The organism is Spirillospora sp. CA-108201, assembly GCF_050936235.1.
In the GTDB taxonomy this organism is placed as follows: Bacteria; Actinomycetota; Actinomycetes; order Streptosporangiales; family Streptosporangiaceae; genus Spirillospora.
Genome location: NZ_JBNJNE010000001.1, coordinates 5888622 through 5999509 on the forward strand (window position 1 = coordinate 5888622; position 110888 = coordinate 5999509).

The 110888-nt window shown below is 73.5% G+C and carries 110 protein-coding genes, 1 tRNA gene, 1 pseudogene and 1 riboswitch (2 of these 113 cut by a window edge); of the genes and pseudogenes, 44 read left to right on the top strand and 68 right to left on the bottom strand.

What is annotated here, in order from left to right:
- From ACQEU6_RS28315 to ACQEU6_RS28330, 4 genes are all read left to right on the top strand, one after another.
- Nucleotides 1-864, top strand: partial view of an amidohydrolase gene (locus ACQEU6_RS28315; protein WP_499336096.1) — the 3' portion only. The gene continues 378 nt to the left of window position 1, outside the view; 864 of the gene's 1242 nt are visible here — the last part of the coding sequence; its start codon lies beyond the left edge, outside the window; the stop codon is at nt 862-864.
- Between the two features lie 169 nt (nt 865-1033).
- Nucleotides 1034-1417, top strand: coding sequence for an SgcJ/EcaC family oxidoreductase (locus ACQEU6_RS28320; protein WP_499336097.1), 384 nt, complete (start codon nt 1034-1036; stop codon nt 1415-1417).
- 13 nt (nt 1418-1430) lie between these two features.
- Nucleotides 1431-2366 (top strand): sigma-70 family RNA polymerase sigma factor, encoded by a 936-nt coding sequence (locus ACQEU6_RS28325; RefSeq protein ID WP_499336098.1) that lies wholly within the window; start codon nt 1431-1433, stop codon nt 2364-2366.
- Between the two features lie 59 nt (nt 2367-2425).
- A complete protein-coding gene (locus tag ACQEU6_RS28330; protein ID WP_499336099.1) occupies nt 2426-2878 on the top strand; it encodes a DUF6069 family protein in 453 nt (150 codons plus the stop codon).
- Nucleotide 2879: 1 nt separating this feature from the next.
- On the opposite strand, the gene ACQEU6_RS28335 is transcribed toward ACQEU6_RS28330, so the two are convergent.
- The 10 genes from ACQEU6_RS28335 to ACQEU6_RS28380 form a co-directional block, all read right to left on the bottom strand.
- Nucleotides 2880-3089 carry a hypothetical protein gene (locus ACQEU6_RS28335; protein WP_499336100.1) on the bottom strand — a complete coding sequence of 70 codons (210 nt, stop codon included), beginning with the start codon at nt 3087-3089 and terminating at the stop codon, nt 2880-2882.
- 109 nt (nt 3090-3198) lie between these two features.
- The gene (locus ACQEU6_RS28340; protein ID WP_499336101.1) at nt 3199-3414 is read right to left on the bottom strand and encodes a hypothetical protein; all 216 of its coding nucleotides are present in this window, start codon (nt 3412-3414) and stop codon (nt 3199-3201) included.
- A gap of 324 nt (nt 3415-3738) precedes the next feature.
- Nucleotides 3739-4122 (bottom strand): RidA family protein, encoded by a 384-nt coding sequence (locus tag ACQEU6_RS28345; RefSeq protein ID WP_499336102.1) that lies wholly within the window; start codon nt 4120-4122, stop codon nt 3739-3741.
- A gap of 27 nt (nt 4123-4149) precedes the next feature.
- Nucleotides 4150-5100 (bottom strand): sugar kinase, encoded by a 951-nt coding sequence (locus tag ACQEU6_RS28350; RefSeq protein WP_499336103.1) that lies wholly within the window; start codon nt 5098-5100, stop codon nt 4150-4152.
- Nucleotides 5097-5471 carry a hypothetical protein gene (locus ACQEU6_RS28355; protein WP_499336104.1) on the bottom strand — a complete coding sequence of 125 codons (375 nt, stop codon included), beginning with the start codon at nt 5469-5471 and terminating at the stop codon, nt 5097-5099. Before ACQEU6_RS28355 ends, ACQEU6_RS28350 begins: the two co-directional genes overlap by 4 nt.
- 27 nt (nt 5472-5498) lie before the next feature.
- Nucleotides 5499-6713: an alanine racemase gene (locus tag ACQEU6_RS28360; protein WP_499336105.1), complete on the bottom strand. Its 1215-nt coding sequence runs from the start codon at nt 6711-6713 to the stop codon at nt 5499-5501.
- On the bottom strand, nt 6710-7567 hold the full coding sequence (locus ACQEU6_RS28365; RefSeq protein WP_499336106.1) for an IclR family transcriptional regulator: 858 nt from the start codon (nt 7565-7567) through the stop codon (nt 6710-6712). The genes ACQEU6_RS28360 and ACQEU6_RS28365 overlap by 4 nt, the downstream gene beginning before the upstream one ends.
- A gap of 194 nt (nt 7568-7761) precedes the next feature.
- Complete coding sequence (locus tag ACQEU6_RS28370; RefSeq protein ID WP_499329217.1) at nt 7762-8988, bottom strand: IS110 family RNA-guided transposase; 1227 nt, start codon at nt 8986-8988, stop codon at nt 7762-7764.
- A 236-nt stretch (nt 8989-9224) separates the two neighbouring features.
- Nucleotides 9225-10787, bottom strand: coding sequence for an N-acyl-D-amino-acid deacylase family protein (locus ACQEU6_RS28375; RefSeq protein ID WP_499336107.1), 1563 nt, complete (start codon nt 10785-10787; stop codon nt 9225-9227).
- Between the two features lie 187 nt (nt 10788-10974).
- On the bottom strand, nt 10975-11955 hold the full coding sequence (locus tag ACQEU6_RS28380) for an adenylate/guanylate cyclase domain-containing protein (protein ID WP_499336108.1): 981 nt from the start codon (nt 11953-11955) through the stop codon (nt 10975-10977).
- 89 nt (nt 11956-12044) lie between these two features.
- On the opposite strand from ACQEU6_RS28380, the gene ACQEU6_RS28385 reads away from it, so the two are divergent.
- Entirely contained in the window at nt 12045-12815 is a 771-nt protein-coding gene (locus tag ACQEU6_RS28385) for a MerR family transcriptional regulator (protein ID WP_499336109.1), read from the top strand.
- A gap of 4 nt (nt 12816-12819) precedes the next feature.
- Here the strand turns inward: ACQEU6_RS28385 and ACQEU6_RS28390 are convergent, their stop codons facing one another.
- The 3 genes from ACQEU6_RS28390 to ACQEU6_RS28400 all read right to left on the bottom strand — a co-directional run bounded on the left by ACQEU6_RS28390 (nt 12820) and on the right by ACQEU6_RS28400 (nt 17065).
- A complete protein-coding gene (locus tag ACQEU6_RS28390; RefSeq protein WP_499336110.1) occupies nt 12820-14427 on the bottom strand; it encodes an RNA polymerase sigma factor in 1608 nt (535 codons plus the stop codon).
- Nucleotides 14428-14630: 203 nt separating this feature from the next.
- On the bottom strand, nt 14631-16241 hold the full coding sequence (locus ACQEU6_RS28395; RefSeq protein ID WP_499336111.1) for a long-chain fatty acid--CoA ligase: 1611 nt from the start codon (nt 16239-16241) through the stop codon (nt 14631-14633).
- Nucleotides 16242-16576: 335 nt separating this feature from the next.
- Nucleotides 16577-17065: a SigE family RNA polymerase sigma factor gene (locus tag ACQEU6_RS28400; protein ID WP_499336112.1), complete on the bottom strand. Its 489-nt coding sequence runs from the start codon at nt 17063-17065 to the stop codon at nt 16577-16579.
- 253 nt (nt 17066-17318) lie between these two features.
- Between ACQEU6_RS28400 and ACQEU6_RS28405 the strand changes: the two genes are divergently transcribed.
- Both ACQEU6_RS28405 and ACQEU6_RS28410 read left to right on the top strand, forming a co-directional pair.
- Nucleotides 17319-18269 (top strand): hypothetical protein, encoded by a 951-nt coding sequence (locus tag ACQEU6_RS28405; protein WP_499336113.1) that lies wholly within the window; start codon nt 17319-17321, stop codon nt 18267-18269.
- Entirely contained in the window at nt 18263-19111 is an 849-nt protein-coding gene (locus tag ACQEU6_RS28410) for a MauE/DoxX family redox-associated membrane protein (protein ID WP_499336114.1), read from the top strand. Before ACQEU6_RS28405 ends, ACQEU6_RS28410 begins: the two co-directional genes overlap by 7 nt.
- Before the next feature lie 21 nt (nt 19112-19132).
- On the opposite strand, the gene ACQEU6_RS28415 is transcribed toward ACQEU6_RS28410, so the two are convergent.
- The 3 genes from ACQEU6_RS28415 to ACQEU6_RS28425 form a co-directional block, all read right to left on the bottom strand.
- Nucleotides 19133-19372, bottom strand: coding sequence for a hypothetical protein (locus tag ACQEU6_RS28415; RefSeq protein ID WP_499336115.1), 240 nt, complete (start codon nt 19370-19372; stop codon nt 19133-19135).
- Between the two features lie 322 nt (nt 19373-19694).
- The gene (locus tag ACQEU6_RS28420; protein ID WP_499340371.1) at nt 19695-20879 is read right to left on the bottom strand and encodes an ATP-binding protein; all 1185 of its coding nucleotides are present in this window, start codon (nt 20877-20879) and stop codon (nt 19695-19697) included.
- 308 nt (nt 20880-21187) lie between these two features.
- A complete protein-coding gene (locus ACQEU6_RS28425) occupies nt 21188-22198 on the bottom strand; it encodes a pirin family protein (protein ID WP_499336116.1) in 1011 nt (336 codons plus the stop codon).
- A gap of 164 nt (nt 22199-22362) precedes the next feature.
- Here ACQEU6_RS28425 and ACQEU6_RS28430 point away from each other — a divergent pair, with 164 nt between their 5' ends.
- Nucleotides 22363-22824, top strand: a complete 462-nt coding sequence (locus ACQEU6_RS28430; RefSeq protein WP_499336117.1) for a MarR family winged helix-turn-helix transcriptional regulator — start codon at nt 22363-22365, stop codon at nt 22822-22824.
- Here the strand turns inward: ACQEU6_RS28430 and ACQEU6_RS28435 are convergent.
- Nucleotides 22821-23240 (bottom strand): hypothetical protein, encoded by a 420-nt coding sequence (locus tag ACQEU6_RS28435; protein WP_499336118.1) that lies wholly within the window; start codon nt 23238-23240, stop codon nt 22821-22823. The genes ACQEU6_RS28430 and ACQEU6_RS28435 overlap by 4 nt on opposite strands.
- A gap of 164 nt (nt 23241-23404) precedes the next feature.
- On the opposite strand from ACQEU6_RS28435, the gene ACQEU6_RS28440 reads away from it, so the two are divergent.
- Nucleotides 23405-24154: a M15 family metallopeptidase gene (locus ACQEU6_RS28440; RefSeq protein ID WP_499336119.1), complete on the top strand. Its 750-nt coding sequence runs from the start codon at nt 23405-23407 to the stop codon at nt 24152-24154.
- A 3-nt stretch (nt 24155-24157) separates the two neighbouring features.
- On the opposite strand, the gene ACQEU6_RS28445 is transcribed toward ACQEU6_RS28440, so the two are convergent.
- The 4 genes from ACQEU6_RS28445 to ACQEU6_RS28460 form a co-directional block, all read right to left on the bottom strand.
- Nucleotides 24158-24322, bottom strand: a complete 165-nt coding sequence (locus ACQEU6_RS28445) for a hypothetical protein (protein WP_499336120.1) — start codon at nt 24320-24322, stop codon at nt 24158-24160.
- Between the two features lie 160 nt (nt 24323-24482).
- Nucleotides 24483-24571 (bottom strand) — tRNA-Ser (locus ACQEU6_RS28450).
- Between the two features lie 74 nt (nt 24572-24645).
- Nucleotides 24646-25014 carry a cupin domain-containing protein gene (locus tag ACQEU6_RS28455; protein ID WP_499336121.1) on the bottom strand — a complete coding sequence of 123 codons (369 nt, stop codon included), beginning with the start codon at nt 25012-25014 and terminating at the stop codon, nt 24646-24648.
- 21 nt (nt 25015-25035) lie between these two features.
- Nucleotides 25036-27378 (bottom strand): MinD/ParA family ATP-binding protein, encoded by a 2343-nt coding sequence (locus ACQEU6_RS28460; RefSeq protein WP_499336122.1) that lies wholly within the window; start codon nt 27376-27378, stop codon nt 25036-25038.
- Nucleotides 27379-27549: 171 nt separating this feature from the next.
- Between ACQEU6_RS28460 and ACQEU6_RS28465 the strand changes: the two genes are divergently transcribed.
- On the top strand, nt 27550-28506 hold the full coding sequence (locus ACQEU6_RS28465; RefSeq protein WP_499336123.1) for an NAD(P)H-quinone oxidoreductase: 957 nt from the start codon (nt 27550-27552) through the stop codon (nt 28504-28506).
- Between the two features lie 13 nt (nt 28507-28519).
- Entirely contained in the window at nt 28520-29059 is a 540-nt protein-coding gene (locus tag ACQEU6_RS28470; RefSeq protein WP_499336124.1) for a bacterial proteasome activator family protein, read from the top strand.
- 42 nt (nt 29060-29101) lie between these two features.
- Here ACQEU6_RS28470 and ACQEU6_RS28475 read toward each other — a convergent pair whose 3' ends face one another.
- The 10 genes from ACQEU6_RS28475 to ACQEU6_RS28520 all read right to left on the bottom strand — a co-directional run bounded on the left by ACQEU6_RS28475 (nt 29102) and on the right by ACQEU6_RS28520 (nt 38280).
- Nucleotides 29102-29905, bottom strand: coding sequence for a Cof-type HAD-IIB family hydrolase (locus ACQEU6_RS28475; RefSeq protein ID WP_499336125.1), 804 nt, complete (start codon nt 29903-29905; stop codon nt 29102-29104).
- Nucleotides 29906-30039: 134 nt separating this feature from the next.
- Nucleotides 30040-31299, bottom strand: coding sequence for a serine--tRNA ligase (gene serS, locus ACQEU6_RS28480; protein WP_499336126.1), 1260 nt, complete (start codon nt 31297-31299; stop codon nt 30040-30042).
- 86 nt (nt 31300-31385) lie between these two features.
- Nucleotides 31386-32192, bottom strand: a complete 807-nt coding sequence (locus ACQEU6_RS28485; RefSeq protein ID WP_499336127.1) for a class I SAM-dependent methyltransferase — start codon at nt 32190-32192, stop codon at nt 31386-31388.
- A gap of 15 nt (nt 32193-32207) precedes the next feature.
- Nucleotides 32208-33275, bottom strand: coding sequence for a hypothetical protein (locus ACQEU6_RS28490; protein WP_499336128.1), 1068 nt, complete (start codon nt 33273-33275; stop codon nt 32208-32210).
- A gap of 71 nt (nt 33276-33346) precedes the next feature.
- The gene (locus ACQEU6_RS28495) at nt 33347-33676 is read right to left on the bottom strand and encodes a hypothetical protein (protein ID WP_499336129.1); all 330 of its coding nucleotides are present in this window, start codon (nt 33674-33676) and stop codon (nt 33347-33349) included.
- Entirely contained in the window at nt 33673-34599 is a 927-nt protein-coding gene (locus ACQEU6_RS28500; protein ID WP_499336130.1) for a hypothetical protein, read from the bottom strand. Before ACQEU6_RS28500 ends, ACQEU6_RS28495 begins: the two co-directional genes overlap by 4 nt.
- Before the next feature lie 118 nt (nt 34600-34717).
- On the bottom strand, nt 34718-35359 hold the full coding sequence (locus tag ACQEU6_RS28505) for a DsbA family oxidoreductase (protein WP_499336131.1): 642 nt from the start codon (nt 35357-35359) through the stop codon (nt 34718-34720).
- 67 nt (nt 35360-35426) lie between these two features.
- On the bottom strand, nt 35427-36365 hold the full coding sequence (gene pheA / locus ACQEU6_RS28510; RefSeq protein WP_499336132.1) for a prephenate dehydratase: 939 nt from the start codon (nt 36363-36365) through the stop codon (nt 35427-35429).
- Between the two features lie 125 nt (nt 36366-36490).
- Nucleotides 36491-36949, bottom strand: coding sequence for a DUF4446 family protein (locus ACQEU6_RS28515; protein ID WP_499340373.1), 459 nt, complete (start codon nt 36947-36949; stop codon nt 36491-36493).
- Nucleotides 36949-38280 carry a glycosyltransferase 87 family protein gene (locus ACQEU6_RS28520; RefSeq protein ID WP_499336133.1) on the bottom strand — a complete coding sequence of 444 codons (1332 nt, stop codon included), beginning with the start codon at nt 38278-38280 and terminating at the stop codon, nt 36949-36951. The genes ACQEU6_RS28515 and ACQEU6_RS28520 overlap by 1 nt, the downstream gene beginning before the upstream one ends.
- A gap of 54 nt (nt 38281-38334) precedes the next feature.
- Between ACQEU6_RS28520 and ACQEU6_RS28525 the strand changes: the two genes are divergently transcribed.
- A complete protein-coding gene (locus tag ACQEU6_RS28525) occupies nt 38335-40572 on the top strand; it encodes a hypothetical protein (RefSeq protein ID WP_499336134.1) in 2238 nt (745 codons plus the stop codon).
- 538 nt (nt 40573-41110) lie between these two features.
- Here the strand turns inward: ACQEU6_RS28525 and mptB are convergent.
- The 3 genes and pseudogenes from mptB to ACQEU6_RS28540 form a co-directional block, all read right to left on the bottom strand.
- A pseudogene (gene mptB, locus ACQEU6_RS28530) lies at nt 41111-41938 on the bottom strand (polyprenol phosphomannose-dependent alpha 1,6 mannosyltransferase MptB); the annotation flags it as partial.
- The gene (locus tag ACQEU6_RS28535) at nt 41935-42666 is read right to left on the bottom strand and encodes a glycosyltransferase family 2 protein (protein ID WP_499336135.1); all 732 of its coding nucleotides are present in this window, start codon (nt 42664-42666) and stop codon (nt 41935-41937) included. The pseudogene mptB and the gene ACQEU6_RS28535, both read right to left, overlap by 4 nt.
- 138 nt (nt 42667-42804) lie before the next feature.
- Nucleotides 42805-43140: an STAS domain-containing protein gene (locus ACQEU6_RS28540; RefSeq protein ID WP_173396251.1), complete on the bottom strand. Its 336-nt coding sequence runs from the start codon at nt 43138-43140 to the stop codon at nt 42805-42807.
- A gap of 220 nt (nt 43141-43360) precedes the next feature.
- Here ACQEU6_RS28540 and ACQEU6_RS28545 point away from each other — a divergent pair, with 220 nt between their 5' ends.
- Nucleotides 43361-43714 (top strand): hypothetical protein, encoded by a 354-nt coding sequence (locus ACQEU6_RS28545; protein ID WP_499336136.1) that lies wholly within the window; start codon nt 43361-43363, stop codon nt 43712-43714.
- Between the two features lie 466 nt (nt 43715-44180).
- Here the strand turns inward: ACQEU6_RS28545 and ACQEU6_RS28550 are convergent, their stop codons facing one another.
- Both ACQEU6_RS28550 and ACQEU6_RS28555 read right to left on the bottom strand, forming a co-directional pair.
- Complete coding sequence (locus ACQEU6_RS28550) at nt 44181-45290, bottom strand: sensor histidine kinase (RefSeq protein WP_499336137.1); 1110 nt, start codon at nt 45288-45290, stop codon at nt 44181-44183.
- Nucleotides 45287-46003 carry a response regulator gene (locus ACQEU6_RS28555; protein ID WP_499336138.1) on the bottom strand — a complete coding sequence of 239 codons (717 nt, stop codon included), beginning with the start codon at nt 46001-46003 and terminating at the stop codon, nt 45287-45289. The genes ACQEU6_RS28550 and ACQEU6_RS28555 overlap by 4 nt, the downstream gene beginning before the upstream one ends.
- Before the next feature lie 120 nt (nt 46004-46123).
- Here ACQEU6_RS28555 and ACQEU6_RS28560 point away from each other — a divergent pair, with 120 nt between their 5' ends.
- From ACQEU6_RS28560 to ACQEU6_RS28570, 3 genes are all read left to right on the top strand, one after another.
- A complete protein-coding gene (locus ACQEU6_RS28560; protein WP_499336139.1) occupies nt 46124-46741 on the top strand; it encodes a hypothetical protein in 618 nt (205 codons plus the stop codon).
- A 51-nt stretch (nt 46742-46792) separates the two neighbouring features.
- Nucleotides 46793-46963: a hypothetical protein gene (locus ACQEU6_RS28565; RefSeq protein ID WP_499336140.1), complete on the top strand. Its 171-nt coding sequence runs from the start codon at nt 46793-46795 to the stop codon at nt 46961-46963.
- Between the two features lie 87 nt (nt 46964-47050).
- Nucleotides 47051-48607 carry a long-chain-fatty-acid--CoA ligase gene (locus tag ACQEU6_RS28570; protein WP_499336141.1) on the top strand — a complete coding sequence of 519 codons (1557 nt, stop codon included), beginning with the start codon at nt 47051-47053 and terminating at the stop codon, nt 48605-48607.
- A gap of 180 nt (nt 48608-48787) precedes the next feature.
- Here the strand turns inward: ACQEU6_RS28570 and ACQEU6_RS28575 are convergent, their stop codons facing one another.
- From ACQEU6_RS28575 to ACQEU6_RS28595, 5 genes are all read right to left on the bottom strand, one after another.
- Nucleotides 48788-49660 carry an endonuclease/exonuclease/phosphatase family protein gene (locus ACQEU6_RS28575; protein ID WP_499336142.1) on the bottom strand — a complete coding sequence of 291 codons (873 nt, stop codon included), beginning with the start codon at nt 49658-49660 and terminating at the stop codon, nt 48788-48790.
- Nucleotides 49661-49816: 156 nt separating this feature from the next.
- Nucleotides 49817-50998, bottom strand: a complete 1182-nt coding sequence (tuf, locus tag ACQEU6_RS28580) for an elongation factor Tu (RefSeq protein WP_499336143.1) — start codon at nt 50996-50998, stop codon at nt 49817-49819.
- A gap of 370 nt (nt 50999-51368) precedes the next feature.
- Nucleotides 51369-52286 carry a CU044_5270 family protein gene (locus ACQEU6_RS28585; RefSeq protein WP_499336144.1) on the bottom strand — a complete coding sequence of 306 codons (918 nt, stop codon included), beginning with the start codon at nt 52284-52286 and terminating at the stop codon, nt 51369-51371.
- Nucleotides 52279-52884, bottom strand: a complete 606-nt coding sequence (locus ACQEU6_RS28590) for an RNA polymerase sigma factor (protein ID WP_499336145.1) — start codon at nt 52882-52884, stop codon at nt 52279-52281. Before ACQEU6_RS28590 ends, ACQEU6_RS28585 begins: the two co-directional genes overlap by 8 nt.
- 69 nt (nt 52885-52953) lie before the next feature.
- A complete protein-coding gene (locus ACQEU6_RS28595; RefSeq protein ID WP_499336146.1) occupies nt 52954-54264 on the bottom strand; it encodes an MFS transporter in 1311 nt (436 codons plus the stop codon).
- Nucleotides 54265-54306: 42 nt separating this feature from the next.
- Here ACQEU6_RS28595 and ACQEU6_RS28600 point away from each other — a divergent pair, with 42 nt between their 5' ends.
- The gene (locus ACQEU6_RS28600; protein WP_499336147.1) at nt 54307-55515 is read left to right on the top strand and encodes an arginine deiminase; all 1209 of its coding nucleotides are present in this window, start codon (nt 54307-54309) and stop codon (nt 55513-55515) included.
- Nucleotides 55516-55684: 169 nt separating this feature from the next.
- On the opposite strand, the gene ACQEU6_RS28605 is transcribed toward ACQEU6_RS28600, so the two are convergent.
- The 4 genes from ACQEU6_RS28605 to ACQEU6_RS28620 form a co-directional block, all read right to left on the bottom strand.
- The gene (locus ACQEU6_RS28605; protein ID WP_499336148.1) at nt 55685-56230 is read right to left on the bottom strand and encodes an ATP-binding protein; all 546 of its coding nucleotides are present in this window, start codon (nt 56228-56230) and stop codon (nt 55685-55687) included.
- A 371-nt stretch (nt 56231-56601) separates the two neighbouring features.
- Nucleotides 56602-58608: a sensor histidine kinase gene (locus ACQEU6_RS28610; RefSeq protein WP_499336149.1), complete on the bottom strand. Its 2007-nt coding sequence runs from the start codon at nt 58606-58608 to the stop codon at nt 56602-56604.
- Between the two features lie 64 nt (nt 58609-58672).
- A complete protein-coding gene (locus tag ACQEU6_RS28615) occupies nt 58673-60019 on the bottom strand; it encodes a purine-cytosine permease family protein (protein WP_499336150.1) in 1347 nt (448 codons plus the stop codon).
- A riboswitch (TPP riboswitch) is annotated at nt 60012-60128 on the bottom strand. It overlaps the preceding gene by 8 nt.
- Before the next feature lie 75 nt (nt 60129-60203).
- Nucleotides 60204-60539, bottom strand: a complete 336-nt coding sequence (locus tag ACQEU6_RS28620) for a rhodanese-like domain-containing protein (protein ID WP_499336151.1) — start codon at nt 60537-60539, stop codon at nt 60204-60206.
- 46 nt (nt 60540-60585) lie between these two features.
- Between ACQEU6_RS28620 and ACQEU6_RS28625 the strand changes: the two genes are divergently transcribed.
- Nucleotides 60586-61047: an SSI family serine proteinase inhibitor gene (locus ACQEU6_RS28625; RefSeq protein ID WP_499336152.1), complete on the top strand. Its 462-nt coding sequence runs from the start codon at nt 60586-60588 to the stop codon at nt 61045-61047.
- 123 nt (nt 61048-61170) lie between these two features.
- On the opposite strand, the gene ACQEU6_RS28630 is transcribed toward ACQEU6_RS28625, so the two are convergent.
- The gene (locus ACQEU6_RS28630) at nt 61171-61941 is read right to left on the bottom strand and encodes an LURP-one-related/scramblase family protein (protein WP_499336153.1); all 771 of its coding nucleotides are present in this window, start codon (nt 61939-61941) and stop codon (nt 61171-61173) included.
- Between the two features lie 18 nt (nt 61942-61959).
- Complete coding sequence (locus ACQEU6_RS28635) at nt 61960-62823, bottom strand: Fpg/Nei family DNA glycosylase (protein ID WP_499336154.1); 864 nt, start codon at nt 62821-62823, stop codon at nt 61960-61962.
- A 198-nt stretch (nt 62824-63021) separates the two neighbouring features.
- On the opposite strand from ACQEU6_RS28635, the gene ACQEU6_RS28640 reads away from it, so the two are divergent.
- The 4 genes from ACQEU6_RS28640 (at nt 63022) to ACQEU6_RS28655 (ending at nt 70115) form a co-directional block, all read left to right on the top strand.
- Nucleotides 63022-63228, top strand: coding sequence for a heavy-metal-associated domain-containing protein (locus ACQEU6_RS28640; protein ID WP_499336155.1), 207 nt, complete (start codon nt 63022-63024; stop codon nt 63226-63228).
- Between the two features lie 62 nt (nt 63229-63290).
- Nucleotides 63291-64247, top strand: a complete 957-nt coding sequence (locus tag ACQEU6_RS28645) for a DUF8832 domain-containing protein (protein WP_499336156.1) — start codon at nt 63291-63293, stop codon at nt 64245-64247.
- Nucleotides 64248-64275: 28 nt separating this feature from the next.
- Nucleotides 64276-66507: a heavy metal translocating P-type ATPase gene (locus ACQEU6_RS28650; protein ID WP_499336157.1), complete on the top strand. Its 2232-nt coding sequence runs from the start codon at nt 64276-64278 to the stop codon at nt 66505-66507.
- Nucleotides 66508-67448: 941 nt separating this feature from the next.
- Nucleotides 67449-70115, top strand: a complete 2667-nt coding sequence (locus tag ACQEU6_RS28655) for a DUF4132 domain-containing protein (RefSeq protein ID WP_499336158.1) — start codon at nt 67449-67451, stop codon at nt 70113-70115.
- 65 nt (nt 70116-70180) lie between these two features.
- On the opposite strand, the gene ACQEU6_RS28660 is transcribed toward ACQEU6_RS28655, so the two are convergent.
- Entirely contained in the window at nt 70181-70627 is a 447-nt protein-coding gene (locus ACQEU6_RS28660) for a MarR family winged helix-turn-helix transcriptional regulator (RefSeq protein WP_499336159.1), read from the bottom strand.
- A 109-nt stretch (nt 70628-70736) separates the two neighbouring features.
- On the opposite strand from ACQEU6_RS28660, the gene ACQEU6_RS28665 reads away from it, so the two are divergent.
- On the top strand, nt 70737-71816 hold the full coding sequence (locus ACQEU6_RS28665; protein WP_499336160.1) for an alkene reductase: 1080 nt from the start codon (nt 70737-70739) through the stop codon (nt 71814-71816).
- A 4-nt stretch (nt 71817-71820) separates the two neighbouring features.
- On the opposite strand, the gene ACQEU6_RS28670 is transcribed toward ACQEU6_RS28665, so the two are convergent.
- From ACQEU6_RS28670 to ACQEU6_RS28680, 3 genes are all read right to left on the bottom strand, one after another.
- A complete protein-coding gene (locus ACQEU6_RS28670) occupies nt 71821-72429 on the bottom strand; it encodes a TenA family protein (protein WP_499336161.1) in 609 nt (202 codons plus the stop codon).
- Nucleotides 72430-72604: 175 nt separating this feature from the next.
- The gene (locus ACQEU6_RS28675) at nt 72605-74779 is read right to left on the bottom strand and encodes a bifunctional polysaccharide deacetylase/glycosyltransferase family 2 protein (RefSeq protein ID WP_499336162.1); all 2175 of its coding nucleotides are present in this window, start codon (nt 74777-74779) and stop codon (nt 72605-72607) included.
- Between the two features lie 2 nt (nt 74780-74781).
- On the bottom strand, nt 74782-75327 hold the full coding sequence (locus tag ACQEU6_RS28680; protein WP_499336163.1) for a hypothetical protein: 546 nt from the start codon (nt 75325-75327) through the stop codon (nt 74782-74784).
- A 108-nt stretch (nt 75328-75435) separates the two neighbouring features.
- Between ACQEU6_RS28680 and ACQEU6_RS28685 the strand changes: the two genes are divergently transcribed.
- The 3 genes from ACQEU6_RS28685 to ACQEU6_RS28695 all read left to right on the top strand — a co-directional run bounded on the left by ACQEU6_RS28685 (nt 75436) and on the right by ACQEU6_RS28695 (nt 77428).
- Nucleotides 75436-76065: an RNA polymerase sigma factor gene (locus ACQEU6_RS28685; RefSeq protein ID WP_499336164.1), complete on the top strand. Its 630-nt coding sequence runs from the start codon at nt 75436-75438 to the stop codon at nt 76063-76065.
- Nucleotides 76062-76751 (top strand): hypothetical protein, encoded by a 690-nt coding sequence (locus ACQEU6_RS28690; RefSeq protein WP_499336165.1) that lies wholly within the window; start codon nt 76062-76064, stop codon nt 76749-76751. The genes ACQEU6_RS28685 and ACQEU6_RS28690 overlap by 4 nt, the downstream gene beginning before the upstream one ends.
- A 116-nt stretch (nt 76752-76867) precedes the next feature.
- Nucleotides 76868-77428, top strand: coding sequence for a dihydrofolate reductase family protein (locus ACQEU6_RS28695; protein WP_499336166.1), 561 nt, complete (start codon nt 76868-76870; stop codon nt 77426-77428).
- A gap of 60 nt (nt 77429-77488) precedes the next feature.
- Here ACQEU6_RS28695 and ACQEU6_RS28700 read toward each other — a convergent pair whose 3' ends face one another.
- Together ACQEU6_RS28700 and ACQEU6_RS28705 are read right to left on the bottom strand one after the other, a co-directional pair.
- Nucleotides 77489-77899 (bottom strand): phosphoribosyl-AMP cyclohydrolase, encoded by a 411-nt coding sequence (locus tag ACQEU6_RS28700; RefSeq protein ID WP_499336167.1) that lies wholly within the window; start codon nt 77897-77899, stop codon nt 77489-77491.
- The gene (locus ACQEU6_RS28705; RefSeq protein ID WP_499336168.1) at nt 77896-78474 is read right to left on the bottom strand and encodes an MmyB family transcriptional regulator; all 579 of its coding nucleotides are present in this window, start codon (nt 78472-78474) and stop codon (nt 77896-77898) included. The genes ACQEU6_RS28700 and ACQEU6_RS28705 overlap by 4 nt, the downstream gene beginning before the upstream one ends.
- A 140-nt stretch (nt 78475-78614) precedes the next feature.
- Here ACQEU6_RS28705 and ACQEU6_RS28710 point away from each other — a divergent pair, with 140 nt between their 5' ends.
- The gene (locus tag ACQEU6_RS28710; protein ID WP_499336169.1) at nt 78615-78839 is read left to right on the top strand and encodes a cupin domain-containing protein; all 225 of its coding nucleotides are present in this window, start codon (nt 78615-78617) and stop codon (nt 78837-78839) included.
- Nucleotides 78840-78859: 20 nt separating this feature from the next.
- Here ACQEU6_RS28710 and ACQEU6_RS28715 read toward each other — a convergent pair whose 3' ends face one another.
- Nucleotides 78860-79438 (bottom strand): TetR/AcrR family transcriptional regulator, encoded by a 579-nt coding sequence (locus ACQEU6_RS28715; protein ID WP_499336170.1) that lies wholly within the window; start codon nt 79436-79438, stop codon nt 78860-78862.
- A gap of 79 nt (nt 79439-79517) precedes the next feature.
- Between ACQEU6_RS28715 and ACQEU6_RS28720 the strand changes: the two genes are divergently transcribed.
- Nucleotides 79518-80927, top strand: a complete 1410-nt coding sequence (locus ACQEU6_RS28720) for an MFS transporter (protein ID WP_499336171.1) — start codon at nt 79518-79520, stop codon at nt 80925-80927.
- A gap of 79 nt (nt 80928-81006) precedes the next feature.
- Entirely contained in the window at nt 81007-82029 is a 1023-nt protein-coding gene (locus ACQEU6_RS28725) for an MDR family NADP-dependent oxidoreductase (RefSeq protein WP_499336172.1), read from the top strand.
- Between the two features lie 60 nt (nt 82030-82089).
- Here ACQEU6_RS28725 and ACQEU6_RS28730 read toward each other — a convergent pair whose 3' ends face one another.
- Nucleotides 82090-83289: an IS110 family RNA-guided transposase gene (locus ACQEU6_RS28730; protein ID WP_499328410.1), complete on the bottom strand. Its 1200-nt coding sequence runs from the start codon at nt 83287-83289 to the stop codon at nt 82090-82092.
- Between the two features lie 242 nt (nt 83290-83531).
- Between ACQEU6_RS28730 and ACQEU6_RS28735 the strand changes: the two genes are divergently transcribed.
- The 3 genes from ACQEU6_RS28735 to ACQEU6_RS28745 all read left to right on the top strand — a co-directional run bounded on the left by ACQEU6_RS28735 (nt 83532) and on the right by ACQEU6_RS28745 (nt 86043).
- A complete protein-coding gene (locus tag ACQEU6_RS28735; protein ID WP_499336173.1) occupies nt 83532-83906 on the top strand; it encodes a MerR family transcriptional regulator in 375 nt (124 codons plus the stop codon).
- Nucleotides 83907-83996: 90 nt separating this feature from the next.
- Nucleotides 83997-84569 carry an NADPH-dependent FMN reductase gene (locus ACQEU6_RS28740; RefSeq protein ID WP_499336174.1) on the top strand — a complete coding sequence of 191 codons (573 nt, stop codon included), beginning with the start codon at nt 83997-83999 and terminating at the stop codon, nt 84567-84569.
- Nucleotide 84570: 1 nt separating this feature from the next.
- The gene (locus ACQEU6_RS28745) at nt 84571-86043 is read left to right on the top strand and encodes a DHA2 family efflux MFS transporter permease subunit (protein ID WP_499336175.1); all 1473 of its coding nucleotides are present in this window, start codon (nt 84571-84573) and stop codon (nt 86041-86043) included.
- A gap of 41 nt (nt 86044-86084) precedes the next feature.
- On the opposite strand, the gene ACQEU6_RS28750 is transcribed toward ACQEU6_RS28745, so the two are convergent.
- From ACQEU6_RS28750 to ACQEU6_RS28760, 3 genes are all read right to left on the bottom strand, one after another.
- Nucleotides 86085-86891: an SDR family NAD(P)-dependent oxidoreductase gene (locus ACQEU6_RS28750; RefSeq protein WP_499336176.1), complete on the bottom strand. Its 807-nt coding sequence runs from the start codon at nt 86889-86891 to the stop codon at nt 86085-86087.
- 321 nt (nt 86892-87212) lie between these two features.
- A complete protein-coding gene (locus ACQEU6_RS28755; protein WP_499336177.1) occupies nt 87213-87662 on the bottom strand; it encodes a hypothetical protein in 450 nt (149 codons plus the stop codon).
- A 46-nt stretch (nt 87663-87708) separates the two neighbouring features.
- Nucleotides 87709-88386: a YoaK family protein gene (locus ACQEU6_RS28760; RefSeq protein ID WP_499336178.1), complete on the bottom strand. Its 678-nt coding sequence runs from the start codon at nt 88384-88386 to the stop codon at nt 87709-87711.
- 72 nt (nt 88387-88458) lie between these two features.
- Here ACQEU6_RS28760 and ACQEU6_RS28765 point away from each other — a divergent pair, with 72 nt between their 5' ends.
- Nucleotides 88459-89886 carry a serine/threonine-protein kinase gene (locus ACQEU6_RS28765; RefSeq protein ID WP_499336179.1) on the top strand — a complete coding sequence of 476 codons (1428 nt, stop codon included), beginning with the start codon at nt 88459-88461 and terminating at the stop codon, nt 89884-89886.
- Nucleotides 89887-89911: 25 nt separating this feature from the next.
- Here ACQEU6_RS28765 and ACQEU6_RS28770 read toward each other — a convergent pair whose 3' ends face one another.
- Nucleotides 89912-92593, bottom strand: a complete 2682-nt coding sequence (locus tag ACQEU6_RS28770) for an ATP-binding protein (RefSeq protein WP_499336180.1) — start codon at nt 92591-92593, stop codon at nt 89912-89914.
- Between the two features lie 141 nt (nt 92594-92734).
- On the opposite strand from ACQEU6_RS28770, the gene ACQEU6_RS28775 reads away from it, so the two are divergent.
- Nucleotides 92735-93292 (top strand): dihydrofolate reductase family protein, encoded by a 558-nt coding sequence (locus ACQEU6_RS28775; protein ID WP_499336181.1) that lies wholly within the window; start codon nt 92735-92737, stop codon nt 93290-93292.
- A 95-nt stretch (nt 93293-93387) separates the two neighbouring features.
- Here ACQEU6_RS28775 and ACQEU6_RS28780 read toward each other — a convergent pair whose 3' ends face one another.
- Nucleotides 93388-95172, bottom strand: a complete 1785-nt coding sequence (locus ACQEU6_RS28780) for an alpha/beta hydrolase (protein ID WP_499336182.1) — start codon at nt 95170-95172, stop codon at nt 93388-93390.
- A 343-nt stretch (nt 95173-95515) separates the two neighbouring features.
- Here ACQEU6_RS28780 and ACQEU6_RS28785 point away from each other — a divergent pair, with 343 nt between their 5' ends.
- The 5 genes from ACQEU6_RS28785 to ACQEU6_RS28805 all read left to right on the top strand — a co-directional run bounded on the left by ACQEU6_RS28785 (nt 95516) and on the right by ACQEU6_RS28805 (nt 99117).
- Entirely contained in the window at nt 95516-95677 is a 162-nt protein-coding gene (locus ACQEU6_RS28785; protein ID WP_499336183.1) for a hypothetical protein, read from the top strand.
- Nucleotides 95678-95743: 66 nt separating this feature from the next.
- Entirely contained in the window at nt 95744-96250 is a 507-nt protein-coding gene (locus ACQEU6_RS28790; RefSeq protein ID WP_499336184.1) for a MauE/DoxX family redox-associated membrane protein, read from the top strand.
- Nucleotides 96250-96762 carry a TlpA disulfide reductase family protein gene (locus tag ACQEU6_RS28795; protein WP_499336185.1) on the top strand — a complete coding sequence of 171 codons (513 nt, stop codon included), beginning with the start codon at nt 96250-96252 and terminating at the stop codon, nt 96760-96762. The genes ACQEU6_RS28790 and ACQEU6_RS28795 overlap by 1 nt, the downstream gene beginning before the upstream one ends.
- A 31-nt stretch (nt 96763-96793) precedes the next feature.
- Nucleotides 96794-98629, top strand: coding sequence for an ABC transporter ATP-binding protein (locus ACQEU6_RS28800; protein ID WP_499336186.1), 1836 nt, complete (start codon nt 96794-96796; stop codon nt 98627-98629).
- Nucleotides 98626-99117 carry a S26 family signal peptidase gene (locus ACQEU6_RS28805; RefSeq protein WP_499336187.1) on the top strand — a complete coding sequence of 164 codons (492 nt, stop codon included), beginning with the start codon at nt 98626-98628 and terminating at the stop codon, nt 99115-99117. Before ACQEU6_RS28800 ends, ACQEU6_RS28805 begins: the two co-directional genes overlap by 4 nt.
- Before the next feature lie 146 nt (nt 99118-99263).
- Here the strand turns inward: ACQEU6_RS28805 and ACQEU6_RS28810 are convergent, their stop codons facing one another.
- A complete protein-coding gene (locus tag ACQEU6_RS28810; protein ID WP_499336188.1) occupies nt 99264-99695 on the bottom strand; it encodes a hypothetical protein in 432 nt (143 codons plus the stop codon).
- Nucleotides 99696-99948: 253 nt separating this feature from the next.
- Here ACQEU6_RS28810 and ACQEU6_RS28815 point away from each other — a divergent pair, with 253 nt between their 5' ends.
- Together ACQEU6_RS28815 and ACQEU6_RS28820 are read left to right on the top strand one after the other, a co-directional pair.
- Nucleotides 99949-101007 carry a helix-turn-helix transcriptional regulator gene (locus tag ACQEU6_RS28815; RefSeq protein ID WP_499336189.1) on the top strand — a complete coding sequence of 353 codons (1059 nt, stop codon included), beginning with the start codon at nt 99949-99951 and terminating at the stop codon, nt 101005-101007.
- Between the two features lie 169 nt (nt 101008-101176).
- Nucleotides 101177-101872: a response regulator transcription factor gene (locus ACQEU6_RS28820; protein ID WP_499336190.1), complete on the top strand. Its 696-nt coding sequence runs from the start codon at nt 101177-101179 to the stop codon at nt 101870-101872.
- 24 nt (nt 101873-101896) lie between these two features.
- Here the strand turns inward: ACQEU6_RS28820 and ACQEU6_RS28825 are convergent, their stop codons facing one another.
- Nucleotides 101897-103786 carry a protein-arginine deiminase family protein gene (locus ACQEU6_RS28825; RefSeq protein WP_499336191.1) on the bottom strand — a complete coding sequence of 630 codons (1890 nt, stop codon included), beginning with the start codon at nt 103784-103786 and terminating at the stop codon, nt 101897-101899.
- Here ACQEU6_RS28825 and ACQEU6_RS28830 point away from each other — a divergent pair.
- Both ACQEU6_RS28830 and ACQEU6_RS28835 read left to right on the top strand, forming a co-directional pair.
- A complete protein-coding gene (locus ACQEU6_RS28830; RefSeq protein ID WP_499336192.1) occupies nt 103775-104992 on the top strand; it encodes a sensor histidine kinase in 1218 nt (405 codons plus the stop codon). The two genes, ACQEU6_RS28825 and ACQEU6_RS28830, sit on opposite strands and share 12 nt — an antisense overlap.
- Nucleotides 104989-105633, top strand: coding sequence for a response regulator (locus ACQEU6_RS28835; protein ID WP_499336193.1), 645 nt, complete (start codon nt 104989-104991; stop codon nt 105631-105633). The genes ACQEU6_RS28830 and ACQEU6_RS28835 overlap by 4 nt, the downstream gene beginning before the upstream one ends.
- A 21-nt stretch (nt 105634-105654) precedes the next feature.
- Here the strand turns inward: ACQEU6_RS28835 and ACQEU6_RS28840 are convergent, their stop codons facing one another.
- Nucleotides 105655-106506 carry an aldo/keto reductase gene (locus ACQEU6_RS28840; protein ID WP_499336194.1) on the bottom strand — a complete coding sequence of 284 codons (852 nt, stop codon included), beginning with the start codon at nt 106504-106506 and terminating at the stop codon, nt 105655-105657.
- Nucleotides 106507-106554: 48 nt separating this feature from the next.
- Entirely contained in the window at nt 106555-108057 is a 1503-nt protein-coding gene (locus tag ACQEU6_RS28845) for an MFS transporter (RefSeq protein WP_499336195.1), read from the bottom strand.
- A gap of 99 nt (nt 108058-108156) precedes the next feature.
- Between ACQEU6_RS28845 and ACQEU6_RS28850 the strand changes: the two genes are divergently transcribed.
- Entirely contained in the window at nt 108157-109242 is a 1086-nt protein-coding gene (locus ACQEU6_RS28850; RefSeq protein ID WP_499336196.1) for a DUF5937 family protein, read from the top strand.
- Between the two features lie 87 nt (nt 109243-109329).
- Here ACQEU6_RS28850 and ACQEU6_RS28855 read toward each other — a convergent pair whose 3' ends face one another.
- The 4 genes in view from ACQEU6_RS28855 to ACQEU6_RS28870 are tightly spaced (at most 30 nt apart) and all read right to left on the bottom strand, a layout consistent with a single transcriptional unit that may run on beyond the window.
- A complete protein-coding gene (locus tag ACQEU6_RS28855; RefSeq protein ID WP_499336197.1) occupies nt 109330-109977 on the bottom strand; it encodes a dihydrofolate reductase family protein in 648 nt (215 codons plus the stop codon).
- Nucleotides 109977-110483, bottom strand: a complete 507-nt coding sequence (locus tag ACQEU6_RS28860) for an SRPBCC family protein (protein WP_499336198.1) — start codon at nt 110481-110483, stop codon at nt 109977-109979. The genes ACQEU6_RS28855 and ACQEU6_RS28860 overlap by 1 nt, the downstream gene beginning before the upstream one ends.
- Before the next feature lie 3 nt (nt 110484-110486).
- Nucleotides 110487-110831, bottom strand: a complete 345-nt coding sequence (locus tag ACQEU6_RS28865; RefSeq protein ID WP_499336199.1) for an ArsR/SmtB family transcription factor — start codon at nt 110829-110831, stop codon at nt 110487-110489.
- Between the two features lie 30 nt (nt 110832-110861).
- Nucleotides 110862-110888: the 3' end of a nuclear transport factor 2 family protein gene (locus ACQEU6_RS28870; protein ID WP_499336200.1), read on the bottom strand. It continues 714 nt past the right edge of the window; 27 of the gene's 741 nt are visible here — the last part of the coding sequence; its start codon lies beyond the right edge, outside the window — the gene reads right to left on this strand; it ends in the stop codon at nt 110862-110864.

The following is a 110888-nucleotide window of genomic DNA, read 5'->3' on the forward strand; positions in this document are numbered from 1 at the left end:
ACCGTGGTGCTGGGCGTGGGTGGCCTCCTGGCGCTGCTGGCCGAGGCCGGCTGGCTTCGCGGCACGGTCAGGCTCATCTTCCAGCCCGCCGAGGAGTTCCCCGGCGGTGCGCGGAAGGTGATCGGGGCCGAGGGTCTGGACGGAGTGCGGCGCATCTTCGCGCTGCACTGCGACCCGGCGGAGGAGGTCGGACACCTCGGTCTGCGGACCGGGGCGATCACGGCGTCCTACGACAAGATCCTCATCAAGGCCACGGGGCCGGGCGGGCACACCGCACGGCCGCACCTGACCTCCAGCCCGATCAGGGCACTGGCGGCCATGGTGAGCGAGTTGCCGGCGGCGCTGTCCCAGCGGTTCGACGCGCGTTCCGGCCACAGGCTGGAATGGGGTCGCTTCGAATCGGGCCTGACGGCGAACGCGATCCCCCCCGGGGGAGAGCTCGAGGGGACGCTGCGCTGCCTGGACCCGCGGGACCGGCGGTCGGCGCTCGACGAGCTGCCGGGGCTGGTCGGCCTGCTCGCCGCGCTCCACAAGGTCGAGGCGGAGCTGAACACCGCGATCGGCCTGCCGCCCACGGTGAACGAGGCGACGAGTGTGGAGATCTTCCGGCACGCCGGTGGTCTGGCGCTCGGCGAGCACATGGTCGGCTCCACCGGGCAGAGCATGGGCGGGGAGGACTACTCCCTCTACCTCGAACAGGTCGACGGCGCCCTCGCGCGCTTCGGCGTGCGCACGCCCGGCACACCGAAGTACGACCTGCACCAGAGCGGTTTCGACGTCGACGAGCGCTGCATCCCGCTCGGCGTCGACCTGATGGTGCACACGGCGCTGACGGCTCTGGACCACGCGCGGTCTGAGGCCTGACGCACCGATCAGCCGTGACCGGCCATAGGCCGGTCACGGTGAGAGGGGCCCGGCTCATGCCGGGCCCCTTCTCGTTCCCGCCGCGAATTTCTTCACGGAGGAGCGATGAGTCGGCGGGTTCCCCGCGGTACACACCTCGACCGATCGGAATCGAGAAGGGGATCACGCGATGAACAGCGACGAGACGGCCGTCCGCGAGGTGTTCGAGCGGCTGTACGAGGCATGGGGCGACGGCGACGCCGACGCGTTCGCCGACCTCTACGCCGAGGACGCGACCGTGGTGATGCCCGGGGTGTTCAACCAGGGCCGCGAGGCCGTGCGCGCCCACATGGCGGCCGCGTTCGACGGGCCGCTCAAGGGCTCCCGGGGAGTGGACGAGCCGCGGGACGTCCGCGTGCACGGCGACACCGCGATCGTCGTCAGCAGGGCCGGCGCCATCATGGCCGGGGAGCGGGAGTTCCCGCCCGAACGCGAGCGCGTCGCCACCTGGGTCCTGTCGCGGCGGGACGGGCGGTGGCTCGTCGCCGCCTACGCCAACGCGCCCGCCCGCTGACAGGAGGACCGCCGTGGACGAGGATCTCGACTCCTACCGGCGCGAGCTGCTGGTGCACTGCTACCGGATGGTCGGCTCGGTGCACGAGGCGGAGGACCTCGTCCAGGAGACGATGCTGCGCGCGTGGCGGTCCCGGGACCGCTACGAGCCGCGCCTGGCCTCCGTCCGCACCTGGCTCTACAAGATCGCGACGAACGTGTGCCTGACGGCGCTGCGGGGGCGGGCCCGGCGCCCGCTCCCGTCCGGGCTCGGCGCGCCGAGCGGCGACCCGGACGCGCCGCTGACCCCGGAGTTCGAGGTGCCGTGGTTGCAGCCGTTCCCGGACGCGCTGCTGGACGACCCGGCGGCGCGGATCGCGCGGCGCGGCAGCCTGCGGCTGGCGCTGGTCGCGGCGATGCAGACGTTGCCGCCCCGGCAGCGCGCCGTGCTGATCCTGCGGGACGTCCTGGAGTTCGGCGCGGCCGAGACGGCGGAGCTGCTGGAGACGTCCCCGGCCGCGGTGAACAGCGCCCTGCAGCGTGCGCGGGCGGGCCTGTCCGGCGTCGCTGCGGAGGACGAGATCGCCGAGCCGGACGACGCGGAGGTCGGCGCGATACTCGACCGCTACGTGCGCTCGTTCGAGGCGGCCGACGTCGACGGCCTGGTGGCGCTGCTGACCGCCGACGCCGTCATGGAGATGCCGCCCGTGCCGCTCTGGTACCGCGGGCGGCGCGACTACGGGCTGTTCATGGCGCGGGTGTTCGCGATGGGCGGCACGGACTGGCGGATGGCGCGGACGTCCGCGAACGGGCAGCCGGCCCTCGTCGCGTACCGGCGGTCCGAGGGCGCCTACCGGCTGCACACGCTCCAGGTCTTCAGCGTGACGCCGGGGGGTGTGGCCCGCAACGTCGTCTTCCACGACGCCCGGGTGTTCGCCGCGTTCGATCTGCCGGAGATATTCGCCGGATGATGTCGATTCCGGCGCGGCGGCTTCGACCTCCTTTCGAGAAGCCCTGAAAGGAGCACGTCATGGACATCGCCCAGACCCTCACCGGCGGCGGCCGCCCGATCTGGCTGACCGGGACCGCCGCGGCGCTCGCGGGATCGGTCGCCACCGAACTGTTCGGCCTGGCCGCCCGCGCGGCCGGCGTCCCGATGGAGGCCGGCGGCGTCGGCGCCGACGCCACCGAGCCGATCATGGTGGGCATGTTCGCCATGGGGACGGTCATCTGCACGTTCTGGGGGACGGTCCTCGCGATGCTCCTCGCGCGGTTCGCCGGGAACCCGTCCCGGACGTTCACGTGGGCGGCGGTGGCGCTGACGGTCCTGTCGCTCACCTCGCCCGTCGCCGCGGGCGCCACGGCGACCTCGACGAAGGCGATGCTGTGCGCCGCGCACGTCCTGGCCGCGGCGATCATCATCCCGATGTTCGCCCGCCGCCTCTCCGCCTCCGGCGGACGAGTCACCGCCTCCGGGGACTGAGTCACCGCCGGCGCGCCGCGCGCTCCGCGGCGGCGTGCCACCAGGCGGGCGGCGAGGGACCGGCGACCCGGGACGTCGGCTGGTCGGGGTGCAGACCGAGACGCCGCAGGGCGTCGGCCCGCACCTGGACGCTGTACCAGCCGCGCACCCGCCCGTCCGGGTCCCGCCCGCAGGCGAGCCCTATCGTGACCTCGTCGTTCTCGAACGGCATCCAGTCGATGCCGCGGTCACGCAGTCAAGCCAGGAGCGCGGCGGCGGGCCGCCGGCAGCCCCGGACGTTCTCGTACGTGACGACGGTGATCCACGCGTTCATGCGCCCATCATGCCCCGGCGGACCGGATGCGGTCGAGGACGGGCAGCGGGAACAGGTCGTAGGCGTAGTGGTCGACCGCGTCGGCGCCGGAGGCGCGGGCGGCGGCGATCTTGGCGGACAGGTGGCCGGCCGAGGTCGTGCCGGGGTGGCCGGGGCGCAGGACGGCGTGGAGCACGGTGTCCGGCCCGAGGGCGGCGCGGTAGGCGGCCACGTCCTCGCCCACGCGGGCGGTGTCGTGGGCGTAGCAGAGGGTCGCGTAGGACGGGACGACCGAGCCCCGAGCGCCGCGGGATCCACGCCGATCCGCCAGGCGGAGGCGGCGGCCGGAGCACCGGTGGGACGTCCGTCCGCATACCCGAGGACGGCGCCCGTGAGGTCGAGGAACGTCAACCGGGAGCCCTCGGCGGCGACGGCCGCGGCGACCTCCGCGGCCAGCGACGACACGATCGGCGAGCGGGCGCGGGCGTACTCGGTGAGGACGCCTGGCAGGTCCACGCGGCGTCGGCGCCGCGCAGTTCCTCTGCCATGGCGAAGAGGGACGAGTCCATCAACTCTTCTTGTAGGCGACGAAGTCGATCTCGACGAGGATGTTCATCAGCTGCGAGCCCACGGTGGTGCGCACCGGGTAGGGCCTGGTGAAGTGCTCCCGGTAGACCTCGTCGTAGGCGGCGAAGTCGCGGTGGAGGTCCTGGAGGTGGACGGTCGACTTCACCACGTCGTCCAGGCCGAGCCCGTGCTCGCGCAGGATCGCGGCCAGGTTGGCGAGGGTCTGCCGGGTCTGCGTGGCGACGTCCGTGCCGACGATCTCGCCGGTCTTCGGGTCGAGCGGACCCATCCCGGACGTGTACACGAAGTCGCCGACCACGAGGCCCTGCGAGTAGGTGCCGACCGGCGGGGCCGAGTCCGCGCTGCGAATCTCACGCTTGCTCATATCTGTCTCCTCATCTGGTGACGCCGCTCATCGGGTGACGTCGTTCTCCGCGGTTTTCAAGAGTTCCAGATCGGCGCGGCTGGGCAGGCCCTCCCAGTCGCCGCGGACGGTGACCGCGGAGGCGCCCGCGGCCGCGGCGGTGGCCAGGCGCGCGGCGACGGGCAGGCCGCGGACGAACTCGGCGAGGTACCCGGCGGCGAACGCGTCCCCGGCGCCGACCGGGTCCACGACGGGGACCCGGTGGGCGGGCCGGACGAGCAGCCGCCCCTCGCAGAACGCGACCGCCCCGGCGGCGCCCCGCTTGACGAGGACGTCGCGGGGGCCGAGCGCGGCCAGGGCGGCGGCGAGCGCGGCCGGGTCGTCGCCGGGCACGACGAGGCGGGCCTCCTGCTCGGTCGCGAACACCAGGTCGGCGCGCTTGACCAGGGTGTGCAGGCATTCGCCGGCCTCGGCGGGCGTCCACAGCGCCGACCGGTAGTTGAGGTCGAGGGAGACGGGGACGCCGGCGTCCCGCGCGGTCTCTACGGCGTCGTCCAGGGCCTGCCGGGCGGTGTCGCTGATGGCGGCGGTGATGCCGGTGACGTGCAGGACGCGCGCGGTCCGGATCAGGTCGTGCGGGACGTCGGACGGCCGCAGCCAGGAGCCCGCGCTGCCCGTCCGGTAGTACTGGACGCGGGTGAGCGTGCCCGAGCGGCGCTCCTTGAACAGCAGCGCGGTGGGCGCGGCGCCGTCCACGACCGTGTGGCCGAGACGGACGCCCTCCCCGGCGAGCGCGGTGGTGATCAGCCGGCCGAACTCGTCGTCGCCGACGCGGCCGAACCAGGCGGCGCTGCCGCCGAGCCGCGCCAGCCCGATCGCCGTGTTCGACTCGGCGCCGCCGATGCCGAGGTCGAGCGAGCGGGCGTGCCGCATCGGGCCGACGGCGGGGTTCTCCAGCCGCGCCATGGTCTCGCCGAACGTGACGAGGTCGGCGCTCATCGGGCGGCCTCCCCCGGGGCCGCCGCGGCGGGCAGCGCCCGCGCCCGGCCGGCCAGCGCGGTGAGGGAGCCCCCGTCGAGGGCGTCGCCGATGAGGGAGCCTCCGGCGCCGACCGCGATCGCGCCGGCCGCGATGTACCCGGCGGCGGTGTCCGGGCCGATGCCGCCCGTCGGCAGCAGCCGGACGTCCCGGAACGGCTCGGCGAGGTCGCGCAGGTAGCGCGGCCCGAACGCGTTCGCCGGGAAGATCTTCACGGCGGCGGCGCCGAGGTCCCAGGCGCGCGCGACCTCGTTCGGGGTGAGGGCGCCCGCCTCCGCGCGGGTGCGGACCGTCCCGGTCAGCGCGGGTCCCGGCGCCAGGCGGGGGATCATGGGGTTCCCTTCTCGGAGGTGCCGGTCTCAGAAGTAGGTGCGGATCAGGTCGACCACGGTGTGGTCGTCGTCCACGACGGGGATGACCTGCCACTTGTCGAAGGCCGTGCACGGGTGGGAGATCCCGAAGCAGATCAGGTCCCCCGGACGCACGGAGGCGTCCCCCGTCGCGACGTAGGCGTGGTGGTCGTTGGTGTCGGTGACGCGCATGCCGTCCGCAGGGGCGGTCGTTCCGTCCGCCCTGCGGATCCGGAGCGCGACGGGCAGGCCCGCGTCGTAGGGGGCCTCCCGCTTGCCCATCCCGGCGATCGCGAGGCCGGGCTCCGGGACGGAGGTGACCTGCGCCCAGATCTCCAGCGCGGCGTCGAGCGAGCCGGGGACGCGGTTGAACGGCGTCCGCTCGGTGTAGATGCCGTCGTCGTGGGAGACGTAGGCGCCGCTGCGCAGCACGACGGTGAGGTCGTGGCCGGGCAGCCAGTCGCCGGCGAGCTTCTCGGCGACCTGGTCGAAGTAGGCGCTGCCGCCGGCGGTGACGACGACGTCGCGGGGGAGCAGCGGGGAGAGCCGGGCGGTCGCGTCGCGCAGGGCGCCGAGGTAGGCGCCGGCCGCCGCGACGTCCGGCAGCCCGCCCTCGTACCCGGCGACGCCGGCGAGCTCCGTGCCGGGCGCGGCGGCGACGGCGTGGGCGACGGCGGCCAGCTCCGCGGCGGTGCGGCAGCCGGTGCGGCCGCCCGGGTGGCCGAGCTCGACCAGGACGCGGAACGGGCGCTCGCCCGCCGCCGCGGAGATCGCGGCGACGCCCTCGGGGGAGTCGGCGTACAGCAGGAACTCCATGCCGCGGTCGATCTCGCCGCCGAGCCAGCGCAGCGCGGTCGGGTCGAGCAGCTCGTTGGCCAGCAGGACGCGGGGGACGCCGAACGTCCGGTAGGCGAGCACCTGGTTGGCGGTCGCGGCGGTGATGCCCCAGGCGCCCGCGTCCAGCTGGGCCTGGAACAGCGTCGGGGCCATGGACGTCTTGCCGTGCGGCGCGAACGCGAGGCCGTGCTCCCGGCAGAACGCGGCGAGGGCCGCGATGTTGTGGTCCAGCGCCGACCGCCGCGCCACCATCAGCGGCCAGGTGAACGGGCCGCCGAACAGCGGGTGCCGGGCGGCGGCGAACTCCTCCAGAGGGACGGGCGGGCCGGGCACCAGGAGGCCCTTGGTCCGCCAGTCGACGTGCTCGCCGGGAATGGTGAGGCTCACGGCTGGTTTCCTTCCTGCGGGTCGTGACGCGACGTGTCGTTGCGGGGCCGGTCAGGGCGGCGGCGGGACGGCCGGGACGAGCCGAGCACCCGGGAGATCTCCGGGCCCGCCCGCTCGACCATCGGCCCGACCTCCCGGACCCGCGCCGGCGTCATCCGCGACGTCAGCCCGGACACGCCGAGCGCCCCCACGGCCCGGTCGGTGTGGTCGAAGACCGGCGCGGCGACGCAGCGGACCTCGGGCTCGTTCTCCCGGTCGTCCACGGCGTACCCGGACAGGCGCACCCGCTCCAGCTCGGCGGCCAGCCGCGCCGGGTCGGTGATCGTCCGCTCGGTGCGCGCGGGCATCCCGGCCGCGACGACGGTCTGGAAGGCGTCCTCGCCGAGCCAGGCGAGGATGGCCTTGCCGACGGCGGTCCGGTAGGCGGGCATCCGCAGCCCGACGCGGGACGCCATCCGGACGTTGTGCTCGTTCTCCACCTTGTCGATGTAGACGACGTCGGGGGCCTCGTAGACGACGAGGTGGCACGTCTCCCCCACGAGGTGCTGGAGGCGGCGCAGCGGGTCGGCGGCGACCGACCGCATGTCCAGCGTCGACAGGTACGCCTGGCCGAGCCGCAGCGCGCCGTGCCCGAGCCGGAACCAGCCGGTCTCGCGGTCGCGGGTGAGCAGGTCGCCGTCGATGAGCGGCTGCGCGAGCCGCAGCACGGTGCTCTTGCTGATGTCGAGGTCGTCGGCGATGCGGGTCAGCGACACCCCGCGCGCGTCGGCGCGGTCGCGGACGTGGTCGAGGACGGCGAGCGCGCGGCGCAGCGACGACGACTGGTTCCTCGGTTTCGCCTGGTCGGTCGTCATGTGGTGCTCCCCGGAAGCAGGCCGCGGCGCAGGACGTCCCGCGCGGCGCGCAGGTGCCGCCCGGTGGCGGCCAGCGTGCCCGGCGCCGTGAACCTACCGGTCATGAGGGACTCCTTGTGCTGGTCCGGGCCCGGACGGGCCTCGGCGAACTGGGTGGGGGGAACTGGAGGTCAGACACCCCATGTCGTTTGATGTCAAGCGGCATGGAGGTGTGCGTGGTGCGACCAGGCGGTCGCTTCGTCGTAGAGGGTGCGGGTCTTGAGGCATCCGTGGAGGATGCCGACGAGGCGGTTGCCGAGCTGGCGCAGGGCGGGGTTGTAGCCGGTCTCGCGGGCGCGCTGTTTGTCGTAGTAGCGGCGGGCGCCGGGCGAGGCGCGCAGGGCTGAGAACGCCTGGGTCTGCAGCGCGTCGGCGAGGCGGTTGTTGCGGACGTAGCGGGCCTGGACGGTGTGGCTCTTGCCGGAGGCCCGGGTGATGGGGCTGGTGCCGGCGTAGTTCTTGCGGGCTTTGGCGGATGCGTAGCGGGTGGGGTCGTCTCCGAACTCGGCGAGCACCCGGGCGCCGGTGATCTCCGCGATGCCGGGCATCGAGAGGTAGATCTCAGCGTCCGGGTGCGTTCGAAAATGGGCCTTCACCTGCTCCTCCATTGCGGCTATCTGCTCGTTCAGCGCGATGATCAGATGGGCGTGGGCGGTGGCGGTGGCCGCGTAAGCGGCGGTGACCGGCTCGGGCAGGCCGAGCTGCCGTTGGCGCAGCGCGGTCTGGATCGTGGCCGCTTTGGCGTCCCGGTTGCGTCGGCGGGCGCGGGCCAGGACGGCCGTGATCTGGGTGCGGGTCAGCTTCGCCCCGGCTGCCGGGGCGGGCGCCTTGATCAGCAGTTCCAGTGCGTCCGTGCTGGTCAGGGCCAGGTCGGCGTAGGCGTTCAGGGCAGCGGGGAAGTACTCCCGCAGCGTGCTGCGCAGCCGCTGGAAGGCGCGGGTGCGTTCCCAGATCAGGGTCTGGTGGGCGCGGGCGACGACCTTGACGGCCTGGGCCTGGGCGCTGTCCCCGGCCACCGGCCGCAGTTGGGCCCGGTCGATGCGGACCATGTCGGCCAGCGCGTGTGCGTCGCCCTTGTCGCTTTTGGCGCCGGAGGAGGCGTACCGCTCCTTGAACCGGGCCACCTGCCGGGGATTGATCGCATAGACCTGGTAACCGGAGGCGATCAGGGCCTGCACCCATGAGCCGCGGTCGGTCTCGATCCCGACCACGACCTCGGCGGCATCAAGGTCCCCACCGCCGTGCTCGGCGACGAGCTCGTGCAGCTTGGCGATCCCCTCCACGCCCTCGGACAACCTCGCGGCGGCCAGTTTCCGGCCGGTCTCGTCCTGGACCTCGACATCGTGGTGGTCTTCGGCCCAGTCATCGCCGATCAGCAGCACTCGTCCTCCTGGTCAGGTACTTCGCTCCTTGCAGCCTGCGGAAAGCGCGGCACGCGGCCTAATGGATCCAGTGCTCACACCCCACTGGGCGGGCACGCCACCCCATCAGCGGTCTGGCCTCCCGGCCGACCAGCAGGGGCACGGTCTGACCTCAGAAGTCGGACGGCTTCCGGCGGCGGGAGTGCTCACCTGCTGGCGGCTACGGCTACCGAGTCTCTACGACCCGGCAGCTCCCATTAGGCGGGGGTGAGGGCCCGCCCCGGCGGTACCGCGTTCTCGGTGAGAACGCCGCCGGCCAGGACGGGGACGCCGTTGACCACGACGTGCTCCACGCCCTCGGCGGGCGACCTGGGTCTTTCGTAGGTGGCGCGGTCGGTGACGGCGGCCGGGTCGACGACGGCGAGGTCGGCGGCGCGCCCCGTCTCGACGCGGCCCCGGTCGGCGAGCCGGAACCGGTCGGCGGCGCGCCCGGCCAGGTGCACGGCGGCCTGCTCCCACGTCCAGTCGCCGAGCTCGCGGACGTGCCGCCCGAGCAGCCGGGCGAACGCGCCCCACCCGCGCGGATGCGGATGCCCGCCCTGGTAGATGGCGTCGGAGCCGGTCGTCTGGGCGGGATGCCGCAGCAGCGCCCGCACCGACTCCTCGCTGTTGGTCGGCGGCTGCCCGAACACGCACCCGGCCTCCAGCCGGGTCGCGACGAGCAGGTCGCAGCAGAACGCGCCGGGGCCCGAGCCGGCCCGCTCGGCCGCGTCCGGCAGGCTCATGCCCTCCGCCCACCGGAACCCGTCGGAGGGGACGTGCGAGAGCGTGATCCGGGGCCACACCTCGGGGCGGTGCGCGAACCAGTCGCGCTCCAGCCTCTCCCGGACGGACGGGTCGGCGAGCGCGTCCAGCGTGGCGTCCAGGTCGGCGATGGGGAGCCAGCCGGGCAGCGTGACGAGCGTCAGCGTGCTGGATCCCCGCAGGTAGGGGTAGTTGTCGAAGGTCAGGTCGATGCCCTCGGCGCGTGCGCCGTCCACGAGCGCGACCAGCTCGTCGCCGGGGCCGTGGTAGTGCGAGACGTGCGGGGCGACGCGGCCCGCCCGCGCGATCTCCAGCACCTCCGCCATCGCCGCGCCGGCGGCGGACTCGTATCCGCGCATGTGCGTGACGTAGGGCAGGCCGGCCGCGCCGACCGGCGCGCACAGCGCCGCGATCTCGGCGGCGGCGGCGTAGGCGCCGGGGACGTACTCCAGCCCGGTGGACAGCCCCGCCGCCCCCTCGGACAGGCCGCGCTCGACCTGCGCCCGCATGGCCGCCAGCTCGCCGGACTCCGGGGCGCGCCGCGCCGTCCCGAGGACGCCGTGCCGGATCGTCCCGTGCGGCAGCAGGTAGACGGTGTTGAGCGGGGTGCGCCGGTCGTAGGAGGCGAGCAGTTCCGCGACGGTCACCGGCCCGCCGCCCAGCCCGGGGTGCCTGCCGTTGACCGGCGCGAAGTAGCGGCTCACGTAGCGGAGCGTCTCGGCGCCCGACGGCGCGTAGGAGACCCCGTCCTGGCCGAGGACGAACGTCGTGACGCCCTGCCGCAGCGCGGCGAGCCGCACGTCGGGGTCGAACACGGCGGCGTCGCCGTGGACGTGGGTGTCGATGAAGCCCGGCATCACGTACCGGCCGGTCGCGTCGATCTCGGCGGACGCCCGCGCGCCGCCGAGGACGCCGACCGCGGCGATCCGTCCGTCGGTGACGGCGACGTCCGCGCGGCGCCCGGGGGCCCCGGTGCCGTCCAGCACCGTCCCCCCGCGAACCAGCAGATCGTACATTGGACCTCATTTACCCCAAAGAGCGCGTAACCGGACTTCCGTGCCGGTCATCGTGGAGGTTATGGGGCGCGCCAAGCGCCGCACCAGATTTGCAACACATGATTCTGCATTGCACAACCACCCCTTGACCTGCGACGTTACCGAAGCCGGAGGGAGCGGCGGCGGGGAAGGGGGAAGCGCGGGCCGGCTACGCCCTGGGGCGGCGCAGCAGGAACGGCCGCACGCGCCCCAGGCCCTGCAACGGGCGGGGACGCAGACCGGAGGCCTCGCAGGGCCCGGACGGCAGCGCCGAGACCAGGCCGGCGTCGGCCAGGACCGTCCCCGGGTAGGCGGTCGACGTCAGCCGCGCGGCCATGTTGACCGGCGTGCCGAACACGTCGCCGAGCCGCTGGATGACCTCGCCGTAGGCGAGGCCGACGCGGACCTTGGAGAAGTCGGGGTCCTCGTTGAACCGCTCCGCGACGCGCAGCCCGATCTCCGCGGCGGCGCCCGCGGCGGGCGCGACGAACAGGACCTCGTCGCCGAGCGTCTTGACGACGCGGCCCCCGCACTCGGCGACGATGTGCGTGACGGCCCACTCGAAGCGCTCGACGAAGCCGGCCAGGGCGTCGCCGTCGAGACTGCGGCTCAGCCGGGTGAACGACACGACGTCGGCGAACCCGACCGCGAGGAGCGCGACGCCCGCGGCGGGGTCGGCCCGCGCGGTGGCGGTGGACGCGGCGGCGCGCATCCCGGCGGCGGTGAGCTGGCGGCGCCAGCCGTGCAGCAGCAGCCGCTCGAACGAGGGGCGCAGCTCCTCGGTGGCGATCAGGGCCGCGGTGACCAGGTCGGACGACACCGGCTCGTCGGACGGCAGCGCGCTCAGGCGCTGGAGCCACACGTCGCCGAGCCAGCTGGCGAGCCGCCCCATCGTCTGGCCGACGGCGCGGACGAGCTGGAGCACGGTCTCCTCGTCCACCAGCTCGTGGGCCAGGACCCCGCGGATCTCGACGAGCGCGGCCACGTCGCCGTCGGTGAAGGCGACCTCGTCGTCCGGCGGGACGGGGAAGCCGAGCGCCTGCCAGATGCGCCGGGCGAAGTCCTCCGAGACGCCCGCCCGGCCCTCGACCTCCCGGCGCGTGTAGCGCAGGGGGCCGCCGAGGAGGGTCTCCTCGATGTCGTCCGCCATGCGGGCAACCCTATGTGCCATCGATCGATGTAACAATGAGGTGGGGGTAAGATCACGGCGGTCAGACGACACGAGCCGGCGGACGGGGCATGGCCGAGTACCGAATCGACGAGCTGGCGCGGCTGGCGGGCAGCACGGTGCGCAACATCCGCGCCTACCAGGACCGCGGCCTGCTGCCGCCGCCCCGCCTCGAAGGCCGGGTCGGCATGTACGACGACACGCACCTGGCGCGGCTGCGGCTGATCGGCAAGCTGCTCGGCCGCGGCTACACGTTCGCGATCATCAAGGACCTGCTGGGCGCCTGGGAGACCGGCAAGGACGTCGCCGAGGTGCTCGGGCTGGAGAAGGTCCTCACCGACCCCTGGTCGGACGAGATCCCCGGCACCGCCACCTACGAGGACCTGATGGCCAAGTTCGGCTCCGGCCTGGACGAGGAGCAGGTCGCCCGCACCCTGGAGCGCACGGTCGAGCTCGGCCTGATCGAGCCGGACGGCGACAAGTACCGGGTGCCGAGCCCGCGGCTGCTGCACGTCGGCGCCGAACTGGTCGCCGCCGGCGTCCCGCTGCAGTCCGTCCTCGACATCGCCGGGCAGATCCGCGCCGACTGCGACGTGATCGCCGGGCGGTTCGTGAACCTCGTCCAGGAGCACGTGTTCGCGCGGCTGGAGCGCGAGCCCGTCCCCGACGGCGACGACGTGGGCGAGGTCGCCGCCGTGGTCCGCCGGATGCGCCCGCTGGTGAAGATGGTCGTCGACCCGTTCATCGCCCGGGCCATGGAGGCCCGCGTCCAGGCGGCGCTCGGCGACCACCTCGAAATGGTCAGGGACCATCTCGGGGAGCCGCCCGCCGCCGGCGGCTGAGCCGCTACAGCAGCGTCGCGCCCCACACGACCTTCACCACGTGCGGCGCGCCCTCGGAGTCGGTGAAGGTCAGCGTGCCCTGCCCCGGCAGGCCGATGAGCGCCGTCCGCAACGTGATCGTCAGGTTCGTCGTGCCGTCCTCGACCATGCCGCCCTGCATCTGCGACAGGATCAGCTGGTTCGACGAGGTCATCGCCGTCCAGGACACCGGGCCGCTCTTCGCCTCAAGGCTGACCTGGGCGGTCTTCGTCCCGTACATCTCGACCTTGGCGGGGTTCACCACGAGGACGCCGGGCGGCTTGGGCGAGTTCGACGGCGGCGCCGGCTGCTGCGGCGTCTGCGCCGGGCCCTGCGGGCCCTCCTGGGTCTTCTCGTGCGTCTGCGGGGCGGGCGGCGGCTGCCCGGGGCGGGCCTGCGCGCCCCCGCCGGGCCCGTGCGGCGCCGCCCTGCCGTGCCCCTGGCCCGCCGGCCGCTCCTGCGTGATCGACGGCTGCGGATGCGTGCGGAACGGCGGCCACGACAGCGTTCCGTCGCCGATCCCCGGCCCCATCGCGAACGCGACGACGAGGGCCGCGGCCAGGGCGCCCACCATGCCGCCCCCGGTGAACAGCCACCGGCGCGTGAACGGCGACGGCACGTCCGGCTGGCTCGGCAGGCCGGACGGCGTCAGCGTCCCGCCGCGCGCCGCGATGTCGGCGCGGTAGCCCGCCAGCTCCGGGTCCGTCGCGGTGTGCATGACGCGGTGCCGCAGCGCCGCGGGCAGCACGGGCGCGGGCGCCCGGCGCAGCAGCGCGGCCGCGGTCACCCGGGCCCGGGCACGGCAGTCGTCGCAGCCGGCCGCGTGCCTCTCGACCGCGGGATCGGCCGGGGAGACCTCGCCGCGGCGGCGCGGACGCCACCAGGGCCTTCCGCCCGGCTCCGCCGGAGGGGGCGGCTCCTCCCGGCGGTCCGGGGCCCGCGCGGCCAGGACCGGGATCGCCGCGGACCGGGACTCCTCGGCCGCGTCCGCGGCGGCGGCGCACTCCCGTCCCGCGCGGGCGATCTCCCGCTGCAGGGCCGCGTCGAGCTGGGCGCGCACCCTGCGCACCCGCGCGGCGGCCCGCCGCGACGACAGGCCAAGCGTCGCCCCGAGGCGGGCCGGGCGCAGGCCGTGCCGGTGCGTCAGGAGCATCACCTCCTGGTCGACGGGCTCCAGCCGGGAAAGGCACGCGCGCAGGAGATCGTGCAGCTCGTCCGACCGCGGCCGGTCCGGCGCCGGGTCGCCGGTTTCGGCGCGATCCAGAAACGGCACGTCGGAGAACTCGCCGTCCCGGTCCCAGAACAGCACCTTCGGGCGGCCTCGGCGTATGCAGCGGCGCCGCGCCGCTCCGTACAGCCAGGAACTCAGATACAGGTGGTCGCGCATTCGGGGAGCGCGGCGGCAGGCGTCGATGAACGCGTCATGGACGATGTCGGCGGCCGCTTTCTCGTCCCCGGTCATCGACAGCGCGTAATCGTAAAGGCGCTCGCCGTATTCGTCGTAGAGCGCGGCCAAGGCCGCCTCGTCACCCTCGTTCAGCCCCTTGACCAGCTTGCGGTCGGCTGTGGGGGCGGAGGTGGACAACCTGGGCATTCACGCTCCCGGCAGCGGAGTGTGGAAGTTGCCCCCATAGGGGCCATCCGGACAATCAGCCCACCTTGCATACACCCCCGGACCCCGCCCGCACCACATGATCGCCTGAAATGGCCGCAATGGTGACCCGGGGTGATTGTGTGCGTCTCTGCGTGACCACCCGATCTGTGACTCCGGGTCAGAATCCGGTGAACGAAGCGGTGTCAATCGGCGCGCCGCACCTCCAGATCACCGTCCGCATAGCGCCGCCGAAGCACTTTTTTATCGAACTTGCCCACGCTGGTCTTCGGGACCTCGGTGATGAAAGCCCATCGTTCCGGAAGCTGCCACCGGGCGACCCGCCCGGCGAGGAACCCGCGCAGTTCCGCCGCCGTGACCCCCGCCCCGTCCCGCACGACGACCGACGCGAGCGGGCGCTCCTGCCAGCGGTCGTCGGGCACCCCCACCACCGCCGCCTCCACGACGTCCGGATGGGCCATGAGATGGTTCTCCAGCTCCACCGACGAGATCCACTCCCCGCCCGACTTGATGACGTCCTTCGCCCGGTCGGTGAGAACGAGGTACCCGTCCGGCGACAGCGTCCCGACGTCCCCGGTGCGCAGCCACCCGTCGTGGAACCTCCCGGGGTCCTCGTCCAGGTGGTAGGCGCCGGTGATCCACGGGCCGCGGATCTCGACCTCCCCGACGGCCTCCCCGTCGCGCGGCAGCACCACGTCGCCGTCCCCCACGATCCGCATCTCCAGCCCGGCGAGGACGCGGCCCTGGCTCACCCGCGCCCGCCACGCGTCCTCGCCCGCCGCCCCCGGCGGCGGGTGCGCGACCGACGCGACCGGCGAGGTCTCCGTCATCCCCCACGCCTGCACGATCCGGACGCCGATCTCCTCGAACCCGCGCATCAGCGCCTCCGGCACCGCCGACCCGCCGCACGGGACGAGCCGCAGCGACGCCAGGTCCGACCCGTGCTCCCTCGCGTGCCGCAGGACGTCCGACCAGATCGTCGGCACCGCGCCCGCGACCGTGGGGCGCTCGGCCTCGATGAGCCGGACGAGCGGCTCCGCCTGCAGGAACCTGTCCGGCATGACCAGCGAGGCGCCCGCCATCACCGCCGCGTACGGCAGCCCCCAGGCGTTCGCGTGGAACATCGGCACCACCGGCAGGACCACGTCGGACGCGCCCAGCCCCATCGCGTTCCCCGTGCACGTCGACATCGAGTGCAGGTACGCCGACCGGTGCGAGTAGACGACGCCCTTCGGGTCGCCCGTCGTCCCGCTCGTGTAGCACATGGCGGCGGCCGACCGCTCGTCGATCTCCGGCCAGTCGAACGCCGCCGGCGCCGCCGCGAGCAGCTCCTCGTAGTCGTGCAGTTCCTTGCCCGCGCCCTCCAGCGGCGCGACGTCGCCCTCCCCGACCACGACCACGTGCCGGACCGTCTCGAACCGCGCCAGCACCGGCGCGAGCAGCGGGACCAGCGACGCGTCCGCGATGACGACCCGGTCCTCGGCGTGGTTCGCGATGTAGACGAGCTGGTCGGGGAACAGCCGCAGGTTGAGCGTGTGCAGCACGGCGCCCATCGACGGCACCGCCAGGTACGCCTCCAGGTGCTCGGTGTTGTTCCACATGAACGTGGCGACCCGCTGGTCGCCGTCCACCCCGAGCCCCCTCAGCGCCCCCGCCAGCCGCGCGGCGCGCTCACCCACCTCCGCGTAGGTGCGGCGCCGCGTCCCGTCCCCCGTCCACGTGGAGACCGTGGCCTCCCCGAACACCCCGGCCCCGCAACGCATGATCGTCGTGATGGTCAGCGGAAAGTCCTGCATCGTGCTCCACACGGGATGCTCTCTCCGTTCTCCCAGGGGTAGCGCCCCCTGGAACCCCCCGTTACGAGCCGGGCGATCCTCACGCCACGGCTGAGGTTCTCGTGCCCGTGCGGGTTCGTGTCGTGTCGCTGCGGTCGCCCGGCTCGGCGGGTCCCCTCCACGCGTGAGGACAGGTGTCCTCATCCAAGAACGCCGGATAGGACAAATCAACCCTCTCACCCCCAAAACCAAGCGAGAACCCACAGCCGACGCACGCACGCCCTCACCTTGTTGGAGCCGTCCCGATACCGCGCGCGGAGCGCGGTGACCGGGATTCCAGGGGGTTGCCGCCTGGGTCAGTACAGCTCTCGGAGGCGGGTCATGGCGCGGGAGACGGTGGACTTGACCGTGCCCACGCTGACGCCCAGGACTTCGGCGATCTCGCGTTCGGACATGTCCTCGTAGTAGCGGAGCATCACGGCGAGGCGCTGGCGCTCGGGGAGGCGGCTGAGGGCGCGGCCCAGGGCGTCGCGCATCTCGCTGCGGTCGGTGTGGTCCTCGACGGGGCGCTCGGGGAGCTGGTCGGTGGGGTAGACGTCCAGCTTGCGGCGGCGCCACCAGGAGATCTGCGTGTTGACCATGGCGCGGCGGACGTAGCCGTCCAGGGCGGAGCGGTCCTCGATGCGGTCCCAGGCGAGGTAGGTCTTGGCCAGGGCGGCCTGGAGGAGGTCCTCGGCCTCGGCGCGGTCGCTGGTGAGCTGGGTGGCGGCCCGGAGCAGGACGGGGCCGCGTTCCACCACGTATGCGCGGAACTCCTCATGCCGCGTCGCGTTCACACCCACCACCGGACCAGGGGTTGGGGAGCCGCGCCGACTCCCGGTATGACGACGATCGCATGCCCGGCGTCATTACGGCCCTACTGGAACAACATATCCGGGTCAACCAGTTCATATTCTTCTACCGAGGTAGATCAAACTTCCTCCACCCATTGACTTATCGCGACAAATCCGTCGACAGCGGGGTCACGTCGCGTGACTCTTGACTCACCGCCCTAACACCTGTTGCCGTACGTCACGACGATCGATACGGAGTGCCGCGATGCCGACGACCCCCCTGCGCCGGGCGGCGCACCGCCGGGCGTTGCCCCCCGAGAATCCCGAGGGCGGCCCGCGCCCGCGCGGGGTCAGCGGGATGGTGCTGGACGCGAGCCCGCATCTTCTGGTGGTCGCCGAGAGCGGGGCGCGGGCGGCCGAGACCCGCATCGCGATGAGCGAGGACACAGCGATCTGGCACGGCGGGCGCGGGGGCCCCGCCGCGCTGCGGCCGGGCCGGCCCGTGGTCGTCCGGCGGACCGGCGGCGGCCGCGCCGACCGGATCTGGGTGGGCATCGGCCGGGTCAGCGGGGCGATCCTCGCGTGCGGGCGCGGCACCGTCGAGGTGGACATGGGGCCGCACCGCGGGCGCGCCCACGTGGTCGTCCCGCCGTCCGTCCTCGGCCCGGTGCTGGTCCGGCACCCGCGCCTGGAGCCCGGCTACCTGATCGACGTGATCTGCGTGGGGTCCCCCGGCGGCCCGCAGGCGGTGCGTCCGGGGACCTCGCAGCCCGGGTACCGGGTCGCCGACCTCGCCGCGCCGGCGGCGGCCGCGCCGGTGCCGCAGGAGACGCGCGGGACGGCGACCTGGTTCGGCGGCGTGGAGGGGGAGTGGCGGGACGGGGCGTCCTACCCGGCGGTCGACTCCGAGGGGGACGCCGGGGGCTGCGCGGACGCCCCGTCCGGATGCGCGCCGATGCCGTACCTGTCGATCGGCAGCGAGATCGTCGTCCGCAACGAGTGCGGGGGGCGTTCGGCGCCGGTACCGGTGATCGAGTGCGGCTGCACGGCGGCCCGGTTCTGCGACCGGTGCGTGGAGTGCGACGCGTCGCCGCGAGGACGGATCGTCGAGCTGACCCCGGCCGCCTTCGCCGGGCTCGGCGGCGACCTGGCGGCCGGCTGCTTCAACGCGGCCGTCCGGCCGCGCGCGCCGCGGGGGGCGGAGGGGCCATGGTGACGGCGATCCAGAACACGCAGGTGCTGCTGCTGGCGGCGGTGCTGCTGGTGGCGTGCATGGCGAAGCTGACGACGCGGGAGCGGGCGGGGGCCGCGCCTGACCACGTGCACGGCGTGCCGGTGCCGGCCAGGCTCGCGCGGCTGTCCGCGCTGCGCCGCAGCCGGGGCATGACGGTCGGGCTCGGCATCGGCGAGGGGGTGCTCGGCCTCGCGCTGCTGGTGACCTCGCACCTGTCGGTGCGGCTGGCGACGACGGCGGCGTTCGCCGCCGCGACCTGGGTCGTCGGCGAGCTGCGGGTGCACAGGCCGGACGCGGGATGCGGCTGTTTCGGCGCGCTGAGCGCCAAGAAGGTGGACCGGCGCAGCGTGCTGCGGGCGATGCTCTTCACCTGCGCGGCGGTCGTCTCGCTCGGCGCGCCGCACGCGGGCGTGGACGTGCTGCGGGACGCCCACACGCGGGTGGGCCTGCTGTTCGCGGTCGAGGTCGCGCTGTTCCTGGCGCTGTCCCCCGAGCTGGCGGAGCTGGCCGGGCGGCACCGGCGCCCGCGCGCCGCCGTCCCGTGCGAGCGGCGCCGCAGCCCGATGCCGGAGACCCACGCGCGGCTGTACGACAGCCCGGCGTGGGCCGAGCACGAGAACGCGATCAAGAGCGCCGTGCCGCTGGAGGTGTGGCGGGAGGGCTGCTGGCGGTTCGTGGCCTTCCCCGGGCGGGTGCGCGAGCGGGACGTGGAGATCGTGTTCGCGGTGTCGACCTCGGAGCGGGACCCGGCCGTCCGGTCGGCGGTGGTGGCGCCCGAAACCCCCGCGCCCGTCCGGTCGGACCTGGTGTCCAGGGGTCAGTGAGAGATCGCCCGCCGGGATCCATCAGAACTGCCGGGCGGCGCCCCCGCGCGAGCGCCGGTAGAGGAGGCGCCGGGTGCGGGCGTGCAGCGCCTCGCGCAGCCGGACCATGTACCGGTTCTCCGACCCGACGTCCGGCGGGCGGCCGCCCTGGTCCTGCCGCATCGCGGAGTCGTCGTAGCCGAGGATCGAGGCGGATATCTCGTCCTCGTCCAAGAGTTCGTCGTCGGTGTCGTGGTCGCGGGACCGGCGTCGCACTGTCATGTGTTCCCCTGGCATCGCCCGGATGCCCGCCGCATCGCCACAGGGCTCCTACCCCGCCGACCTGATACGACAACCCCTGAGTCGCCTGGCGGCGACCGGTTCACCAGTCGCCCGGACGACGCCTGACCCTTGTCTGCGACTCTCTAGCGCTATCTAAGAAATAGCCTAGAAAGGCTTAGAAAGAGTCAGAGGATGGTCGAGCGAAATCTACGGCTCTCTACCTCTGTCGCTAGAGAGCCGGATACTTGCCCGACGAGACGTCTCGATGCGGCCTTCTACCGCTCTCTAGCACTGGCGCTAGAGAGCCCGACAGGCGGCTGGGTCAGGCGGGCTGGGAGCGGAGGAACTTGCCGAAGTGCGGGACGGTGAACGCGACCACGCCGCGCTCGGCGCTGTAGATGAGGCCCTTCTTGATGAGCCCGTCACGGGCGGGCGACAGGCTGGACGGTTTGCGGCCCAGCTCGTCGGCGACGGACGCGGTGGGCACCGGGTCGTCGCCGAGCATGGCCATGGCGCGCATGTAGTCGCGCTCGGCGGGGGTGGCGCGCTCGTAGCGGCTGCCGAAGAATCCGACGGCGAGCTCGCTCTCCGCCTCCGGCGCGGCGACCCTGATGTCGTCGGCGGTGATGGGGCTGTCGGGCGCGACGTCCCACACGACCTTGGCGTACGCCTGGACGAAGTAGGGGTAGCCGTCGGCCGCGCCGTACAGGGCGTCGAGGGCGTCCGGGGTGAAGGTGACGTCCTCGCGCTCGGCGGGGGCCAGCAGCGCGACGTCGGCCGACTCGCGGTCGAGCCGGTCGATGCGGGCGTACCGGAAGAGCCGCTCGGAGTAGGACTTGCTCGCCGACAGCACGGCCGGCAGGTGCGGCAGGCCCGCGCCCACCACGATCAGCGGGCCGCCGACCTGCGACAACTCATGGCACGCGGCGCACAGCGCGGACACGTCGTCGGCCGGGATGTCCTGCATCTCGTCGACGAACAGGGCGATGCCGACGCCGACGTCGGTCGCCACGGAGGCCGCGTCGACGAACAGCTCGGTGAGGTCGATCTCCAGGTCGCCGGAGTCGGCGCGGCCCCGCGCGGCGGGCACGTCGATGCCGGGCTGCCAGCGGTGCGCCCGCGCCCTGTCCTTGCCGGAGGGCTCGGGGCCCGCCTGCGCGAACGCCTTGAGCACGCCGAGGAACTCCTCGATGCGGTCGGGCGCGCGGTGCCGGGGCGCCAGTTCCCGGACGGCCCGGTGCAGCGCGGACGCCACCGGGCGGCGGATCGACTGGTCGGGACGGGCCTCGATCTTCCCCGTCCCCCACAGCCGCTGGATCGCCTGCGACCGGAAGGCGTTGAGCAGCACGGTCTTGCCCACCCCGCGCAGCCCGGTGACGATCATGCTGCGCTCGGGGCGTCCGCGGGCGACGCGTTCGAGCACGACCTCGAACTGCCGCAGCTCGCGGTCGCGGCCGGCCAGCTCGGGCGGGCGCTGCCCGGCGCCCGGGGCGTAGGGGTTGCGCACGGGGTCCACGCTCTCGGACTCTATGAGGCGATATAGCTGCGGCCGTAGATTTGCGTAGAGAACGCCGCGGCGTGTCGCGTGGTCACGCCTCCGCCCCCGGTGCGCGGAGCCGCCCGGCCCCCGTGTGGCCATGGTCGCCACCATGTCGCCTCCCGGGCGAGCGCGTTCGAACAAGGCGGTCGAACTTCTGTTCGACTGTTCGAACACAGTAGCGCACGCCGTCTTCCCCCGTCACGCGAACACCGAAGACGACCCCGGCCGCAGGCACCACCCCCGCGGCCGGGGAGCTCGGAGTCCGGCCCCGCGGGTCAGGCCAGGGGCTCGTCCGCCGCGGACCGGTGGGGGACCTTCTCGGCGGGAACGGTGCCCATGCGTCCGGCCTGGAAGTCCTCGAACGCCTGGACGATCTCGTCGCGGGTGTTCATCACGAAGGGCCCGTACCGGGCGATCGGCTCCCGGATCGGCAGGCCGCCGAGGACGAGGATCTCCCACCCCGCGGAACTGGCGGTCGGCTGGCCGTCGGCCGCGCGCACGACCAGGCCGTCCGCCTCGCCCTTGTGGTGCGAACCGGCGAACACGGCGAGCTGCCCCTCGTCCAGCGCGACCTCCTCCACGCCGGCCGTGCCGCGGCCGGACAGGACGTACACCAGCGCGTTGAAGTCGCGCGGCCAGGGCAGCGCGAGGCGGGCCCCGGGCGCGACGGTCGCGTGCAGGTAGTTGATCGGCGTGTAGGTGACGCCGGGACCGTCGTGTCCGGCGAGCGACCCGGCGATGACGCGCACCAGGGACGAGCCGTCGTCGGCGGCGAGCAGCGTGACGTCGCGGGCCTCGATGTCCTGGTAGCGCGGCGGGACCCACTTCTGGGCGCGCGGCAGGTTGACCCAGAGCTGGACGCCGTGGAACAGGCCGCCCTTGGCGACCAGCTCGGGCGGCGGCTGCTCGATGTGCTGGAGGCCGGACGCGGCCGTCATCCACTGCGTGCCGCCGTCGGCGATGAGTCCGCCGCCGCCGGTGGTGTCCTGGTGCTGGAACGCTCCATCGATGATGTAGGTGACGGTCTCGAAGCCCCGGTGCGGATGCCAGGGCGTGCCCTTGGCCTCACCGGGCGCGTACTCGACGGCGCCCATGTGGTCCAGGAGCAGGAACGGGTCGGCCAGGGACAGGTCGATGCCCGGGAACGGGCGCCTGACCTGGAAGCCCTCGCCCTCCAGGTGGCGCTGGGCGGTCACGACCTTCGCGACGCGGCGCCAGTCGGTGCCCTCCTGCGGCAGCAGCGGCAGGCGGGGCAGGGTCAGCGGGTCGGCCATCACGGCAGGCATCGGGTTCTCCCTTGTCCGGGCGCCCCGTCCGCGGTCGGGCGGTGCGCTGGCCTCTGCAACGTAGTTGATGCTTCAACTATTTCCTCGGACGGAGACACCCGTCCTGCTAGGCTGAAGATAGTGAAAGTTAATTGAATCTTCAACATATGGTCTATACTCCGGGCATGACCGAACCCCGCTGGCTCGACGCCGCCCAGCAGCGCGACTGGCGCGCGTACGTGGACGGCAGCGTCCGGCTCACCGAGGTCATGGACCGGGACCTCAAGACCAAGCACGGCCTGTCGAACTCCGAGTACGAGATCCTCGTCCGGCTGTCGGAGGCGCCCGACCGGCGGCTGCGGATGGCGGAACTGGCCGACAACGCCAGCCAGTCGCGCAGCCGGCTCTCCCACACCTGCTCCCGCCTGGAGACCAAGGGCCTCGTCAAGCGGGACAGCTGCCCGAACGACAAGCGCGGCGTCTACGCGCACCTCACCGACGAGGGCTTCGCCGCGCTGGACCGCGCCGCCCGCGACCATGTCGAGGTCGTCCGGACGTTCTTCATCGACGTCGTCGAGCCCCGGGACCTGGAGGCCATCGGACGCGCCTTCGGCGTCGTCCTCAAGCGGCTGGGCGGTTCGTCCTAGAGCGGGGCGGTCACGCCCGTCAGGAACCCGACGGACAGCAGGGTCAGCAGCCCCCAGGCGAGCATCATCCCGATGCCGAACGTCCGCCACCGCCCGCCGACCTTCCAGGCGAGCAGGCCGCCGAGCCCGAAGGCCAGCACCAGCAGCGTCACGAACTGCGGCAGCAGGCTGGGGCGGCGGCTCATCATCAGCGGCGGGTACATCATCACGGCGTCGACGAAGACGAACGCCGCCATGCCGGCCGCGAGCGCCTTGACGTCCCGGCCGAGGAACGCGCGCGCGCGCTCCGCGGCGACCTGCGCCTTCTCCGTCTGCAGCAGAGGCTGCGCAGCCGCCTGCTCGACCTCCACGCTGTGCGCGACCGCGAAGATCTCGTCTTCGAGGCTCGGGAGGTCCCTCTCCTGAGGCTCCGCCATTCGAGCTCCCTGGGGCCGGAAGCCCGCCGGGCGACATGCCCGGCGGATGTTCGAGGATCACGGCCCGTCCGTCCCGGCCCTATCCCGCGGGCGCGCCTTCAAACGCACCGTAGCGAATACCAGGCCCGGCGCGCGCATCAGGTGACCCTGCGTATGCTGCAAAGATGCCAGGTAGAGGGGCCAAGAGGACCGCGATACTCCTCGCCACGCTGCTGGCCGTGCCGCTCGCCGCGGCCGGATGTGGCCGCGGAGGCGACGACACGGGCGGGTCGGCGCCGCCGGCGACCCCGCCGACCGCGTCCGCTCCGACCACCCCGACCACCCCGTCGCCGTCCCCGAGCAAGCAGGGCTTCCAGTCCACGATCAAGAAGGTGACGGCCGGGGACCTGAGCCACTCGTGGCGCCGCGGCTGCCCCGTGTCGCCGTCCGGGCTCCGGATGATCGAGATGACCTACTGGGGGATGGACGACGAGCCGCACACCGGCGGGCGGCTCGTCGTCAACGCGAAGGCGGCCGGCGACCTGGTCAAGGTGTTCAGGAAGCTGTACACCATGCGCTACCCCATCGAGCGCATGCAGCCGGTCGACAAGTACAAGGGCAGCGACTTCGACTCGATCGAGGCGAACAACACCTCGGCGTTCAACTGCCGCCAGGCGACCGGTTCGAGCTCGTTCTCCAACCACGCCTACGGTCTCGCGGTCGACATCAACCCGTGCCAGAACCCGTACGTCTACGCGGACGGGCGGGTCGCGCACAAGGACTGCGTCAAGTACAAGAACCGCAAGAACGACGATCCGGGCGTCATCCACGCCGGCGACAAGGTCGTCAAGGCGTTCGCCTCGATCGGCTGGAGCTGGGGCGGCACCTGGAGCGGCGCCCGCGACTACCAGCACTTCTCCAGCTCGGGCCGCTGAGCGTCACATCATCATGAGGGCGATCACGAGGATCGCCACGACGGCCACCACGGCGACGACGCCGACGATGATGCCGACATTGGGTCCGGACTTCTCCGGCTGCGTCTGGCTGGCGAAGTTCTGGAACTGGTGCGTCGTGCCTGCCGGATCCTGCGGTGTCTGCGACATGCCGAAGAGGGTAACGAACCCTTCGCCCCGAGTCGGGCGATTTCACCACGAGAGCAACTCGCGTCACAGCGGGTGATCCCAGGGGGGTGGCTCCTCGGGAGCCGCGGCGCAGGAGCCGTGGGCCGCGCATTGCGCGGCCGCGCCTCTGCCGGCTCCTGAGCGGAGAGTGTGGGATTCGAACCCACGAGGACTGTCCCCAGCCCTGGGCGCTTTCAAGGCGCCTGCACTAGTCCACTATGCGAACTCTCCAGGTGACCGCGCTCGCGGTCATCGCCCACGATAGCGGGCGGAGGCGGTTGCGTTCGACCGCGAACGGCGACCGCCTAGGGGACGCGGTAGCCGGGGACGGACGGCCAGCGCACCGTCAGCACCACCGACTCCTCCTCGGCCTCCCACGAGTGGTCGACGCCGCGTCCCCACACCACGTAGTCGCCCTGCTCGGCGAGGACGACGTCGCCGCGGGGGAACTCCAGACGGAAGCGGCCGCTGATCAGCACGAGCAGGGCGGTGCGCCGCTCGCCGTCCGTCCACGCGGCGCGGCGCTCGCCCCTCGGGTGCACGCCCCACTTGATCTCGACCTCCGGGCTGTGCCGCAGGTCGCCGGGCGCCTTGAAGTGCCCGAGCAGCCAGCCCCGGTCGCAGGCCGCGTCCGGAGCCGCCTTCCCCACGTAGACACCGTCGTCGTCCGTCACAGATGGCAACGGTAGCCCAGGTCAGGACTGCGGCCGCTGGAAGGCGAAGCCGTCGCCCACCACGGCGGCGAGTGTCAGGTACGCCTCGCGGGTCGCGGGGGCGAGCTGCTCCAGCTCGACCTCGGCGCCCTCCTCCAGGTGGTCGTCGTAGGGGATGCGGACGACGGCGCGGCAGCGGCTCTCGAAGTGCGCCTGGAGCTTGTCCAGGTCGACCTGGCTCCGGGTGCGGTTGCGGACCATCGACAGGACGACGACGCCGTTGCGGACCAGGTGGCCGTGGTCGTGCGCCTCCAGCCAGTCGAGGGTCGCGCTCGCGGACCGGGCGCCGTCCACCGACGGCGAGCTGACCAGGACGAGCTGGTCGGCCAGGCTCAGCACGCCCGCCATCGCCGAGTGCAGCAGCCCGGTGCCGCAGTCGGTGATGCAGACCGAGTAGTACTGCTCCAGGACGACGGCGACGGCGGCGTAGTCCTCGGCGCTGAACGCCTCGCTGACCGCCGGGTCGCGGTCGGACGCGAGGATCTCCAGCCGCGCCTCGTTCTGCGAGGTGAACGCGCGGACGTCGGCGTACCGGGAGATCTGCTCGCGGTTGTTGAGCAGGTCGCGGACGGTCGCGGCGGTCTCCAGCCTGACCTTGTCCGACAGGGTCCCGCGGTCGGGGTTGGCGTCCACGGCGATGACGCGGTCGCCGCGCAGCGATCCCAGCATCGAGCCGAGGCCGGTGGTCGTGGTCGTCTTGCCGACGCCGCCCTTCAGCGACATGACGGCCACCCGGTGGTGCCCGCCCGCCACGGCGGTGCGCGCCCGCGCGATCAGGTCCTTGCGGCGCAGGTCGCCCTGCGACTCGCCCGGGTGGATGCCGCCCGCGGTCGCCTTGTAGACGGCGCGCCGCCAGCCGGACGAAGGAGCGATGCGTCGCTCCCCGAGCAGGTTCTCGGAGCTGAGGCTGTCGGCGCTCTGCGACTCCTGCTGCTGGGGCTGCCCGGGGTGGCCCGGCGTCATCATCTGGCCGAGCGCCTGCGGGTACTGCTCCTCCCCCTGCGGCGGTCCGGCCGGATACCCGTAGCCCTGCGGCTGGTACGGCTGCCCGGTGTTCGGGTCGACGGGGGGAGCGTAGGGCTGCCCGGTGTTCGGGTCCACCGGCGGGTACGGCAGGCCGCCCGCGTTCGGGTCAGGTGCGTAGGGCCGGCCCGTCGCGGGGTCCATCGGCGGATACGGCTGGCCGGGCGCGCCCGGTGCCTGCTGGAACGGCTGGCCGGAGTTCGGGTCGAACCCAGGGAACTGCTGGCCCGCGGCATTCGGGTCAGGTGCGTACGGCTGCCCGGTGGCGGGGTCGACCTGGGGGTAGGGCTGGCCGCCCGCGTTCGGGTCAGGTGCGTACGGCTGGCCCGCGTTCGGGTCCACCGGCGGGAACTGCTGGCCATCCGAGTCCGGGCCGAACGAGAAGAACTGCCCGGCGTTCGGGTCAGGTGCGTATGGCTGGCCGGTGGCGGGGTCGACCGGCGGGTGCGGCTGGCCGGGCGAGCCTGGGCCCTGCTGGAACGGCTGGCCGACGCTCGGGTCGAACCCCAGGAACTGCTGGCCCGCGGCGTTCGGGTCAGGTGCGTACGGCTGCCCGGTGGCGGGGTCGACCGGCGGGTACGGCTGGCCGCCCGCGTTCGGGTCGGGCTGGAACTGCGGTCCGGGGGTGGGCTCGACCATGGGGAACTGCTGGTCGGCCGCGTTCGGGTCGGCCGCGAAGGGCTGGCCCGTCGCGGGGTCCATCGGCGGGTAGGGCTGGCCGGGCCCGTTGAGGTCGGGGGCGAGCGGCCGGCCCGTGGCCGGGTCGACGGGGACGTACGGACGGCCTGAGGCGTCCGTGTCCTGCGGGTAGGGCCGGCCCGTGGCCGGGTCGATGGGCTGGTAGGCCTGGCCCGGCGCGTCCTGCCGGCCGAACTGGTCGGACGGGTAGGGCGGCAGCTGGTCGAGGGGCGGGGCCGCGTTGCCGTTCGCGTCGTACGGGGACGGCTGGGGCTGGTAGCCGCCCGTCGTGTGCGGCGGCGGGAGCATGCCGCCGTCGAACGGCTGCGGCATCGGACCGCCCTCGTAGGGGGGCTGCGGCGGGCCGAAAATCTCCGGGGAGTCCTGGAACGCGGGGGGCGCCGCGAGCCAGGGTTCCGCGTTCGGCTCGGGCGGCTCGGCGGGGGCGGGAGCGGGAGCGGGGGCGGGGGCGGAGGCGGGCGGCGCGTTCTCCTGCTCCTCGGGCCCCTGCGGCGGCTGCGCACCCTCAGTGGCGGGAGGCGGATCCGTCGTGTCGCCGCTCATGGCGTCCAGAGAGGCCAGCCGCTCCTCCAAGGACCGCCCGTCGTGCTCGTTCCTCGCCACCGTTTTCCCCCTCGGGCACGCCTCTGATGATCCTCACGGTGCAGGCGGGCAAAAAGGCCCCCACGCAGGATACCGGTGCGTCAATACCGGGCATCCCGCGCGTAGACAGGCCTTGCCGCGTCGGCGGGCGGAGGCGGGGAGGCCTTGGAGGCGCCCGGTAGCGTGACCGATATGCATGCGATCGTGATTCGCGAGCCGGGCGACGCCGATGTCCTGGAATGGAGGCCGGTGCCGGATCCGGCGCCGAAGCCGGGCGAGGTGCTGATCGACGTGGCGGCGAGCGCCGCCAACCGCGCCGACGTCATGCAGAGGATGGGCTTCTATCCCCCGCCGCAGGACGCTCCCCCGTACCCGGGCCTTGAGGTGTCCGGACGGATCGCCGCGCTGGGCGAGGGCGTGACCGGGCGAGCCGTCGGCGACGAGGTGTGCGCGCTGCTCAGCGGCGGAGGCTACGCCGAGCGGGTCGCGGTCCCCGCCTCGCAGGTGCTGCCGGTGCCGCGCGGCGTGGACCTCGTGGAGGCGGCCGGGCTCCCGGAGGTCGCCTGCACGGTGTGGTCGAACGTGTTCATGCTGGCCGGGCTGCGCGAGGGCGAGACCCTGCTCGTCCACGGCGGCGGGAGCGGCATCGGGACCTTCGCCATCCAGCTCGCCAAGGCGCGCGGCGCGCGCGTGGTGACGACGGTGGGGAGCCCGGAGAAGGCCGAGAGGTGCCGGGAGCTGGGCGCCGACGTCACCGTGAACTACCGCGAGGACGACTTCGTCGAGAGCGGCCCCTACGACGTGATCCTCGACCTCGTCGGCGCGAAGTACCTGCGGCGCAACGTGGAGGCCCTCGCCACCGGCGGACGGCTGATGGTGATCGGGCTCCAGGGCGGCGCGAAGGCGGAGCTGGACCTCGGCATGCTGCTGCGCAAGCGGGCGCTGGTGCACGCCACGACTTTGCGGGCCCGTCCGTTGGAGGAGAAGGCGCGGATCGTGGCCGGCGTCCGGGAGCAGGTGTGGCCGCTCCTGGAGGCGGGACGGATCCGGACGGTCGTCGACCGGCGGATCCCCATGGCCGAGGCGTCGCGGGCGCACGAGTTGATGGAACAGAGCGGTCACGTCGGCAAGATCCTGCTGACCGTGTGAGGATGTGGAGTTTATGAGCGAGGCTTCGAAGAAGCAGTCGGAAGAGCCCCAGGTGCTCGTCCTCGGCCCGAACGGCATCGCCGTCGAGGGCGGCGGCGACGGGGAGTCCGAGGGCAAGTCGGTGACCGAGATGGTCGAGCAGCCGGCGAAGGTCATGCGGATCGGCGGGATGATCCGGCAGCTGCTGGAGGAGGTCAAAGCCGCCCCGCTGGACGAGGCGAGCCGGGCCCGGCTGCGGGAGATCCACCAGTCGTCCATCAAGGAGCTGGAGGACGGCCTCGCGCCCGAGCTGGTCGCGGAGCTGGAGCGCCTGTCGCTGCCGTTCACCGAGGGCACGGTGCCGAGCGAGTCGGAGCTGCGGATCGCGCAGGCGCAGCTCGTCGGCTGGCTGGAGGGCCTGTTCCACGGCATCCAGACGACCCTGTTCGCCCAGCAGATGGCGGCGCGGGCGCAGCTGGAGCAGATGCGGCGCGCCCTGCCCGCGGGAATGGTGCCCCCCGGCGCCGAGGAGGACCCGCACCCCGGGACGCGATCGTCCGGCCCCTACCTGTAGGACGCGCGACTCCGGCCGCACCCCGCAGCGGGTGCGGCCGCGCTAGGGGAAGAGGCGTTCCAGGACCTCGGCCACGCCGTCGTCGTCGTTGCGGGACGTCTTGTGCGACACGGCGGCCAGCACGAGCGGGTGCGCGTTCGCGACCCCGTAGGACGTGCCCGCCCAGGTCAGCATCGGCAGGTCGTTGGGCATGTCGCCGAACGCGGTGACGTCCCGCGCCGTGACGCCGAGCTCGCCGCACAGGGCCGCCAGGGCGCTGGCCTTGGTGACGCCGAGCGCGCTCATCTCCAGCAGCCCCCGCCCGGAGGAGTGCGTCACGGTCACGAGGTCGCCGACGGCCCGGACCGCCTTCTCCGAGAGCGCGTCGGGATCGGCGGCCGGATGGAAGGCCAGCAGCTTGGTCCCGCCCCGGCTGACCAGCTCGGCGTCGTCCACGGGACGGCCGCCGAGCGCCGCCGCGTCCCACCGGCCGAGGTCGTAGGCGGCCTCGAACACGAACCCGGTGGGGTACTCCACCGCGAAGCGCAGCTCGGGCACGGTGCCGCGCAGCCGCCCGATCACCTCGGCGAGCACGTCCGGCACGATCTCGTTGGCCTGCAGGACGGCCTCGGTGTGCAGGTCGTAGAGGACGGCGCCGTTGGCGCAGATCGCGACGCCGCGGTGGCCGACGGCCGCGGCGATCTCCGTCATCCAGCGCGGCGGCCGCCCGGTGACCATGACGAGCACCGCCCCGGCCCGCTCGACCCGGGCGAGGGCGGCGACGGTCCGGGCGGAGATCGTGCCGTCGGAGCGCACGATCGTGCCGTCGAGGTCGGTGGCGATCACGCGCGGCGAGGACTCAGACATGTCACCTTCCTGGGCAGATGGGACACACCCTAGGCCAGGGCCATGACCCGCCCGACTCCCGGCATCGCCCGAGGGCCCCGGGGAACGCGAACGGGGCCCGTCCCAGGCCAGGACGGGCCCCGCTCCACGCGCGCTCAGCGCTTGACCGGCTCCAGGACCTCCAGGCCCAGGAACTTCTGCAGCGCCTTCGGGACGCGCACCGAACCGTCGGCCTGCTGGTGGTTCTCCAGGATCGCGACCATCCACCGCGTCGTCGCCAGCGTCCCGTTCAGGGTCGCCACCGGCTGGTTCCTGCCGTCGGCGTCGCGGTGCCGCACCGCCAGGCGCCGCGCCTGGAACTCGGTGCAGTTCGACGTCGAGGTGACCTCGCGGTAGGTGTTCTGCGTCGGCACCCACGCCTCGCAGTCGTACTTGCGGGCCGCGCTGGCGCCGAGGTCGCCCGCCGCCACGTCGATCACCCGGTACGGGATCTCGACCTTGGCGAGCATCTCCTTCTCCCATTCCAGCAGCCGCAGGTGCTCGGCGTGGGAGTCGGCCGGGTCGCAGTAGGAGAACATCTCCACCTTGTCGAACTGGTGGACGCGGATGATGCCGCGCGTGTCCTTGCCGTAGGAGCCGGCCTCGCGGCGGAAGCAGGACGACCACGCCACGTACCGCCGCGGCAGCTCGTCGACGATCTCGTTCATGTGGTACGCGGCGAGCGGCACCTCCGACGTCCCGACGAGGTACAGCTCCTCCTCCGGAAGCTGGTACACCTCGGCGGCGTGCGCGCCGAGGAACCCGGTGCCCTCCATCGCCTCCGGCTTCACCAGGACCGGCGGGTACATCGGCACGAACCCGCTCGCGACGGCCTGCTCCATGGCGAGGTTCAGCAGCGCGTACTGGAGCCGCGCGCCCACGCCCGTCAGGTAGTAGAACCGCGCGCCGGACACCTTCGCGCCGCGCTCCATGTCGATCGCGCCGAGGGTCTCGCCGAGCTCCAGGTGGTCCTTCGGCTCGAAGTCGAACGCGGTCGGCTCGCCGACGTGCTCCAGGACGACGAAGTCCTGCTCGCCGCCGGGCGGGGCGTCCTCCTCGATGAGGTTCGGGACGCCCTTGAGCAGCGCGTCGAGCTCCCCGCCGAGGCGGTCGGCCTCCGCCTCGCGCTCCTTCACCTGCTGCGCCAGTTCCTTGGCGCGGGCCAGCAGCGCCTGCCGCTCGTCGCCCTGCGCCTTGGACACCGACTTGCCGAAACTCTTCTGCTCCGCCCTGAGCTGCTCGAACGAGGTCAGCGCCGAGCGGCGCCTCCCGTCCAGGTCGAGCAGCCGGTCGACGACGCCGTCATCCTCACCGCGGGCGCGCTGCGAGGCGCGCAGCCGCTCGGGATCCTCTCGAAGAGCTCGCAGGTCAATCACAGACCCGAGGCTACCGGCCGGCGCCCCCGTCCGCGCGCGGGTATCGGCGGTTCGCGCCCCTCGGCACCCGCCGTCGATACCCGCCGCTACCGGGCGCCGCTCGCCAGCAGGGCGTGCGCGGGCAGCGCGACCTTCCCGTCGCCGGCCGCGTACTCCGTGACGATCTCGTCGTAGGCGGCCTTGACGCGCGCGACGGTCGGCGCGTCCTGCCGCCCGACGACCACGCCGTTCGTGCCGATCCGGGCCAGCGCGCCCGTCTCCCACCACTCCTCGGGGTCGACGACGTGCCTCCAGGTCACCTCCTCGACCGCGACCTCGGCGAACCCCGCCTCGGCCACCAGCCGCCGGAACGCCGCCGGCTCCCCGTGCTCCAGGAACGGCGGCGCGGGGATGTCGTCCGGCCACGGCACGCCCGCCGCCTCGATCGCCTCCCGGACGATCGCGAGGGCCCCGCTGCCCGGCATCACCCAGCAGGTCACCGCCAGCCGCCCGCCCTCGCGCAGCACGCGCCGCAGCCGGGCCAGCACCGCGCCGGGGGCGCCCACGTGGTTGATGACGAAGTTGCCGGCGACCGCGTCGAACGTCCCGTCCTCGAACGGGACCTCGGGCAGCACGGCGACCCGCACGTCCAGCCCGGGGACGTTCCGGCGCGCCGTCTCGGCCATGCCCGGCTCGGCGTCCATGGCCGACACCCGCGCGCCGCGCCGCGCCGCCTCCCGCGAGACGAACCCGGGCCCGGTGCCGACGTCGAGCAGCCGCGTCCCGTCCGCCACCCCGGCCGCGTCCAGCAGCGGCTCGATCATGTACCGCGTGACGTGGGCGAACCCCCGCTCGTACGCGGGGGCCCGCCCGGCCCACAGCTCCCGCTCGTAAAGATCGAAGTCCTGCGCCACGCCCCGCAGCCTACGTCAGCGGACGTCCACGGCGTCGGCCGGCGAGGTCGAGCCGATGTAGCCGGAGGACTCCTTGTAGACCGCCTTCCAGGTGCCGTCCGCGGACGCCCTGAACTTCTTGGAGAACCAGCCGTAGACGTCGGTCTTCGTCGCCGCCATCTGGACCCACTTCGAGGTGCCGGCACGCCGGAAGTAGACGTACACGGGCGCGTTCGGGGCCGGGCTCGTCAAGTCCCGGAACCGGAAGAGCTGCCCCTTGACCGTGATGGTCCCGCCCTTCTTCACGGGCTCGGGCGAGGCGTTGAAGACGTACCACTCCGTCCGGTACTTGACGTCGACGAAGTCGACGGTGCTGACGGACGGCATGGTCAGGAGGCTGCCCGGGTAGCGGACGCGCCAGTACGCGTCCTTCGTCACCAGCTTGGCGTCGTTGAACGTGAAGTACATGGGCCGCGCCAGGGTCTGGGCGGCCCAGACCTTCCACGTCTTGCCGTCCAGGGAGTACTCCAGGTACAGCGGCAGCTCCGTGGCGCCGGTGTCGCCGGGCCGGACGTACAGTCGCCCGTCCGCGACGATCGGGTCGCGGTAGGCGTGCGGCTCGGGGATGGCGTTGAAGCCGGTGATCTCGGAGTGGTTCCGGACGTTCAGCGTCCCCAGGCCGACCTGGCTGCCGGTGAGGACCTCGTTTCCCTCGAAGCGCGCCGTCACCGCGCCCGACTTCCCGACCTGCCGCCCAACGGTGAAGGCGGCACGGAAGGTGCCGTCCGCGAAGGTCCGGGTCGTCTTGATGCTTCCGGCCTCAAGGATGTCGGGCGGCACATCGAGCTGGATCTCCAGCCCCTCCACGGGCTCGGGACCCGTGGAGCCCTGCCGGAGGACTCTGCCGTTCACGGTCATCACCGTGCCCGGAGACACGGTCGAATTCGGCCCCATCCGGGCGGTGATGACCGTGGCCTGCTTGTCGGCGGTGACGGAAGCGGCCCGGGTCGTGGCATCGGTCGCGTCGGCGTGCGCGGCGCCCGGAGCGAGGAAGGCGGACGAGGTGAGGGCGGCGGTGGCGAGCAGTGCGGATGAGCGGCGCAAGGCAGGACCTCTCCACTGATTACTGGTATGGATTTGACGCCCACGGTCCCCCGGCGGTTGACCACCGCCGATCACGCTTGCGTCACGGCGCCCGCCGCCCCATCGCCTACGTCAGCGGACGTCCACTCAAGGATCTTCGTCCGGTACCGGACCTCCACGTTGTCGTCACCGCTGACCGACGGCTCGGTGCTGTCGCTCTTCGGGACCAGAGCCCGCCAGTAGCCGGTCCGGTCCGCCCTGCCCTCGATGGTGAAGGCGCCGTCCCGGAAGACGCCGACTTCGCCCTTGGTGCTCCACGACTTGCGGTCGGTGGAGAACTGCGGCCTCACGGAGGCGTTGCCGGGGGCACCGATCCAGCGGCCGTCGGCGAGGCGGGTCAGGACGCGCCCGTACGCCGTCACGTTCTCCCCCGGCCGACCGGCTCCGGCGCGGCGTTGAACCCGGTGACGGACGTCCGGTACGCGACGCTGCGGTAGCGCGGCCGCCCCTCGGACCCGAAGTAGCCGCGGTGGTCGGCGGGCCAGCCGAGGGCGTCCGTCGCGAAGGAGGCCGACCATGCGCCGTCCTCGGCCGGGTTCATCGGGAACGTGAAGACGCCCCCGGCGCCGGTCGTGGCGCGGCCCAGGGGCGTCCAGGCCGGCTCGGGGGCCGGCTCGGCGAACTTGATCTCGACCTGCTTGCCCGCGAGCGGCGCCCAGACGCCGTCGCGGTCCTCGCGTTCCAGCCTGCCCGTCACGTCGACCCGGTCCCCGGCGACGAGGTGCTCGGGCACGTCCAGGGTGATCCGCGTGTTCAGCCGCCGCATGGCGACGGTGCCGGGCCCGCTCTCGGTGGGCCGGTACAGGAAAGAACCACGATGGACGAGGCTCATCCGGGTGTACTCGGTGGAGAAGGAGGCCCTCCCCACGTCCGGAGTCACCGCGAAATCGCTGATCACCGTGTCCGCGCCGTTGTCGATGGTGGCGCGATGGCGGGCCAGGACGGTCTGCTCGGCGTTGGTCAGCTCGACGTTCACCCACCAGCGGCCGGGGCCGACGGCGACGGCGGTCCTCGTCCGCCAGACGCCGTTCGCCGCCGTGCCCTCGACGAGTTCGAAGTCGTCCGCGGTGAGCGGCGTCGCGGATCCGCCCTCGTACGGTTCCGTGACGGCGCGGACGCCGGTGATGTCGAGGCCCGATTCGGCGGCCACCTCGATCTTCGTGGTGGCGCCGGGCGACAGGGCGCGGGCGCTGATCACCCGCAGGACCGCCGCCGCGTGCGCGGGGACCGCGGCCAGGGACAGCGTCACGGCTGGTGCCGCGACGACGGCGAGCAATCGGCGCACGGGACGACCTCTCCACTGTTCACTGGCGTGAAGAGGACGCCCAAGATCCACAAGCGGTTGTCGCCGGGGCGGCCGTCGACGATCTCGGTTGCGTCACGCCCGGGGGCGGCGTGGGCGGCTACCGGTCCGCTTCCGCCCAGGCCTGGTCGAGGACCTGCGCGAAGGTCTCGGAGGGCTGGGCGCCCGAGACTCCGTAGCGGCGGTCGATGACGAAGAAGGGCACGCCGGTCGCGCCGATGTCGCGCGCGGCGCGCTGCTCGGCGTCCACCTCCGAGGCGAACTTCCCGGACGCGAGCACGTCGCGTGCCTCCGCGGCGTCCAGGCCCGCCTCGGCGACGACGTCCACGAGGGTGTCCCGGTCGAACACCGGGCGCTCGTCGGTGAAGTAGGCCTTGAACAGGGCTTCCACGACCGCGCCCTGAACGCCTCGCTGGCCCGCGAGGTAGACGAGCCGGTGCGCGTCGGCGGTGTTGCCCGCCTGGCGCCCTTCGAGGTGGTACTCCAGACCGGCCGCGGCGGCGCGCTCCTCCATCTCCCGGTTCTTCCCGGCGGCCTCCTCGCGCGTCAGGCCGTACTTGTCGGCCAGCATGTCGGCCACGTCGACCGTCGCGCCCTGCGGGAACGAGGGATCGAGCTGGAACGCGCGGTAGACCACCTCGACCTGGTCCCGGTGCGCGAACCCTTCCAGAGCGCGCTCGAAATGCCGCTTACCGAGATAGCACCAGGGGCATACGACGTCGGCCCAGATCTCAACACGCACGGGATTACCTCTCTCAGGACGGTCTACCCGTGCCAACACGTCCCCGGCCTCTTTGATTTCCCGGGGCTCAGGCGTAGCCGGTGCGGATGCCGGCGATCCAGGCGGCCGCCTCGGTGAAGTCGGCGTCGTGGGTGCCGCGCCGGATCTCGGGGCGGACCTGGTCGGCGCGGGTGTAGGAGCCGACGAAGCGGACGTCGGCGCAGACGCGGCGCAGCCCCATCATGGCCTCGCCGACGCGGGCGTCGATGACGTGGCCCTCGAAGTCCATCCAGAACAGGTAGGAGCCGAGGCCCGCGCCGGTCGGGCGGGACTGGATCAGCGTGAGGTTGATGCCCCGGACCGAGAACTCGTTGAGGATCTCCAGCAGGGCGCCCGGGTGGTCCTCGCCGATGAACGCGACGACGGTCGTCTTGTCCATGCCGGTGGGCGGCGGCGGGGGGCACGGGCGGCTCAGGACGACGAAGCGGGTGACGGCGTCGGCGACGTCGTGGATGTCCTCCGCGAGGACCGACAGGCCGTAGCGGGCGGCCGCGAACGAGCCGGCGAGGGCCGCGTCGTAGTGGCCGTCGGCGACGTGCTGGGCGGCCTCGGCGTTGGAGGTGGCGGCGCGCCACTCGGCGTCCGGGACGCTCTCCAGCAGCCAGCGGCGGCACTGCGGCTGCGCGATCGGGTGGGACGCGACGGTCTTGATGTCGTCCAGGGCCGTGCCGGGGCGGACGAGGAGGGCGAACGAGACCGGCAGGTGGATCTCGCCGACGATCTGGAGGGGCTCGCCGGTCGCCAGCTCGTCCAGCGTGGTGGGGACCGAGCCCTCGACGGAGTTCTCCAGCGCGACGACGGCGGTGTCGACCTCCGCGCGCCGCAGCGCTTCGAGGGCGGCCGGGACGGTCGCGTACGGGATGTGCTCGGCCTCGGCGGCACCGGGGAGCGTCAGCAGCGCGGCCTCGGTGAAGGTGCCCCGCGGACCCAGGTAGGCATAGCGCGCTGGCCTGTCGTCTGCGGTCACTGGGGTCCCCCGGGTACGTGTTTCGGCTGTGCGGAAGCCGTCTTGCGGCAAGGCGAGAAAGCCGAGTCTACCGTCCGGGGCGGCGCTCCCTCTGGCACCGGTCGGGCGCCCGTTCGGGCATCGCCTCAGGCGCGGGCCGTGGGCGTGCGGGCGCCGTTGCCGAAGTCGGGGAGCGGGTCGTCCATCGAGACGATGGGGCCCTTGCCGAGCCGGGCGGCGCGCAGGACGTGGTTCTCCTCCGGGGAGAGCGTCTCGACGGCGTGCCCGCTCTGGACGGCCTTGGCGTAGGTCCGCGTCTCGGTCCGCCCGTTGATCGAGCTGACCACCACCCCGTCGCCGACCGCGTTGATCAGCGCGAGGGAGAAGGACCGGTGCCCGGACATCTCCTTGAGCGCGTCGTAGTGCACGATCGCGAGATCGCGCAGGGCGCGCTCGTCCACCTCGCCGCTCGCGACCTGGAGCTGGCGCCTCAGCATTTCCCCGCATTCGTCGACGACCTGGTTGACCCGGTTGTGCGCGACCACCGCGATGGAGAGCCCCGCAATCCCGGCGACCAGGCCGGCGACGGCCACTGCGACGAGCATCACGCGCCGAGCGTATCCAGGCCGACCTGCTGTTGCGAAGGATCTCGGGGGTGGTTGTCCGGATCGAGCCGTTTAACCAGCCATGTTCCGAGGACCAAAATCGAGGCCAGGGCGGCGAGGCCGAACGAATCGCGCAGGACCTGCCCCGCGAAAACCGTTACGGGGGAATGATCCGGGCCGATCAGACCCCGCGCCCACCACGGGAGCGGGAACAGGAAGAGCAGCCACAGGGCGAACGCGATCAGACATCTTCGCGTGTCACGCCCATCTCCCACCAAAGCCCCTAGTACCGCGATCATCCACACAAGGTGATGAATCCATCCCACAGGGGACAGGACAACGGACAGCAGCCCGACGATCGCGACCCCGGCGAGCAGGAGGCTGGAGGCGTCGGCGCCGGACGCCGCGTCGGCGGCGAGCGTCGCCCGGCGCGCCAGGCCGAAGCCGAACCAGGCGACGACCAGGGCGAGGGCCAGCCACACCAGCGTCCGGGCCGGCCCCTCGTCCAGGATCCGGGCCACGATCCCCTGGATCGCCTGGTTGGTCGTGCCGTCGACCGCGCCCGTCCGGTCGCCGCCCTCCAGCAGGGCGCCGAACCAGTAGGCCGACGAGTCGGACGGCAGCAGCACGAACCCGCCGAGCGTGGCGACGACGGCGGTCAGCACGGCGTTGACCAGCGCGTCCCGCCGCCCTGTGACCAGGAAGTAGATCAGGAAGACGCCCGGCACCAGCTTGATCGCCAGAGCCAGGCCGACGAGCATGCCGCGCGGCCAGCGGGCGGTGCGGGCGCAGCAGTCGGCCAGGCACATCGCCAGCAGGAACAGCCCGACCTGCCCGAACCTGACCTGGTCGCGGACGGGGTCGAGCCACGCCGTCACCGCGACCAGGACGCCCGCGGTGAGCGGCGCCCAGCGCCCGGTCCGGCGGATGAGGTCGCGGAAGGCGTAGCAGACGACGATCACGAGCGACAGGTAGATCAGCCCCGTCCAGACCCACTGCGCCGCGCGCCAGGGCAGGAGGCTGAACGGGACGGCCAGGGCGGCGGCGATCGGCGGGTAGGTGAAGGGGAGCAGCTGCGGCGGCTGCGTGAGGAAGTCGTAGAGGGGTGCGCCGCGCAGGACCGCCAGCCCGCCCTCCCGGTAGACCTCCAGGTCGACGAGCCGCTGGTCGGGCTGGTTCCCGAGCCACCGCTGGACGATCGGCGCCGCGGCGGCCGCGGCGACGGCGATCCCGGCGAGCAGGACCAGCAGGTCGCGGGCGCCGCGCCGGGCGGGGGCGCCGGCCCCCGCACCGGGGGCGTCGCGGGCATCCCGCGCCATCAGACCGTCCACAGCCCGCAGGATATGGCCCCTGCCCGGTAGTGGGGCTCTTGTAACCTGAACGCCATGACCTCCCGGGGAACGAAGATCGCCATGTTCCTCGCGACCCTCGTAGCGGCGCTGGCCGCCCTCGGGCCGGCGGCGCAGGCCGCCTCCCCCTCGGCCCCCGGCGGGCGGGCCGTCACCGGCCGCGTGGTGATCATCGGGGTGCCGGCGCTGATGTGGAGCGACGTCACCCGCGAGAACACCCCGGCGCTCTGGGGGCTGACCTCGCAGGGCTCCGCCGCGGGCCTCAGCGTCCGCACCACCCGCGTCATCACCTGCCCGACCGACGGCTGGCTGACGCTGTCGGCGGGGCAGCGGTCGCGGCTGGCGCACGGCGACTGCGCGCTGCCGTCCACGCCGGTCCCGCCCGGCCAGACCTCCCCCGCCGGACCGCCGCCAGCCGGCGGCGCCGTCGCCGCCGGCTGGCCCGCGATCAAGAGCGACAACGCGGGCACCAACTACCACGCGCGGATCGGGCTGCTCGGCGACGAGGTCCACCGGGCGGGCGGCTGCACGACGGCGGTCGGGCCCGGCGCGGTGTTCGGCGCCGCCGACGGCGCCGGCCGGGTCGACCGCTACGTCGATTCGCCCGACAAGGCCACCGCCGCCGACTGGGCGCGCTGCCCGCTCACGGCGGTCGACGTTGACGACCTCTTCCGCGCCTACATCACCGCGGGTGTCGACCCGCACGGCGACCAGGTCCCGCTGTCGGACGAGGTCCGCGCCGAAGCCGCGAAGGCCGCCGACCGCCGGGTCGCGCAGGTCGTGACCGGGCTCCCGGAGGGGACGACCGTGCTGGTCGCGGGCCTGTCCGACACCGGCGTCAACCCGCACCTGCGCGTGGCCGTCGCCAAGGGCGCCGGCTACGGGCCGGGCTACATGACCACCAGCGCCACCCGCCAGGACGGGCTGGTCACGCTGACCGACCTCACCGCGACGACGCTGAAGCTGCTCGGGGTGAAGCAGCCCAAGCAGGCCGTCGGGTCGGCGTGGCGGTCGCAGCCGTCCACGTCGTCCACGCACGACCGGGTCGACGCGCTCATGGACGAGGACGTCGCGGCCCAGGCGATCCGGGCCGTCCAGACGTCCTTCTACTGGGTGCTCTTCGCGGTGCAGCTCGTCCTGTACGGGATCGCCGTGGTCGCGCTGCGGCGCCTCGGCGGCGACCGCCGCTCGCGGGCGCGGATCCTCGGCGGAACCCGGGTGATCGCACTGCTCGGCGGCGCGGCGCCCGGCGCGTCCTTCCTCGCCGGGCTGCTGCCGTGGTGGCGGGCCGGGCACCCGACGCCCGTCCTGATCTGCACCGTGCTCGGCTTCGCCGGGCTGCTGACGGGCGTGGCGCTCGCCGGGCCCTGGCGCCGCTCCACCGTCGTCCCCGGCCTGGTGATCACGGGGGTGACGGCGCTCGTCCTCGCGCTGGACGTGATGACGGGCTCCTCCCTCCAGCTCAACACGCTGATGGGCTACACCGCCCTCGTCGCCGGGCGGTTCTACGGCTTCGGGAACCAGGCGTTCTCGCTGTTCGCGGTGGCCGCGATCCTGACGGCGGCGTGGCTGACGGAGTACCCGCTGCGCCGGGGGAGCAAGGCCGCCGCCGTCGCGATCGTGGCGGTGATCGGCGCGTTCACGGTCGCGGTGGACGGCCTGCCCGCCTTCGGCAGCGACTTCGGCGGCGTGCTGGCGATCGTCCCGGCGTTCGCGATGCTCGGCCTGATGGTCGCGGGCAAGCGCATGTCGCCGCTCAAGCTCGGCCTGTTCTTCCTGGCAGGCCTGGCGCTCGTGCTGCTCATCTCGTACGTGAACGCCCAGTCGGCCAACCCGACGCATCTCGGCCGGTTCTGGCAGGACCTCGTGGCCGGGGACGCCTGGGACGTCGTCACCCGCAAGTTCAACGCGATGCTGAACAGCCTCGGCTACTGGCCCTACACGCTCGCGCTCGCCGCCGCCGTCGTGTTCCTGTTCTTCGTCCTGGCGCGGCCCACGCGCTGGCGGGTGTCGCTGCTCCAGGGCGCCTACGAGAAGAGCCTGACGATGCGCCCGGCGGTGATCTGCGCTCTGGCGGTCGGCGTCATCGGCACGCTGGTGAACGACTCGGGCGTGGTGATCCTGTCGGTGGCGTTCAGCCTGGCGACCCCGCTGATGCTCGCCGCGGGGCTCCGGTCGCTGGAGATCGACCTGAGGAACGCAGACACGACGCCACCAGAGCCGTCAGGATCACCAGAAGCGTCCACGGGACCACGGTCGGCCGAACGACGGTGAACAGCCACTCCAGGTCGTCCGGCAGCCGGATGCGGGCGGGCGCGCGGGCCGGCAGGTAGGCGAGGCTGAGCGCGGTGGTGTGGGCGAGCAGGATCCAGTCGATCCGCGTCCAGGGCAGCAGCGCCAGCAGCGCCCACCCGAACCCGTCGTACCAGGGCAGCGCGTAGGGCGCGGCGAGGAGCCAGGCGAGGGCGATCGCGGCGGCGACGCGGCGCTCCTCCGCGCCGGGCACGAGGGCGTCCTCCCTGGGCAGGGCCCGGACGAGCAGCAGGAACAGGACCAGGCCGAGCAGCATCGCGCCCAGCTTGATGACGTCGCGCTGCGAGCCGCGGCCGAGCGACTCGTCGAGCAGGTGCCAGGGGGTCGCGAAGGAGACCATGTTGCTGGCCTCGCGGACCTGGTCGAGCGCGTGCGGACCGGCGAGCGCGTAGGACAGCGCCGTCACGGCCGCGCCGCCCGCGACCAGCGCGACCAGATGACCGATCGGCCATTTCTGGCGCTCCGTCCAGGTCTGGCGCAGCAGCCCCCAGGCGGGGCCCCCGGCGACCAGCGCGGCGGGCAGCTTGATCGCCGTTCCGAGCCCGGCCAGCGCCCCGGCCGCGAGGGAGCGCGCCCAGCCCGCCCGGCCGGCGGCCCCGCCGCCGAAGACGGCGAGCGCGGCCACCATCGGCGCGATCGCCAGGACGTCGTTGTGCGCCCCCGCCACCAGGTGGAACAGCACGAGCGGATTGCACGTCCACAGCAGCGCCGTGCGGAGCCGCCGCTCCGGCGTCCTGGACATCCGGTAGAGGATCAGGGCCGTCGCCGCGAACGCGAGCACGTTCAGCACCGACAGGACGAAGACGGTCAGCCGCACCGAGCCGCTGCCGATCCACGCGGCGAACGCCTGCCCGCCCGTGGCGACCGGCCCGTACACCGACGGCGTCGTCCGCCACTCCTCGGGCGCCCCGGCGACCGGGTCCTTCGGCAGGTCGACGGCGCTCGTCCGGTACGGGTCGTGCCCGGTCGCGGCCATCCGCCCGTAGGAGGCGTAGTTCAGGTGGTCGGTGGACCCGACGGGCGGCATGAACATGAACGCGGCCGCCGCCAGCAGGCCCGCGACCACCAGCGGCAGGGCCCGCACGCGCCAGCCCCTGCGGACGGCCGCGAGGCACAGGCCGAGCCCGAGCGCGCTCACGACGATCCCCGCGACGACCAGGCCGATCACCAGGTACGGCGACGGGTGCGCGTCCAGCGCGTACGGCGGTTCGGCGCGCGGGCCCTCCAGTTCCGGCTCGAACACCGACGGCCCGAGGAGCGCGGTGGCGGCGAAGCAGGCGACGCCGGCCCCGATCCCCCACAGCCCGCCCGTGCCGAGACGGGTCACGGGCTGCTGCCGCGCAGGCGGTCGAGCCCCTTGGCCACCGCCGGTTCGCGCACGGCGAGCGCTCTGGCCACGTCCCGGAACTGCCGGGCGCGGTGCAGCTGGGCGCGCCAGTCGGTGCCGGTGGCGCGGTGCGCGAGCGGCACCTCGACCTCCGCCACCCGGAACCCGGCGCGCAGCAGGTCGACGGTGAGCGCGGTCTCCACCCCGAACCCGGCGGCGAGCGGGAGCGCGGCGTCGAACGCGGCGCGGGTCAGGCAGCGCTGCCCGTTCAGCGGCGCGGTGGCCTCCCAGCCGGTGGCGCGGCGGATCCCGTCGCGCGACAGCCGGACGACGAACCCGTGCCCGCCGAGCTTCACGGTCGTGGTGAACACGGCGATCGTCATGTCGGCCTCACCGGACCTGACCGGCTCGACCAGCGGCGCGGCCTCGCGCGCGGTCTCGGCGAGGTCGGCGTCGAGGAAGAGCAGGTGGCGGGGCCGGTCGCGGCCCTCGTCCAGCAACCGGACGGCCTCGGCGCCGCTCTCCATGGCGGCGCCCTTGCCCCGGTTGCGGCTGTGCCGCACGACCCGGGCCCCGGCCTCGCGGGCCACCCGCCCGGTGCCGTCGGACGAGCCGTCGTCGATGACCACGACCAGATCGGCGCCGGGAAGCTCCTGTGCGGCCTTGACCGTGGCCGCGATGCGGTCGGCTTCGTCCTTGGCCGGGATGCACACCGCTACGTCCTGCATATCCGCGATCGTAGTCGGGGACGGGCGCGCGATGCCGCAGGGCACGGGGGAACGGCCCAAGCCGTTACCCGCGCGACCGGACGGCGACCCGCGGGGTTCACCCGCGGCGCCGGCGGCAGGGACGAGTGGTCGGGAAGGTCAGCCGGCGTCCAGGACGGGCGCCGCCTCCGTCACGGTGAAGACGGTGTCGAGCCCGGTGACCTGCAGGATCCGCTTCACGGCGGGGCGCGGCGCGGCCAGTTCCAGCGCGCCGCCCTGCTCCTTCAGCCGCTTCATGGCCGAGAGCAGCACGTTCATGCCCGTCGAGTCGCAGAACTCGATGCCGCTCATGTCGACCACGATGTGGTCGGCCTGGTCGCGCAGCAGGCCCGCGAGGGCCGCCTGCAACCTGGGCGCGGTGTACAGGTCGAGCTCACCGGTCGCCGTGACAACGGCGTGACCTCCCTGAGACGCGGTCGAGACATTTAGCTCCACGTCCGGCACACTATCTCGCGAACGGCCCGGGAGCCAGACGGTTCGCCAAGTCCCCTGCGCCGTGGGCGTTTCCGGGGCGTGTCGCCGCCTTGCCAGTCCCGCACGCTTTGAGTATTACGCACCGTAATGTGCCGAATTCAGCGATGGAGATGGGCGATCCGGTCCGCCGATATCGCGGGTTCGCACCGCACGGCTGCCCGGAGTAGGGGAACCTGAACGGGTGCAACAGCGGCATGGTCGACTGCGCGAGCGCCTGGAGACGGTCCGGGCGCGGGCGGCGAAGTCCAGCACGTGGCGGACGTCCACCCAGGTCCTGTTCCGCCTGGTGAACAAGGACGGCTTCGTCCCCGTCCGGACACGTCTGTCCCGCGAGGACCTCGCCTTCCTCGCCGGCGCCCGCGAAGAGGTCATCGCCTTCTCCGACCTCACCCTGCGCCTCGTCGACCTGCACCGCCCGCAGGAGGCCGGCGGCATCACCAGCGACCCCGACCGCCCCATCCGCCGCTGCCGCGCCTGCATGTCCCGCTGGCCCTGCACCACCTACCGCACCATCACCGAGGCCCTGGACCCCTGACCCGCCCCCGCCGGACCCACGACCACCACAGCACCCCCGCGGCAACCCGAGGGACCGCGATCGCGTCCGAAGGCAGATTCAAGCGAAGCAAGAATCTGATCGCGAAGCGAGCCGCAAGGCGAGCCGAAGCGGCGCCAGGTATCCCAGCAGCCTCAGCCCCCACCGCAACCCCGCGACGACCCCAGGAACCGCGATCGCGTCCGAAGGCAGGTTCGAGCTTGCGAGAACCTGATCGCGAAGCGAGCCGCAAGGCGAGCCGAAGCGGCGCCAGCTGTCCCAGCAGCCTCAGCCCCCACCGCAACCCCGCGACGACCCCAGGAACCGCGATCGCGTCCGAAGGCAGGTTCGAGCTTGCGAGAACCTGATCGCAAAGCGAGCCGCAAGGCGAGCCGAAGCGATGCCAGCGATCGCCCGCTTTTATCGACGATGGAGGGCCGCCAGGCCCGAAGGAGGAGAAAAAGCAAAGCTAACAGGGAAGGCGGACCTCGAAGCGGCAGCCCGCGCCGGCGTTGGCCACGCCGATCTCGCCCGCGTGGGCCTCGACGATGCCGCGGGCGATGGCGAGGCCGAGGCCGGCGCCGCCGCCCGGGGTGCGGGCCGCCTCGCCGCGGAACGCGACGTCGAACACGCGCGGCAGGTCGTCCTGCGGGATGCCGCCGCAGGCGTCCGCCACCGTCACCCGGGCCTCGCCGCCGCGGACCTCGCCGGTGATCTCGACCGCGCCGTCGCTCGGCGTGTGCCGGATCGCGTTCACGACGAGGTTGCGCAGCGCGCGGCCCAGTTCGCCCGCGTCCACCCGGACGGGCATGCCCTCGCGGACGTCTCCGCGCAGCCGGACGCCCTTGGCGCGGGCCAGCGCCTCGGCGCCCGCGACCGCCTCGGCGACCAGGTCGGCCAGGCCGACCCGCTCCCGGGACAGGCGCAGGGCGCCCGCGTGGATGCGGGAGAGCTCGAACAGGTCGTCCACCATCTCGGTCAGCCGCTCCACCTCCACGCGGATGCGGCCGTGGTAGCGGCGGACCGTCTCCTCGTCGGCGACGACCTCGTCCTCCAGTGCCTCGGCCATCGCGCGCAGACCGGCCAGCGGGGTGCGCAGGTCGTGGCTCACCCAGGCGACCAGCTCGCGGCGGCTCGCCTCCAGGGCCTGCTCGCGCTCGTGCGCGGCGGCCAGCCGGTCGTAGGCGGCCTCCAGCTCGCGCGACAGCTCCGCGAGCTCGGCGGGCAGGTGCGCCGCGGGCGGACGGAACCGGTCCGCGCGGACGGCCTCGACCAGGGTCCGGTTCGCGGCCGTTAGGCGGCGGCCGAGCAGGACCGACACCGCCATCGCGACCAGCCCCGCCGACGTCACGACCGCGAGCACCACGGAGCGGTCGTGGTCGTTCAGCAGCATCAGGAACGAGATCACCAGGATGCCGGAGATGGTCGCCAGCACCGTGGCGGCGCCGACGACGACCAGCTGGGTCCCGACCGAGCGGCCGCGCAGCGCGTGCAGGGCGGCGAGGGCCACCGCCGCGACGGCGAACGCGGCCAGCGCCGCGTAGAAGACCACCCAGAGCAGATCCTGGAACGGGATCATGAACCGGTCTCCGCGGGCTCGTAGCGGTAGCCGACGCCCCACACGGTGACGATCCGGCGCGGCGCGGTCGGGTCGTCCTCGACCTTCTCGCGCAGCCGCCGGACGTGGACGGTCACCGTGGAGGAGTCGCCGAACGTCCAGTCCCAGACGCGTTCGAGCAGCTCCTCGCGGGTGAAGGCCTGCCGCGGATGGCGCAGCAGGAACGCCAGCAGGTCGAACTCGCGGGAGGTGAGCGCGAGCCGCTCGCCGCGCAGCTCCGCCTCGTGCGCGCCGACGTCCACGACGAGGCCGCCGTCGCGCAGCGGGCCGGACGGGCCGGTCGGGACGAGCGCGCCCCGGGCCCGCCGCAGCACCGACCGGACGCGCAGCGCCAGCTCGCGGGGGCTGAACGGCTTCGTCACGTAGTCGTCGGCGCCGGTCTCCAGCCCGACGAGCCGGTCGGTCTCGGCGCCGAGCGCCGTCAGCATCACGATCGGGACGGTGGAGGTCTCGCGGAGCCGGCGGCACACCTCCAGGCCGTCCATCCCGGGCAGCATGAGGTCGAGGACGACGAGGTCCGGCGGCTCGTCGAGCGCCCTGCGCAGGGCGGCCCGGCCGTCGGCGACGCACGCGACCTCGTGCCCGTCGCGGGCCAGGTAGCGGGCGACGACCTCGGCGACCGTCGGGTCGTCGTCGACCACCAGGACGCGGCCGGCGTGGGAGGGGCTGTTCACCCCTCAACGCTAGGCCCAGGCCGCCCGGTCCGGCCCGGGACGTCATCACCCCGTAAGGAGTTGATCACGCTTCGACCTGGGCGGTCTGCGGGAAGGGACGAACGCCGCTTTAATGGCTCGATGCCACAGAATCGCCCGGCGACCTCCAACGGCGGGCTCATCGCCCTGATCCTGGTCGGCGGCGCGGTCGCCACCGGCGTCGCCGCCCTGTTCATGACCGTGCGGTCGTACGCGTCCCCGGCCATGCTGGGCTTCCGCACGTCCCCGGCCTACTTCCTGATCGCGTGCCTGTTCACCGGGCTCGTCGTCGGCACGGCCGTCCTGCCGACCCGGCCCCGCGGGCCGCTGGCGCCGATCGCGGCGGGGGTGTCGGCGTACGTGGCGATGGAGGTCGGCGGGCGGATCGGCATGATCCTCGGCCTCATGCTGTCCGCGCAGGGGATGCCGAGCAGCGGCTTCCTCTCGGCGGTCCTGAAGCCCTTCTTCGGGCGCTACCAGGCGTTCGAGCTCCTGGCGCTGGTGGTGGCGGCGGGGCTCGCGGCGCTGCGGGTCCTGACGGCCAGGACCGGCGCGTCCCAGCCGTGGAACGCGGGCGGCCCCGGCGGCCCGTTCGGCGCCCCCGGCCGGCCGCCGCACCCCGCGCAGCCGCCGTCCTACCAGCCGCCCTTCCCCGGCCCCGGTCAGGGTCCGGCCCCTGGGGCGCCTCAGGGTGGGCCTCCGCCGCACGGCGGTGCCTAGGTCGTCCCCCAGGCTGATGACCCCTGTGGGGCGAGCGCATACGGTGGAGTCATGGGTAAGACGATCCTGACCGTCCTCGGTGTCCTTCTCGCGGTGTGGCTGGTGGTCACCGTCATCGGCGCGATCTTCTCGATGCTGAAGTTCTTCTTCTTCATCGGACTCGTCGCCGTCGTGGTGGCACTCGCCGTGACCGCCGTCTCCAAGATGTCGAAAAGCCGCTAGGCGAGCGGCCCGATCCCCTTGCCGCGGTGTCGCCGGTGACCGCATGATGCCGGAACAACCAGGCGGTCATCGGCGAAAGGGCCCATCGTGCCAGGTCTAGACGGAGTGCTGCGCGAGCGCGCGCTCGCCTATCCCGATCGTGTCGCGTACATCGCCGGCGGCACCGAGATCTCCTACCGCGACTTCGACCGGCGCGTCGACCGGGTGGCCGCGGCGCTCGCCGCCGCCGGGCTCGGCCCCGGCGACCGGGTCGCGGTCCTCGACAAGAACTCCCTCGAATACGCCGAGCTGCTCTTCGGCGCGACCCGCGCCGGCGCCGCGCAGGTCCCGGTGAACTACCGGCTGGCGCCCGACGAGGTCGCCTACATCGTCAACAACGCGCAGGCGAAGGTCTTCGTCGTCGGCCCCGAGTTCCTGCCCGTCCTGGACGCCATCGCCGGCAAGCTCGAACACACCGACCTGACCGTCGTCATCGGCGGCGCCGGCCACCCCCACCAGGACTACGCCGCCTGGATCGACGCCGCCCCCGCCGAGCCCCCCGCGTACGAGCCGGGCAGCGGGGACGTGTTCGTCCAGCTCTACTCGTCCGGCACGACGGGCCTGCCCAAGGGCGTCATGCTGACGCACGACAACTTCCTCGCGGCGCTCGCGGTGACCAACGACGTGTGGGACATCGACGCGTCGTCCGTGCTGATGATCGCGATGCCGATGTACCACGTGGCCGGCAACGTGCTCACCGTCTCCGCCGTCTACAACGGCCTCACCGGCATCGTCACGCGCGAGCCCGACCCGACCGCGATCGCGCGGGGCATCGAGCGGCACCGCGTCACGCACATCTTCCTCGTCCCGGTGCTGCTGCAGTTCATGCCGCTGATCCCCGAGGTCACCGCGTCCGACATGTCCAGCCTGCGGCTCATGCTGTACGGCGCGTCCCCGATCAGCGAGGACGTCCTGCGCACCGCCATGGCGATGCTGCCGACCACCGATTTCCGGCAGGTGTACGGCCTGACGGAGGTCACCGGCGCGATCACCTCGCTGCCCCCCGAGGACCACGACCCGGACGGCCCGAACGCGCACCGCCTGCGCAGCGCCGGCCTGCCGAACGACACCACCGAGCTGAGGATCGTGGACCCGGCCACCGGGGAGGAGCTGCCGACCGGCCGGGTGGGCGAGATCATCTGCCGGACGCCGCAGAACATGAAGGGCTACTGGGGCATGCCGGACGCGACCGCGACCGCGCTGTCCGAGGACAACTGGTTCCGCACGGGCGACGCCGGCTACCTCGACGAGGACGGCTACCTCTACATCCACGACCGCGTCAAGGACATGATCATCTCAGGTGGGGAGAACATCTACCCCGCCGAGGTGGAGAACGTCCTGATGGGCCACCCGGCCGTCGGCGACTGCGCGGTCATCGGCGTCCCGGACGAGCGCTGGGGCGAGACCCCGAAGGCGATCGTCGTCGTCTCCGAGGACGTCTCCGACCAGGACCTCATCGACCACTGCCGCGAGCACCTGGCCCACTTCAAGTGCCCCACCTCGGTCGACCGCCGCGACGCCATCCCCCGCAACCCCACCGGCAAGATCCTCAAACGCGACCTCCGCGCCCCCTACTGGCAGGACACGGCCCGAGGGGTCAACTGACCAGTTCCCCCACCCGCGACAACCCGAGTGGCCGCGATCCACGCCCGAAGGCAGGTTCAAGCGAAGCGAGAACCTGATCGCGAAGCGGGCCGCAAGGCGAGCCGGAGCGATGCCGGCGATCGCCCGCGTCTATCGACGATGGAGGGCGCCCAGCGCCCGAAGGAGGAGAAAAACGCAAAACTACTGGTAGCGGACTACTGCTGAGAGGGGGCGGTGGTCCGAGGTCTTGACGGGGGATGCCGGGACGCTGCAGGAGACGGCGGCCGACTTGCCGATGAACAGGTAGTCGGTCTTGGCGAGTGCGGTGCCCTGCCAGTTCTGCCGGGTGTTCGCGCCCGTCCGGGAGGAGCCGGACTGGTCGCACTCGTCGTAGGCCGCGTAGAGGGGGTCGAGCGCCGGGCTCTCCGGTGCGTCGGCCAGGTCGCCGCCGACGAGGACGCGGTCCGAGCCCGCGAGGGTGGTGAGGGCGCCCGCCTCCTTGCGGCGCCACTGGGTGTTCTCGGTCTCGCTGAGCTGGGTGACGCAGACGCGGGTCGTCCAGGACGGGACCTCGCCGCACAGGGCGACCCGGGAGCTCCCCGAGGGGGCGGGCAGCCTGGCCTGCCGCTGCGCGGTGAGCGGGACGTCGGTGCCGATGGCGACGCCGGCGCGGCCCTGCCCGGCGGCGCACGACCCGTCGCCGGGCGCGAACGCCCAGCTCCACTTGGGCAGGGACGTCTTGAACGAGCGGATCTGGCCCTCGCAGACCTCCTGGAGGAGGGCGGCGTTCGGGTGCACCGTGCGCCCGCCGACCTCGGTTTCCCGCATCCGCTGCACGATCTCCTTGGTGAGCTTCGCGGGCGCGGTGCCGGAGGAGCAGTCGGAGCCGCCGCACACGTTCCAGCTCACCGCGTTGATCGTCACGGCGGCGGGGCGGGGGGCGGCACCGTCGGCGTGGGCGGGGCCTCCGCCGCCCACCAGGCCCTCGATGCTGGCACCGGTGGCGGCCGCGGTCACGACCGCGGCGGCCGCACAGACCGAGAGCAGGGGAATCAGGGCGCGGGGGGATCGCACACGTGCTCCAGACGGGAATCTGCGGGGGTGATGTCGGAAATCTCACCACATCAAGATCGCATCCGCCAGCCGTTCGCGACCTCTGGGTCACCGGAGGCCGGGGATCCGCCCGATCAAGGCTAAGGGGCCCCGGCGAGTGCCGGGGCCCCTCTTCCGCTAGTCGAGCAGGGCGGTGACGGTGCCCGCGCCGACCGTCCGGCCGCCCTCCCGGACGGCGAAGCCGAGCCCCTCGGTCATCGCGACGGGCTTGCCCAGCTCGACGGCCATCTCGACCGAGTCGCCGGGCAGCGCCATGCCGCCCTCGCCGAGGTCGACGCCGCCGACCACGTCCGTGGTGCGGAAGTGGAACTGCGGCCGGTAGCCGTGGAGGAACGGCCTGCTCCGCCCGCCCTCGTCGGCGGTCAGCACCCGGACGCGGGCCCGGAACCGCCGGTGCGGACGGATCGCGCCCGGCGCGCCGACCACCTGGCCGCGCCGCACCTGGTCCCGCTTGACGCCGCGCAGCAGCATGGCGGTGTTGTCGCCCGCCTCGGCGTGGTCCATCGTCTGCCCGAACGTCTCCAGCCCCGTCGCGACGGAGCCGAACGTCTCGCCGAGCCCGACGACCTCCACGGCGTCCCCGAGCCGTATCGCGCCCTGGGCCACGACCCCGGTCACGACGGTCCCGCGCCCGGTGATCGTGAGGACGCTCTCGACCGGCATCAGGAACGGCTGGTCGAGCACCCTGCGCGGCACCGGCACGTAGGCGTCGATCGCGTCGAGCAGGTCGACGATGCGGGCCGTCCAGTACGGGTCGCCCTCCAGCGCCCGGAGGCCGGACACGCGCACGATCGGGACCTCCTCGCCGGGGAGGCCGTACTCGGTGAGCAGGTCCCTGACCTCCAGCTCGACGAGGTCGAGGAGCTCAGTGTCCTCGACCATGTCGGCCTTGTTCAGCGCCACCACGATGTGCCCGACGCCGACCTGCCGCGCCAGCACGACGTGCTCGCGGGTCTGCGGCATGGCGCCGTCCTGGGCGGACACGACCAGCACGGCCCCGTCCACCTGGGCGGCACCGGAGATCATGTTCTTGACGTAGTCGGCGTGGCCCGGCATGTCGACGTGGGCGTAGTGCCGGGTCGCGGTCGCGTACTCGACGTGCGCGACGTTGATCGTGATGCCTCGGTCGCGCTCCTCGGGCGCGCGGTCGATGCGCTCGAACGGCACCGGGGACGCCAGCCCGCGGTCGGCGAGCACCTTGGTGATCGCCGCGGTCAGCGTCGTCTTGCCGTGGTCGACGTGCCCCATCGTGCCGATGTTCAGGTGCGGCTTGTCGCGCTCGTAGAGCTGCTTGGCCATCGGTCTCGTCCTCACTGGTGGATCCGGTGGGAACCGACCGCGCGCACACGGGCGCGCGGTCTGGTGACCACCCCCCTCCGCTGGTTCTCCGGAGGTGGACGGAGAGGGGTCAGCTTCGGATGAGCGCGGCGAACCGGGGGGCGTGGGGGGTCGGCCCCTCACATGCGGCACGCAGGCCGTCGAAGGCGTCTGCGTCCGCTGCCGCCGAGAAGGCAGCCGGCACCGCGCTCAGCAGGGCGATGCCTGCGAGCGTCCGGGTGCCGGCTGCGAGGAACATGCCCCGGACACTACGGCCGCCTCCCGCCGAAGTCGACCGGTTTTTCACGCGCGCTTGCGGTGGCCGGCCCGGCCGGCCACCGCGCTCAGGGGTTCAGCAGCCGGACGGGGTCGCGTCAGGGCCGGGGCGCGGCGCCCGCTCGACGATCGCGGTCTTCATGAGCGCGCTGGACTGGGTCGTCGTGCCCGGCGCCCCGAACGGATGGCCCTTGGCCGCGACGACGTTGCGAGTGCCCAGGAAGCGATGGCTCGCGCGGTCGAAGACGAGTTCGTCGCGGACGCCGTCCTGGGTGCGGGTGACCGCGACCCCGTGGCGTCCCGCGGCGTCGACGCCGTCGTCCCGCAGCCGGACCCCGGGGATCTCGGCGATCGCCCGGTAGAGCGCCGCGCGCACCCCGGGCGGCGCGGGCCGGTCGATCAGGTCGGACGCGGCCTCCCACTGCCGCCCGGCCCGGTCGCCCTCGCCCTGGTCCGCGAGCAGGTCGAGCAGGGCGCCGGTGCCGGTGGGCAGGCCGCCGAGGTAGGGACGCTCGATCGGCGGTGCCGCCGGGCAGGGGCCGACCGTGCTCTCGCCGTCCGGCGGAATCGCCTCCCCCGGACGCGGCCGGATCGAGTTCCTCTCGACGACGAGGCCGCTCCCCGCGCCCCCGGCGGGCAGCCACGTCCGGGTGCGGACCTCGTACCAGCGGCCCACGCCGCCGACCCGCCGCCGCGTGACGCTCTCCTGGTAGACGATCTGGCCGGCGCGGGGCGCCGGGTCGCCCGCCGCCCGGTCGGCGGCCCGGTCGAGGACGGCGGCCACGTTGGCCGTCCGCGCGGGTTCCTGGTGGTCGACGAGGAACGCGGCCACCACGCAGGCGCAGGCCGCCGCGGCGACGCCGGACAGCAGCAGCGGGCGCCGCCGCCGGACGGGGACGCCGTGCGCCCGACGCCACCGGTCCTGCGCCCCGGCCACGTCGATGTCCAGGGGGACCTCGGAGCGCAGCCGCTCCACCAGCTTGAGCTCATCCATCGTGGTCCTCCTCGGCGAGGGCGTCGCGCAGCTTGCGGCGGATCCTGTTCATGCGGGACCGGACCGTCCCGGCGGGGATCGCGAGGGCTTCGGCGACCTCGTCGTAGGTCAGCCCCGCCCAGGTCACCAGCAGCAGCACTTCGCGCTGCGCGGCGGGCAGCCCGGCGATGGCCCCCGCGAGCGCCCGCGACCGGGCGCCCGCCTGGACGCGGTTCTCGACCGCGTCCGTGAACGGCTCGGTGACCGGGTCGGCCCCGCCGCGCGCGAGCGCCCGCAGCGCCCGCACCTCGGCGCGGCGGTGGCGGCGGATCAGGTTGGTCGCGATCCCGTAGAGCCAGGGCCGCGCGTCGGGACGCGCCGCGTCGTAGCGGTGGCGGCGGTCGAAGGCGACGAGGAAGGTGCCGGCGGTGATGTCCTCGGCGGCGTCCCGGCCGAGGCGCCGCGTCGCGTAACGCATGATCTCCGGGGCGTGCCGGCGGAACAGGCCCGCGAACCGCTCGGGCTCGGTCCGGGAGGCGGCGATCAGGGACGCGTCGGTGGGATCGTCATCGGCGGGGGGCTCGGGCCGGGGCGGCGAGGAGCGGCTCGTGGTCGGCATGCGCGGACCTCTCGGTCGTGGACGTTGCACCCCCTCTTGCCCGAGCGGCCGTGCGCGGGTCCCTCCGGTTCAGGTCTCCTCGCCGGCGCGGCTCCCGCGCGCGGGCGTGCGGAGGAGGAGGTAGCCGGAGAGGGCGCCCGCGAACTGGAAGCCGGCGATCGCGAGGACCAGGCCGATCGGGCCGATCGCGTCGGCGGACGCGGCGGTCAGTGCGGCGCCGACCGCGGACGCGCCGATCTTGAGGCTGCCGCCCGTGGTGTTGACCTGCCCGAGCCGGTCGGGGGGCGACTCGCGCTGGCGCAGCATGAGCGTGGCCGCGAACACCGGGCCCTCCGCGACCCCCGCGGCGACGAACGCCGCCGTCGCCCACGGCATCGACGGCGCGGCGGCGAGGGCGGCGAGCGAGGCCCCGAAGGCGACGAGCCCGGCGATCATGACGGGTTCGGCGTGCCGGGGCGTCAGCCAGCGGCTGGACGCCAGGGAGCCGATCAGCGAGCCGACCGCCATGGCCACGAGCAGCCGTCCGCCCGCGCCGGGCGAGGCGCCGATGTGCCCGGCGAGCAGGACCGCCGTGACGGCGACGCCGCCGAAGCCCATCCACGCGAGCGTCGTCGCGACGGTCAGGGCCCGCAGCACCCGGCCCTGGGCCAGCACCACCAGCCCGCCCGTGATCACCGAGAGCACCCCGGCCAGGGGCGGGCGCGCCGCGGCGCCCGTCTCCGTCTCGATGGCCGCCGCCCGCCCGCCGACCGCGCCCGTGTCGGCCGCGGCCTCCACCGCCGCCGAGCCCGGCGCGGCGGCGTGCGCGCTCGGGGACGGGCCGGGGAAGGGCAGGAACGGCAGGGCCAGGAGGCCGAGGACGCCGACCGCGACGACGGCGGTCCCGGCGTACTGGCCGCCGACCAGGGCGGCGAGGCCCGCGGCGAGGCCGGGACCGGCGATCCCGGCGAGGTTGTAGCTGGAGGCCTCCAGGCCGTAGGCGCGCGAGAGCCGGTCGGCCGGGACGAACCGGGGCAGCAGGCTGGTCAGCGCCACGACGATGGGCTCCGTGCAGCCGATCACGGCGGCGACGACGAGCGCCAGGACGAGCGGCGAGCGTCCCGCGAGGGCCAGCAGCAGCCCGGTCGCGGCGACGTAGCAGACGGCGAGGGCGACGGCGCCGCGGCGGGGGCGCGCCACCCGGTCCAGCGCGTTCCCGATCACGGGGCCGCTCAGCACGTACGGCAGCGTCATCGCGGTCTGCAGGTACCCGGCGGTGGCGGCGTGGCCCGTCCGCGCCTGGACGGTCAGGACCAGCGCGGTCGCGACCCCCTCGGCGGACACGCGCAGCATCGTCGCCGAGGTGAGGTGGAGGGGCAGCCCCGCGTTCCTGCCGATCACCCTCGAATGGTGGCATATCGTCCGCCGCCTAGACTGCGGAGGGTGACGGCAGCGAAGACAACGCACGAGCACCGGGTCACCAGCGAGGTCGGACGGCTGCGGACGGTGCTGCTGCACCGCCCCGGCGCGGAGCTCAAGCGGCTGACCCCGCGCAACAGCGACAAGCTCCTGTTCGACGCGATCCCGTGGGCGGGCCGGGCGCAGGAGGAGCACGACGCGTTCGCCGAGGCGCTGCGGTCGCGCGGCGTCGAGGTCCTGTACGTGACCGAACTGCTGCAGGACGCCTTGGAGTACGAGGCCGCGCGCGAGCAGGCGATCGCCGACGCCATCGTCGACCTGCGCCTCGGAGACCAGCTCCGGCGCGTCGTCGAGGACCATCTGCGCGGCCTCGACCCGGAGAACCTCGCGCACACGCTGATCGCCGGGCTCGCGCACGAGGAGCTGAAGGCCGGGCACGGCCTCGTCTACCGGCTGATGGACGAGCGGGACTTCATCGTCGATCCGCTGCCGGGCCTGCTGTTCACCCGCGACAACAGCACCTGGATCGGCGACCGCGTGGCGGTGACGAGCCTCGCGATGGAGGCGCGGCGGCGCGAGTCGGCCCTCACGGGGCTGGTCTACGCGCACCATCCGCGGTTCGCCGGGGTGGAGCCGGTCTACAGCCCGTCCCTGGAGCACCTGGAGGGCGGCGACGTCCTGCTGCTGCGTCCGGGAGTGATCGCCGTCGGCACCGGGGAGCGGACGACCCCGGCGGGCGTCGAGCGCCTGGCCCGCCAGGCGATCGGGGCCGGGCTGGCCCGCACGGTGCTGGCCGTGCCGATCGCGCAGGAGCGGGCCACCATGCACCTCGACACCGTCTGCACGATGGTCGACGTCGACACCGTCGTGATGTACCCGCCGGTGGCGCACTCGCTGACCGCCTACACGGTGACGCTGGACGAGGGGCATCTGCGCGTCGCCGAGCCGCGCCCGTTCCTCCAGGCCGCCGCCGACGCGATGGGCCTGGACCGCCTCAAGGTGATCGACACCGGGCTCGACCCGGTCACCGCCGAGCGCGAGCAGTGGGACGACGGGAACAACACCCTCGCCGTGGCCCCGCGCCTGTGCGTCGCCTACGAGCGCAACATCGAGACCAACGCGCAGCTGGAGGCGTCCGGGATCGAGGTCATCCGGATCAGCGGGAGCGAGCTCGGGACGGGGCGGGGCGGCCCCCGCTGCATGTCGTGCCCGATCCTCCGCGAGGAGATCTGAGCCTCACCGGCGAAGGGGGATTTCGTGTTCTTCCCGGCGCCGGGGGCCAGAGGCGCGCGGCGCCGGGAAGAACCATCAACGCTCGCGATGCCGACGGGGGCACGACATCGCCCGAGCGTTGGAGAGGACCATACAAGGTCGGGCGGGGTTCCTTCCAGGCAGGGTCGCTCTATGCCGGATATGCCCGGCTTGGAGCCACTTCACTCCTGGTTCCGTTGCATCGGTCTTCGACTGGCTCGTCCAGAAGGTCCGGAAATGCTGACAGATCCGGGACGACGGCGTGCGCACCGGCGGGGGCCGCCGACCGGTCGTCGCCGGACGACCGGGGCGCCCGCAGGACGGCCCACACCGTGGTGGCGCCCTCCTCGTGGCGCACTCCCCAGCCCTCGGACAGGGCCTCGACGATGCCGAGCCCGCGCCCGCCGAGCGAGGACAGCGTGCCGGGGCCGCGGCGCGGCTCGGTCATGGCGCCGCCGTCGCTGACCTCCAGTTCCAGGAGGTCGTCGCGGCGCAGCCAGCAGACCTTCACCTGGCCGGACGGCAGCGGCCGCGCGTGCCGCAGGGCGTTGCTGAGCAGCTCGCTGACGATGACGCTGGCGTCGTCGACGACCGAGTCGTAGACGCCCGAGTCGATCAGCTCCGAACTGAGGCGCCTGCGGGCGACCGCGACGCTGGACGGTGCGTGTGGCAGCAGTACGACGCTCGACGCCCTCACCTCCCCGATGCTCCGCTCACTCGGACGTGTTCCGTCATCACCGTTCCGGTACGTCCGAAATGCCCTGATGGCCATGACGGGAAACCCGAACGGATCAGTTCACCACCTGCACAACGAGTCATCGGTCGTCCGGTCACGGTGATCACCCCCGGGATCGGCATCTCGTCACCAACGGCGACCAACCAAGGATCTATCCAGCCAACGGCGGATTTACTCCTCGCGCACGCGTTTCGTCCATCACACCCCGCCGACACCGCACTTCTCCGCACCGTTCCCAGCCTGCCAGCCCGCGAGACCACCGTAAGCGCTGGTCACGCCCGTCTCACCGGACCGCCCGGGACGGACTGTCCGCACGGTAAGTAACCGTCCGCTCAACCCGCCGAACGCAACACGAGGCGCATGCACGTTCCCTCGCCCGCCCGTGCACCACCTGCGGGCCCGCGCCGTTCGGTGACGGAGAGTAGCCGAGAGGTCGGTTCCCCTTTGGGGGGTTCGGTGGATTTCTTCCCGTTTTGCGATATTTGGGGCGGTTCGTTGTGAGATGTCTCACGCCCTGCCGGATGGGCGGAGATCGTGCCGCCCTGCGCCTCCGTCAGCCGTTTGACGATGTACAGGCCGAGCCCGATGCCGCCGAACCGGCGGCGGTCGCCCGCGTCCCCCTGCACGAACCGCTCGAAGATCCGCTCATGGTCGCCGACGGGGATGCCGATGCCCTCGTCCGCGACCGTGACGACGATTCCGGAGCCCTCGCGGCGGGCCCGCACCCGCACGGTCCCGCCGTCCGGGGAGTACTTGAACGCGTTCTCCAGCAGCTGCCCGAGGACGATGTCGGTGGCCATCGCGTCCCCGCTGCACGGCGGCAGGCCGGGGTCGATCTCCAGCTCCACCCGGTGCAGCGGCGACAGCGAGCGGAACCCGCCGACCACGCCCTCCAGGACGCGGACGAGGTCGAACGGCTCGATCGTCACCGCCAGCTCGTCGGCTCCGGCGCGGGAGCCGAGCAGCAGGTGCTCGACGAGCCGCGCGAGCGACTGGGCGCGCTCGGCGATGGTGGCGACGGCGGCGCGGCGGTCGGCGTCGGCCAGCTCGTCCCACCGGTTGACCAGCGTGGACGCGAACCCCTGCACGACCGTGATCGGCGTCCGCAGCTCGTGGCTGGTGGTGGCCAGGAACAGGTCCTTGGCCTCCTCCAGCGCCTTGGCCTCCGAGACGTCGCGGAAGTCGACGACCAGCTCGCCGGTCTCCTCGATCTCGGCGGCCAGCACGTTCAGCCACGTCCCCGACTCCAGGCGGAACGTGAGCATCTCGCCGAGCGCGGGCATGCCGAACGGCAGCGGGCGCCCGATCGCCTCCTCCGGCGGGATGCCGGTCAGGGTGTGCGCGGCGTTGTTCCAGTGCCGGACGACGAGGTCGTGGTCCAGCACCGCGATGCCGTCGGCGCTGGAGTCGATGACGGCGCGCTCGTGCGCCCGCTGCCGGACGACCTCCGCGTAGGCGACGGCGTTGCCGACCGCGACGCCGGCGTGCCCGGCGAGCAGTTCCAGCAGTTCGAGCTCGGTGTGCCCGACCTTGCGGCCGGAGAAGAGCGCGTACAGCGCGCCGTACGGCCGGTTCTGCAGGTACGACAGGCCGAGGGCGATCGTGTGCAGGCCGGGCAGCTCCGACCAGATCAGGTCGCCGAGGCGCCGCTCGCCCGTCGCGAGCTTGACGGTCTTGCCCGACCGCAGCAGCTCCCCGACCAGGCTCGGCCGCAGCTCGGCGCGCCGGCCGCGCATCCGCTCCGGCAGCCCGGACATGCTGACCAGCCGCAGCCGCTCGCCCTCGATCTTGACGAATCCGCCGGCGTCGGCGCCGGTCAGCTCGATGAGCGCGGAGGTGATCCGGTCGAGCACCACGGCGAGGTCGAGTTCGGCGCCGAGGTCGGCGACGATGTCGTTCAGCCGCCGGACGAGCCGGGCCCGCTCGGTCATCCGGTGCTGGAGGATCTCGTCGTCCTCGACGGGGTGGTACACCCCGACCCAGCCGAGCAGCGTGCCGTTCGGGTCCTTCAGCAGACTCGTGTCGATGCGCACGTCGATGAGCCGGCCGTCGCGGTGGAAGCGGCGGGTGGCGATCGAGATCTGCCCGCCGTCGCCCTCGCCGCCGCGCCGGGTGAGGAGCCTCTCCTGGACGGCGTTGTGCTCGGCCTTGAGCTCGTCGGGGACGATGGGCGGGACCCGGCCGAGCACCTGCTCGGCCGTCCAGCCGAACATGCGCTCGGCCGCCGGGTTCCACACGGTGACCCGGTGCCGCTGGTCCACGGCCACGATCGCGTCGGCGGCGCTCTCGATGACGGCCCGCGCGATCGGATCGTGCACGTGCTCATACACGTCTGTCATCGTGCCACCGGACTCCGGCCCACCGCCGGGCAACTTGCGCCGAAACTTGCTTTCGACCCAAACCTTACCGTCTGGTAAGCCTACCGATGAGCAGGGCCGCGACCCCTGCCACCAGGAACGACAGCAGCGAGGCGCTCATCCACGTCTGCGGCGTGAAGTGCAGCGCGTCCCGGACGCCGGACCAGAAACCGGCCCAGCGGGCGACCGTTCCCGGGTTGACGAGTTGGTAGACGACGAACCCGACCGCCCATGCCCCGATCATGCCCCAGCGGGACGGCGCCGTCCGCGAGACGTCCCAGCCGCCCGCCCGGCGGCGGCCGAGGAAGAAGTCGGCGGCCAGGACGCCGAGCATCGGCACGAACACCGACCCGATCAGCGACAGGAAGCCGGCGTAGTCGCCGATGTCCAGCACCAGCGCGAGCACGGTGATGCCGATGCCGAGGGCGACGCTCAGCACCCGGCGGTCGGCCCGGGGGAACAGGTTCTGGATCGACACCGCCGTGGAGTAGGTGTCGGCGAACGACTGGTCGGCCTCCCGCAGCACGAACACCGCGAAGAACACCACGCCCAGCGAGGCGCCGAGGAACGGGTCGAAGATCCTGCCGGAGTCGCCCGCGACCAGCGCCAGCGCGAGCAGCCCGAGGACGTAGGCGACGATCTGCGTGACGGAGTAGCCGACGGCCGCGGCGCCGAACGCCCCCCGCTCGGTGCGCGCGTGCCGGGTGTAGTCGGCGGCGACCGGGACCCAGGAGATCGACACGGCCAGCGCGGCGTCCGCGCCGAGCCAGAACCCGCCCCACGAGCCCTCCGTCAGGTCGGGCAGCGGCTCCCGGACGAGCCGGACGTAGAAGTACACGAGCGCGACCGCCACCGCGACGGTCACGTAGCGGCGCAGCAGCCGGACCGAGCCGAGCGGCCAGACCGTCAGCACGGTCGTGAGCGCGCCGGCGGCGACCACGTAGCCCCAGCGCGGGACGCCGTCCCACAGCTCGCGGGCCGCGTCGGCGATGACGATCAGCTCGAACGTCCCCCAGCCGACGAGCTGGGCGATGTTGAGGACGGTCGGCGCGTACGACAGCTTCGCGCCGAACAGGCCGCGCAGCAGCACCATCGCCGGCTGCCCGGTGCGCGCGCCGGGCACGGCGGCGAGGCCGAGCATCAGCCCGCCGAGGGCCGTCCCGACGGCCATCGCGACGATGCCCGCCATGATCGAGATCGTCGGCCGGCCGTCGGCGTCCGGCGCGAGGACGGTGTAGGCGCCGGAGAAGGCCAGGAGGCTGACGCCGAGGTTCCCCCAGAAGGCGCTCTGGTCCCAGAATCCGAGGACCTTGGGGGCGGGCTCGTCGAGGGTGAACGGGACCTCGTCGCGGGCGCGCTCGCCCTGCGGGCGCTTTTCGACATCGGACGTCACGGGACACGCTCCCTACGCCGGCATTACCCGGACAGGTTCATGCGGTCGGCGACGCCTCGAAGGCCGCCCTCTCAGCCCGGCTGTGGCCCGAGCTCCCGCGGGTATCGGTCAGGCCCGATCGTACAACCGCCCGTCACGCCCCAAAAGAGGGCATCCGGGTCAGATCCCTCGACGGCCGGTCAGATCACGCGACGTAGGGCGGTCCGTCGCCCGCGCCCTCCATCGGACGCCCGGCGTCGGCCCACCCGTGCATGCCGTCGCCGACGTTCCTCGCCAGCCACCCGGCCTGGTTCAGCGCGGACGTGACCTGCGCGGACCGCGCCCCGGACCGGCAGATCACGTAGACCTCCCGGTCGCGCGGGACCTCCCCCGCGCGGTCGCCGAGCTGGCGCATGGGGATGTGGACCGCGGCGGGCGCGTGGCCCGCGTCCCACTCGTCCTGCTCCCGGACGTCCAGCAGGTAGCCGTCCTGCGGAACGTCCGCGGCGACCACGGCCGGTACGTCTTCCCCGAAATTCATCACACCTCCATGGAACCGCGCGAAGCCCCCCTGCGTCGAATCACGCATGCGGTATCGGACGCTCCTTTTCGCGGCGCCCGGGCTGGCCATGCTCCTGTCCACGGCCGCCTGCGGCGACGAACAGGCAAACGGAAACTCCGCCGGAGCGCCTTCGGGCACGACGTCCGTGCAGCCGTCCGGCTCCTCGGCGGAAACGCTCACCGTGCAGGTCAAGGCCTCCAAGGAGGCGCCCGCCAAGACCTGGCGGCTGACCTGCGACCCGCCCGGCGGAGACCATCCCCAGGCGGCGGGCGCCTGCGCGGCGCTCACCAAGGTCAAGGAACCCTTCCAACCCGTCCCCAAGGACCAGATGTGCACCAAGATCTACGGCGGTCCGGAGATCGCCACGGTCAAGGGCACCTGGCAGGGCAAGCGGATCGACACCACGTTCACCCGCGATGACGGCTGCCAGCTGCACCGCTGGAGCCAGATCGGCCCCGTCTTCGGCAACGTCCCGAAGGTCCGCTGACCCGTCCCACTCCATCGATCCATCCGAACCGGCCATCCCCGTTCCGGCCCGGTTCACCACTCCGACGTCAGGCCCCGGCGCCCGCCGGGGCCTGACCCGTCCCCCGGCGCGGACGGCGGGCGGTCAGAACAGGCCGCCGACGCTCCGGTTCTGGGAGACGGCGGTGTCGAACGCCAGCGGGCAGGCCAGCACGAGCGTGCGCATCGGCTCCTGCGGCTGGACGTGCATGCGCAGGACGTAGCGGTCGGCCCCGGTGAACACCTGGGAGAAGAGATCGCCCATCCCGGCGAAGCCGCGCTGGATCCGGGCGAGCTCCTGCTGCTGCCAGTCGGTGATCCGGCCGCTCAGCAGCTCGTAGTAGCCGAACTGCCGCTCGCAGGGGTCGAGGATCTCCCAGCCGCGCATCGCCCGCTTGCGCAGGTACCCGATCAGCCCGCCCTGCGGGGTCAGCACCTGCATCGTGGGCGTGCCCACGAACCCGTACGGCTTGTAGAACAGGAAGTACGGCATGCCGTCCGGGCGGAGGATCGACAGCTTGCGCTCCGCCTGGGTCTGGCTGTTCTGGTTCATGACGCGCAGGGCCTTCTTCGCGCCGCTCACGCCCTCTTCCCGGACGTACGCCGCGGGCTGCCCCTGCGGGCTCCAGATCGTGTAGTTGGCCTCGGTCGAGAAGAACTGCGCCGGCTGGTCGTAGACGAGGATCGGCGACCCGTACAGGTCGGCGGGCTGCTGCGGCGGCCGCTGGTGCTGCGGCTGCTGCGGCGCGGGGGAGCCGCCCTGCTGCGGAACCGGGTAGCCGCCCTGCTGCGGCGCGGGGTAGCCGCCGTGGCCGGGTGCCGGGTAGCCGCCGTAGCCGGGCGCCGCGGGCGCGGGGCCGTAGGCCGTCCCGGCCACAGCCGGAACCGCCCGCCGCTACTTGAGGAGGCGGGACATGCGGCGGTCGGCGAGGGGCTTGCCGCCCGTCTGGCAGGTGGGGCAGTACTGGAGCGCCGAATCGGCGAACGACACCTCGCGCACCGTGTCACCGCACACCGGGCATTTCTGGCCCGCACGCCCGTGCACCCGCAGGCCGGTCTTCTTCTCGCCCTTGAGGTCCTGCGCCTCCAGGCCGCGCGAGCGCTCCACCGCGTCCCGCAGCGTGGTGACGATCGCCTCGTGCAGGACGGCGACGTCCTCCTCGGTCAGCGAGGAAGCGATCTTGAACGGGGACATCCCGGCGACGTGCAGCACCTCGTCGGAGTAGGCGTTGCCGATCCCGGCGATCACCTTCTGGTCGCGCAGCAGGCCCTTGATCTGGCTGCGCTTGCCGTTGACGATCCCGGCCAGGGCCGCGGTGGTGAACGACTCGTCCAGCGGGTCGGGGCCGAGGGACGCCACTCCCGGCACGTCGTCCGGGTCGCGCACGACGTAGACGGCGAGCCCCTTCTTGGTGCCCGCCTCGGTGAGGTCGAAGCCCGAGCCGTCGTCCAGGTGCACGCGCAGGGCGAGCGGGTTCTTGCCACCGGGCCGGGCGGGCCTGGCCGGGATCTCGTCGCGCCAGCGCAGCCAGCCGGCGCGGGCGAGGTGGATCACGAGGTGCAGCCCGTCGACGTCCAGGTCGAGGAACTTGCCGTGCCGGGCCGCGCCGGTGACGGTCAGCCCGCCGAGCGCCGTCACCGGCGGGTCGTAGGTCTTCAGCGCGGAGATGGCGAGAACATCGACGCGGGCGACGGCATGGCCGACCGCGCGCTCCCGCAGGAACCCCGCCAGCGCCTCCACCTCAGGTAGCTCAGGCATGGGTTCAGTATCCGCGACGGGCGGCGGTGCCGGAACGTTTGTCCACAGCCCTGTGGACGCCTGTGGAAAACCCTGGGGCCGGTGTGACCCGGATCTCGGAATCACCCATACCCCCTAGGGGTTGTCATGGGTGTCCGGTTATGGCAGCATGAGGCCGACGAGATACCCCCCAGGGGTAACAGAGCGAGGGAGACGCCGATGAGCACCGCCACCTACACCGTCAGCGGGATGACCTGCGGCCACTGCGTGAGCTCGGTGACCGAGGAGGTCGAGCAGATCGCCGGTGTGACCGGCGTGAACGTCGACCTCCAGTCCGGCGAGGTCACCGTCACGAGCGAGACCCCCCTCGACGACGCCCGGGTCAGGGACGCCGTCGAGGAGGCCGGATACCAGCTGACCTCGTGAGCGGACCGCACCTCGCCCCCGGCGGGGTGCGTCCCTCGGAACATCGAGCGGAGTGAGACGGCATGAACAGCGCGACCAGGCTGGGGGCCTACGCCGTGGGCCTCGCGGTGGTCTTCGGCGGCGCCGCGGGCGCCGGCAAGATCGTCGGTCCCGTCGGAGGCAAGGCGAAGATGGCATCCCATGAGAACGGCAGCGGCGGCGGGCACGGCGCCGGAGGCCACGAGGGCACGGCGTCCCACGCGCCGGGCGGCCTCCAGGTGTCGGAGGACGGCTACACGCTGACCCCGCAGCGGACCGTCCTCGACGCCGGCGAGAAGACGGACTTCCGGTTCACGATCAACGGACCGGACGGCAGGCCCGTCACCGGCTTCAAGCCGCTGCACGGCAAGCGGCTGCACCTGATCGTGGCGCGGCGCGACCTGTCCGGCTTCCAGCACGTGCACCCGACCGAGGCCGGGGGCGGCGTCTGGACCGTCCCGATCACGCTGGCCAAGCCCGGCGTGTACCGGTTCTTCACCGACATCCAGCCGGACGGCGCGAAGCGGCAGCTCACGCTCGGCGCCGACGTGTTCGTCCCCGGCGACCTGCGGCCGGCGCCGCTGCCCGGGCCCGAGCAGGTCGCGAAGGTGGACGGCTACGAGGTGCGGCTGACCGGGGGCCTCACTCCCGGCAAGTCCACCGAACTGACGCTCACGGTGAGCAAGGACGGCAAGCCGGTCACCGACCTGGAGCCGTACCTGGAGGCCTACGGGCACCTCGTCGCGCTGCGGCAGGGCGACCTGGCCTACCTCCACGTCCACCCGGACGGGGAACCCGGCGACGGCGAGACCGAGCCCGGTCCCGGCATCACGTTCTTCGCCGAGGCGCCCAGCTCCGGCGCCTACCGCCTGTACCTGGACTTCAAGCACGACGGCAAGGTCCGCACCGCCGAGTTCACGGTGCACGCGGGGCACGTCCCCGTCCAGGAGCAGGGCCGGGAGCCCGAGCCCGGGCACGACGACCAGCCCCACACCCACTGACGTTCCGATCGAAGCAGAGGAGGTCGCGATGAGCACGGACGCTGCGTCCGGGCGTATCGAGCTGGCGATCGGCGGCATGACGTGCGCGTCGTGCGCCAACCGCATCGAGCGGAAGCTCAACAAGCTGGACGGCGTGACCGCCACGGTCAACTACGCCACCGAGAAGGCCAGGGTCGAGTTCGGCTCGCAGGTGTCGCCCGACGAGCTGATCGCCACGGTCGAGAAGGCGGGCTACTCCGCCGCCCTCCCCGCCCCGCCGAGGGCCGCCGACGAGGCGGCCCCGGAGCCGGCCGACGAGCTGCGCCCGCTGCGGCAGCGGCTGGTCACCGCGGTGGTGCTGTCGATCCCGGTGATCGCGATGGCGATGGTCCCGGCGCTCCAGTTCGAGGGCTGGCAGTGGCTGTCGCTGACGCTCGCCGCACCCGTCGTCGTGTACGCGGGCTGGCCGTTCCACCGGGCCGCGGCGGTCAACCTGCGGCACGGCACGGCGACCATGGACACGCTGATCTCGCTCGGCACGCTGGCCGCGTTCGCGTGGTCGCTGTGGGCGCTGTTCTTCGGCACCGCGGGCGAGCTGGGGATCAAGCACGGGTTCGAGTTCTCCATGACCCGCTCGGACGGGTCGATGAACATCTACCTGGAGGCCGCCTCCGGCGTGATCATGTTCATCCTCGCCGGCCGGTACTTCGAGACGCGCTCCAAGCGCCGCGCCGGCGCCGCGCTGCGGGCCCTGCTGGAGCTCGGCGCCAAGGAGGTCTCGGTCGTCCGGGACGGGCGCGAGGAGCGGATCCCGGTCGACCGGCTGGTCGAGGGCGACGTGTTCGTCGTCCGCCCCGGCGAGAAGATCGCCACGGACGGGATCGTCGAGGAGGGCTCGTCCGCCGTGGACGCGTCCATGCTGACCGGCGAGTCGGTCCCGGTCGAGGTCGGTCCCGGCGACGCCGTGGTCGGCGCGACCGTGAACGCCGGCGGGCGGCTGCTGGTGCGCGCCACCCGGGTCGGCTCCGACACCCAGCTCGCGCAGATGGCGCGGCTGGTGGAGGACGCGCAGACCGGCAAGGCGCAGGTGCAGCGGCTCGCCGACCGGATCTCGGGCGTCTTCGTCCCGATCGTGATCGCGCTGGCGTTCGGCACGCTCGGCTTCTGGATCGGCACCGGCGAGCCGCTCGCCGGCGCCTTCACCGCCGCGGTCGCCGTGCTGATCATCGCCTGCCCGTGCGCCCTCGGCCTCGCCACCCCGACCGCGCTGATGGTCGGGACGGGGCGCGGCGCGCAGCTCGGCATCCTGATCAAGGGCCCGGAGGTGCTGGAGTCCACCCGCGGGATCGACACCGTCGTCCTGGACAAGACCGGCACCGTCACCACCGGCAAGATGGCCCTCGTCGACGTCATCACCGCCGACGGCGTCGCGGAGGAGGACGTGCTGCGGCTGGCGGGCGCGCTGGAGAACGCGTCCGAGCACCCCATCGCCCAGGCCATCGCCCGGGGCGCCGTCGAACGGGTCGGCGACCTCGGCACGGTCGAGGACTTCGCCAACGTCGAGGGCCTCGGCGTCCAGGGGATGGTGGACGGCCACGGCGTCCTGGCGGGCCGCCCGCGGCTGCTCGCCGAGTGGTCGCAGCACCTCACCCCCGACCTCGAACGCGCCATGGAGAAGGCCCAGGCGCTCGGCCGCACCGCCGTCGCGGTCGGCTGGGACGGCGAGGCCCGCGCGGTGATCACCGTCGCGGACCAGGTCAAGCCGACCTCGCGGGAGGCGATCGAGCGGCTGCGCGCGCTCGGGCTGCGCCCGGTCCTGCTGACCGGCGACAACGAGACGGTGGCCCGCACGGTCGCCGACGAGGTGGGGATCGACGAGGTCATCGCCGACGTCCTGCCGCAGGACAAGGTGGACGTCGTCAAGCGCCTCCAGGCGGAGGGGCGGACGGTCGCCATGGTCGGCGACGGCGTCAACGACGCCGCCGCGCTCGCCCAGGCCGACCTCGGCCTGGCGATGGGCACCGGCACGGACGTGGCGATCGAGGCGTCCGACCTGACCCTGGTGCGCGGCGACCTGCGCGCCGCGGCCGACGCCATCCGGCTGTCGCGCCGCACGCTCGCCACGATCAAGGGCAACCTGTTCTGGGCCTTCGCCTACAACGTGGCCGCCCTGCCGCTCGCGGCGTCGGGCCTGCTCACCCCCATGATCGCCGGAGGAGCCATGGCCTTCTCCTCGGTCTTCGTGGTAACGAACAGCCTGCGCCTTCGGCGCTTCGCCTGATTGCGGTTATCGCGGTGCCGGGCCCTGGGGGCCCGGCACCGCGATAACCGCGTGCGATCGCTGCATCGCTCCGGCTCGCCCAGGGGCTCGCTGCGCGATCAGTTTCTCGCGGGCTCGAAACCGGCTTCGCACGCAATCGCGCCACCTGAAGTTGCGTGGCTGGTGCACCGGCTGAGGTGAGTGCCCCGGTGCGGGCTCTCGGGCTAGTAGGCCGTGTCTCGAAGTGGGCGTAGCCATTGGTTGATGACGGTATGTGCAGGTAGGCGCGGTTGGCCCGGGAGGTGTAGGCCCGGTCGGCCAGGCGCGGCACCCGGATACCGGTCAGGACCGGGGTGAACTGCGGGCTGTCTCCGCGCTGCCCACCGGTCACCAGCAGCGACAGCGTCTTACGGCCCTGCTCGCAGGCTAAGTGCACCTTGGTGGTCCACCCAACCACGCGAACGCCCCAACGCGTGATCAGCCGGCTCGTCCTGCACGCCACCAGGCGGCCGTCATGAAGTCTGAGTGTAGCCGGGGGCGCTGAGGCGGCGTTGCGCCTTGGCTACGGTGTTGGCCGTCCACGGTGCGCCCCGTAGCCGTGGTGATGCCCTCAGCGTCGAGCGCGTCAGCCGTGGCCCGCAACGACGCCGTCCGGCTGCACGAGATCGAGAACGAACGCGATCGACTGCAAGAAGCACTGAAGGAGCTCCGCGAGGAACTGCGGCCCGCACGGAAGGAGAAGCACCCCGCTCAAGGCACCGCCCCAGGGGAATGACACGAAACCTGGAACGATTGGGACATGTACCCACCGGATTTCGACTTCGTGGTGCTCGCCGACCCGGACGGCAACGCTTTCTGCGTCGTGGATCTGAGCCGAGCGCCGTCCGGCACTGCCTGACACCCGGCGGGCGCTCCGCGGAACGGCACCCGAGTGTCGGGAGGCTGCTCTACCGTGAGGGCGCATGGTTGATCATGCCCCCGCGCTCCGCGACGAGAACGTTCTGGTCGTCCCCGGCCCGTGGCTGGAGGATCTGATCCCCCGGCGCGAGGGCCTGGTCCCGGTGCCCGCGACCGAGCCGCGTGCGGAGGCCCACGCCACGGTGCGCGAGAGCCTGGACGCCGCCCGGACGGTCGTCCGCGCCGTGCTGGAACACCGGGGCACCGTCGCCGAACTGGCCGAGGCGGGCCTCGCCTACCTGAAGGGCGACGCGACCCCGCTGGGGGCGGCGGTGGTCGCGCGGGTGGAGACGATGGCGCGGCTGAAATCGCGGTACGCCGACGACGCCGGCTGGACCGACTTTCTGGTGGCCGAGCACGGGCTCTCCTTCGCCGCCCGCACGTTCGCCGAGATCGAGGGGATCTGGGTCTGGGGCGACGGCGGGATGACGGTGAACGATGAGGAACCGGGCTACGTCCTGCTCGGGACGGACGATCTGGTCCACGCCCACTGGGTGCCGCGCGGCGCGGGCTTGCGGATGCGGGCGCTGCTGGCCGCGGCGGACGACGTTGCCCGCGCCGCGGCCGTCGAGGCGCTGGCCGGGCTCCGCGCGGATCCGGTGAAGCGGCTGATCACGTCGTTCCTGGTGCCGGACCGCACGGAGTGGGTGGACGAGTGCTGCGAGGAGCCGCCGAAGCGGCAGTCCTACACGACTTCGGTCGGAGCCAAGCTGCTGTGGTGGTCGCTGGGTACCGCCGAGCAGGTCGAACGGCTCGGTGACTGGGCCGTCCTTGGAAGCGGCGAGTGGTCTCCCGACGTGCTGTACACCGTGGTCGATGGGCTGGGTGAGGCCGCGGTGCCAGTGCTGGCGCGGTCGCTCGACGGGGACGCGGGGCCGAAGGACAGGCGGCGCATCGTGGACGCACTGGCGCGTATCCCGGGCGACGAGGCGTTCCAGATCATGGGCGGCTGCCTGGACAAGGTGAATGTCCTGCCCGCGATGGAGGCGATGATCGGGCGGTTCCCCGTCCGGGCGCTGCGGATCCTGCCGGAGCTGAGCACCGGTACCTCCAAGCGGTCGGCGCTGGCGGCAGGGCTGCTGAACGCGCATCTTGAGGCGCACCCCGGCCTGGTCGAGACGGTGGAACTGAGCGCGCGGACCCGGGCCGCGCTCGACGCCGTCCAGGCGAAGCGCGTGGCCGAGGCGCCCGAAGAGCAGGTGCCGAAAGCCCTGCGGAAGGGCGGAAAGAAGGGTGCACCCGGGTGGGCGCCTCCGGCTGCGATGCCGCAGATCCTGCTGCGGGGCCGGGAGCACGCGCTGCCCGCGGCCGCGACCGGTCACCTGGTGGAGGAGCTGGGCAAGGCGAGCCCGCGACGCGCGCCGGCGCAACGCCTGGGTGATGCGCTGGACGCACTCGACCCCGGGTCGCTGGCCGAGTTCGGCTGGAGCCTGTTCGAACGTTGGCGCGTGTCCGGTGAGGCGACGCGGATCGGCTGGGCGCTGGCGCAGCTCAGCTGGACCGGCGACGACGAGATCGCGCGGCGGCTGGGCGGGACGGCCCGTTCCTGGCCCGGCCAGGACGGGATCCAGCTGCCGCTGAAGGCGCTGGACGTGCTGGCCGGCATCGGCACCGATGTGGCGGTCATGCAGTTGCACCTGGTCGCGGAGAAGGCCCGGCCCAAGCGGCTCAAGAAGAAGGCGGGGCGGCTGCTGGCCGAGGTGGCCGACGACCGCGGCCTCACGATGGACCAGCTCGGCGACCGGATCGTCCCCGATTTCGGCCTGGACGCCGACGGCGGCATGACGCTCGACTACGGGCCCCGGTCGTTCACGGTGGGCTTCGACGAGCAGTTGAAGCCGGTCGTGTTCGACGGCGAGGGCACGCTCCGCAAGACGCTGCCCAAGCCGGGCGCGAAGGACGACCCGGAGGCGGCGCCCGCGGCGCACCGGGCGTTCACCGGCTTGAAGAAGGACGTCCGGACGGTCGCCGCCGACCAGATCCTCCGGATGGAGCGGGCCATGGCCGAGCAGCGGCGATGGGCGACCGAGGACTTCCGGCGGCTGTTCGTCCGGCACCCGCTGCTGTGGCACCTCGTCAGGCGCATGGTCTGGCTGCACGACGGGGACGGGACCACGGCGTTTCGGATCGCCGAGGACCGCACGTTCGCTGACGTGAACGACAAGGCAAGGACGCTGCCGGAGTCCGGCGAGGTCCGGATCGCCCACCCGGTGCACCTGGGGAAGAGCGTGGCGGCCTGGTCCGAAGTCTTCGCCGACTACGAGATCCTGCAGCCGTTCCCCCAGCTCGGCCGTCCCGTCCACGCGTTCACGGACGAAGAGCGCGCTGGCAACCGGCTCGACCGGGTCGTGGACGTCGTGGTCGGCGTCGGCAAGGTGCTGGGCCTGGAACGCCATGGCTGGACGCGCGGCACACCCGAGGACGCGGGCGTCCAGCACTGCCTGACCCGGCATGTGGCGGGCCGCGCGGTCGTGCTGGATGTGAGCCCGGGGTTCCCTGTCATGTCCCCTGCAGAATGGCCCGAGCAGACCCTCGGCCTCGTCCGGATCGCCGAATCCGAGGCGTCGGACTTCCGCACCTCGAAGGCGACGTTCGGTGAACTGGACGACGTCGATGCCTCCGAACTGCTCCGGACGCTTCAGATGCTGGCCGACTCGGCGGACACCGCATGAGCGGGTGACCCGCCGAGCCTCTCAGGGCGTCTTCTGGCGCTCCTAGGGCCGAGGCGTCACGGTTCTCAGGGGCGGAAGACGGCGAGGACTCGGGCGAGGGCGGGGTCTGTGGCGGACTCGTCCAGGGCCTCGGTGAGGGTCTCGGTGTAGGTGGGGGCGGCCTTCTCCTGGACGGTGCGGCCCTCGTCGGTGATGACGGTGTAGACGCCGCGGCGGTCCTTGGGGCACATCGCGCGGCGGGTGAGGCCGGCGGACTCCAGGCGCGCGACGAGGCGGCTGACCGAGCTCTGGTTGAGGCCGATCAGGTCGGCGAGCTCCTGCATGCGCAGCTCACCGTCCTCCGCGCGGGAGAGATGGCACAGCGCGCGGTACTCCGACAGGCCGATCCCGTGGCGGCGCTGCAGGGCCTTCGCCAGCTGGTGCTCGACCCGTCCGTGCAGCATGACGATGCCGTCCCAGAGCATGCCGTCCCAGAGCGTCCCGTCCGCCGTGGTCCTGGTGTCAGCGCCCATCGCGCACCCCGCTTCCTCTTGACGCGATTTTACCCGCGATGCCAATATGTGCATGTACATACAACTCATGCACCTACATGAAAGTTGCGCCGCCCGGAGGGAGAGGACGATGACCAGCCCCCTGCTCACCCCGTACGAGGGCCCCCACCTCAGGCTGCGCAACCGGATCGCGATGGCCCCGATGACGCGGGGCCGGGCCGACGACGTGACCGGCGTCCCCCACCCGCTGACGGGGGAGTACTACGCGCAGCGCGCGACGGCGGGCCTCATCGTCTCCGAGGGGCTCTGGCCGCACCCGCTCGGCAAGGGCGGTCCCGGCATCCCCGGGCTGGTGACGCCGGAGCAGGTCGCCGGGTGGCGCGAGGTGACGGACGCCGTGCACGCGGCGGGCGGGACGATCTTCGCCCAGCTCTGGCACGTGGGCCGGATGTCGCATCCGCTCACCCTGCCGGGCGGCGCGACGCCCGTGGCGCCCTCGGCGGTGCGCATCCGGTCGGAGGGCGTCCACACCCGCGAGGGGAGCGTCCCCCACGTCACGCCGCGCGCCATGACGACCGGCGAGGTCGAGGAGACGATCGCCGCCTTCGCCGCCGAGGCGCGCAACGCCGTCCGGGCCGGGTTCGACGGCGTCGAGGTGCACGGCGCGAACGGCTATCTCGTCCAGCAGTTCCTGGCCGAGAACACCAACCGGCGCACCGACCGGTTCGGCGGCTCCCGCGAGGGCCGGCTGCGCTTCGCCCTGGACGTCGTGCGGGCCGTCGCGGACGCGGTCGGGCCGGAGCGCACCGGACTGCGCGTCTCCCCCGGCAACCCGGAGAACGAGATCGCCGAGGAGGACCCCGAGGGCACCTACCGGGCCCTCGTCGACGCCCTCGACCCGCTGGGCCTGGCCTACCTGCACGTCATCGAGCGCGGCGCGTACGGGGCGCTGGCCGACCTGCGGCCCCGCTGGTCGGGCACGCTGATCGGGAACTTCAACGGCCCCGAGCCGACGTCCCGGCGCGCCGGCGAGGAGGTCGTCGCGGCGGGCCTGGCCGACGTCTTCTCCTACGGCCGGCTCTTCATCTCCAACCCCGACCTTCCCGCCCGGTTCGCCGCGTCCGCGCCGCTGGCCGCCCCCGTGCGGGAGCTCGTCTACGGCGGCCACGCCGAGGGGTACGTCGACTATCCCCCGCTCGCCCGCGTGTGACCGCTCAGGACTCCACGGACCAGAAGGCCACCTCGTGCCGCATGCCCTCCATGAAGAGGCGCTCCGCGGTGGCGGGGTCCGGGGCCGCCTCGTCGATCATCTGGGCGATGCGGGCGGCGAGGTCCGCGAAGCCCGGGTCGGCGTAGGTGTCGACCCAGCGGCGGTAGCGGGGCTCGGCCGGCGGGTTCTCGGCGAGGATCCGCCCGAGCGTGGAGTAGCCCCACATGCAGGGGTAGAGGGCGGCGAGGCCGTCTCCGTACACGGCGGCGCTGTCCAGCAGGAAGGACGTGTAAGCGGCGCAGGCGGTCCCCTTCCGGGCGCCGTCGAGGTCGGCGGAGAAGCTCGCGGAGAGGGAGCGGTGCAGGTCGAGCTCGTCGTGGAGGGTGGCGTGGGCCAGGTCCACGAGGTCGCCCAGGTGGGCGCCGGGAGCCTGCCATGCGAGACGGGAGAAGACCCGCACGTAGTCGTGCAGGAAGAGGTAGTCCTGCTCCAGCCAGGAACGGAACACGGCCTCGTCGAGGTTGCCTTGGGCGATGCCCTTCACGGTGGGGTGCCGGAGCTGCTCGTCCACCAGCGGGCGGCCGAGTTCCTCCAGGTGCGCGGCGAGACTCATGGCGCCAGTCTGCCGCAGACACGACCAGGCCCCGCCGGGTCGTGCGACCCGGCGGGGCCTTGGTCTGGCACCGGTGTGTGGGTCGCCTCTCGGCGAAAGGCACGACACGGCTCCAGCCGAACGGTATTCCGTGAAGGCGAAAGGTGAGGCCCGGGGACACCAGGCACACCGGCTGTCATCTCCAACCGATGAGCCCCGGGGATTGTTCCCGGCTCCCGAGATCCGCGAAGGTCCCCGTCCGGCGGATGGTGTGCCAGCCCAGGCGGGCGCCCAGCAGCGCGGTCACCAAGGACTGCACGACGACCAGGTACATCAGCTGCCGGTAGACGAACTGCTGGAGCGGCAGCGCCCACAGCGGGCGGAAGGACTCGCCGTCCAGCCACAGGGCGTAGGCGCCGGCGGCCGCCTGGGCCGCGACGAAGAGCGTCCAGGAGACGACGGGCACCAGCGGGTCCAGGAAGATCAGCCCGAACACCGCGAACAGGTCGATGGCCGGGGCGAACAGGGGGAGCAGCACCTGGAACACCGTCAGGTAGGGCAGGCAGCGGCTCCCGAACCGCCCCGAGCCGCCGCGCTCGACGACCGAGCCCCGGTGCTTCCACATCGCCTGCATCGTCCCGTAGCACCAGCGGTACCGCTGCCTCCACAGCTGGCGCAGCGACGACGGCGCCTCCGTCCAGGCCAGGGCCTTCTCCTCGTAGACGACGCGCCGCCCCGTGCGGCAGATCGCCATGGTGAGGTCGGTGTCCTCGGCGAGGGTGTCGCCCGGGACGCCGCCCACCTCGGCGAGAACGGAGCGCCGGAACGCCCCGATCGCGCCCGGCACGGTCGGCATGCACCGCAGGAGGTCGAACATCCGCCGGTCGAGGTTGAAGCCGATGACGTACTCGATGTGCTGCCAGCGGCCGAGGAGGCCGCCCCGGTTGGCGACCTTGGTGTTGCCGCTGACCGCGCCCACCTCCGGGTCCGCGAAGGGGGCGATCAGGTGCCGGAGGGTGTCGCGCTGGAAGACCGTGTCGCCGTCCACGAGCACGAGGATCTCCGACGCCGCCGCGGCCATGCCCGCGTTGAGCGCGCTCGGCTTCCCGCCGTTCGGCTTGCGGAGGAGGCGGAGCCCGGGCAGGCCCAGCGACTCGACGATCGCGGCCGTGCCGTCGGTGGACCCGTCGTCCACCACGATCACCTCGACGGCGCCCGGGTAGTCGGTGTTCAGCAGCGTGGTGACCGTCGCCGCGACGCCGACCTTCTCGTTGTAGGCGGGGACGATCACGGAGACGGGCGGGAACGGGTCCGGCGGCAGCCCGCCGGACGGCGGTGGCCCGGTCGCGCGCCTCCGGCGGCCCGCGGGCCGCCGCACCCTGCGCATGTGGACGTGCGCGAACACCAGCAGCGCCGCGAGGCGGAGCACGCAGAGCAGGCCCGCGACCCCGAAGACCGCGCCCATGGCGCCGGTGAGCCCGGAAGCGGCGCGCTGGGCGGCCACCAGCGTCCAGCCGACGGCCCGCTCGCGCGCGGGCACCGCGACCTCGGCGCGCGGCATGTCCAGCGCCTGCGCGAGCGTGGTGAAGCGGTAGCCCTGCGGCTGGAGCCGGTCGAGGATCCGCGCGACCGCCGCGACCGTCTCGGACCGGTCGCCGCCCGAGTCGTGCAGCATCACGACGGCGCCCTCGCCGCGCGCGCCCGCCGCCAGCGCCCGCTGGACGATCGTCTCCGTGCCGGGACGCGCCCAGTCCTCGGTGTCGCGGTCGGTGAGGACGACGACGTAGCCGTCCCCGCCCGCCCGTTCGGCCGCGCGCCACTCCGGCGCGGTCAGGCCGTCCGGGCGGGAGGAGTACGGCATCCGCATCAGCCTGGTGTGGACGCCCGCCGCGCCCGCCAGCGCGCGCTGGGTGAGGTCCATCTCCAGGCGCGCCCGCCAGCGCGGCGCGGCGGCGAGGTCGGCGTGCGTGTAGGTGTGCGAGCCGATCTCATGGCCCTCGCGCAGGATGCGGCGGGTCAGGGCCGGCTCGCGGGCCACGTGCGAGCCGACGGTGAAGAACGTGGCCCGCGCGCCGCGCCGGCGCAGGACGTCCAGGATCCGCGGCGTCCATTCGGGGTCGGGCCCGTCGTCGAACGTCAGCGCGATCGTCTTCGCGGGCATGCGGCGGCTCTCCGGGGCGCCGCCGGAGAGGTTCACGACCGGACCGCCCGCGGTCACCCGGGACGGCGCCGGCCCGGCATGACCCGGATCGGCCCGCGGGGCCTCTCCGACGGCGCCGCTCGCGAAGCCGTCCATCAGGAGGAGCACGGCCAGCACGAGACCGCCGAGCGACAGCAGGATCCAGTGGCCCCGCGGTTCACCGCGCCGCATGCTCAGCCGTTCTTCTTCTTGCGTCCCCAGGCGGGGGGCGTCGCCTGCGACTTGCCCGGGGCGCTCGTGGCGGTGCTCGTCGCCGCGGGCGCGGCCGAGGACGTCCCCGGCGCCGCGGGCGCCACCGGCGCGGCGGAGGCCCCCGGCGCGGTGGGGGCCTCCGGCGCGCGCGGCGGCCGGGCGGCCGGACCGGTGGTCCGGGGCCGCGCGGACGGGGCCCGCTCACCCGCCGCCCCCGCCGGGGCGTTCGGACGGTTCACCTTCGCCCGCGGCTGGGTGGACGGCTCGCTCCACGGCGTCAGCGGAACGTCGGCGCCCGTGGTCAGGCCGAGGCCGAGCGCGCCCAGGAAGACCAGGAGCACGGCTCCCACCAGCAGGCCCAGCCTGCGTCCTATCCGGGCACGCCCCCCGGTCGCGTCGACGAAGACGGGCGCCGCCGCCTCCCTCTGGGGGAAGGACTCTGCGGGAGGCGGCGGCAGGGGCGCGGTGATCGGCGGTATGCCGGTGACGAGGAGCTCGTCCCGGTCGTGCGAGGCGTTGCCGATCATCTGCGCCCGTCATCTCGTGCGGCGGCCGTGAGGCCGGGGGTTCACTCCGTCAGCGCCAACCCGCGCGTACGTGTCACACCACGTCGGGAATGCCTGCACAATGGCGCGGTGGACGAGGACGAGCTCGGCCGGGCGCTGCGGGCGGCGCAGGACGGCGACGAGGAGTCCTTCCGCATGCTCTACCGCGACGTCCAGCCCCGCCTGATCCGTTTCGCCGGGGCCATCGTCGGAGCGGACGCGGAGGACGTGACGTCGGAGGCGTGGCTGCAGATCGCCCGGGATCTTCCGGCGTTCCGCGGCGACCTCGACGGCTTCCGCGGCTGGACCGCGACGATCACCCGGCACCGGGCGCTGGACCACCTGCGCCGCAGGTCCCGCCGTCCCGGCTCCGACCTGCCGGTCGAGGAGCTGGCGGCGATGGCGGCCGACGCCGACACCGAGCTGGACGCCATCGAGGGCATCGCCACCGAGCGGGCGCTCCGGCTGATCGCCGGCCTGCCCCGGGACCAGGCCGAGGCGGTCCTGCTGCGCGTCGTCGTGGGCCTGGACGCCAAGACGGCGGGCACGGTGCTCGGCAAACGCGCGGGCGCCGTGCGGACCGCCGCCTACCGGGGCCTGCGGCGCCTCGCCGAGCGGTTGCCCTCGCCCCGGGCGGACACCGCCGGCGACGCGGCGGAGACCCGCCCCCTCGTCCGGGGTGACAAAAGCGGCGGCAGCGGCGCTGAAGGGGTGATATGAGCGACGACACCGAGCCCGGAGGGCTGGACCCGCGCGCCGCCGAGCGGCTGCTCGACGGCTCCGGCGGCCACGCCGAGCTGCGCGGGCTGCTCGCGGCGGCCTCCGCGCCGGGACTCCCCCGCGAGCTCGCGGGGGAGGACGCCGCCGTCGCCGCCTTCCTGGCCGCGCCCCGGCCGGCCCGCCGGTCCCGGGCCGCGGTCCTGCGCCGGTTCCTGACCGTCAAGGTCATCGCGGTGGTGGGCGGCTCGGTCCTGCTGTCGGGCGGCGTGGCGTTCGCGACCGGGAACTTCCCCGGCCAGGACGCGGCGCCCGCGCCCTCGTCGACGCCCCACGACCGCGAGACCCGCGAGCGGGGCGGCGGCTCCGGGTCCCCTCCTCTGCACAGGCCCCCCGCGGGCCCCTCGCCCACGCCGTCCCGCGACAAGGGCAAGAACGCCGGTGAGCCCGGTGAGCACGGCCGGACGTCCGCGCCGGGCCAGCAGAAGAAGACCGCGAGCCCGAAGGCGAAGCCGACGCCTCCGCGCGGCCCGGGGAACAACAACGGCACCACGCGGCCGGCGACTCCGAGCAAGAAGAACAGCCCCCAGGGCAACGGGGCCGCCAACGGCGCGCCGAAGAACGGCAACCAGGGCGGCGGCTCCCAGACCGGCGTCCCCCTCCTGGGCAACGGCGACAACGGCCGGTGACCGGCGGCCGCGACGCCCGGTCCTCCCGACCCGCCGTAAACATTCCGTAAAGGGTGTCAGCGAAGCTCTGGGCGCAGGAAACAACACCTGTGGACCGAGGGCCCTAGGGGGAGATCGTGCGGAAGTTCAAGCTTCAGGTTCAGGTCAGCGCGGACGGCTACATGGCCGGCCCGAACGGCGAGATGGACTGGATGACGTTCCCGTGGACCGACGACATCAGCCGGTACATCGAGGAGCTGATGCGGCCCGTCGACTGCATCGTGCTGGGCCGCAGGCTCGCCGAGGGGTTCATCCCGGCCTGGGAGTCCGGGCCGGAGGGGGAGACGCGGCAGGCCATCGACCAGATGAACGACACGCCCAAGGTCGTCGTCTCGAACGGGCTCACCGAGTCGCCCTGGAAGAACGCCGAGGTCGCGGGCGGCGACCTCACCGAGATCGTCAACGGGCTCAGGTCCCGCCCCGGCGGCGACATGATCGCCTACGGGGGCGGCACGCTCGTCCGGGACCTGATCGCCCGGGGGCTGCTCGACGACCTGTACCTGTTCGTCAACCCGACCGCGCTCGGCTCCGGGATGCCGGTGTTCCCGGAGGGCGGCTACCAGCGGCTCGACCTCGTGGAGTCGCGCCTGTTCGACTGCGGCATCGCCGTCATGCACTACACGCCGAAGCGCGCCTGACCGGCGGGGCGGGCCGCCCGGCCCCCGGCACGCCCGCCGCGGGGCCGGCCGCCCGGCCGGTCACTGCAGGAGGTGGCGCAGCGTCCCGCCGTCGGCGACGGAGCGGTAGTAGCAGGTGGGACGGGCCTCCCCGGACGGAAGGTTCGTGTGGCAGGCGCCGCCGGTGGTGCGGTTGACGAGGTAGAGCAGGGAGTTCTGCTCGCAGTTGACCCGCACGTCGACCAGTTCGAGGACGTCGCCGGAGGTCGCGCCCTTGCGCCACAGCTCGTTGCGGGACGTCGACCACAGGACGGCGATCCGCTCCTCCAGCGTGGCCTTGAGCGCCTGGTCGTTCGCGTATCCGATGAACAGGACGTCGCCGCTGCCCGCGTCCTGCAGGACCACCGGGACGACCCGCGCCCCGGTGGCCGCGACGCCCGCCAGCTTGTCGAAGTCCAGGGTGAGCCGGGTGCCTTCTTCTAGTTCGTTCACCCCGCCATCCTGCCCGTTCGCGGCGCCGGCCGTTCCCCCGGCACGTCACCCCGCCGCCGCAGCAGGTCCGCCGTGGTCTCGTCGGCGGGCAGGAACGCTTCGAGACGCAGCTCGGAGAGCGTCACGTCCACGGCGGTCGCGAACGAGGTCAGCGTGGTGATCAGGCGCGGGTCGGGAGCCCGCCGTGCCTCCTCGCGTAGGCCGGCGGTGAGGTGCCGTCCCCATTCGGCGAGGTTCTCGACGCGGGGGGCCATGCCGTCCGGGTGGAGGGCGAGGCGGAGCACGTTGACCGGCGGTTCCAGCAGAGCGGGCGCGGCGCCCTCGGTGAGGACGCCGAGCGCCGGGTTGGCGGCGACCAGTTCCCCGTGCGGCCGGACGACGACCGCCGGGTACGGCATGTGCCCGTGCCGCACCACCATGGCGCGGCCCGGCCGTGAGCGTCCCTGTTCGAGAAAGCTCAGATGGCGCTGGGTCGTGTCGGCCCTGACGGCCGGTTCGAGCTGGCTGATGCGGCGGCGCGTCCGCCAGCGCCGCAGGTCACGGGCGCACCGCCCCGGCTCCGCCACCACTGTCATGCCCCCATTCCACACCTGCCGCCCGCGCCGGCTCCATTCCCTGGAGGGAATCGCGGCCGTCGAGCGGCGGCGTCCGGTTCCTGAGCAGCGCCGCGTTCGACGGCGCACCGCACCCGGCGCCGTGCGAGCAGTGGGTGGTGATGCTGCGCGGCACGATCGAGGTGACGTTCACCGACGGCGACCGGCGCCGCTTCGGCCCCGGCGACCTGGTGCTCGCCACCGACACCACGGGAAGCGGGCATGTGACCACGGGGGTGGGCGACGCGCCGTTCAGCACCCCCCACGCCACGCGGCCGCCCGCCGCCGTCTCCAGTGCTCGCTCCATGCCGCGACCCTCCCACCGCGCCCGCGCCGCGAACCGATGACCTCACGGGTCATGGCGCGATCAGCCCGCGAGGATGGACAGGACCGTCGCGGTCACGACGGTGCCGGTCTCCTCCGCGTCCAGGCGCTCGGCCCGGGTCTCCTCGGCGGCGCCGTGCAGGACGTACTGCACGACGTTGACCAGCCAGGTGATCGGCAGGTCGGCGCGGAACACGCCCTCCTCCTGGCCCCGGCGGACGATGGCCTCGACGCGCTCGGCCGGGTCGGCGTGCAGTTCACGGACGCGTCCCGCCGGGAGGGCCTCCTGGGCGGCCGCCAGCAGCGCCCTCGATTCGGCCACGAGGGACCAACTGGACTCCACCAGCCGCGCGAGCGCCTCCCGGGGGTCCCCGGACAGGTCGACGCCCGACAGCACCGCGTCCCCGGCCCGCAGGGCGTCGGCCAGGGCGGCCTCGACCAGTTCGGCCCGGTTGCGGAAGTGGCCGTAGAGCGTCATCCGTCCGACACCGGCCGCCTTGGCGATGTCGTCGATGCTCGCGCCCGGGTCCCTGCTCAGGCACTCACGGGCCGCGGTCACGATGCGGGCGATGTTGCGCTCGGCGTCGGCGCGCCGGCGCCGCCCGGTGGTGGCGGAGGGCATGCCGCATCTTAACTCGTATGACGTCGTACGGGTTAATCTGCTATATCTCGTATGGCACTGTACGAGTTAAGGAGTCGTGATGGCAGAGAACGCACACGCCCCGGCCGCGCGGGCCCATCCGCTGCGCTGGCGCATCCTGGGGTTCCTCGGCGTGGCCCAGCTCATGCTGATCCTCGACGTCACGGTCGTCGCGATCGCGCTGCCGCACATGGAGGCCGACCTGGAGCTGAGCCGCCAGGCCGTGACCTGGACGGTCAGCGCCTACACCCTGGCGTTCGGCGGGCTCATGCTGCTCGGCGGCCGGACCGCCGACCTGATCGGGGCCAGGCGCGTGGTCCTGGCCGGCCTGCTGGTCTTCACGGCGGCGTCGCTGGTGACGGGCCTGGCCGGGTCGGGCGCCGTGCTGCTCGGCGGGCGCGTCGCCCAGGGGGTGGGGGCGGCGATGCTGTCCCCGTCGGCGCTCTCCCTCGTCGTCACCCTGTTCCAGGACGACGAGCGCAACAAGGCCCTCGGCGTCTGGTCCGCGCTGGGCGGAGGCGGCGCCGCCCTCGGCGTCCTGCTGGGAGGCGCGCTGACCGCGGGGCCCGGCTGGCCGTGGGTGTTCTTCGTCAACGTCCCCATCGGCCTGGTGATCTTCGCCGCGCTCGCCCGGATGCTGCCGCGCCACCGGCCGGCCGCGCCCCGCCCCCGGCTCGACGTCCCGGGCGCGCTGCTGGTCACCGCCTCGTCCGGCGCCCTGATCTACGCGTTCATCCGCGCCGGGGACGACGGCTGGATCGGCCCGCGCACCGGCCTGCCGGTGCTGCTCGCCGTGCTCGGCTACCTGGCGTTCGCCGCCCGGCAGAAGACCGCCGCCTCGCCCCTGATGGACGTCGCGCTGCTGGTCCGCCGCCCGGTCGCCACCGGCACGTTCCTGATCGTGATCGCGACGGCCCTGATGATCGCGATGTTCTTCCTCGGCACGTTCTACTTCCAGCACGCCAGGGGCTACGGCGCGCTGCGCACCGGCCTGCTGTTCCTCCCGATCGCGGTCGCGACGATCGCCGGGGCCGACCTCACCGGCCGGATGATCGCCACCGCGGGGCCGCGCCGGCTCGCCGTGGCCGGACTCGTCACCACCGCGGCGGGCATGGCCCTGCCCGCCGTCTCGCTCGGCCCCGTGACCGTCGTGATCGGCGCGGCGGTGGCGGGCGCCGGGACCGGCGCGATGTTCGTCGTCGCCTCCGCGACGGCCCTCGGCCAGGTGGCGCCGCACGAATCCGGCGTCGCGTCCGGGATCGTCAGCACGTTCCACGAGTTCGGCGCCTCGATCGGCGCCGCCGTCGTCTCCAGCGTCGCCGCCGCCAGCCTCACCGGCGGCACGCTCGACGGGTTCACGCACGGCTTCGTCCTCGCCGCCGTCACCGCCGCCGTCGCGGCGCTCACCGCCGCCGTCCTGACCCCGCCGCGACCGCGCGTCGTCGCCGGGCCGGGTCCGGCGGACGCTTGACCCTGACGCACGGGTCAGCGGTTAGCTTCGTGGCCCGCGTCCGGGCCCCGCGCCCTGGCCCTGCCCTGAGGAGTGTCCGATGCCGTCATCGCCCCGAACGTCGCGCGTGGTCAAGCTCGCCGCCCTCCCCGACGGGCTGCCCGGGCCGGAGCATTTCAGCGTCGTGGACGTTCCCCTGCCGGTGCCGGCGGACGGGGAGGTGCTGGTCCGCAACCGCTGCTTCCAGGTCTTCCCCTCGCTGCGCACCCTGATCGGGGGCGGCGTGAAGGGCACGCCGTTCCCGCCGCTGCGTCCGGGCGACACCCTGTTCGGGGCGGCGATCGGCGAGGTCGTCTCGGCGCCCCGGGAAGCCGGTCTCCGTCCCGGCGACCTCGTCCGGCACTGGCTGGGCTGGCGCGAGCACGCCGTCGTGCCCGCCGACCAGTGCGCACCGCTGGACGGCACGCTGCCCGATCCGGCCGCGCACCTCGGCCAGGCGGGCGTCGCGTACACGGCGCTGGCCCGGGACGCGCGGGTCCGTCCCGGCGACACCGTGTTCGTCTCCGGCGGCGGGGGCGGGGTCGGCTCTCTGGCCGGTCAGATCGCCCGCCTGCTCGGCGCGGGCCGCGTGGTCGGCAGCACCGGCTCACCGGGCAAGGCCGCCCGCCTGGTGTCCGAACTGGGATACGACGCGGCGGTGATCCGGGGCGGGCGGCCCATCGCCGAGCAGCTGGCGGAGGCCGCGCCCGACGGCATCGACGTGTTCGTGGACAACGTCGGCGGCGAGCAGCTGCGGGCCGCGGTCGCCACCGCCCGGCCCGGTGCGCGGTTCGTCCTCGTCGGGACGCTGTCCGGGCAGCTCGCACCGGACCGCGCCGGCACCACGGCCCCGGTCGAGATCGACACGTTCCAGCTGGTCGCCAAGCGCGTCGAGATGCGCGGCTTCGGCGGGCTGGACGACGCCGGGCCGCGCCCCGAGTGGGCCGAGCGCGTCGGGGCCTGGCTGCGCTCGGGCGACCTCACGTTCCCGCACGTGCGCGTCGCGGGCATCGAGCACGCCCCGCGGGCGTTGCACGAACTGATCGGCGGACGGCACCTGGGAGCCGTCATCGTCGAGCCGTGACGTCCCGAGAGGATTCCCAATGAGGTTGTCAACCCGACGCCGTAACCGATCGTGAGCGGTTCAGGCTGCTGTGGTCAGTTTCAGGGTGGGTGCAGCCATGTAGACGCGTCCGTCTCTGAGCATCGCCCACAGCACGTTGACTCTGCGGCGGGCCAACGCGAGCACGGCCTGGATGTGCTTCTTGCCCTCGGCCCTCTTGCGCTCGTAGAACGCTTTGGAGGCGGGACAGCAGCGGATGCTGACCATGGCGGACATGTAGAACACTCGCAGCAGGCGGCGGCTGTAGCGCCGGGGCCGGCGCAGGTTGCCGCTGATCTTGCCCGAGTCCCGGGGTACCGGCGCGAGTCCCGAGACACCGGCCAGCCGGTCCGCGCTGCCGAACGCGGCCATGTCGCCGCCGGTGGCGGCGATGAACTCCGCGCCCAGGAGGGGGCCGATGCCGGGCAGGCTGGTGATCACCGCGGCGTGTTCGTGCTCGCGAAACCGGGCCTGGATGGCCGCGTCGGTCTCGGCGAGTTCGGCATCCAGGGCGATCACCTCCTCGGCCAGGCGCTCGACCACGGCGGCGGCGGTCTTCTCGCCCGTGACCGTGGTGTGCTGGGCCTGGGCGGCCTCGATCGCGGCCAGGGCCACGCGGGCAGGGTTGCGGACCTTGCGGGCCCGCAGCCATGTCTCCAGCCGGGCCTGGCCGATCTTGCGCAGCGAGGTGGGGGTGCGGTAGCCGGTGAGCAGTGTCAGGGCGGCCTTGCTGTTGCTGTAGTCGAAGGCGCGCTCCAGGGCGGGAAAGTAGCCCAGGAGCTGGTCGCGCAGCCGGTTGATGGTCCGGGTGCGATCGCAGGCCAGGTCGGTACGGCGGCCGGTGAGGATGCGCAGGTCCGTGGCGATCTCGTCGAAGGACGCGATCGGGTGCAGGTCCCGGCGCATGCGGGCCTGGTCGGCGATGATGAAGGCGTCCTTTGCGTCGGTCTTGCCGCCGCCCCGGTAGGCGCCGGAGGCGTGGTGGACGGTGCGCCCCGGGATGTAGACCAGGTCCTGGCCGTGGCCGAGCAGCAGGGTGATGAGCAGGGCCCCTCCACCGCTGTTGAGGTCGATCGCCCACCGCAGGTCTTCACCCAAGGCGTTGGCCTCGGCGATGAGGCCCAGGATCTCGGCTTCGTCGTTGACCACCTTCCTGGACAGCAGCCGGTTGCCGTCGGGGTCGATCACGGTGCAGTGGTGGTGGGTCTTACCCGCGTCCACACCTGCCCAAATGCGTGGCATCGGGCTCCTCCGTCGTCGCAGCTCACATGGGGGTCCCGCAGACGACCGCGCCGTCGTGTCCTTACACAGCGATCTGTTCGCGCATCCCAATCAGCGGTCGGGTCGTCTTGGAGCGCCAGGCGGCCAATCCTCTCAAGCCACCCAGGTGGCAAACCCATGAAAGCCATACCTGGCGCTCCCGGGGTCCTCCCAACCCTACGGACGGTCAGGAACGAACACCCAGGAAGAAGGTAAGGAGCCCCATGCGGATCGGCGACGCCGCCGCGGCGGCGGGGACCACCCCGCGAGCACTGCGGTTCTACGAGCAGCGCGGCCTCCTGCCCCCGCCGTCCCGCACCTCCGGCGGGCAGCGCCGGTACGGCCCCCGCGAGGTGGCCCGCGTGCTGACCATCCGCCGGCTGCTGGCCCTGGGCCTGACCGTCGAGGACGTCCGCGGCTGCGCCGACCGGCTCGACCTGCTGGACGGCGACGCGCTCCCGCCCTACGGCGGCCCCGGCTGCACGCGGAGCGCCGGGGTCGCCCGGCGCCGCCTCGCCGCCCTCGACGCCGAGATCGCCCGCCTGACGGAACTGCGCGACGCGCTCGCCGCCCAGATCGGCGAGACGGCGGGCAGGTAGGGCGCCCAGTCATCTGACAGATGAGCCGCACGCGGCGGTCTCCGTAGCTTCGATCGCGTCACCATGCCGCGCCATCGAGGGAGAGACCGCATGACCAAGGAACCGCTGCGCGTCGCGATCATCATCGCCAGCACGCGCGAGGGCCGGTTCGGGCCGACCGTGGGAACCTGGTTCGCCGAGCAGGCCCGGCAGCGCGAGGACCTGATCGTCGACGTGGTCGACGTGGCGGACGCGCCGCCGCCCGCCGCGCTGGGGGCGCCGGCGTCCGAGGGGTTCGCGCGCGTCAGCCGGACGCTGCACGAGGCCGACGCCTACGTCGTGGTGACCTGCGAGTACAACCACAGCTTCCCCGGCACGCTGAAGAACCTGATCGACACCCACTTCCACGAGTGGCGGGCCAAGGCGGTCGCGTTCGTCTCGTACGGCGGGCTGGGAGGCGGGCTGCGGTCCGTCGAGCACCTGCGGGGCGTCTTCGCCGAACTGCACGCCGTGACCGTCCGCGACACCGTCAGCTTCCACCACCCGTGGAACTGGTTCGGGGACGACGGCCGGCCGGACGACCCCGAGGGGGCGTCGGCGGCGGCCAAGGGGATGCTCGACCAGCTCGCCTGGTGGGCGCACGCCCTGCGCGACGCCCGGGCCGTCCGCCCGTACGGGGGCTGAGGTGACCGCGACGGCCGAGGCCCCGCCGCGGGGCCGGACGGCGCCGGACCCGACGGCGATCGTGCTCGTGCTCGTCCTCGGCTCCATCATGATCACGCTGGACACCACGGTCGTGAACGTCGCGATCAACCGGCTGTCGCAGGAGTTCCACGCGCCGCTCGGCACGATCCAGTGGGTGGCGACCGGGTACTCGCTGGCGCTCGGCGCGGTGATCCCGTCCAGCGCGTGGGCGGTCGGGCGGTTCGGCGCGCGCCGGCTGTACCTCGGCGCGATCGCGGCGTTCGGGGCCGGGTCGCTGCTCGCCGGGCTGGCGTGGAACGTCGAGTCGCTGATCGCGTTCCGGATCGTGCAGGGGTTCAGCGGCGGGCTGGTGATGCCGGTCGGCATGACGATCCTGCTGCGCGCCGCCGGGCCCGACCGGCTCGGCCGGCTCATGAGCACCCTCGGCCTGGCGATCCTCGTCGGGCCGCTCGCCGGGCCCGTCCTCGGCGGCTGGCTGATCGACGAGGTGTCGTGGCGGTGGATGTTCTTCGTGAACCTGCCCGTCGCGGCGGCCGTGGTGGCGCTGGCCTCGCGGTTCTTCCCGCGCGACGTCCCGGCGGAGGCGAGGCCGCTGGACGTCCCGGGCCTGCTGATGCTCTCGCCCGGCATCGCCGCCGTGCTGTACGGCGTGACGACGGGCGGCGACCGCGGCGCGTTCGGCTCGCCGGGCGTCGCCCTGCCGATGGCCGCGGGCGCGGTGCTGATCGCCGCGTTCACCGTCCGCGCGCTGACGGCCCGGCATCCCCTGATCGACCTGCGCGGCTTCCGGGACCGGACGTTCGCCGCCGCGACCGGGACGCTGGCCCTGTTCTCGTTCGGCTACTTCGGCTCGATGCTGCTGCTCCCGCTGTACCTGCAGGTCGTGCGGGGGGAGAGCGCGACGGCGGCGGGCCTGCTCGGCATCCCGTTCGCGCTCGGTTCCGGGACGGTGATACAGGTCGCGGGCCGGATCGCCGACCGGGTGCCGCCCGGGCGGCTCGTCCCGGTCTCGGTCGCGACGGCCCTCGCCGGGTTCGCGCTGCTCACCGTCCAGCTCGACGCGGACGCGTCCTACTGGGGGCTGTGCGCGACGATGCTGCTGATGGGCGCGGGCGGCGGCGCGACGATGATGCCCGCGATGACGGCGGCGACCCGCGGCATGCCGCACGACCGGGCCCCGGCGGCGAGCGCGACGGTCAACCTGGTCAACACGATGTCGGGCGCGATCGGGATGGCGACGGCGTCGGTCGTGCTGTCGTCGCTGATGAGCGACGTGGCGCCGGACGGGCGGGGCGGCGCGCTCCAGGCCGTCCACGCGCTCGGCCCGGACGGGCGCCGGGCCGTCGGGGGGCCGCTCGCGGAGGCGTTCCAGCACACCTACCTGTTCGCGGTCGGCATGATCGCCCTGGCGCTGGTCCCGGCACTGCTGCTGCCGCGCCGCCCCACCGGCTGACGCGCCGGTCCCCCGGCCGCCGGCCGGGGGACCGGGGGCGCTCAGACCTCCTTGAGGAAGCCGGAGTCGACGGCGAAGTCGGCCCCCGTCGTGCTCGCCGACCGCGGCGAGGCCAGCAGCGCGACCACGTCCGCGACCTCCTGCGGCGTCGCGAGACGGCCGGTCGTGAGGCTCATCATCTCGGCCGCGCCGCCGTCCAGCACCGCGTCGCGGTCGGAGCCCATGGCCCCGGCGATGATGTCGGCGGCGCCGCCCTCGTCCGTCCACCACGGCGTCCGGACCGGGCCCGGCGACACCGAGTTGACCCGGACGCCCTGGGGAGCGAACTCCTCCGACAGCCCCTTCGTCAGGTTGTTCAGCGCCGCCTTGGCCGCGTTGTAGTCGGAGTTCATCGGCCCGGGGCGCCGTCCGTTGACCGACGAGACGTTCACGATCGACGCCGCGTCGCTCTCCAGCAGGTGCGGCATCGCCGCCCGCACCGCGCGGACCACGGCGAACAGGTTGAACTCGAACATCTCGCGCCAGTCGTCGTCCGACGGGGTCAGGAACCCGAACCGGGGCAGCGTCGCGCCGGGCGGCGGCCCGCCCGCGTTGTTGACCAGGACGTCGAGCCGGCCGAACTCCTCCACGGCCCGCGCTACGACCTGCGCCGGGGCGGCGGCGTCCATCAGGTCGGCGGACACGTGCAGGAGGTTCGGCCCGGCGAACGCGTCCAGCTCCCCGCCGGGCTTGCGGGACACCGCCACGACGCGGGCCCCCTCGTCCAGCAGCGTCCGCGTGACGGCCGCCCCGATCCCCTTCGACGCCCCGGTGACGATCGCGACGCGCCCGGCAAGCCGCAGGTCCATGGGTTCCCCTCTCATAAGGCGGACGCGTCCGTCCCGGACGCGCCTCACCCTCTGAACCCCGCCCCCCAATGCCCGGTTGCACCGGCGAACACGTGATCGCCAGGAGCTATGCCTCCCGGGTCTTCGCCTCGGCCGCGCGGCGCGCACGCAGGGCGCGGACCCGGCCGCGGCTGGCGCAGACGGGGGACGGGCACCAGCGGCGGCGACGGCCATCTTCACCGCGAACCCGGCCAGAGCGTTCGCCGCGCCCTGGCTCTGGGGCCGTCTCGAAGCGGCCTCGGCCAGGCGAGCGAAGCGGGCCGGGACCTTGGAACACAGCCCTCAGCCAAGCGCTTCGTAGACGAGGGCGGCCACCGCGCCGTAGGCCAGGTGAGGGACGACGTCGGACGCCCAGTCCGACGCCGACCACTCGCGGGGATCGGTCAGGCCGAGGACGGTCATCGGGGCGCTCGACCCGGCCATCGCCAGCCCGGTCAGCACGGCGGTCCCGACCGGCCGGGGGAGGCACCGCCGCCCGGCCAGCAGGCCGTAGAGCAGCCCCGCGCCGAGTCCGGTGCCGAAGCCGAGCAGGGGTCCGAGCCCGGCCTTGCGGTTCCCGGCCTTCTCCCCCTCGCCCAGATCGACCCCGGCGATGCCGGCCAGCTTCTCCACGCTCTGCTCCGGCGTGCTGCTCGCGGGCCGTCCCCTGATCGCCATGTCGAGATAAGTCACCATATTGAGAGCGGTGGTCCCGGCCGCCCCGGCGGCCAGTCCGCGCGTGATCGTGTCCATGCCTTCGCGCTACCCGGCATCCACGCGCTCCCACCTGTCCGCCCGGTCAGGCCCAGTTCCGGGCGTCCGGGCGGCGCGCGGCGGCGAAGGACGCCACGGCGACCACGCCCAGCAGGCCGGCCGCGCACCACAGCGGGGCCGACACCGAGACGTTCCGTATGAGGAGGGCGCCGACGGCCGCGCCCAGCAGCAGGGCCGCGATCGACAGCGCCCTGCGCGCGAACCGCGCGCCGCCCTGCCCCCGCTCGGCGACCAGCGAGGTCAGGGTCGTGGTGACCACCACCGTCCGGAAGTCGGGCACCTCCAGCCTCCGGACGATCGCGTACTGCCAGCCCATCGAGACCGCGAGGACGGCGATCGCCGCAGGGCGGCCGGTCTCGGGCCGGGGGCCCAGGCCCGCCACGATCGCGGCGGCGACGGCCAGGGCGCCCGCCTGCGCCGCCGTGGCCGCGCCCAGCAGCAGCCCCCGGTGCGCGAGCCGGGTGAAGGCGACGTGCCCTCCGAGGACCGCCCCGACGCAGAAGGAGCCGGTCGACAGCGCGCTCAGCAGGATCTCCGTCCCGCTGCCGCCCAGTCCCAGCCCGAGAAAGATGATGTTCCCCGTCATGTTCGCGACGAAGACGTTGCCGAGCTCCAGAAAGCTGACCGAGTCCACCAGGCCGGTCGTGATCGTGAGCAGGACGAGCAGGGTCGGCAACGGCCCCTGACCTCGAAATTCAGGCACCCGCGCATTCTCGCGACCCTCGAACCGGCATCCGGCGAGCCGCCCCGGGGCCGCCGCGGAAATGAACGAGAGATGGGCGTCCCGCTCATCACGATCGAGGACGGGTGGGGCGGGCGGGCCGCCGTCCACTACGGTCCTGCCGTGGCTGATGATCTCGGGCGAGAGTTGCTGGACCGGTACCGGCTGACCGAACCGCTGGGGCGGGGAGGCATGGGCACGGTCTGGCGCGCCCACGACACGCGGCTCGGCCGGGAGGTGGCCGCCAAGCAACTGCGGCTGCCCCCCGAACTGGACTCCGAGCAGCGGGCGTCGATGACGGCGCGGCTGGACCGCGAGGCGCGCGCGGCCGCCCGGCTGCGCCACCCGGGCATCGTCACCGTCCACGACCTGGTGGTCGCGGAGGACGGGCAGCCGTGGATCATCATGGAACTGGTGCCGGGACGCTCCCTGGCCGAACTTCTCGCGCGGGAGGGCCCGCTGCCGCCGGAGCGCGCCGCGGCGCTCGGCCTGCAGATCCTCGACGCCCTGGAGGCGGCGCACCGGGCCGGCATCGTCCACCGCGATCTCAAGCCCGCCAACGTGATGCTGGAGGGCGACCGGGCCCTGCTGACCGATTTCGGGATCGCGGCGGTCGAGGGCGAGGACGCGCTCACCCGCTCGGGCGCGCTGCTGGGCACACCGGCGTTCATGGCGCCCGAGCAGGTGCGCGGACAGCCCGCCACCGCCGCCACGGACCTGTGGTCGCTCGGCGCGACGCTGTACAGCGCGGTGGAGGGCCGCCCGCCCTTCACCGGCGCCGCGACCGGCGCGGTCCTGGTGGCGGTCGCCACGGAGGCCCCTCCCGCGATGAGGAACGCGGGCCCGCTCCAGCCCGCCGTGGAAGGTCTGCTCCACAAGGAGCCCGCCGGGCGTCCGGACCCCGCCGCCCTCCGGGCCATGTTGAGCCATGTCGCCTCCGCACGGCCGCGTCCGGTCGCCGAGGAGCCGCAGTCTCCTCCGCCTCCACCGCGCGGACCCGCCGCCGCCCCTCCCGCGCAGCCGCCGCCACCGGCGTCCGGCCGCCCCGGACGCGCGGTCCTGATCGCGGTGGCACTGCTCGTGGTGCTCGCGGTCGCGGGCACGGGACTCACCTTCGCCCTGCGAGGGAACGCCGCGTACGAGGCCAACAAGAAGGGGGCGGCGGCCATCGGGGCGCCTGACGGATTCACCCTGAAAAAGGAAGAGAAGGCCGGCGCCGACCGGGCTCGCCGTACCTATTCGGGTTGCCCGCGCTTCTGCACCGGTTCCGCGTCCGACCTCATGCCGGCGGGCAAGGCCGTCGCCGGCTGGCTGGTGAAGATCCCCTCCGTCACCAGCGTCGGCCTGCCCGTCGTGTCACCGGACCAGACGGTCGTCACGATCCCGGTCGCGACCCACACCGCTCCCCGGATCTCCAACGTGTGGGTCGTCGCGGTGCGGAACCCGGAGCAGGACGTCCTCCTGCAGCTCGAGGTCGGCTGACGCGGCGAGGGCTCGACCGCAGGGCTCAGCGGCGGGCGCGCAACTCTTCGACCAGTTCGAGGGTGCAGGCCTGTTCGTGGCGGGCACCGACGCGTTCCCATGCCCGGGCCGAGCCCGCGAGCTCGCCGACGTCGCGGCGAAGGCGCCCGGAGGCGCGGGCCAGGCAGGCGGCGGCCCACGCGTTCTCCGAGGCGGCGTCCGACGCGGCGGCCAGGCGTTCCGGAGCGTCGGGCAGGCCGGCGGCGACGGCGAGTTCGGCCCCGGCCGCGCGGGCGTACCCCCGGTACCAGTCCTGGGGCGGGAAGGCCGCGAACGCCCGCTCCACCAGGGCCGGAGCATCGCGGGACCCGACGGCCCGCAGGGCGGTCCGCGCGTCGACGAACGCCGCGTAGGAGGCCAGGTAGCGGGGCCGGACGTCGCCGGCGATCCGCTCCGCGCGGGCGCGCCACAGCCGCAGACCGTCCTCGTCGCCCATCAGCCCGTGGGCCAGGGCGACGGCGGCGACCGAGGGCGCCGTCCAGGCGAGCGGGCTCCCGGCGTCCTCGCAGACGTCCCACAGCGCGGCCTCGTGGGACAGCGCCTCGTCCAGGTCTCCCCTCAGGACCAGCGCCTGGACGAGGGTGCTCAGCGCGACCGGCGAGCGGTCGCCGACGAGGTCGTCGGACGCGGCGAGCCGGGCCGCCGACAGCGCCGCGCGCAGGTCTCCGGCCGCGACGGCGCAGGCCGTGGCCATGTGGTACGTGTCGGTGATCTCCGGGGCGGGATACGGGACGTCGCGCGGCATCGCCGGGAGCAGGCCCGCGCGTTCGGCGGCGATCCGGTGCGCCTCCCGGAACCGGCCCGCGGTCAGGGCGGCGATGCAGCACCCGTCCAGCGCGGCCGACAGCAGGACCGGGTCGCCGGCGGACCGGGCGGCGGCCAGCGCGGCCGCGGCCAGGTACGGGTCCGGGGTGACCTTCTCGGTGCCGTGGTTCCACGCCCTGGCTGCGGCGACGTGCGCGGCCACGACCCGGTCGCGGAGGTTCCCGGCGGCGCGCGCCCGGGCCAGCAGCTCCCGCAGACGCTCCTGGGGGATCTCGGCGTCGAAACCGGAGGGGTGCCGCTCGGCGGTCACGACGGCGAAGGCGAGGGTGGCCGCCTCGCCGTCGCCGTCGCCCGCCCTGCGGAACTGCTCCGCCGACTCCAGCAGGAGGTCGAAGGCCCGGCCGGTCTCGATCAGGGCGTGCGCGGCGTCCGCGGCGTCCCGCAGATCGAGCGCCGCCTCGTCCGGGGTCGTCGCCCGCCGGGCCGCCTCCCGGTAGTGGCCGGGGGCCTCGGCGAGGAACCGGCGGGCATAGGTCAGATGCCCGAGGGACCGGGCGAGGCGGTGCGGCACGTCCGCCCGGCCGGGCGGCGCGCCGGCGAGCGCCGCGCGCAGGTCGTCGGCGACGGCGTCGAAGCGGGCGCGCCACCCGCCGTCCAGCGCGTCCTCCAGCCCGGCGGCGGTGTCGGCCGCCCACCGCAGGCGCCGCTCGCGGACGGCCGCCCGCGCGGCGCCCGAGGCCAGCCGCTCCGCGCCGAACGCGCGGACCGTCTCCAGCATGCGCCACCGGCCCTCCGCGGCGCGGACGACGAGGCTCTTGTCGGCCAGCCGCCCGAGCAGGTCGGCGGCCGCGCCCGCGCCGAGACCGGCGACGGCGCCCGCGGCCGCCAGGTCGAACCCGCCGACGAACACCGAGAGGCACTCGAACAGCTCCTTCTCGTCCTCGGTCAGCAGGTCGTGGCTCCAGCGGACGACCTCGCGCAGGGACCGGTGCCGCTCCACCGGCCCGCGGCCTCCGGTCAGCAGCCGCAGCACGTCCTCCAGCGCCGACAGCAGCCCGGTCGCCCCGAGCGACGCGCCGCGCGCCGCCGCGAGCTCGATCGCCAGCGGCATCCCGTCCAGGCGCCGGCAGATCTCGGCGACGTCCGCGCGGGCGGCGGTGAACCCCGGATCGGCCGCGAGGACGCGGTCCAGGAAGAGCCGTCCGGCGTCGGAGTCCGCCGGAAGCGGCGGGACGGGAACGGTCCGCTCGCCCGGCACGCCGATGCGCTCGCGTCCGGTGGCGAGGACGGTCACGGTGGGGCAGGCCGACAGCAGCCGCTCGACGAAGTCGGCCGCGGCGTCGAGGAGGTGCTCGCAGTTGTCGAGCACCAGCAGCGTCCGGCCCTTCGCGAGCCGGCGGGCGATGACGTCCTCCAGGGACTGGCCCGGCCGTTGCGTCACGCCGAGCGCGGACGCCACCGCCTGCGCGACGAACGCGTCGGAGACCGGCACGAGGTCGACGAACGCGCCGCCGAGCGGGAACGCGGGCGCGGCGGCCTCGGCGGCCGCCGCCGCGAGCCGCGTCTTGCCGATCCCGCCGGCGCCGAGGAGGGTCACCAGCCGCTCCCCCTCCAGCAGGGCGAGCACGGTCGCGATCTCGTCGGCGCGTCCGACCAGCGTGGTCCGCGCGGCCGGCAGGCCGGCGATGTGCCCCGGCGGGGGCGTGCCGCGCCTCGCCTCCTCCGCCAGCTCCCACCGGTCGGTCACGCCGTACTTGCGCAGGAGCGAGGAGATGTGGCTCTCGACGGTCCGCACCGAGATGTGGAGCCTGCCGGCGATCCGCACGTTCGACAGCCGCTCGCCGAGCGCCGCGAGGACCTCCGCCTCACGTTTGGACACCTGGACCGGGCGCTGGGGGGCCATCACGCCAGTCTCGCGGATCCGGAGAACTCCGGTGGCGGGTTCCGTGCCGTCTCCGTGGCGGCACGGATGCCATGGCCAGGCGCTTCGCGAAGACTTGCGGGCATAGGGCGACCACGCGTACTTCCCGGATCGGAGAATCCCGTGCGACGCATCATCAACTCCATGTTCGTCACCCTCGACGGCGTCATCCAGGACCCGCAGGACTGGCCGTCCCTCGGGGGCGGCGACTCCGGCGCGCAGACGGAGCTGCTGCTCGGATGCGACGGCGTCCTGCTGGGGCGGCACACCTACGACAGTTTCGCCTCGGTGTGGAGGGGGCGATCCGGCGATCCCTACACCGACAAGATGAACGCGGTGACGAAGTACGTCGTCTCGTCCACCCTCGACAAGGCCGACTGGGACAACTCGGTCGTCATCGGCGGCGACGTGGTCGGCGAGATCGCCCGCCTGAAGGAGCGGCCCGGCGGGACCATCCTGCTGTACGGGTTCGGCCGCCTCTCCCACGCCCTGATGCGGCGCGGACTGATCGACGAACTCCGGCTCTGGGTCCACCCGTTCCTCCTCGGGAGGGCCGGCGAGGACGGCCTGCTCTTCCAGCAGGACACCCGCGCCATGTTCGACGTCATCGAGACGCGGACGTTCGACTCCGGCGTCGTGCTGCTGTCCTACCGGCTCAAGCCCTCACCCGACCAGACCTGACGACCTCGCGGGACCGGCCGCGCCCTCGCGACGCCCGCCGGTGCGCCGAACGCCGGGCGGGCCGTGGGGCCCGCCCGGCGTCGCAGGTGCTCGGGTCAGCGCGTTCCGAGCAGGATGGAGGAGGGCACCCGCGTCGCCACCGGCGGCAGCTTCGTGCCGTCGCCTGCGGCGGCCGCCTGGGGCGCCATCGCGCTCGCGTCCGCCGGCCCCCTGGTCGCGGGCGCCGGTCCGGCGCTCTCCACGAACGGCTGGACGTCGCCGACGCACACCTTGCCCGCGGGCGGCAGCGTCCCGCCGACGAGGTAGCCGTCGACCGCCTTCGTCACGCACGCCGACGTGCCGTAGGCGGTGTGCCCCCAGCTGTTGCTGGACAGCAGCCGGCTGTTGGGCAGCAGCTTGCTGGACGAGACCGCGTCGTTGTAGTTCGTGGCCGGGTCGTAGTAGTTCCCCACGAACAGGACGGGGGCGTTCGTCCGCCGGTTGAAGGGACCGGTGTAGGCGTCCTCGTCGCGGACCTTCCAGGCGTCGCGAGCGCACTGGACGCTGCTCCAGCCCCACGCGCGCCCGAAGTAGGGCGCCCGCTTGTCGGACGCCGCCGTCAGCGCGGGCCAGCTCCCCGCCTTCTTCGGGTGCAGGCCGTCGGTGCAGGTGACACCGCTGAACGCCTCAAGGCCGTTGTCGTAGGGGAAGTCCTTGGCCGAGACCTTCTCCGCGGCCTCCTTGCGCCGCTCGACCTCGGCCCGGCGCGCCGCGATGCGGGAGGCGAGGGCCTTGCGCGCCCTGGCGGCCTGCGCCGCCGGCGATGCGGGCGAGGTCGCCTTCCACAGGTCGGTGATCGTGGCGTCGATGAACTCCCAGCCGCTCGGGTCGTACAGCGAGCCGAGCGTGCCCCCGACGAGGTCGGCGTAGGTGACCTTCTCGCCGTCGACGTCGGCGGGCTTCGCCTTCAGCCGCTTGGCGAGGACGTCGAAGTTCTTGACGGGATCGCCGTAGGCCGCGAACTGGCATTTCGCCTTGCCCGCCTTGCCGCAGCGGACGAGGATCTCCTTCAGCGCCTTGTAGGCGCCGTCGGCGGACCGCAGGCGGTCGTCCAGGATCTGGTTCGCGGTCTTGGCGGTGCCGGCCCAGGAGACCGGGTTGAGGACGCCGTCCACGACCAGGGCCCGCAGCCGGTCGGGGAACATGTTCGCGTAGTACTGCCCGAGTGCCGTGCCGTAGCTGAAGCCCAGGTAGGACAGCTTCTTGTCGCCGACCGCACGGCGCAGGACGTCCATGTCGCGCGCCGCCTCGGCGGTGGACATCGCACCCGCGAGCTTCTTCCCTGTCGTCGAGCAGCCCTTGCCGACCGCCTTCGCCGACTTGACGTAGGCGGCCTCCTGCTTCGCGCCGACCGGGAACGCCACGTCCATCCCCGAAAGCGCGAGCGTCTGGTCCCTGGTGGACTTGAAGCACGCGACGTTGGAGCTGAAGCCGATGCCGCGCGGATCGAAGCCGACGACGTCGAAGCGGTCGAGGACGTCCTTCCCGAAGATGTAGGGCGCCTGGTAGGCGAGGGCGGTGCCCTGGCCGCCGGGTCCGCCCGGGTTGACGAACAGGCTGCCGATCCGCTTCTCGGCGTTGCGCGCCTTCACCCGCAGGAGGGCGATCTCGGTGGTCGCGCCCTTCGGATCGTCGTAGTCCAGGGGCAGCCGGACGGTCGCGCATTCGGCGTAGTCGTAGCACTTGTACCAGGCGAGCTTCGGAGCGGGCACACGGTCGGCGCGCGCCTTCTCGACCGGGCTCGTCGTGTCGCCCGGGGCGGCCAGAGCGGTGACCGCCAAGGCCGGCACGAGCGCCGCACCGGCCACGCCCGCCGCGAGAATCCTGTGTCCGAGACGCATGAGGTTCCCTTCGTGGGGATCGATGCCTCTCCCGCGCATTCGCACGGATTGGTCCGCTGATTCTCGAATGCGCCGCCTGCCCCCGTGATCCACCGCCGGACCCGACCTCCGCTTCAGAAGATCACCCCGAGGACCGATTGACGCTCGCCTCCGGGGGCGTACCGCCAGGCGGGACGGAAGGCCTCTCCTCCGCAGGACGCCCGCACCCACCCCTCACCCGAACACAGCGTGGGGCAAAAACGATCTTTTTGATGGGATCGCGACCCCTGGTGTGCTGTAATCCGGTTGGTCCGTTTCATGATCACTGCCCACGGCCGCCCCACGGCCGGGGAGGGGAGACACCATGAGCCGTCTCGTCGACCGCCTGCTGGAGCGCGTGGCCCCCAAGGCCACCGCGTCCGCCGGCTGCAGCTACACCAACTACTGCTACCGCACCCTGTACATGCGGCGCATGTGCTGCCTCGACCAGGGTTGCCAGTCCTGGGTGATCGGCGCCTGCGGATAGCCGTGAGACCCCTCGCGGGCGCCGGTGCTCCGCCGCCCGCGAGGGGTCGTCCTGTGAGGAGTGCGCATGGAACTCGTGCGGATCGGCTGCGCCTGCCTGATCGGGCTGGTCTTCGCCGTGTCGGCCGTTTCCAAGCTTCGCGACTTCGACGGCTTCGCCAGATCCGTTCCCGCGCTCGTGCCCGCGTGGCCCGGCCGCGCCCGGCTCCTGGCGATCACCACGACCGCTCTTGAGGCACTGGTGCCGCCGCTGCTGATCGCGCCGGTCACCGCCCCCTTCGGCTTCGGTCTGGCCGCCGTGCTGCTGGCCGCCTTCACCGCGGCCGTCGCGGCCGCGGTCCGGCGCGGACGCCGCACCGCCTGCCGCTGCTTCGGCCGGTCCAGCGTTCCGCTCGGTCCGCGCCATCTCGTCCGCAACGGAGCGCTGCTCACCTGCGCCGTGCTCGGCGCCCTGGCCCCAGGCGGCCTGCCGCCCGCGGGCGGCATCGCGGTGGCCGCCGCGGCCGGGCTGGCCGGAGCCGTGCTGATCGTCTTTCTCGACGACATCGTCGAGCTGTTCGCGAGGAACCCCTGATGCCCTATCTCATCGCCGCCGTCGTCCTCCTCGGGCTGCTGTCCGCGTTCAACCTCGTCCTCACGCTCACCCTGATCCGCAGGCTGCGGGAGAACGGCGCCGCGCACCCGGGCCACGGGGACCACGCGGGCCCGCCGACGGCGCTCGGGCCCGGCTCGCAGATCGGCGACTTCACCGCGACGACCACCGAGGGCGAGCCGGTCTCCCAGGCGGACCTCCCCGCCCTGGTCGCCTTCTTCTCCGCGAACTGCCCGCCCTGCCACGAGCTGGCGCCCCGCTTCGCGGAGCTCACGACGGGGCTGCCCCGGCTCGCGGTCGTGACCGGCGAGGATCCCGAGCTGGTCGCGGTCCTGTCACCGGCGGTCCGCGTCGTCGTCGAGGACTACGACGGCGCCGTGAGCGGCGCCTTCCAGAACACCTGGACGCCGGCGCTCTACATCGTCGACGGCGGGCGGCACGTGGTGGCCACGGGCGGGCGCCTGGAGGACCTGCCCCTCGAAGCCCCGGCGTGACGATGCCGGAGACGAACCGGGGGGCGGGCGCGTGAGCGGACGTCCCCCCGTCCGCGGAGTGGCCGCCGCCGGGGCCGAGGCGTCCGCGCTCATCTGGCGGTCGGCGCCCGGCGGCGTGTCCGGCTACCTGCTGACCACCCTGGCCGAGGCCGCCGCGCCGGTCGTGACCGCGTGGCTGATGAAGACGGTCGTCGACCGGCTGGCGACGTCGCAGGGTTCGGTCGCGGGCCCGGCCGCCGCCCTGGTGGCGGCGGGCCTGGCCGCCGCGGCCCTGCCCGGGATCGGCAAGTACCTGCGCGACCAGGGCGGCCGGGCCGCCGGAGTCCGCGCGACCGACCGGCTGTTCGCCGCGACCGAACGCCAGGTCGGGCTGCGCCGGTTCGAGGACCCGGTCTTCCTGGACCGGCTGCGCCTGTCGCAGGAGGCGGCCGCCGGCGCCGGGGTCCTGGTCGACGCCGTCTGCGGCACCGCGCGCGGCGCGCTGTCCCTCATCGGCTTCCTCGCCTCGCTGCTGGTGATCAGCCCGCAGATGACGGGGCTGGTGCTGCTGGCCGCCGTACCGGCGCTGATCGCCGAACTCCTGCTGTCGCGGAGCCGGGCGACCATGCAGTGGACGACCGAGCAGACCCACCGCCGCGAGTTCTTCTACAGCCGCCTGCTGACGGACGTGGAGGCGGCCACCGAGATCCGGCTGTTCGGCATCGGCGCCTTCCTGCGCGCCCGGATGATGTCCGAGCGCCGGCGCGGCAACCGGGCCGAGCAGCGGATGAGCCGGCGCGAACTGGCCGTCCAGGGCGGCCTCACCGCGCTGAGCGCCGCGGTGGCGGGCGGCGGCCTGTGGTGGGCGATCACGGCGGCACGGCACGGCACGCTCGGCGTCGGGGACATCACCATGTTCGTCGCCGCGGTCGGTGGCGTCCAGACCGCCCTGACCCTGCTGACCTCCTCCATCGCCGTCGCCCACGGCCGCCTGCTCGTGTTCACGCACTACGTCGCGGTGACCCGCGCGGAACCGGACCTGCCGAGCGCCGCGACGGGCGAGGCCCCGGAACTGCGGCGGGGCATCGAGTTCCAGGACGTGTGGTTCCGCTACAGCGACGACCATCCCTGGGTCCTGCGCGGCGTGGACCTGACGATCCCCCACGGCTGGGCCGTCGCGCTGGTCGGCCTGAACGGCGCGGGCAAGAGCACGCTGGTCAAACTGCTCTGCCGCATGTACGACCCGACGCGCGGGCGGATCCTGTGGGACGGCGTAGACCTGCGGGACATTCCGCCGCACGCGCTGCGCGAGCGCATCAGCGCGGTGTTCCAGGACCACATGAACTACGACATGACCGCGAGGGAGAACATCGCGGTCGGCGACCTCCGGGCGCTCGACCGCCCGGAGGCGGTCCAGGACGCGGCCGTCGGCGCGGGCATCCACGACAAGCTCGCCGGCCTTCCCCACGGCTACGACACCCTGCTGACCCGGATGTTCTTCTCGGAGGCCGACAAGGAGGACGCCGAGACCGGGGTGGTGCTGTCCGGCGGCCAGTGGCAGCGCCTCGCGCTGGCCCGCGCCTTCGTCCGCGACGGCCGGGACCTGATGATCCTGGACGAGCCCAGCTCCGGCCTCGACCCCGAGGCCGAGCACCAGGTCCACGCCCAGATGCGCCTCCACCGGTCCGGCCGGACCAGCCTGCTGATCTCGCATCGGCTCAGCGCCGTCCGGGACGCCGGCCTCATCGCGATCCTCGACGAAGGCCGCGTGGCCGAGCTCGGCACCCACGAGACGCTGCTGGCGGCGGACGGCCACTACGCCCGCCTGTTCCGCCTCCAGGCGGCCGGATACCAGGAGGCCCCGCAGCCCTCCGAGGGCATCGGATGACGTGGCTCGCCGCCGCGGCGGGCGTGCTCCTGGCGGTCGGCGCCCCCACCGTGTGGGTGCGCCTGCGGTACCTGGTCGCCACGGTCGACGGGCCCAGCATGGAACCGGCGCTCCGCTCCGGCGACCGGCTCCTCGTCCGGCGGACCCGGCGGGTGCGCGCGGGCCAGATCGTGGTGGTGCGGATCCAGCCGCCGACGCTGGACGCGCCGCCCCCGGACGCGGACCCCGCCCCGGACGAGGAGATTCCGGTCCTGCGGGTCCACCCGGACGGGGTCCTGCTCGTCAAGCGGGCGATCGCCGTCGCCGGTGATCCCGTCCCGGTGGACCGGGTGCCGTGCCTGCGGGAGACGCGGGAGACGACCGTGCCGCCGGGCGCCCTCGTCGTGCTGGGCGACAACGCGGCCACCAGCTGGGACTCCCGCGACTACGGTTTCGTCCGCGCCGACCAGTTCATCGGCGTGGCCGTCCGCAACCTCCCGACCCGCTGACCACGCGTCCCCCACGGGCCTTCCACCGGCCCTGACACCAGCTGGCCTACCGGGCGGGATGGGCTCTGGTCCACCACTTCGCAGACCCGGCAGGCCCCTGGTCGGTGCTTTGGTTCGTCCGGGACCCGTGTCGCCCGGTACCGGGCTCAGAAGGTCCGGTCGGTGAACCAGGTCGCCTGGCTGGAGGGATGGGTCAGGTCGAAGGTCGTGCCCGTCAGGCGCCTGTCGGAGCCCAGCGAGCCGACGTAGCGTCCCCGGGATCCGTTGGACCATCCGATGGTGAAGGAGATGCCGGTGCCCTCCACCGCTCCTTCCTCGATCGTCCCGACCGTGTCGCTGAAGGACGCGCTCCCGAAGAGCCTGCCGCCGGCGTCCTGGGTCACGTTGACCCGCGGCGCGGCCCCGTTGCTCTGGAAGAGCTGGTAGACGCCGCTCGCGTTGAAGGAGGGTGCGGCGAGCACCCTGCTCGGCGCGGAGGCCGGCGCCGCGGACGCGGCCAGGGCGGGGCCGGGGGACAGGGCCAGGCCGCCCGCCCCGACGGCGAGGGCGAGGGCGGTGGCGGTGAGCTTGGTGATCATGATGTCTCCTGTTCGATGAGGACTCCGTGCACCAGCCACGCTCGCCCCGGGCGGACCGTCGCAGTACCCCCTCGACCGAGGGGGTTGACGTGATGCGCCGACTGCTTCCGCCGGGCTTGTGTCGTTTTGTTCAGGCTTGCCGGTGAGCTGGACCCGGCCCTGCCCCGTCGTGACGGTGACGTCCCTGCCACCTGCGGGAGAGGCGGACCGGTGGGGAGGGGATACGGTTCGGCCGTCAGGTGATACTGGCCGGGTGACCGGGGTGGCGAGCGGGCCCCGCTCCGCCCTGATCGGGGCTGCGGCAGAGGCCGCCACCAACGCGGAGCTGGGCACGGCGATCTCACAGTGGGTCGGGCGGGTGGTGCCGCACGACGGGTACATGCTCGCGGCGGTGGACCCGGTCACCGGCGCCGGGTCCTTTCTCGCCAGGGAGCACGGTTACAGCCCCGCGGCCGCCCGCCGGCTGACTCTGGGCGACCCGTCGGAAGAAGACCCTCCCGTCGCCTTCGAAACGCTGGCCGGCGGCCCGCACCGTGCGATGGTGCTCAACACCGACAGCCCTGGGCCCTGCCGCGGTCCCTCGATGCGCGCGGTGATGGCCGGTGAGGGCGTCGGCAGCGAGTTGCGGGTCGCGCTGGTCGGCGCGAGGGTCACCTGGGGCGGCCTGGTTCTGGTGCGCGCACGGGGGAGCCGGCCCTTCACGGCGTTCGAGGCGGCGCACGCCCAGCGGCTCGGCCGGGACGTCGTCGCCGCGATGAAGCGCTACGTGTCCGGCGGGCCGCTGAAACCCAGCGGTCTGGACCGGCCGCCGGGCGTGCTCGTCGTCGGAGCCGACGAGACGGTCGTGGCCGCCACCCCGTCCGCGCGCGACTGGATCGACGAGCTGGGGACCGTTCCGGCGACCGTGTCCCCCGGCGCGCTCGTCGAGCCGCACGCGCCGCTGGAGAGCACCGTCTGGAACCTCACCCAGGCGGCGCGCGGGGCGGGAGCACCCTGCCTGACCCGCGTCCCCACGCGGCGCGGATGGATCGTCATGCGCGCCCAGCCCATGACCAGCGCGGAACCGGGTGCGGTGGCGGTGACGATCCAACCGGCCACCGGCACCGATCTGCTGCCGGCGATGGCGCTGTGGCATGGCCTGTCCCCCAGGGAGAGCGCGATCGTCGGCCATGTGCTCCAGGGCATGGCCACCAAACAGATCGCCCGGCGCCTGGGGGTGTCGCCACACACCGTCAACGACCACTTCAAGTCGATCTACCGCAAGTCCGGCGTCTGCGCGCGCGAGGAACTCCTCGCCCGGTTCCTCGGCTGAAAAGGCCGCAGGAGTTCCTCTGGAAGACCTGGTGGACGCCGCTCGCGCTGAAGGCGGCCGCGCCGCGCGGGGGGCGAGCCCGCGCGGCCTGTGAGCCCGGTGATGCCGTTCTGCGCAGAGTGGCGGTTCGCATACGCCGGCGATATGTCGTGCTGTCTAAGCTTCGGGCATGCGCGTGCTGGTCGTGGAGGACGAGCCCTATCTGGCCGAGGCGGTCCGTGACGGTCTGCGGCTGGAGGCGATCGCCGCGGACATCGCCGGCGACGGCGACACCGCCCTGGAGCTGCTCGGCGTCAACTCCTACGACCTGGCGGTCCTGGACCGTGACATCCCCGGCCCGTCCGGCGACGAGGTCGCCCGGCGGATCGTCGCCTCCGGCAGCGGCATCCCGATCCTCATGCTCACCGCCGCCGACCGGATCGACGACAAGGCCTCGGGGTTCGCGCTCGGGGCCGACGACTACCTCACCAAGCCGTTCGAGCTCCGGGAGCTCGTCATGCGGCTGCGGGCGCTGGACCGCAGGCGCGCGCACGCCCGGCCCCCGGTCCGCGAGATCGCGGGCCTGCGGGTGGACCCCTTCCGCCGGGAGGTCTTCCGCGACGGGCGCTACGTGGCGCTCACCCGCAAGCAGTTCGCCGTGCTCGAAGTCCTCGTCGGCGCCGAAGGCGGGGTCGTCAGCGCCGAGGAGCTCCTGGAGCGGGCCTGGGACGCCAATGCCGACCCGTTCACCAACGCGGTCCGCATCACCGTCTCCGCCCTGCGCAAACGGCTCGGCGAACCGTGGCTCATCGCCACGGTGCCCGGCGTCGGCTACCGGATCGACACCGGCACCGACCCCGGTCGCACCGACGGCCCTCACGAGTAGGCGCCCAGGACCCGGCCGGTCCTCTCACCCGGCGGAACGCCACCAGGGCGTGGTGCCGCTCAGGTTGCGCTGGACGTTGGTGACGCAGTGGATGTCGCCGCCGGCCGTGCCGACGTAGTGCGAGTAGTCCCAGTCCTCGACCCAGTGGACGCGCACGCCGGCCCCGCGCAGCGCCTGCTCGGTGGCGCGCTGGAACACGTCCTGCCCGCCCTGCCGCGGCCCGTGCTGGGCCGGGGCCAGGTATCCGCCGGTGCCCGTGCCGACGCCGTTGGCGGCGTCCGGCAGGTACGTGACGGTCAGGTCCTTGCGCGGGTAGCCGTCGGGCAGGTCGAGCTCGGTGAACAGCGCCGGAACGCGGATGACGTCCCGTTCGGTGATCCCGGCCTTCTCGCGGAACTGCCGCAGCGCGCGGTCGACGCCCGCCGCCGCGATGCGGGTCCCGTTCACCAGTTCCGGCTTGGCGAGGGCCTGAGCGACCGTGAGGCCGGGGAACTGCGTGTTGGACGGGGCGACGCCCTCGACCAGCCGCTGCCCGCCGCCACCACCGTCGGCGACCTTCCTCAGCAGGTCCATGCCCATCCGCGGGTCCGCCACGACCATGGCCCAGCCCTTGCCCCCGCGCCTGGGGACGAAGTGGAGGAACTCGTCGATGTGGCCCACGCCGAGCCAGCTCGTGTCGACGGCGATCGGGTCCTGGTAGCCCTGCGCGTCCAGCATCCGGGTGAACGTCGCGTCGGGAGCGAACCTGCCCTCCCCGCCGTACACGATCCGCCCGGTGCGGTACTTGCCGTACGGCGGGATCGTCCCGAAGTTGCCGCTCGAACTGGCCGACCCGTAGTACAGGTTGTCGTCGGGGCGGTCGACCGCCCCGGCGTCGAACTGCTGGAGGCCCGCGACGCCCGGTCCGCGCATCATGGTGAACACCGGCCGTGACGCGTCCCGCAGCGGGCGGTCGCGGGCCGGGAAGTCGGGAGTCACGGCCGGGGACCTGAGGTTGACCGCGATGTGGTGCTCCCTGCCGTCCGGCCCCGGCATGGACGCGTAACCCGCCTTGAACATGTCGCCCATCCACTGGTCGCCCCCGGCCGGGGACTCGACGAACGGCTCGCGCAGCCCCTCGGCGTCCAGTCCGCGCCGCAGGTCGCGACGGTACGCCTCCTGCCCCTTGACGGGTTTGTCGGGCGCGGTTCCCTTCTCCAGCGTCACGGGAGCCTTCGGGTTCGCCACGACCGCGCGGTCCAGGGGCAGGAGGTCGTGCTGGAAGAGCACCGGCGCGACGCGCAGCCGGACCGTGTCGGTCCGGGTCCGGCCACCGTCGGTGACCGCCAGCGTGAGGTCGCTGAACCCGGACCAGGCGGCGGGGTCGCGGACGGCGTCGCGCGCCTCGACGGCGAGCCGCACCCCGCGGCGCAGCTCGTCCGGGCGGATCCCGCCGTCCGCGCCGAGCGCCGTGAGACGCCCGCCGCGCCGGACGAAGATCCGCACCTTGTTCCGCGACCGGGCGTCGGCCCGCAGCGTCGCCCGCGCGGAACCGGACGCGCCCGTCGCCGCCGGGATCTCCAGCGGCGCCAGGTCGGCGGCGTCGGCCGCACCGTTCACCACCGTGTCCGCCGCGTCGTGGCACGCCGCGAGCGCCGCGTCGGTGAGCCGCCCGCCCTTCCCGCCGGCCGTGGGGCAGCGGGAGGCGTCGTCGTCCAGGTTGGGCAGCATGATCGCCCCGCGGGCGGCGGTCCACGCGCCGCGCCCGGCGTCGTCGGCGGGCGACAGCCGCCCGTCGCGGTCGGTGTCGGCGCGCACCATCGCCTGGGACGACGCCCCCGCCAGGCCGGCCTCTGCCGTCGACCCGCAACCCGCGAGGCAGGCCGCCGCGGCCGCGACCAGCCCGGTTCGTACGATTCGCCTGTGATCGTTCATAGTGACGAGCCTCGCGCTGGAGACCCCGCACGGGCATCGGCCGTTCGGCAGATCTTCCTGAAGGGCGCCTCGGCCGTTCGGCAGAGCCGCCCGCGCGCCCTCACCGCCGGGGCACTGCTCGCTGCGCTCACGCCGGCCGCCGCCGCGGGCACGCCCGGCGTGGGGCCGCTGATCACTGTTCCGGCCTGGCTGACGGGCGCCGCCCTGGTCCTGATGCTCGCCTTCCCGGCCGCCCGGCCGGGAACGGTCGCGGGCGCGGCCGCGGCCGGCTCACTGGTCGCGACCCTGGCCTACCGCGGGCCGGCCGACAACCGGACGGGCGGCTGGTGGCTGGCCGAGACGGCCGCCGCGGCGGTGCTCCTCCACCTGGTGGTGCGGCGCGCGGGAACCCGTCCCGCCGTGATCGCGGGCACGGCGGCCGCCGCCGCGGTGACGCTCCTTCCGCTGCGGCTGACGCTGCACGTCGTCCCGCCCGCCGGCGCGCGCGGCGCGCTGCTCGGCTGCCTGATCTGCGGGCTCGGCGCGGCGGTGGCCGCCGGCACCGGAACGTACCTGCGGTTCCTGGACGCGCGGCGGGCCCGGTCGGTGGCCGAGGCGCGCCGCGCGCAGCGCCTCGACCTGGCGCGCGACCTGCACGACTTCGTCGCGCACGAGGTCGGCGGGATGATCGTTCAGGCACAGGCGGCCCAGATCGGCGGGGACGCCGCCGAGGCCCTCAGGCGGATCGAGGCCGCCGGGGCGCGCGCGATGGCCTCGCTGGACCGCACCGTCCACATGCTCCACGAGAACGGCCCCCGGGACGGGCCGCACGGCCTGGACGAGCTGCCCGCGCTGGTGGACCGCTTCGGCGAGTCGAGCGGGGCCCGGGTCCGGTTGGCGATGGACGCCGGCACGCCGCCCCCCGAGGTCTCGGCGACGGCGTACAGGCTGGTCGTCGAGGCCCTGACGAACGTCCGGCGGCACGCCCCGGGCGCGACCGCCGTCGACGTCGCCGTCACCGCGACCGGCCCCGCCCTGCGCGTCACCGTCACCGACGACGGCCGCGGGGGCCGTACGGGCCCGCGGCGCGAGCGGCGCCGCGGCGGCCTCGGTCTCCCCGGGATCGCCCTGCGCGTCGAGGCCCTCGGCGGCGACTTCGAGGCCGGCCCGGCGGGCGAGCGGGGCTGGCGGGTCACCGCCCTGATCCCGCTACGCTCGCCAGGATGACCATTCGGATCGTCATCGCCGACGACCAGGACGACGTCCGCGGCGGCTACCGCATCATCCTGGACGCCCAGCCCGACATGCGGGTGGTCGGGGAGGCCGCCGACGGCGCCGCCGCCGTCGAACTGGCCCGGCGGCTGCGCCCCGACGTCGTCCTCGCCGACATCCGGATGCCCCGCATGGACGGCCTGGAGGTCACCCGGCTGCTGGCCGGCCCCGGCGTCCCCGATCCGCTCAAGGTGGTCGTCGTCACCACCTTCGACCTCGACGAGTACGTGCACACCGCCCTGCGCGACGGCGCCTGCGGCTTCCTGCTGAAGCGCTCCGGCCCCGCGCTGCTGGTGGAGGGCGTCCGCGCAGCCGCGGCGGGGGACGCGCTCATCAGCCCCTCGGTCACCACCCGGCTGCTGCGCCGCTTCGCCGCTCCCCGGCCGCGCGCCGACGACGAGCGTCTCACCGGCAGGGAGTCCGAGGTCGCGACCCTCGTCGCGCGGGGCCGCACCAACGCGGAGATCGCCGCCGAGCTGTCCATCACGCCCGGCACCGCCAAGACCCACGTCGCGAGCGTCCAGCGCAAGCTCGGCGTCCGCAACCGGGTCGAGATCGCCGCCTGGGCCTGGCAGTCCGGCCTGGTCCGCCCCTGACCCGCGCGAGCGGGCCGCCCGTCACCGGTGCTCCACGACCGGGGAGTCGCGGGGCGGGGCGGGGAGCGCGGAGCCGAAGACCCAGGGAGAGGTCTCGGCGATGAAGTCGTTCGGGAAGCCGTGCGTGAACTCGGCGGCCCGGGTCAGCCGAGCGACGATCTCGGGCGGGAGGGTCAGATCGACGGCGGCGAGGTCGTCGCGCAGCTGATCACTGGTGCGTGCCCCGATGATGGGATGGACGATGGGCGAACGGCTCATCGTCCAGGCGATCGCCACCCGCGCCGGCGTGGTCCCGAGCTCGTCGGCGACCTCCCCGACGGCGCGGGCGACGGCGTGGTCGCCGTCCGGGAGCGGGGCGCCGGCGAGCCGGCCGCCGGCGGTCGCCGAGCGGGTGTACTTTCCCGACAGCACCCCGCCGGCGAGCGGGCTCCAGGCGGTGACGCCGAGTCCGAGCGTCTCGGCCATCGGCAGCAGGTCTCGTTCGATGTCGCGCTTCAGCAGGCTGTAGGGGACCTGGAGGGCGATGAACCGGCTCCAGCCGCGCCACTCGGCCAGCGTGTCGGCGCGCTCGACGACCCAGGCGGGGGCGTCGGAGATCCCCACATAGAGCACCTTGCCGGCCTGGACCGCGTCGTCGAGCGCGCGCATGGTCTCCTCGACCGGCGTGTGCCGGTCCCACATGTGCACCCAGTACACGTCGAGGTGGTCGGTGCGCAGCCGGCGCAGGCTGGTCTCCAGCGACGCGTCGACGTCCTCACCGACGCCTGGACCGCCGCCCTCTACGGGCGACCACCCGAGGAGACGACAGGCTGATCCGGGAGGGCGCTCGCCTGGGGCGCCACCGCGTCCCGACCCGGACTTTTCATCGAACACCGCCCTCGTCCTGGTGCTCCTGGTGAGCCAGATCCGCGCGCAGCTCCCCTACTGGGCCGCTATGCGCCTTGTCGACCTGGTACGGGAACTCAAAGCGGCCGGCGCGGACCTGTCCGAGGCCACACTGGCGGTCGAGCGCGCCCGCTCCGGATCGCACCTGCGCGACCGCATCGGATCGAGCCTGTTCGCGATCGCCCGCCATCTCGACCGGGCGCGGCGGGGAGACCACCCCGAGGGCGAGGTGAGCGAGGCGCTGCGGCTCGCGCGCGACGCCTCCGAACAGGTCCGGGCCATCGCGCGGGAGGGGTTCACATCCGAGCCCGCCCTCTCTGGGCGGCGACCGCCTGGCCGCGTCCCTTGATCTTTCTCTGCGGCGACGGCGGAGGCGGAGAGGAGCGTCGCGGCGGCGAGGCCGCCCCAGAGGGCGGCCGGGCCGCGGGAGGCGAGAGCGGTGATGACCGCCGGGGAGACGGCGAGGCCGAAGCCCGTGGAGAGCTGGAAGCGGGCGAGGGCGCGTCCGAGAACAGGGCCCGGGGCCAGGGCGGTGACGAGCGCGGTGGCGCTGCCCGCGTAGATGATCTCGCCGATGGCGCAGACCACGGAGACCGCGGCGACGGCCGGGGCGCTCCAGCGGGGTCCCAGCGACGCGGCGGCAAGGAAGCCGAGGTAGGACGTGGCGAGGACCACGCCGGCGAGGGCCAGCACGGTCCGCCGGGGGAAGCGGGACATCAGGACGGTGACGGGAACCTGCAGGGTGACCACCAGCATCGTGTTGGCCACGAAGATGGCCGCCGGCCACAGCGGGGACGCGTGCAACCGGGTCACCAGGACCAGAGGCAGCGCGATCTCGGGCACGTTGAGGCAGAAGACGTAGACCACGTTGGCGGCAAGCAAGGCGCGCATCCGAGGTGCGGGCCCGCCGGCCCTGTCCTCGGCCGGAACAACGGCCGGATGCGCGTGCAGGCGGACCGACCATGCCAAGGCCGCCGCAGCGAGGTAGGCGAGCCCGGTGACGGCTGCCAGCGCCCGCAGCGCGGTGGTGCCGCCCGTGAGGCACGCGGTGGCGAGGAGGGCGCCCGCGCCCAGGCCGGCGTTGCGCAGGGCGCGGCCTCCCGCGAGAGCGGCGTCGCGTTCGCGGCCGTGGGCGACGGTGGCCACGAGGGCGGCGTGGGCGGCCGGCCATGCCTGGTTGCCGATGCCGAGGAAGAGCGCCGCCGTCGCGAACAGCAAGACGTGCCCTCCGGGGGCGGCCAGCAGCAGCGCCACGCCCAGCACCCGCACCAGCATCGACGCCGCCACGACCGTGCTGCGTGCGCCACGGTCCAGCCAACGGCCCACCGCGGGCATGCACACCAGGCCCGCCACGACGCCGACCGTCATGGCGATGCCGGTGACCGACGTGGAAAGCCTCAGCACCATCACGCCATAGAGCAGCAGAAAGGGCCGCAGCAGACCGGTGCCGAGCGCGTCCACGGCCAGGGCGACGGCATAGCGGGGACCTCCGGAGGCACGGATGAGGGCGTGCGGCTTGATCCTGGTGGTGGTCGCCATGGCGTCAACGGTGCGACCGGCCGCCGGGCCGGCCATGCCGGTTGACGAACACCGTCAACCGGGACGGTCGCCGGCCGTCCGACCGGCGAGGATGGGGGGATGACGCTGAGGATCGACATCAGCGGCGCGCCGTCCGGGCGGCTGCGGTTCGCCGCCTCCCCGCTGGCCGAGCTGACCGCGATGCTGCACGTGCTGGCCGAACCGGGGCATCACCCGCAGCTCGCCGCCTGGGCCGGGGGCGTCTGGGCCGGGCTGCGCCCGGAGCTGGCCGAGCGGCTCAGGGAGGCGGAGTTCCTCTGGCGTTCCTCACGAGCCGACTTCCTCGTCCCCGCTCGTCCCCGGCCGACCCTCGCCGAGGAGTTGGACGAGGTGGACCGGATCGACGACGAGACCTATGTGACCGCCGCGCTCATCACCACGTGCGGCAGCAACCGGGTCCACTTCGCCGCGCCGTCGCCGCTCGCCGACGCGGCGGCGCGCGAGCGGGCCCTGGACCTGGCCCAGGCCCGCGGCGCGCTCCAGGAGGCGTTCGCGGAACGGCTTCTCGCGGACCCGGCCGTCGTGCGGGCCCGAGTGCGTCACACCCTCGAACAGTGCGCCGAGGCCTTCTTCGACACCGCCTGGACGGGCGTCGCCGCGCAACTGGCCACCGACCTGCGGCTGAAGAACGACCTGCTGAAGCGCCAGGGCATCGGGGCGGCGCTCGCGTCGGTCTCCAGCGCCGTGACCCTGGCGCCGGACGGCGACAGCATCGTCGTGGACAAGCTGCAGGACAGTGCGACCACCGCCCGCGGCACCGGGGTCGCCTTCATCCCCAGCGTCTTCGGCCGCCCGCACCTGGTGGCGGTCCACGCGCCCGGATGGCGGCCGGTGGTGCAGTACCCCGTCGCCGAGGCGGGTCCCTCAGAGCCGGTGTCGCTGGAAACGGTCACGCTACGGCTGGAGGCGCTCGCGCATCCGGTCCGGCTGCGGCTGCTGCGCACCCTGGCCCGCGGCCCGCACACCACTGGTGAGCTGGCCCACGCCTGGGAACTCTCGCCCCCGGAGGTCTCCCGCCACCTCGCCGTCCTGCGCCGCGCGGGCCTGCTCACCTCCCGGCGGCACGGGCGCTACGTCCACTACACCGCCAATCTGACCGATCTGACGGCGCTGGGGCCCGACCTGCTGGCGGCCGTACTGCGCTGAGCGGCTTCGGCCCGACGCTGCTCCGCGGGCGGCGCGGCGGCCGCCCGAGGGTCAACTGACACGGCGGTATCAGCGGATACGGCGGTATCAGCGGACACGGCGGTAGCGGATGTGGGTGGTCAGCGGGGAGTGGAGCACCTCGGCGGGCTCGAAGTCGAAGTCGACCCCGTCGAAGATCCGCTCGCCCGAACCGAGCAGAACGGGCGCGATGTCGAGGGTGAGTTCGTCGATCACCCCGGCCGCCAGTGCCTGCCGGACGGTCGAGGCACCGCCGGCGATGTCCACGCCCCTGCCGCCCGCGGCCTCGCACGCCGCGGAGTAGGCCGCGTCGAAGCCGTCGGTGACGAAGTGGAACGTCGTCCCCCCGGCCATCGGGATCGGATCATGGCGGTGGTGGGTCAGCACGAACACCGGCGCGTGATAGGGCGGTTCGGGGCCCCACCAGCCCGACCAGTCCTCATCCCAGTCCCCGCGGATCGGGCCGAACATGTTGCGGCCCATGACGTACGCGCCCCTCGGGCGCATCAGCCACTCGTTCGCGATCTTGTCCGCATCGTTGGCCCGCGGGTCGCCGATGTGCCAGCCGTGCAGCTCCCGCCCCCGCATTCCCAGAGGGGCCTCACGGCTCTGGTCGGGTCCGGCGACGAAGCCGTCCAGCGAGATCGACATATGGCAGGTGGTATCCGACACCATGAACTCCATCCAGTGGTTCTGCGACGGGGAACCCCGGGGCATCAGCCCTGGGCTCCCTGCCGAAGGATCTCGGTGACATAAGCGGCCAGGTTGCCCAGGGTCTGCCGGCCGGCCTCGATCGCGTGGTACTTCTCGGCCGCCTCGTCGCGCAACTCCTTGGTGGGGAACACCGTGCGCATCTCGACCCGGGTCGCCGCACCGTCGGGCGCGAACGTCAGGACCGTCTCGAACGCGTTCGGGTCGTCGCGGGACTCGCCGTGCAGCAGCGCGATCCGCTCCGGCGGGGCGATCTCGGTCCAGGAGATCCACTCCTGGTAGTCCGTCCCGTCCGGTCCGTGCATCACGAACTCCCACTCCCCGCCGACGCGGAACTCGAACGCCCGCGTGGTGGTGGTGAACCCCTCCGGCCCCCACCACCGCGACAGGTGCCGCACCTCGGTGAACGCCTCGAACACCAGCTCCCGTCGGGCGTCGATGACGCGGGTGATGACGATCTCGCGGTCGGCCGTCGCGGACTGCGCCGGCACCCCTCGTCCCATCGCGCTCATCAGCTACTCCTCTTCCCGCCTTGCCTGCTTCAGGTCCTGCACGTACGCGTCCAGCCGGTCGAAACTCCCGTTCCAGAACCGCTCGAACCCGCCCGTCCACTCATGGATCGGCCGCAGCCCACGGGCGTCCAGGCCGTAGAGGCGCTGCTTGCCCGCCCTGCGGTCCCGCACCAGCCCGACCTCCCGGAGCACCCGCAGGTGCTTGGACGCCCCCGGCTGGGTCATTCCCAGCTCCCGGGCCAACTCGGTCACCGACCGCTCACCCGTCCGCAGCAGCGCCAGAATCTCCCGGCGCTGCGGCTCGGCGATCGCGTTGAAGACGTCCGACGTCGTCGCTGCCCGTGCCATGACGTCATCATATGCCTATATCGGCATACATCAAGCGTCGCGCTCAGGGAGGTGCCA

What these genes read in the sequence shown, in the direction of transcription:
- ACQEU6_RS28320 (WP_499336097.1), top strand. Translation starts at nt 1,034, where the DNA reads ATGAACAGCGACGAGACGGCCGTCCGCGAGGTGTTCGAGCGGCTGTAC.
- ACQEU6_RS28330 (WP_499336099.1), top strand. Translation starts at nt 2,426, where the DNA reads ATGGACATCGCCCAGACCCTCACCGGCGGCGGCCGCCCGATCTGGCTG.
- ACQEU6_RS28335 (WP_499336100.1), bottom strand. Translation starts at nt 3,089, where the DNA reads ATGCCGTTCGAGAACGACGAGGTCACGATAGGGCTCGCCTGCGGGCGG.
- ACQEU6_RS28345 (WP_499336102.1), bottom strand. Translation starts at nt 4,122, where the DNA reads ATGAGCAAGCGTGAGATTCGCAGCGCGGACTCGGCCCCGCCGGTCGGC.
- ACQEU6_RS28350 (WP_499336103.1), bottom strand. Translation starts at nt 5,100, where the DNA reads ATGAGCGCCGACCTCGTCACGTTCGGCGAGACCATGGCGCGGCTGGAG.
- ACQEU6_RS28355 (WP_499336104.1), bottom strand. Translation starts at nt 5,471, where the DNA reads ATGATCCCCCGCCTGGCGCCGGGACCCGCGCTGACCGGGACGGTCCGC.
- ACQEU6_RS28365 (WP_499336106.1), bottom strand. Translation starts at nt 7,567, where the DNA reads ATGACGACCGACCAGGCGAAACCGAGGAACCAGTCGTCGTCGCTGCGC.
- ACQEU6_RS28375 (WP_499336107.1), bottom strand. Translation starts at nt 10,787, where the DNA reads ATGTACGATCTGCTGGTTCGCGGGGGGACGGTGCTGGACGGCACCGGG.
- ACQEU6_RS28380 (WP_499336108.1), bottom strand. Translation starts at nt 11,955, where the DNA reads ATGGCGGACGACATCGAGGAGACCCTCCTCGGCGGCCCCCTGCGCTAC.
- ACQEU6_RS28385 (WP_499336109.1), top strand. Translation starts at nt 12,045, where the DNA reads ATGGCCGAGTACCGAATCGACGAGCTGGCGCGGCTGGCGGGCAGCACG.
- ACQEU6_RS28390 (WP_499336110.1), bottom strand. Translation starts at nt 14,427, where the DNA reads ATGCCCAGGTTGTCCACCTCCGCCCCCACAGCCGACCGCAAGCTGGTC.
- ACQEU6_RS28395 (WP_499336111.1), bottom strand. Translation starts at nt 16,241, where the DNA reads ATGCAGGACTTTCCGCTGACCATCACGACGATCATGCGTTGCGGGGCC.
- ACQEU6_RS28405 (WP_499336113.1), top strand. Translation starts at nt 17,319, where the DNA reads ATGCCGACGACCCCCCTGCGCCGGGCGGCGCACCGCCGGGCGTTGCCC.
- ACQEU6_RS28410 (WP_499336114.1), top strand. Translation starts at nt 18,263, where the DNA reads ATGGTGACGGCGATCCAGAACACGCAGGTGCTGCTGCTGGCGGCGGTG.
- ACQEU6_RS28415 (WP_499336115.1), bottom strand. Translation starts at nt 19,372, where the DNA reads ATGACAGTGCGACGCCGGTCCCGCGACCACGACACCGACGACGAACTC.
- ACQEU6_RS28425 (WP_499336116.1), bottom strand. Translation starts at nt 22,198, where the DNA reads ATGCCTGCCGTGATGGCCGACCCGCTGACCCTGCCCCGCCTGCCGCTG.
- ACQEU6_RS28430 (WP_499336117.1), top strand. Translation starts at nt 22,363, where the DNA reads ATGACCGAACCCCGCTGGCTCGACGCCGCCCAGCAGCGCGACTGGCGC.
- ACQEU6_RS28435 (WP_499336118.1), bottom strand. Translation starts at nt 23,240, where the DNA reads ATGGCGGAGCCTCAGGAGAGGGACCTCCCGAGCCTCGAAGACGAGATC.
- ACQEU6_RS28440 (WP_499336119.1), top strand. Translation starts at nt 23,405, where the DNA reads ATGCCAGGTAGAGGGGCCAAGAGGACCGCGATACTCCTCGCCACGCTG.
- ACQEU6_RS28445 (WP_499336120.1), bottom strand. Translation starts at nt 24,322, where the DNA reads ATGTCGCAGACACCGCAGGATCCGGCAGGCACGACGCACCAGTTCCAG.
- ACQEU6_RS28465 (WP_499336123.1), top strand. Translation starts at nt 27,550, where the DNA reads ATGCATGCGATCGTGATTCGCGAGCCGGGCGACGCCGATGTCCTGGAA.
- ACQEU6_RS28470 (WP_499336124.1), top strand. Translation starts at nt 28,520, where the DNA reads ATGAGCGAGGCTTCGAAGAAGCAGTCGGAAGAGCCCCAGGTGCTCGTC.
- ACQEU6_RS28475 (WP_499336125.1), bottom strand. Translation starts at nt 29,905, where the DNA reads ATGTCTGAGTCCTCGCCGCGCGTGATCGCCACCGACCTCGACGGCACG.
- ACQEU6_RS28515 (WP_499340373.1), bottom strand. Translation starts at nt 36,949, where the DNA reads ATGCTCGTCGCAGTGGCCGTCGCCGGCCTGGTCGCCGGGATTGCGGGG.
- ACQEU6_RS28525 (WP_499336134.1), top strand. Translation starts at nt 38,335, where the DNA reads ATGACCTCCCGGGGAACGAAGATCGCCATGTTCCTCGCGACCCTCGTA.
- ACQEU6_RS28535 (WP_499336135.1), bottom strand. Translation starts at nt 42,666, where the DNA reads ATGCAGGACGTAGCGGTGTGCATCCCGGCCAAGGACGAAGCCGACCGC.
- ACQEU6_RS28550 (WP_499336137.1), bottom strand. Translation starts at nt 45,290, where the DNA reads ATGATCCCGTTCCAGGATCTGCTCTGGGTGGTCTTCTACGCGGCGCTG.
- ACQEU6_RS28560 (WP_499336139.1), top strand. Translation starts at nt 46,124, where the DNA reads ATGCCACAGAATCGCCCGGCGACCTCCAACGGCGGGCTCATCGCCCTG.
- ACQEU6_RS28565 (WP_499336140.1), top strand. Translation starts at nt 46,793, where the DNA reads ATGGGTAAGACGATCCTGACCGTCCTCGGTGTCCTTCTCGCGGTGTGG.
- tuf (WP_499336143.1), bottom strand. Translation starts at nt 50,998, where the DNA reads ATGGCCAAGCAGCTCTACGAGCGCGACAAGCCGCACCTGAACATCGGC.
- ACQEU6_RS28585 (WP_499336144.1), bottom strand. Translation starts at nt 52,286, where the DNA reads ATGGATGAGCTCAAGCTGGTGGAGCGGCTGCGCTCCGAGGTCCCCCTG.
- ACQEU6_RS28590 (WP_499336145.1), bottom strand. Translation starts at nt 52,884, where the DNA reads ATGCCGACCACGAGCCGCTCCTCGCCGCCCCGGCCCGAGCCCCCCGCC.
- ACQEU6_RS28610 (WP_499336149.1), bottom strand. Translation starts at nt 58,608, where the DNA reads ATGACAGACGTGTATGAGCACGTGCACGATCCGATCGCGCGGGCCGTC.
- ACQEU6_RS28620 (WP_499336151.1), bottom strand. Translation starts at nt 60,539, where the DNA reads ATGAATTTCGGGGAAGACGTACCGGCCGTGGTCGCCGCGGACGTTCCG.
- ACQEU6_RS28625 (WP_499336152.1), top strand. Translation starts at nt 60,586, where the DNA reads ATGCGGTATCGGACGCTCCTTTTCGCGGCGCCCGGGCTGGCCATGCTC.
- ACQEU6_RS28635 (WP_499336154.1), bottom strand. Translation starts at nt 62,823, where the DNA reads ATGCCTGAGCTACCTGAGGTGGAGGCGCTGGCGGGGTTCCTGCGGGAG.
- ACQEU6_RS28640 (WP_499336155.1), top strand. Translation starts at nt 63,022, where the DNA reads ATGAGCACCGCCACCTACACCGTCAGCGGGATGACCTGCGGCCACTGC.
- ACQEU6_RS28645 (WP_499336156.1), top strand. Translation starts at nt 63,291, where the DNA reads ATGAACAGCGCGACCAGGCTGGGGGCCTACGCCGTGGGCCTCGCGGTG.
- ACQEU6_RS28650 (WP_499336157.1), top strand. Translation starts at nt 64,276, where the DNA reads ATGAGCACGGACGCTGCGTCCGGGCGTATCGAGCTGGCGATCGGCGGC.
- ACQEU6_RS28655 (WP_499336158.1), top strand. Translation starts at nt 67,449, where the DNA reads ATGGTTGATCATGCCCCCGCGCTCCGCGACGAGAACGTTCTGGTCGTC.
- ACQEU6_RS28660 (WP_499336159.1), bottom strand. Translation starts at nt 70,627, where the DNA reads ATGGGCGCTGACACCAGGACCACGGCGGACGGGACGCTCTGGGACGGC.
- ACQEU6_RS28665 (WP_499336160.1), top strand. Translation starts at nt 70,737, where the DNA reads ATGACCAGCCCCCTGCTCACCCCGTACGAGGGCCCCCACCTCAGGCTG.
- ACQEU6_RS28670 (WP_499336161.1), bottom strand. Translation starts at nt 72,429, where the DNA reads ATGAGTCTCGCCGCGCACCTGGAGGAACTCGGCCGCCCGCTGGTGGAC.
- ACQEU6_RS28675 (WP_499336162.1), bottom strand. Translation starts at nt 74,779, where the DNA reads ATGCGGCGCGGTGAACCGCGGGGCCACTGGATCCTGCTGTCGCTCGGC.
- ACQEU6_RS28680 (WP_499336163.1), bottom strand. Translation starts at nt 75,327, where the DNA reads ATGATCGGCAACGCCTCGCACGACCGGGACGAGCTCCTCGTCACCGGC.
- ACQEU6_RS28690 (WP_499336165.1), top strand. Translation starts at nt 76,062, where the DNA reads ATGAGCGACGACACCGAGCCCGGAGGGCTGGACCCGCGCGCCGCCGAG.
- ACQEU6_RS28705 (WP_499336168.1), bottom strand. Translation starts at nt 78,474, where the DNA reads ATGACAGTGGTGGCGGAGCCGGGGCGGTGCGCCCGTGACCTGCGGCGC.
- ACQEU6_RS28710 (WP_499336169.1), top strand. Translation starts at nt 78,615, where the DNA reads ATGCTGCGCGGCACGATCGAGGTGACGTTCACCGACGGCGACCGGCGC.
- ACQEU6_RS28715 (WP_499336170.1), bottom strand. Translation starts at nt 79,438, where the DNA reads ATGCCCTCCGCCACCACCGGGCGGCGCCGGCGCGCCGACGCCGAGCGC.
- ACQEU6_RS28720 (WP_499336171.1), top strand. Translation starts at nt 79,518, where the DNA reads ATGGCAGAGAACGCACACGCCCCGGCCGCGCGGGCCCATCCGCTGCGC.
- ACQEU6_RS28725 (WP_499336172.1), top strand. Translation starts at nt 81,007, where the DNA reads ATGCCGTCATCGCCCCGAACGTCGCGCGTGGTCAAGCTCGCCGCCCTC.
- ACQEU6_RS28730 (WP_499328410.1), bottom strand. Translation starts at nt 83,289, where the DNA reads ATGCCACGCATTTGGGCAGGTGTGGACGCGGGTAAGACCCACCACCAC.
- ACQEU6_RS28735 (WP_499336173.1), top strand. Translation starts at nt 83,532, where the DNA reads ATGCGGATCGGCGACGCCGCCGCGGCGGCGGGGACCACCCCGCGAGCA.
- ACQEU6_RS28740 (WP_499336174.1), top strand. Translation starts at nt 83,997, where the DNA reads ATGACCAAGGAACCGCTGCGCGTCGCGATCATCATCGCCAGCACGCGC.
- ACQEU6_RS28750 (WP_499336176.1), bottom strand. Translation starts at nt 86,891, where the DNA reads ATGGACCTGCGGCTTGCCGGGCGCGTCGCGATCGTCACCGGGGCGTCG.
- ACQEU6_RS28755 (WP_499336177.1), bottom strand. Translation starts at nt 87,662, where the DNA reads ATGGACACGATCACGCGCGGACTGGCCGCCGGGGCGGCCGGGACCACC.
- ACQEU6_RS28765 (WP_499336179.1), top strand. Translation starts at nt 88,459, where the DNA reads ATGGGCGTCCCGCTCATCACGATCGAGGACGGGTGGGGCGGGCGGGCC.
- ACQEU6_RS28770 (WP_499336180.1), bottom strand. Translation starts at nt 92,593, where the DNA reads ATGGCCCCCCAGCGCCCGGTCCAGGTGTCCAAACGTGAGGCGGAGGTC.
- ACQEU6_RS28780 (WP_499336182.1), bottom strand. Translation starts at nt 95,172, where the DNA reads ATGCGTCTCGGACACAGGATTCTCGCGGCGGGCGTGGCCGGTGCGGCG.
- ACQEU6_RS28785 (WP_499336183.1), top strand. Translation starts at nt 95,516, where the DNA reads ATGAGCCGTCTCGTCGACCGCCTGCTGGAGCGCGTGGCCCCCAAGGCC.
- ACQEU6_RS28790 (WP_499336184.1), top strand. Translation starts at nt 95,744, where the DNA reads ATGGAACTCGTGCGGATCGGCTGCGCCTGCCTGATCGGGCTGGTCTTC.
- ACQEU6_RS28795 (WP_499336185.1), top strand. Translation starts at nt 96,250, where the DNA reads ATGCCCTATCTCATCGCCGCCGTCGTCCTCCTCGGGCTGCTGTCCGCG.
- ACQEU6_RS28805 (WP_499336187.1), top strand. Translation starts at nt 98,626, where the DNA reads ATGACGTGGCTCGCCGCCGCGGCGGGCGTGCTCCTGGCGGTCGGCGCC.
- ACQEU6_RS28810 (WP_499336188.1), bottom strand. Translation starts at nt 99,695, where the DNA reads ATGATCACCAAGCTCACCGCCACCGCCCTCGCCCTCGCCGTCGGGGCG.
- ACQEU6_RS28820 (WP_499336190.1), top strand. Translation starts at nt 101,177, where the DNA reads ATGCGCGTGCTGGTCGTGGAGGACGAGCCCTATCTGGCCGAGGCGGTC.
- ACQEU6_RS28825 (WP_499336191.1), bottom strand. Translation starts at nt 103,786, where the DNA reads ATGAACGATCACAGGCGAATCGTACGAACCGGGCTGGTCGCGGCCGCG.
- ACQEU6_RS28835 (WP_499336193.1), top strand. Translation starts at nt 104,989, where the DNA reads ATGACCATTCGGATCGTCATCGCCGACGACCAGGACGACGTCCGCGGC.
- ACQEU6_RS28845 (WP_499336195.1), bottom strand. Translation starts at nt 108,057, where the DNA reads ATGGCGACCACCACCAGGATCAAGCCGCACGCCCTCATCCGTGCCTCC.
- ACQEU6_RS28850 (WP_499336196.1), top strand. Translation starts at nt 108,157, where the DNA reads ATGACGCTGAGGATCGACATCAGCGGCGCGCCGTCCGGGCGGCTGCGG.
- ACQEU6_RS28855 (WP_499336197.1), bottom strand. Translation starts at nt 109,977, where the DNA reads ATGCCCCGGGGTTCCCCGTCGCAGAACCACTGGATGGAGTTCATGGTG.
- ACQEU6_RS28860 (WP_499336198.1), bottom strand. Translation starts at nt 110,483, where the DNA reads ATGAGCGCGATGGGACGAGGGGTGCCGGCGCAGTCCGCGACGGCCGAC.
- ACQEU6_RS28865 (WP_499336199.1), bottom strand. Translation starts at nt 110,831, where the DNA reads ATGGCACGGGCAGCGACGACGTCGGACGTCTTCAACGCGATCGCCGAG.